At 73.0% G+C, this 92,403-nt stretch carries 86 protein-coding genes; 52 read left to right on the forward strand and 34 right to left on the reverse strand.

What is annotated here, in order from left to right:
* Positions 1–591: 591 nt before the first annotated feature.
* From ACIPXM_RS33990 to ACIPXM_RS34010, 5 genes are all read left to right on the forward strand, one after another.
* Positions 592–2,682 carry an FUSC family protein gene (locus tag ACIPXM_RS33990; protein ID WP_401663589.1) on the forward strand — a complete coding sequence of 697 codons (2,091 nt, stop codon included), beginning with the start codon at positions 592–594 and terminating at the stop codon, positions 2,680–2,682.
* A 122-nt stretch (positions 2,683–2,804) separates the two neighbouring features.
* On the forward strand, positions 2,805–3,368 hold the full coding sequence (locus tag ACIPXM_RS33995) for a hypothetical protein (protein ID WP_401663591.1): 564 nt from the start codon (positions 2,805–2,807) through the stop codon (positions 3,366–3,368).
* A 212-nt stretch (positions 3,369–3,580) separates the two neighbouring features.
* The gene (locus ACIPXM_RS34000; protein ID WP_401663593.1) at positions 3,581–4,255 is read left to right on the forward strand and encodes a SigE family RNA polymerase sigma factor; all 675 of its coding nucleotides are present in this window, start codon (positions 3,581–3,583) and stop codon (positions 4,253–4,255) included.
* Positions 4,252–5,082 (forward strand): hypothetical protein, encoded by an 831-nt coding sequence (locus ACIPXM_RS34005; protein WP_401663595.1) that lies wholly within the window; start codon positions 4,252–4,254, stop codon positions 5,080–5,082. Before ACIPXM_RS34000 ends, ACIPXM_RS34005 begins: the two co-directional genes overlap by 4 nt.
* A gap of 237 nt (positions 5,083–5,319) precedes the next feature.
* Positions 5,320–5,532, forward strand: a complete 213-nt coding sequence (locus ACIPXM_RS34010) for a DUF397 domain-containing protein (RefSeq protein WP_401663780.1) — start codon at positions 5,320–5,322, stop codon at positions 5,530–5,532.
* A gap of 144 nt (positions 5,533–5,676) precedes the next feature.
* Here the strand turns inward: ACIPXM_RS34010 and ACIPXM_RS34015 are convergent, their stop codons facing one another.
* Positions 5,677–6,258: an ATP-binding protein gene (locus tag ACIPXM_RS34015; protein ID WP_401663597.1), complete on the reverse strand. Its 582-nt coding sequence runs from the start codon at positions 6,256–6,258 to the stop codon at positions 5,677–5,679.
* Positions 6,259–6,593: 335 nt separating this feature from the next.
* Here ACIPXM_RS34015 and ACIPXM_RS34020 point away from each other — a divergent pair, with 335 nt between their 5' ends.
* From ACIPXM_RS34020 to ACIPXM_RS34050, 7 genes are all read left to right on the forward strand, one after another.
* On the forward strand, positions 6,594–7,466 hold the full coding sequence (locus ACIPXM_RS34020; RefSeq protein WP_401663599.1) for a helix-turn-helix domain-containing protein: 873 nt from the start codon (positions 6,594–6,596) through the stop codon (positions 7,464–7,466).
* Positions 7,467–7,567: 101 nt separating this feature from the next.
* Complete coding sequence (locus ACIPXM_RS34025) at positions 7,568–9,058, forward strand: aldehyde dehydrogenase family protein (RefSeq protein ID WP_401663601.1); 1,491 nt, start codon at positions 7,568–7,570, stop codon at positions 9,056–9,058.
* A gap of 170 nt (positions 9,059–9,228) precedes the next feature.
* Complete coding sequence (locus ACIPXM_RS34030) at positions 9,229–9,786, forward strand: DinB family protein (protein ID WP_401663604.1); 558 nt, start codon at positions 9,229–9,231, stop codon at positions 9,784–9,786.
* 73 nt (positions 9,787–9,859) lie between these two features.
* Positions 9,860–10,504 carry a PadR family transcriptional regulator gene (locus ACIPXM_RS34035; RefSeq protein ID WP_401663607.1) on the forward strand — a complete coding sequence of 215 codons (645 nt, stop codon included), beginning with the start codon at positions 9,860–9,862 and terminating at the stop codon, positions 10,502–10,504.
* Positions 10,505–10,621: 117 nt separating this feature from the next.
* Positions 10,622–11,593, forward strand: coding sequence for an ATP-binding cassette domain-containing protein (locus ACIPXM_RS34040; protein ID WP_401663610.1), 972 nt, complete (start codon positions 10,622–10,624; stop codon positions 11,591–11,593).
* Positions 11,590–12,357, forward strand: coding sequence for an ABC transporter permease (locus tag ACIPXM_RS34045; protein WP_401663613.1), 768 nt, complete (start codon positions 11,590–11,592; stop codon positions 12,355–12,357). The genes ACIPXM_RS34040 and ACIPXM_RS34045 overlap by 4 nt, the downstream gene beginning before the upstream one ends.
* Before the next feature lie 100 nt (positions 12,358–12,457).
* Positions 12,458–13,774 carry a WD40/YVTN/BNR-like repeat-containing protein gene (locus ACIPXM_RS34050; RefSeq protein WP_401663615.1) on the forward strand — a complete coding sequence of 439 codons (1,317 nt, stop codon included), beginning with the start codon at positions 12,458–12,460 and terminating at the stop codon, positions 13,772–13,774.
* A gap of 26 nt (positions 13,775–13,800) precedes the next feature.
* On the opposite strand, the gene ACIPXM_RS34055 is transcribed toward ACIPXM_RS34050, so the two are convergent.
* From ACIPXM_RS34055 to ACIPXM_RS34065, 3 genes are all read right to left on the reverse strand, one after another.
* Entirely contained in the window at positions 13,801–15,234 is a 1,434-nt protein-coding gene (locus ACIPXM_RS34055) for a glutamate decarboxylase (RefSeq protein WP_401663618.1), read from the reverse strand.
* Positions 15,235–15,307: 73 nt separating this feature from the next.
* Complete coding sequence (locus tag ACIPXM_RS34060) at positions 15,308–16,606, reverse strand: ion channel protein (protein ID WP_401663620.1); 1,299 nt, start codon at positions 16,604–16,606, stop codon at positions 15,308–15,310.
* Between the two features lie 107 nt (positions 16,607–16,713).
* Positions 16,714–17,088, reverse strand: coding sequence for a YbjQ family protein (locus tag ACIPXM_RS34065; RefSeq protein ID WP_401663623.1), 375 nt, complete (start codon positions 17,086–17,088; stop codon positions 16,714–16,716).
* A gap of 200 nt (positions 17,089–17,288) precedes the next feature.
* Here ACIPXM_RS34065 and ACIPXM_RS34070 point away from each other — a divergent pair, with 200 nt between their 5' ends.
* The gene (locus ACIPXM_RS34070; protein ID WP_401663625.1) at positions 17,289–18,008 is read left to right on the forward strand and encodes a DedA family protein; all 720 of its coding nucleotides are present in this window, start codon (positions 17,289–17,291) and stop codon (positions 18,006–18,008) included.
* Positions 18,009–18,082: 74 nt separating this feature from the next.
* On the opposite strand, the gene ACIPXM_RS34075 is transcribed toward ACIPXM_RS34070, so the two are convergent.
* Both ACIPXM_RS34075 and ACIPXM_RS34080 read right to left on the reverse strand, forming a co-directional pair.
* On the reverse strand, positions 18,083–19,756 hold the full coding sequence (locus tag ACIPXM_RS34075; protein ID WP_401663628.1) for a threonine/serine exporter ThrE family protein: 1,674 nt from the start codon (positions 19,754–19,756) through the stop codon (positions 18,083–18,085).
* Between the two features lie 181 nt (positions 19,757–19,937).
* Positions 19,938–20,429: an inorganic diphosphatase gene (locus ACIPXM_RS34080; RefSeq protein WP_401663631.1), complete on the reverse strand. Its 492-nt coding sequence runs from the start codon at positions 20,427–20,429 to the stop codon at positions 19,938–19,940.
* Positions 20,430–20,536: 107 nt separating this feature from the next.
* Between ACIPXM_RS34080 and dacB the strand changes: the two genes are divergently transcribed.
* The 7 genes from dacB to ACIPXM_RS34115 all read left to right on the forward strand — a co-directional run bounded on the left by dacB (position 20,537) and on the right by ACIPXM_RS34115 (position 29,249).
* Complete coding sequence (dacB, locus tag ACIPXM_RS34085) at positions 20,537–22,108, forward strand: D-alanyl-D-alanine carboxypeptidase/D-alanyl-D-alanine-endopeptidase (protein ID WP_401663633.1); 1,572 nt, start codon at positions 20,537–20,539, stop codon at positions 22,106–22,108.
* A 71-nt stretch (positions 22,109–22,179) separates the two neighbouring features.
* A complete protein-coding gene (locus tag ACIPXM_RS34090) occupies positions 22,180–23,352 on the forward strand; it encodes a zinc-dependent metalloprotease (protein WP_401663636.1) in 1,173 nt (390 codons plus the stop codon).
* A 209-nt stretch (positions 23,353–23,561) separates the two neighbouring features.
* Positions 23,562–24,635, forward strand: coding sequence for a tRNA lysidine(34) synthetase TilS (tilS, locus tag ACIPXM_RS34095; RefSeq protein ID WP_401663638.1), 1,074 nt, complete (start codon positions 23,562–23,564; stop codon positions 24,633–24,635).
* A gap of 41 nt (positions 24,636–24,676) precedes the next feature.
* A complete protein-coding gene (gene hpt / locus ACIPXM_RS34100; RefSeq protein WP_401663782.1) occupies positions 24,677–25,216 on the forward strand; it encodes a hypoxanthine phosphoribosyltransferase in 540 nt (179 codons plus the stop codon).
* Between the two features lie 190 nt (positions 25,217–25,406).
* Positions 25,407–27,431, forward strand: coding sequence for an ATP-dependent zinc metalloprotease FtsH (gene ftsH, locus ACIPXM_RS34105; protein ID WP_401663640.1), 2,025 nt, complete (start codon positions 25,407–25,409; stop codon positions 27,429–27,431).
* 143 nt (positions 27,432–27,574) lie between these two features.
* A complete protein-coding gene (gene folE, locus ACIPXM_RS34110) occupies positions 27,575–28,180 on the forward strand; it encodes a GTP cyclohydrolase I FolE (protein ID WP_401663643.1) in 606 nt (201 codons plus the stop codon).
* A 70-nt stretch (positions 28,181–28,250) separates the two neighbouring features.
* Positions 28,251–29,249, forward strand: a complete 999-nt coding sequence (locus ACIPXM_RS34115; RefSeq protein ID WP_401663647.1) for a hypothetical protein — start codon at positions 28,251–28,253, stop codon at positions 29,247–29,249.
* A 43-nt stretch (positions 29,250–29,292) separates the two neighbouring features.
* On the opposite strand, the gene ACIPXM_RS34120 is transcribed toward ACIPXM_RS34115, so the two are convergent.
* The 6 genes from ACIPXM_RS34120 to ACIPXM_RS34145 all read right to left on the reverse strand — a co-directional run bounded on the left by ACIPXM_RS34120 (position 29,293) and on the right by ACIPXM_RS34145 (position 34,256).
* Entirely contained in the window at positions 29,293–29,781 is a 489-nt protein-coding gene (locus tag ACIPXM_RS34120; protein WP_401663649.1) for a DUF3180 domain-containing protein, read from the reverse strand.
* 50 nt (positions 29,782–29,831) lie between these two features.
* Positions 29,832–30,431 carry a 2-amino-4-hydroxy-6-hydroxymethyldihydropteridine diphosphokinase gene (folK, locus tag ACIPXM_RS34125; RefSeq protein ID WP_401663651.1) on the reverse strand — a complete coding sequence of 200 codons (600 nt, stop codon included), beginning with the start codon at positions 30,429–30,431 and terminating at the stop codon, positions 29,832–29,834.
* Positions 30,428–30,787, reverse strand: a complete 360-nt coding sequence (gene folB, locus ACIPXM_RS34130) for a dihydroneopterin aldolase (protein WP_401663654.1) — start codon at positions 30,785–30,787, stop codon at positions 30,428–30,430. Before folB ends, folK begins: the two co-directional genes overlap by 4 nt.
* 132 nt (positions 30,788–30,919) lie before the next feature.
* Positions 30,920–31,408 carry a nuclear transport factor 2 family protein gene (locus tag ACIPXM_RS34135; protein ID WP_401663657.1) on the reverse strand — a complete coding sequence of 163 codons (489 nt, stop codon included), beginning with the start codon at positions 31,406–31,408 and terminating at the stop codon, positions 30,920–30,922.
* Positions 31,405–32,268, reverse strand: a complete 864-nt coding sequence (gene folP, locus ACIPXM_RS34140) for a dihydropteroate synthase (protein WP_401663659.1) — start codon at positions 32,266–32,268, stop codon at positions 31,405–31,407. The genes ACIPXM_RS34135 and folP overlap by 4 nt, the downstream gene beginning before the upstream one ends.
* Positions 32,269–32,393: 125 nt before the next feature.
* On the reverse strand, positions 32,394–34,256 hold the full coding sequence (locus tag ACIPXM_RS34145; RefSeq protein WP_401663661.1) for a phosphatidylglycerol lysyltransferase domain-containing protein: 1,863 nt from the start codon (positions 34,254–34,256) through the stop codon (positions 32,394–32,396).
* A 172-nt stretch (positions 34,257–34,428) separates the two neighbouring features.
* Here ACIPXM_RS34145 and ACIPXM_RS34150 point away from each other — a divergent pair, with 172 nt between their 5' ends.
* Positions 34,429–35,544 carry an alpha/beta hydrolase gene (locus ACIPXM_RS34150; protein ID WP_401663664.1) on the forward strand — a complete coding sequence of 372 codons (1,116 nt, stop codon included), beginning with the start codon at positions 34,429–34,431 and terminating at the stop codon, positions 35,542–35,544.
* On the opposite strand, the gene ACIPXM_RS34155 is transcribed toward ACIPXM_RS34150, so the two are convergent.
* Positions 35,531–36,586: an ABC transporter ATP-binding protein gene (locus tag ACIPXM_RS34155; protein WP_401663666.1), complete on the reverse strand. Its 1,056-nt coding sequence runs from the start codon at positions 36,584–36,586 to the stop codon at positions 35,531–35,533. The genes ACIPXM_RS34150 and ACIPXM_RS34155 overlap by 14 nt on opposite strands.
* Before the next feature lie 180 nt (positions 36,587–36,766).
* On the opposite strand from ACIPXM_RS34155, the gene ACIPXM_RS34160 reads away from it, so the two are divergent.
* From ACIPXM_RS34160 to ACIPXM_RS34175, 4 genes are all read left to right on the forward strand, one after another.
* Positions 36,767–37,498 carry an ABC transporter permease gene (locus tag ACIPXM_RS34160; protein WP_401663668.1) on the forward strand — a complete coding sequence of 244 codons (732 nt, stop codon included), beginning with the start codon at positions 36,767–36,769 and terminating at the stop codon, positions 37,496–37,498.
* A 1-nt stretch (position 37,499) separates the two neighbouring features.
* A complete protein-coding gene (locus ACIPXM_RS34165; protein ID WP_401663670.1) occupies positions 37,500–38,165 on the forward strand; it encodes an ABC transporter permease in 666 nt (221 codons plus the stop codon).
* Positions 38,166–38,290: 125 nt separating this feature from the next.
* Positions 38,291–39,292: an ABC transporter substrate-binding protein gene (locus ACIPXM_RS34170; RefSeq protein WP_401663672.1), complete on the forward strand. Its 1,002-nt coding sequence runs from the start codon at positions 38,291–38,293 to the stop codon at positions 39,290–39,292.
* 131 nt (positions 39,293–39,423) lie between these two features.
* Complete coding sequence (locus ACIPXM_RS34175; RefSeq protein WP_401663674.1) at positions 39,424–40,404, forward strand: hypothetical protein; 981 nt, start codon at positions 39,424–39,426, stop codon at positions 40,402–40,404.
* A gap of 48 nt (positions 40,405–40,452) precedes the next feature.
* Here ACIPXM_RS34175 and ACIPXM_RS34180 read toward each other — a convergent pair whose 3' ends face one another.
* The 4 genes from ACIPXM_RS34180 to ACIPXM_RS34195 form a co-directional block, all read right to left on the reverse strand.
* On the reverse strand, positions 40,453–41,595 hold the full coding sequence (locus ACIPXM_RS34180) for an NADH-quinone oxidoreductase subunit D (protein WP_401663676.1): 1,143 nt from the start codon (positions 41,593–41,595) through the stop codon (positions 40,453–40,455).
* Between the two features lie 53 nt (positions 41,596–41,648).
* The gene (locus tag ACIPXM_RS34185; protein ID WP_401663679.1) at positions 41,649–42,017 is read right to left on the reverse strand and encodes a hypothetical protein; all 369 of its coding nucleotides are present in this window, start codon (positions 42,015–42,017) and stop codon (positions 41,649–41,651) included.
* Positions 42,014–42,781, reverse strand: a complete 768-nt coding sequence (locus ACIPXM_RS34190; protein ID WP_401663682.1) for a DUF6232 family protein — start codon at positions 42,779–42,781, stop codon at positions 42,014–42,016. Before ACIPXM_RS34190 ends, ACIPXM_RS34185 begins: the two co-directional genes overlap by 4 nt.
* 180 nt (positions 42,782–42,961) lie before the next feature.
* Complete coding sequence (locus ACIPXM_RS34195; RefSeq protein ID WP_401663785.1) at positions 42,962–43,888, reverse strand: SAM-dependent methyltransferase; 927 nt, start codon at positions 43,886–43,888, stop codon at positions 42,962–42,964.
* Positions 43,889–44,045: 157 nt separating this feature from the next.
* Between ACIPXM_RS34195 and ACIPXM_RS34200 the strand changes: the two genes are divergently transcribed.
* Both ACIPXM_RS34200 and ACIPXM_RS34205 read left to right on the forward strand, forming a co-directional pair.
* On the forward strand, positions 44,046–45,251 hold the full coding sequence (locus ACIPXM_RS34200) for a sensor histidine kinase (protein WP_401663684.1): 1,206 nt from the start codon (positions 44,046–44,048) through the stop codon (positions 45,249–45,251).
* Between the two features lie 91 nt (positions 45,252–45,342).
* Entirely contained in the window at positions 45,343–46,011 is a 669-nt protein-coding gene (locus tag ACIPXM_RS34205; RefSeq protein WP_401663686.1) for a response regulator, read from the forward strand.
* A gap of 62 nt (positions 46,012–46,073) precedes the next feature.
* Here ACIPXM_RS34205 and ACIPXM_RS34210 read toward each other — a convergent pair whose 3' ends face one another.
* Positions 46,074–47,162, reverse strand: a complete 1,089-nt coding sequence (locus ACIPXM_RS34210; protein WP_401663688.1) for a DUF5937 family protein — start codon at positions 47,160–47,162, stop codon at positions 46,074–46,076.
* 100 nt (positions 47,163–47,262) lie between these two features.
* Between ACIPXM_RS34210 and ACIPXM_RS34215 the strand changes: the two genes are divergently transcribed.
* Positions 47,263–47,478 (forward strand): hypothetical protein, encoded by a 216-nt coding sequence (locus ACIPXM_RS34215; protein ID WP_401663690.1) that lies wholly within the window; start codon positions 47,263–47,265, stop codon positions 47,476–47,478.
* Positions 47,479–47,524: 46 nt separating this feature from the next.
* On the opposite strand, the gene ACIPXM_RS34220 is transcribed toward ACIPXM_RS34215, so the two are convergent.
* Positions 47,525–48,760: a threonine aldolase family protein gene (locus ACIPXM_RS34220; protein WP_401663692.1), complete on the reverse strand. Its 1,236-nt coding sequence runs from the start codon at positions 48,758–48,760 to the stop codon at positions 47,525–47,527.
* A gap of 127 nt (positions 48,761–48,887) precedes the next feature.
* On the opposite strand from ACIPXM_RS34220, the gene ACIPXM_RS34225 reads away from it, so the two are divergent.
* The 10 genes from ACIPXM_RS34225 (at position 48,888) to ACIPXM_RS34270 (ending at position 57,305) form a co-directional block, all read left to right on the forward strand.
* Entirely contained in the window at positions 48,888–49,904 is a 1,017-nt protein-coding gene (locus ACIPXM_RS34225; protein ID WP_401663694.1) for a Rossmann-like and DUF2520 domain-containing protein, read from the forward strand.
* Complete coding sequence (gene panC / locus ACIPXM_RS34230; protein WP_401663697.1) at positions 49,901–50,920, forward strand: pantoate--beta-alanine ligase; 1,020 nt, start codon at positions 49,901–49,903, stop codon at positions 50,918–50,920. Before ACIPXM_RS34225 ends, panC begins: the two co-directional genes overlap by 4 nt.
* Entirely contained in the window at positions 50,917–52,662 is a 1,746-nt protein-coding gene (locus ACIPXM_RS34235; protein WP_401663699.1) for an L-aspartate oxidase, read from the forward strand. The genes panC and ACIPXM_RS34235 overlap by 4 nt, the downstream gene beginning before the upstream one ends.
* Positions 52,659–53,669 carry a carboxylating nicotinate-nucleotide diphosphorylase gene (nadC, locus tag ACIPXM_RS34240; protein WP_401663701.1) on the forward strand — a complete coding sequence of 337 codons (1,011 nt, stop codon included), beginning with the start codon at positions 52,659–52,661 and terminating at the stop codon, positions 53,667–53,669. The genes ACIPXM_RS34235 and nadC overlap by 4 nt, the downstream gene beginning before the upstream one ends.
* Positions 53,669–54,475, forward strand: coding sequence for a type III pantothenate kinase (locus ACIPXM_RS34245; protein WP_401663703.1), 807 nt, complete (start codon positions 53,669–53,671; stop codon positions 54,473–54,475). Before nadC ends, ACIPXM_RS34245 begins: the two co-directional genes overlap by 1 nt.
* 196 nt (positions 54,476–54,671) lie before the next feature.
* Positions 54,672–55,316 (forward strand): hypothetical protein, encoded by a 645-nt coding sequence (locus tag ACIPXM_RS34250; protein ID WP_401663787.1) that lies wholly within the window; start codon positions 54,672–54,674, stop codon positions 55,314–55,316.
* 70 nt (positions 55,317–55,386) lie between these two features.
* Positions 55,387–55,563: a hypothetical protein gene (locus ACIPXM_RS34255; RefSeq protein WP_401663706.1), complete on the forward strand. Its 177-nt coding sequence runs from the start codon at positions 55,387–55,389 to the stop codon at positions 55,561–55,563.
* A gap of 188 nt (positions 55,564–55,751) precedes the next feature.
* Complete coding sequence (locus ACIPXM_RS34260; RefSeq protein WP_401663709.1) at positions 55,752–56,255, forward strand: BlaI/MecI/CopY family transcriptional regulator; 504 nt, start codon at positions 55,752–55,754, stop codon at positions 56,253–56,255.
* Between the two features lie 9 nt (positions 56,256–56,264).
* Complete coding sequence (locus ACIPXM_RS34265) at positions 56,265–56,822, forward strand: amino-acid N-acetyltransferase (protein WP_401663711.1); 558 nt, start codon at positions 56,265–56,267, stop codon at positions 56,820–56,822.
* A 144-nt stretch (positions 56,823–56,966) separates the two neighbouring features.
* The gene (locus ACIPXM_RS34270) at positions 56,967–57,305 is read left to right on the forward strand and encodes an Lsr2 family protein (RefSeq protein WP_401663713.1); all 339 of its coding nucleotides are present in this window, start codon (positions 56,967–56,969) and stop codon (positions 57,303–57,305) included.
* On the opposite strand, the gene ACIPXM_RS34275 is transcribed toward ACIPXM_RS34270, so the two are convergent.
* Positions 57,284–57,946, reverse strand: a complete 663-nt coding sequence (locus ACIPXM_RS34275) for an SCO3374 family protein (RefSeq protein WP_401663715.1) — start codon at positions 57,944–57,946, stop codon at positions 57,284–57,286. The two genes, ACIPXM_RS34270 and ACIPXM_RS34275, sit on opposite strands and share 22 nt — an antisense overlap.
* 472 nt (positions 57,947–58,418) lie before the next feature.
* Here ACIPXM_RS34275 and ACIPXM_RS34280 point away from each other — a divergent pair, with 472 nt between their 5' ends.
* On the forward strand, positions 58,419–60,941 hold the full coding sequence (locus tag ACIPXM_RS34280) for an ATP-dependent Clp protease ATP-binding subunit (protein ID WP_401663718.1): 2,523 nt from the start codon (positions 58,419–58,421) through the stop codon (positions 60,939–60,941).
* A gap of 95 nt (positions 60,942–61,036) precedes the next feature.
* On the opposite strand, the gene ACIPXM_RS34285 is transcribed toward ACIPXM_RS34280, so the two are convergent.
* Both ACIPXM_RS34285 and ACIPXM_RS34290 read right to left on the reverse strand, forming a co-directional pair.
* Positions 61,037–63,829 (reverse strand): NACHT domain-containing protein, encoded by a 2,793-nt coding sequence (locus ACIPXM_RS34285; RefSeq protein ID WP_401663720.1) that lies wholly within the window; start codon positions 63,827–63,829, stop codon positions 61,037–61,039.
* Entirely contained in the window at positions 63,826–64,275 is a 450-nt protein-coding gene (locus ACIPXM_RS34290) for a trypco2 family protein (RefSeq protein ID WP_401663722.1), read from the reverse strand. Before ACIPXM_RS34290 ends, ACIPXM_RS34285 begins: the two co-directional genes overlap by 4 nt.
* Positions 64,276–64,741: 466 nt before the next feature.
* Here ACIPXM_RS34290 and ACIPXM_RS34295 point away from each other — a divergent pair, with 466 nt between their 5' ends.
* Positions 64,742–65,446, forward strand: coding sequence for a M23 family metallopeptidase (locus tag ACIPXM_RS34295; protein WP_401663725.1), 705 nt, complete (start codon positions 64,742–64,744; stop codon positions 65,444–65,446).
* A 35-nt stretch (positions 65,447–65,481) separates the two neighbouring features.
* Here ACIPXM_RS34295 and ACIPXM_RS34300 read toward each other — a convergent pair whose 3' ends face one another.
* On the reverse strand, positions 65,482–66,054 hold the full coding sequence (locus ACIPXM_RS34300; RefSeq protein WP_401663727.1) for a TetR/AcrR family transcriptional regulator: 573 nt from the start codon (positions 66,052–66,054) through the stop codon (positions 65,482–65,484).
* 107 nt (positions 66,055–66,161) lie between these two features.
* Between ACIPXM_RS34300 and ACIPXM_RS34305 the strand changes: the two genes are divergently transcribed.
* The gene (locus ACIPXM_RS34305; RefSeq protein WP_401663730.1) at positions 66,162–67,760 is read left to right on the forward strand and encodes an MDR family MFS transporter; all 1,599 of its coding nucleotides are present in this window, start codon (positions 66,162–66,164) and stop codon (positions 67,758–67,760) included.
* Positions 67,761–67,866: 106 nt separating this feature from the next.
* Here ACIPXM_RS34305 and cseC read toward each other — a convergent pair whose 3' ends face one another.
* The 6 genes from cseC to ACIPXM_RS34335 form a co-directional block, all read right to left on the reverse strand.
* Entirely contained in the window at positions 67,867–69,180 is a 1,314-nt protein-coding gene (gene cseC, locus ACIPXM_RS34310; RefSeq protein ID WP_401663732.1) for a two-component system sensor histidine kinase CseC, read from the reverse strand.
* A 60-nt stretch (positions 69,181–69,240) separates the two neighbouring features.
* On the reverse strand, positions 69,241–69,942 hold the full coding sequence (gene cseB, locus ACIPXM_RS34315; RefSeq protein WP_401663735.1) for a two-component system response regulator CseB: 702 nt from the start codon (positions 69,940–69,942) through the stop codon (positions 69,241–69,243).
* Positions 69,943–70,034: 92 nt separating this feature from the next.
* The gene (locus tag ACIPXM_RS34320) at positions 70,035–70,688 is read right to left on the reverse strand and encodes a hypothetical protein (protein WP_401663737.1); all 654 of its coding nucleotides are present in this window, start codon (positions 70,686–70,688) and stop codon (positions 70,035–70,037) included.
* Positions 70,689–70,732: 44 nt separating this feature from the next.
* Positions 70,733–71,317: a SigE family RNA polymerase sigma factor gene (locus tag ACIPXM_RS34325; protein WP_401663740.1), complete on the reverse strand. Its 585-nt coding sequence runs from the start codon at positions 71,315–71,317 to the stop codon at positions 70,733–70,735.
* A 284-nt stretch (positions 71,318–71,601) separates the two neighbouring features.
* On the reverse strand, positions 71,602–72,603 hold the full coding sequence (locus ACIPXM_RS34330) for an A/G-specific adenine glycosylase (RefSeq protein WP_401663742.1): 1,002 nt from the start codon (positions 72,601–72,603) through the stop codon (positions 71,602–71,604).
* 33 nt (positions 72,604–72,636) lie between these two features.
* The gene (locus ACIPXM_RS34335; RefSeq protein WP_401663744.1) at positions 72,637–73,323 is read right to left on the reverse strand and encodes a phosphatase PAP2 family protein; all 687 of its coding nucleotides are present in this window, start codon (positions 73,321–73,323) and stop codon (positions 72,637–72,639) included.
* A gap of 241 nt (positions 73,324–73,564) precedes the next feature.
* Between ACIPXM_RS34335 and ACIPXM_RS34340 the strand changes: the two genes are divergently transcribed.
* Entirely contained in the window at positions 73,565–74,395 is an 831-nt protein-coding gene (locus ACIPXM_RS34340; RefSeq protein WP_401663746.1) for a hypothetical protein, read from the forward strand.
* Positions 74,396–74,474: 79 nt separating this feature from the next.
* Here ACIPXM_RS34340 and disA read toward each other — a convergent pair whose 3' ends face one another.
* Both disA and radA read right to left on the reverse strand, forming a co-directional pair.
* Positions 74,475–75,533, reverse strand: a complete 1,059-nt coding sequence (gene disA, locus ACIPXM_RS34345) for a DNA integrity scanning diadenylate cyclase DisA (protein WP_401663789.1) — start codon at positions 75,531–75,533, stop codon at positions 74,475–74,477.
* Positions 75,534–75,819: 286 nt separating this feature from the next.
* Positions 75,820–77,256 carry a DNA repair protein RadA gene (gene radA, locus ACIPXM_RS34350; RefSeq protein ID WP_401663748.1) on the reverse strand — a complete coding sequence of 479 codons (1,437 nt, stop codon included), beginning with the start codon at positions 77,254–77,256 and terminating at the stop codon, positions 75,820–75,822.
* Positions 77,257–77,449: 193 nt separating this feature from the next.
* On the opposite strand from radA, the gene ACIPXM_RS34355 reads away from it, so the two are divergent.
* Positions 77,450–79,183, forward strand: coding sequence for a hypothetical protein (locus ACIPXM_RS34355; protein WP_401663751.1), 1,734 nt, complete (start codon positions 77,450–77,452; stop codon positions 79,181–79,183).
* 52 nt (positions 79,184–79,235) lie between these two features.
* Here the strand turns inward: ACIPXM_RS34355 and ACIPXM_RS34360 are convergent, their stop codons facing one another.
* On the reverse strand, positions 79,236–80,132 hold the full coding sequence (locus ACIPXM_RS34360) for a hypothetical protein (protein WP_401663753.1): 897 nt from the start codon (positions 80,130–80,132) through the stop codon (positions 79,236–79,238).
* Between the two features lie 41 nt (positions 80,133–80,173).
* Between ACIPXM_RS34360 and ACIPXM_RS34365 the strand changes: the two genes are divergently transcribed.
* From ACIPXM_RS34365 to ilvD, 4 genes are all read left to right on the forward strand, one after another.
* A complete protein-coding gene (locus tag ACIPXM_RS34365; protein WP_401663755.1) occupies positions 80,174–81,100 on the forward strand; it encodes a Ppx/GppA family phosphatase in 927 nt (308 codons plus the stop codon).
* A 105-nt stretch (positions 81,101–81,205) separates the two neighbouring features.
* A complete protein-coding gene (locus ACIPXM_RS34370; protein WP_401663757.1) occupies positions 81,206–82,087 on the forward strand; it encodes a sugar phosphate isomerase/epimerase family protein in 882 nt (293 codons plus the stop codon).
* The gene (locus ACIPXM_RS34375; protein ID WP_401663760.1) at positions 82,084–82,755 is read left to right on the forward strand and encodes a TetR family transcriptional regulator; all 672 of its coding nucleotides are present in this window, start codon (positions 82,084–82,086) and stop codon (positions 82,753–82,755) included. The genes ACIPXM_RS34370 and ACIPXM_RS34375 overlap by 4 nt, the downstream gene beginning before the upstream one ends.
* A 112-nt stretch (positions 82,756–82,867) precedes the next feature.
* Positions 82,868–84,721, forward strand: coding sequence for a dihydroxy-acid dehydratase (gene ilvD, locus ACIPXM_RS34380; protein WP_401663762.1), 1,854 nt, complete (start codon positions 82,868–82,870; stop codon positions 84,719–84,721).
* A gap of 122 nt (positions 84,722–84,843) precedes the next feature.
* Here ilvD and ACIPXM_RS34385 read toward each other — a convergent pair whose 3' ends face one another.
* A complete protein-coding gene (locus tag ACIPXM_RS34385) occupies positions 84,844–87,036 on the reverse strand; it encodes a protein kinase (RefSeq protein ID WP_401663765.1) in 2,193 nt (730 codons plus the stop codon).
* A gap of 173 nt (positions 87,037–87,209) precedes the next feature.
* On the opposite strand from ACIPXM_RS34385, the gene ACIPXM_RS34390 reads away from it, so the two are divergent.
* From ACIPXM_RS34390 to proC, 5 genes are all read left to right on the forward strand, one after another.
* Positions 87,210–87,566, forward strand: coding sequence for an SH3 domain-containing protein (locus ACIPXM_RS34390; protein ID WP_401663768.1), 357 nt, complete (start codon positions 87,210–87,212; stop codon positions 87,564–87,566).
* A 35-nt stretch (positions 87,567–87,601) separates the two neighbouring features.
* Complete coding sequence (locus ACIPXM_RS34395) at positions 87,602–88,144, forward strand: hypothetical protein (protein WP_401663771.1); 543 nt, start codon at positions 87,602–87,604, stop codon at positions 88,142–88,144.
* Positions 88,145–88,241: 97 nt separating this feature from the next.
* The gene (locus ACIPXM_RS34400) at positions 88,242–89,099 is read left to right on the forward strand and encodes an ABC transporter ATP-binding protein (RefSeq protein WP_401663791.1); all 858 of its coding nucleotides are present in this window, start codon (positions 88,242–88,244) and stop codon (positions 89,097–89,099) included.
* The gene (locus ACIPXM_RS34405) at positions 89,096–89,833 is read left to right on the forward strand and encodes an ABC transporter permease (protein WP_401663773.1); all 738 of its coding nucleotides are present in this window, start codon (positions 89,096–89,098) and stop codon (positions 89,831–89,833) included. Before ACIPXM_RS34400 ends, ACIPXM_RS34405 begins: the two co-directional genes overlap by 4 nt.
* 144 nt (positions 89,834–89,977) lie before the next feature.
* Positions 89,978–90,787 (forward strand): pyrroline-5-carboxylate reductase, encoded by an 810-nt coding sequence (gene proC, locus ACIPXM_RS34410; protein WP_401663776.1) that lies wholly within the window; start codon positions 89,978–89,980, stop codon positions 90,785–90,787.
* Positions 90,788–90,850: 63 nt separating this feature from the next.
* Here the strand turns inward: proC and trpS are convergent, their stop codons facing one another.
* Positions 90,851–91,849 carry a tryptophan--tRNA ligase gene (gene trpS / locus ACIPXM_RS34415; RefSeq protein WP_401663778.1) on the reverse strand — a complete coding sequence of 333 codons (999 nt, stop codon included), beginning with the start codon at positions 91,847–91,849 and terminating at the stop codon, positions 90,851–90,853.
* Positions 91,850–92,403: the final 554 nt, after the last annotated feature.

Consider the following 92,403-nt stretch of genomic DNA (forward strand, 5'->3'; position numbering starts at 1 on the left):
GGGGGGGGGGGGGGGGGGGGGGGGGGGGGGGGGGGGGGGGGGGGGGGGGGGGGGGGGGGGGGGGGGGGGGGGGGGGGGGGGGGGGGGGGGGGGGGGGGGGGGGGGGGGGGGGGGGGGTGTTCCGGGGGTCACGTCCGGGACTGCATGATTTACGGCGCGGTGAGGCCCTGAGAGACCTTGAGGTCCTGTTCCCGCGCCACAAATCACGCTTTACGTCCCGGACGCCACCCCCTGCACACCCCCCGCACCCCCGTCCCGGCCCCGCCCCTTTGTGGAGGGGTGCCCGCACCCTTGTGGGGGGTGGGGAATGGGGGATGAGGGGTGTGCAGGGGGTGGGGCCCCGCGCCTCGGGGTGAGGGGACTGGGGGAGGGTGGGTGGGTGGGTGGGTGGGCGCCCCGGGGTGGGGGGATGCGGTGGGCGGGGCGGCGCCCGTATCGAGCGGGAGGGTGGGTAGGGCCGCCCGTTGGTGAGGGGGAGTGGGGGCTTTGGGCTGAGGCGGTCGTGACCTCGGACTCTGGCTGGGTGCTTGGTATGTGCGCTGAACATGGCTAATGCCGTTTTTGCCCTGCATCGCGGCTACGCTCGTGCGTATGAGCTGGCTCCGCGCGCTGAAGGAGACCGCGCGCTCGGGGCTCTCCGTCGAGCGGCGGCGGTTGGAGCCCGCCGTGGCCGCGCGTGGGGCGTTGGGGCTCGCGCTGATCGTCGGGGTGTCGCTCGCGCTGTTCGGGCCCGGGGTCGCCGTGTCGTCCGCGTTCGGCGCGTTCCAGGCCGCCATCGCCACCTTCCAGCGGTCCTACCGGCCCCGCCCCACCCTCGCCCTCGCCTCCGGCGCCAGCCTCGCCGTCTCCACCTTCCTCGGCTATCTCACCGGCGCCCACCCGGCCCTCTTCCTCGCGCTGCTCGCGCTCTGGACCTTCCTCGCCGGGCTCGCCTGGGCCGCCGGGCCGACCGTCGGCATCATCGCCTCCTCCAACGTCGCGATCATGCTGGTCACCGTCACCCTGCCCACCTCCGTCGGCCAGGCCGCCGGACACGCCGCCATGATCGCCGTCGGCGGGCTCGTGCAGGCCGGGCTGATCGTCCTGATGCCGGTGCGCCGCTGGGGCGCCCAGCGGGACGCCCTCGCCGACGCGCTCGCCGCCGAGGCCGACTACGCCCGCCGGCTGCGCCACGACCCCACCGCCTCCTTCGACCCGGTCCCGCTGATGACCGCCCGCAGCGCCGCCGCCGTCACCCCCCGCCAGGCCCGCCGCAGACCCGCCGAGCTGCACGGCGCCCGCGGCCTCGCCGAGCGGATCAGACCCGTCCTCGCCTCGCTCGCCGACCCGGCCGTCGGCGCCCCCGCCGAAGGCCCGCAGCGCGACCGGGTACGGGAGCTGCTGGCCGCCGCCGGTGAGGTCCTGGACGCCTGTGCGCGGGCCATCCGGCACGGCGAACCGGTCGACCTCGCGCCCGCCGCCGTCGCCGCCCTGCGCACCCCCGACACCGGCGCCCTCCTCACCGGCGCCCCCCGGCGCGCCGCGTCCCGGCTCGCCGCGCTCCTCGGCGACGTCGTCGAGACGGCGGAGCCGCGTACCGAGACCGCGTCCGAGGCCCGCAGCCGCCCCACCCTGTTCCGGCTGCTGCCCGTCGCACTCGCCAAGATGCGCGCCGAGCTCCGCCACGACTCGCCGATCCTGCGGCACGCCATCCGGGTCACCGCCGTCGCCACCGCCGGGTACGTCATCGGCTCCGCCCTCCCCCTCGGCCACGGCTACTGGGCGCCGATGGCCTCCGTGATGGTGATGCGCCCGGACTTCTCGCAGACGTACGCGCGCTCCGTCGCCCGCTTCGGCGGCACCCTCATCGGCGTCACCCTCGCCACCGCCATCGTCCAGACCGCCCACCCCGGCACCTGGCTCTCCGGCGGCCTCGCCGTGCTCTGCGCCTTCGGGATGTACCTCCTGATGCGTACGGGCTACGCCGCCAGCCAGGTCTTCGTCGCCGCCTACGTCGTCTTCCTCATCGGCATGGAGGGCGTCGGCGTCACCCAGACCGTCCGCGACCGGGTGCTGCTCACCCTGCTCGGCGGGCTGCTCGCGATGCTCTCGTACGCCGTCTACCCCGCCTGGGAGACCCCGCGGCTGCGCGGCCGACTGGCCGACTGGCTCACGGCGGACGGGCGGTACGCCACCACCGTCGTCGGCCACTACGCCGAACCCGCCGGACAGCAGTGCCCCGACGTCCGCGAGGCCCTGCTCGGCACCCGTACCGCCCGGATCGCCTGGCAGGACGGGCTCACCCGGGCCACCCACGAACCCGTCCGGCACCGCGGCCTCTCCCGCGCCGCCGCCGACGACGCCGAGCACGCCCTCGCCCAGTTCGGCCGGGTCGCCATGCTCCTGGAGGCGCATCTGCCCGAACGCGGCGCCCCGCCCGTGCCGGAGGCCGCCGCCCTCGCCGCCGTGCTGAGCGAGGTCACCGAGCGGGGCGCCAAGGCCGTACGGGAACGCAAGGCACCGCGCTGGGACGAGCTGCGCGACCTCGTCGAGGCATGGGAGCGCGGCGAGGGCGCGCCCGAGCACTTCCTGCTGCGCAAGGGCGCGGTGCTGCTCCTGGACGCGCTCGACGAGCTGGGCGCGGCCCTGGAGCCGCCCCGGTCGGCCGCCGCCCCCGCGAAGCCGGTCGCGACTCCTCGTTAGGGCCCGACGGTAGGGCCCGACCGGCTCCGCGGCCGAGAAAACTTTCGACGGCATGTCATCCAGTCGGTGGCGTCGCGGAGTTGGGAAGGGTGAGTACGTCTCGTCGAACGAGGAGCACCCGCATGAAGAACCACCTGCGGGCGGTGGCCGTCCTCGCCACCGTCGCGCTGGGCACCGTCCCCGGGGCCGTCGCGGTCGCCACGGCCGCACCCGTCTCCGTGGCCGCCGCGCCCGCGTCGGCGCCCGCGCCTGTGGCCGCCATCGCCGTCGCCAAGCCCGTGCCGCCCGTCCAGGTCGTCCGCTCCGGCGAGCGGATCGATGCCGGGCGCGGCTTCACGGTCTGGCTGACCGAGGAGGGCAAGCACTGGCTCACCCCCGACGGCACGGAGAACTTCCGCAGCGTCGTCGACGGCAACATCGACCCCTCCCGGCCCGGCGTCAGCCACCAGTCGGAGGGCACCGCCGCCGCCACCTTCCACTCCGGGCTCTTCTACGGAACCAAGAAGGCGGGAAAGGTCGTCCTGACCGACGCGGCAGGCCGTAAGACCTCCGCGACCCTCCTCGAACTGCCGGGCCGGCCGGGCTGGGGCGTCTGGTACGCCCACCGGGCGGGTTCGGTCGACGGCGTCGGCGTCAGGCTGTACGACCGCGACGGGCGTCTGCTGGCGGAGCTTCCGCCGTTCTGACGGCCGACCGCGGTGACGGACCGGACACGGCGGCGCGGCCGGTGGCAGGGCCCGGCACGGGGCGGGCCCTGCCCCCTGACCGTCCGACGAGCGCGAGGTCCGTCACCGTGTCGAGAGAACACGAGCCAGGCGAGTCGGCCGCGGCAGGCGCGTCAGTTGCGCCGGCCGAGTCGATCGAGCCGGTCGAGTCGACTGAGCCAAGTCGCCTTGGAGTGCGCGGCCTTGGATCGAGAGACCTTGAGTCGAGAGACCTTGAGCCAGGAGACGTTGAGTCGAGAGATCCTGGGGCGAGGGATCCGGACGAGGGGGCCGACGGGTTCGGGGAGTTCGCCGTCGCCGCCTGGCCGCGGCTCGTGCGCACCGCGCAGCTCCTCACCGGTGACTTCCACGAGGCGGAAGACCTCGTACAGACCACCCTCGCCAAGGTGTACGGCCGTTGGCGCCGGGTCCCGCGCGAGGAGCTCGACCTGTATGTGCGCCGCGCCCTCATCAACAACAATCTGAGCCGGCTGCGCCGCAGACGCGTCGTCCATCTCCTCACCCCGGTGCTGCCGGAGTCCCTGCGGCACGCCACCGCCGGGCACGCCGAGGCGGTGGAGCGGCGCACCGCGCTGTTCGCCGCGCTGGCCGAACTGCCCGCCCGGCAGCGGGCGGTGATGGTGCTGCGGTACTGGGAGGACCTGAGCGAGCCGGACATCGCCGCGGTGCTCGGCTGCTCCCTCGGTACGGTCAAGACCCACGCCAGGCGCGGTCTCGCCGCGCTCCGCGCGCATCCGGGCCTCGCGCTCCCGCACCCCGGTGCCGACTCCGGTGATGTTCACGGTGATGTTCCCGGTGGCGTTCCCGCTGTGCCGTCCGCCTCGTCCACTCCCGGAGCCCGTCGATGACCGTCCCCGACCCCGCGTCCGTACCCGAAGCCGAATCCGCGCCCGAATCCGCGCCCGAATCCGCGCCCGAATCCGCGCCCGAACAGGGCGTCGACGAGGAGCTGCGGGCGGTCTTCGCCCGGGCCGCGCACGACGTCACGCCCGGGCCCGCTCCGCTCGCCGCCGTGCGGCGGGCGGGGCGGGCCCGGCGGCGGCGCCGGACGGTGGGGGTGGCCGCCGGGCTGCTGCTCTCGGTGTCCGGGGCCGCGGTCGCGGCCGAGGCGCTGCTGCCGGGCGGGCCCGCGACCACCCTCGCCGGCCCGACCGGCGCCGCGTCCGGATCCGCCCCGGTGCGGGTCGCGCAGCCCACCGGGCCGCCGACCGCGACCTCGGCGCCCCGGCTGCCCCGGACCACCGAGGTGCGGGTGGTGCGGCCGGGGCAGCGGGTGGACCTGGGGCGGGGGTGGAAGGTGTGGCTCGATGCCGAGGGCAAGCACTGGTCGGGGCCCGACGGGTACGAGAACACCCGCAGTGTGACGGACGGCAACCTGGACCTGGCGCGGCCGGGGGTCTCGTACCAGGGGGAGGGTGATCAGGCCCGCGTCCTGCACTCGGGGGTCTACTACGGCACCCGCGCGGCGGGCCGGGTGGAGGTGCGCCACCGGGACGGGCGGACGGCCGACGCGGTCCTGCTCGAACTGCCGGGCCGGCCCGGGTGGGGCGTCTGGTACGTCTGGACCGCCGGGTCGCGGGAACCGGCGGAGACCCCGGACGTGTCCCTCTACGACCGGGGCGGGCGCAGGCTCGCCGTGCTGTCGGGGACCCCGGGCGACGGGCCCGTCGGGTAGTCGTCCATGATCACTCAGGTGATCGCTCACGCACCGTCAACATGCGGTGGTGAAAGGGGTGTTTCGTCCTGTCCGGCGGTAGCACGCTGAGTCGCGTAGTCACTACGCCACCCCTCGTGCACGTGCATCTGCTCATGCAGTGGCATGTGAACAGAGCTATGATCCCAGGCAGTTGACACCTGCACCAATCACCTCGGGGAGCTACCAGTGCATCACGCGCATCACGCGTACAACGGCATGGCGGCCACGGAGCTTCGTGGTGTCGTGTGGCAGAAGAGTCGGCACAGCAACTCCCAGGGCTCCTGCGTGGAGTTCGCCAAACTGCCCGGGGGGAACGTCGCGATGCGCAACTCGCGGTTCCCCGAAGGCCCCGCGCTCGTCTACACGCCCGCCGAGATAGAGGCGCTGCTGCTCGGCGTCAAGGACGGGGAGTTCGACCACCTGGTGTGACCCGCCCGGGCCCGGAGGGACGGGCGCGGCGGAGGGACCGGGGACAGCGGAGGGTCCCGGTGGCCGTAGCCACCGGGACCCTTGCGCGTACGTCCGTGTCCGTACCGCCCACGGCCGGCGTCCCGGCCGAGCTCTCGGCGCCGCTCATTCCGGTCCGAGCCGGAACAGCGCCCACACCACCTTGCCCTGGAGGGTGCCCGCCAGCGGGTGCCAGCCCCAGCTGTCGCTGAACGCCTCCACCAGGAACAGCCCGCGCCCCGACTCGGCGGCGAAGTCCTCGTCGCACTCCCGCGCCTCCGGGCCCTCCTTGCTGGGGTCGCGCACGGCGCAGACCAGGCGGGACGCCCAGCGCATGAGGTGCAGGCGGACGGGCGGATTCAGGCCGTCCTCGGGCTCCCCCGCACCGTCCTGATCCGCACCCGGCGCACCCGGCGCCGCACCCGCCACCCCACCGGCCGGCGCGCCGGGGCCCGTCGCCAGGGCCGGGGCCAGCGCGGTGTGCCGCAGCGCGTTGGTCACCAGTTCGGAGACGACCAGGGCGACGTCGTCGAAGCGGTCCGCGAGATCCCAGTTGCTGAGCGTCCGGCAGGTGAACCGCCGGGCGCCGCGCACCGCTTCGTAGCGGGGCGGCAGGGCGCAGGACGCGGAGTTGGAGACGGTCGCGGGATCGATCGGCGGAAGTCCCTGCCGTAACGGCTCGAGCATGGTCGATCCATTCGTCCCCATGCGAAGCACTCCCGGGAATCGCGACTGTGGTGCGACAACTGTGCGACAACGGTGCGGCAACACGAGCAGCGAGTACGCGGCTGCGCGAGCACCATGGTTCCGAATGCGCGCAAGGGATGCAAGGGCAGATGCACGTGCACGCGCCGGACCTGTCCGCCCTCATGCCGAATCTGTGCATAAGTCGTCCGCCGGTCGTGCCGCATCCGGCCGAAGCTGCCCGGAACCCGCCCTCTATCCGTAATCGAATGTGTACGCGCTGAAGCGTTTAGTGGCAGAATCCGGGGCTCGACGGGGGCTCGAAGCGAGAGCAGCACCGTGAAGGGGAGGCTGGAGCCGTGACCGCAGGCGAATCGGGCGGGGCGAGCGGGAGCGTGGTGCGGCGCATCCTGCTGGGGTCCCAGTTGAGGCGACTGCGCGAATCGCGCGGCATCACCCGGGAAGCAGCCGGCTACTCGATCCGTGCGTCCGAATCCAAGATCAGTCGTATGGAGTTGGGAAGGGTGAGCTTCAAGGCCAGGGACGTCGAGGACCTGCTCACGCTCTACGGCGTCAGCGACGACTCCGAGCGCGGCTCGCTGCTCGGGCTCGCCCGCGAGGCGAACGTCGCCGGGTGGTGGCACAGCTTCGGCGACGTGCTGCCGGGCTGGTTCCAGACGTACATCGGCCTGGAGGGCGCCGCCTCGCTGATCCGCATCTACGAGGTGCAGTTCGTCCACGGCCTGCTCCAGACCGAGTCCTACGCCCACGCCGTCGTCACCCGCGGCATGCCCGGCGCCCCGCACGCCGAGATCGAGCGCCGGGTCGCGCTCCGCCTGGAGCGCCAGAAGGTCCTCGTCTCCGAGAACGCCCCCCATCTCCACGCCGTCCTCGACGAGGCCGCGCTGCGCCGCCCGTACGGCGACCGGGCCATCATGCAGGGCCAGTTGAGGCATCTCATCGAGATCTCCGAACACCCCAACGTGACCCTCCAGGTGATGCCCTTCAGCTTCGGCGGCCACGCGGGCGAGAGCGGCGCCTTCACCATGCTGAGCTTCCCCGAGTCCGACCTTTCGGACGTCGTCTATCTGGAACAGCTGACCAGCGCCCTGTACCTCGACAAGCGCGAGGAGGTCGGGATGTACGGGCGGGTGATGGAGCGGCTCCAGAAGGACAGCCCGGATCCCGCGGAAAGCCGTGATCTTCTCCGCGGACTCCTTCAACTCGGCTAATACGTCAGTACGATGACGAGACATCAGTGAGGCGGCTGTGGCTCGACACGCGACGGCCGTCCGTGCCGACGTCCGCCACCGCGGGTAAGGGGTCTCGTTCCATGGCGTCTCCAGCTCCGTCCTCGGGCTCGTCCTCGGACTACTTCACCGAACTCGCGCACCAGTACATCGACGGCGAGTGGAAGCCCGGCAGCGGATCATGGGACATCATCGACTTCAACCCGTACACCGGTGAGAAGCTGGCCGCCATCACCATCGCCACCGCCGCCGAGGTCGACCGCGCCTACCGGGCCGCCGAGCGCGCCCAGGCCGCCTGGGCCGAGACCAACCCCTACAGCAGGCGCCTGGTGTTCGAGCGGGCGCTGCGGATCGTCGAGGACCGCGAGGAACTGATCGCCGACGCGATCGTCGCGGAGCTCGGCGGCACCCGCCTGAAGGCCGCGTTCGAACTGCACCTGGCGAAGGAGTTCCTGCGCGAGGCGATCCAGCTGGCGCTGCGCCCCGAGGGCAGCATCCTGCCCTCCCCGGTGGACGGCAAGGAGAACCGGGTCTACCGCCTCCCGGTCGGTGTCGTCGGCGTCATCTCCCCCTTCAACTTCCCTTTCCTGCTGTCCCTGAAGTCCGTCGCCCCCGCGCTCGCCCTCGGCAACGCCGTGGTCCTCAAGCCGCACCAGAACACCCCGGTCTGCGGCGGCACCCTGGTCGCCAAGGTCCTGGAGGACGCCGGACTCCCGGCCGGACTGCTCAACGTCGTCGTCACCGACATCGCCGAGATCGGCGACGCGCTGCTCACCCATCCGGTGCCCAAGGTCATCTCCTTCACCGGCTCCGACCGCACCGGCCGCCACGTCGCCACCGTCTGCGCCCGGCACTTCAAGCACGCCGTGCTCGAACTCGGCGGCAACAGCGCCCTGATCGTCCTCGACGACGCCGACATCGACTACGCGGTGGACGCGGCCGTCTTCAGTCGTTTCGTGCACCAGGGCCAGGTCTGCATGGCCGCCAACCGGATCCTGCTGGACCGCGCGGTCCAGGCCGAGTTCACCGAGAAGTTCGTCGCCAAGGTGCGGACCCTGCGCGTCGGCGACCCGGCCGACCCCGCCACCCACATCGGCCCGCTGATCAACTCCCAGCAGGCGGAGGGCGTCGTGAGCCTGGTCGACCAGGCCGTCGCGGGCGGCGCCACCGCGCTGCTGCGCGGCACGGCCGAGGGCTCGCTCGTCTCCCCTTCCGTGCTCACCGACCTCGCCGCCGACGCGCCGATCCTCGGTCAGGAGATATTCGGCCCGGTCGCGCTGCTCGTGCCGTTCGACGGCGAGGACGAGGCGGTGCGGATCGCCAACGACACCCCGTACGGGCTCAGCGGCGCCGTCCACACCGGTGACACCGAGCGCGGGGTGCGGATCGCCAAGCGGATCCACACCGGCATGATCCACATCAACGACGGCACCGTGCACGACGAGCCGATCGTGCCCTTCGGCGGCGAGAAGCAGTCGGGTGTCGGGCGGCTCAACGGCGAGGCGATGATCGAGGTCTTCACCACCCGGAAGTGGATCTCCATCCAGCACGGCCGCAGCCGTTTTCCGTTCTAGGTCCGCTTCTCCCGTTCCCCGGGTCCCCGTCGGATCCGGCGGTCCGCCGCCTTCTGTGGCGACGGTTCGTCGTCGGCGGGGCATTGCGGACCGTATCTGTCCGCAATGCTTCGTAGCGTGGTCCGTGTCGAGGGGGAGAGCAGATCCCCCCGCAACGGAAGGCGGCAGTCATGGTGGCATTCGTTCCGGCCGAGCAGCCCGGCGACGAGCGCGGTGCGTTCCTCAACTTCCTCCAGGTCCAGCGCGAGGCCGTCGTCCGGGCCGCCTTCGGGCTCACCGACGAGCAGGCGTCCGGCCGGCCCAGCGTCAGCGCGCTGAGCCTCGCCGGGCTGATCAAGCACCTCGCCGAGGCCGAGCTGAACTGGCTGCGGCTCGCTCAGCAGCGGCCGAACGAGCGCCAGAGCACCGAGGCGGACTGGGAGGACGGCTTCCGGCTCGTCGGCGACGAGACGGTGGCCGGGGTGGTCGCCTTCTGGCAGGGCGTGGCGGCCGAGACCGAGGAGTTCGTCCGGTCGGTGCCGAGCCTCGGCGACACCTTCCCGCTGCCGCCCGCGCCCTGGTTCCCGGCCGACACCCGGGTCTCGGTCCGCTGGATGCTGCTGCACCTCCTGGAGGAGTTGGCCCGGCACGCCGGGCACGCGGACATCATCCGCGAGTCCCTGGACGGCAAGGGCTCCTACGAGCTGATCGAGCGGGAGGCGGCGGCCCGGACGGCGACGGCCGGTTGACGCGGACCGGCCGCTCGTGCCCGCGCCCCCGGCTTCGCCGTACCCTGGTCGAAAGTCCAGGGAGGTCCGTGGGATGTCGGCGATCCGCCTACTCGTGCTGGGCGCGGTCAAGCAGCACGGCCGTGCCCACGGCTACCAGGTGCGCAACGACCTGGAGTTCTGGGGCGCGCACGAGTGGTCCAACGCCAAGCCGGGCTCGATCTATCACGCGCTCAAGCAGATGGCGAAGCAAGGACTTCTTGAGGCGGACGAGATCGCGCCGAGCACGGCGGGCGGGCCGCCGCGCGTCGAGTACGAGATCACCGAGGCGGGCCGGGCCGAGTTCCTGAGGCTGCTGCGGGCCGCGCTGTCCACGTACGAGCAGCAGGCCGACATGCTCTCGGCGGCGGTCGGCTTCCTCGTCGATCTGCCGCGCGCGGAGACGGTGGCGCTGCTGCGCGAGCGGGTGCGGGCGCTTGAGGCGTACCGGGAGACGGTCGTCTCGTACTGGACCCCGGAGGGCGGCCCCGAGGACTTCGGGCACATCGGCGAGATCATGAACCTCTGGCTGCACTCGGCCGACAGCGGCCGGGCGTGGACGCTGGGCCTGATCGAGCGGATCGAGGGCGGCGCGTACGTGTTCGCGGGCGAGGGCGAGCCCTTCGTGGGCATCCTGCCGGAGGGTCAGGAGAACCCGTACGCCACCGGGCCGCATCCCGGCGACGCGGCGATGCGCTGAGCCGTCGCGTCGATCGGAACCCCTCTTAATCAAGTTTGACTAGTCGCTCGCGCGGGCATACCCTTCCCCGTCGCGGTAGTGGTCAAATTTGACTACGGACTTTTCTGGAGGAATCGGATGTCAGTGGAGGACGCGATCCTCGTGACGGACGCCCACAAGCGCTACGGCGAGAAGAAGGCGCTCGACGGCCTCGACCTGGCCGTCCGGCGCGGCACCGTGCACGGCCTGCTCGGGCCGAACGGTGCCGGGAAGACCACGACGGTACGGCTGCTCGCCACGCTGCTCCGCCACGACGCGGGCGAGGCCCGGGTGGCCGGGTACGACGTGCGGCGGCAGGCCGCCGAGGTGCGCCGCAGGATCGGACTGCTCGGGCAGCACGCGGCGCTCGACGAGGAGCTGTCCGGGCGGCAGAACCTGGAGCTGTTCGGCCGACTGCACCACCTGGGCGGGCGCGGCGCCCGGCTCCGCGCCGACGAGCTCCTGGACCGGTTCGGCCTCGCCGACACCGGCCCCAAGGCCGTCCGGCGCTACAGCGGCGGCATGCGCAGGCGGCTCGACCTGGCCGCCTCGCTGATCACCGAACCCGAGGTGCTGTTCCTCGACGAGCCGACCACCGGGCTCGACCCGCGCGGGCGCGGCGAGGTCTGGGACTCGGTCCGCTCCCTCGTCGGCGGCGGCACCACCGTGCTGCTGACCACCCAGTACCTGGAGGAGGCCGACCAGCTGGCCGACCGGATCTCGGTGGTCGACGGCGGCCGGGTCGTCGCCGACGGCACCCCCGACCAGCTGAAGAGCCGGGTCGGCCGGGACCGGATCGACGTGGTCGTACGGGACCGGGCCCGGCTCGACGAGGCGCTCGCCGCCCTGCCGTTCCCGCCCGCCCACGCGGACCTGGACCGGGACCGGGGCCGGATCAGCGCCCCGGTGACCGACCGGATGGCCTCGCTCGCCCGGACCGTACGGGCCCTGGAGGACGCCGGGATCGAGGCGGAGGACATCGCGCTGCGCCGCCCGACCCTGGACGAGGTCTTCCTCAGCCTGACCGGGAACACGGCGAAGAAGGACGACATGACGGAGGTGGCGGCATGAGTTCCGTGGCGTACGCGGTCGGCGACTGCGTGACCATGACCCGGCGCGAGCTGGCCCACTGGGCCCGGCAGCCGGTGCAGGTGGTGGTCGGCCTGGCCTTCCCGGTCATGATGCTGCTGATGTTCGGCTACCTGGTCGGCGGCGGCCGGGCGGTCGAGGGCGACTACGTCGACTTCCTGGTCCCCGGCATGTTCACGCTGACCATGGTGTTCGGCCTGGAATCCACCATGACCGCGATCACCAGGGACCTCGACAAGGGCGTGATCGACCGCTTCCGCGCCATGCCGATGGCCGACGGCGCGGTCCTCGTCGGCCGCGCGGCCGCCGACATGCTCCAGTCGACGGTCGGCCTGCTCCTGATGATCGCCGTGGGGTACGCGATCGGCTGGCGCGCCGACGGCGGCCTCGGCGCGTTCCTCGGCGCGGTCGGGCTGCTGCTCCTGCTGCGGTTCGCGATGCTCTGGATCGGTATCTTCCTCGCCCTGGTCGCGGGGCGGCCGGAGCTGGTGACGGCGGTGCAGATCCTGGTCTGGCCGGTCGGATTCCTCTCCAACGCCTTCGCCTCCCCGGACGCGATGCCGGGCTGGCTGGGCACGGCCGTCGAGTGGAACCCGATGTCGGCGACGGCGACGGCGGTCCGCGACCTGTTCGGCAACCCGGGCGGCGCGCCCGGCTGGACGACCGCCGCGGTGCTGTGGCCGCTGCTGCTGCTCGCGGTCTTCTTCCCGCTGGCGGTACGGAAGTTCGGCCGACTGGGTAGGTAGCGACCGAGCGGCGAACGGCGAACGGCGAGCGACAGGCGGTACGGCGAGGGCACGGGGTACGGGGCGGGCACCGGACGGCGGGCGGCGAGGGGCGGCGGCTATGGGCGGCGGGGCGGGGACGGTTTCGCGGGGCGCGCGGCGGGCCCGTACGGCACGGCTCGGGGTACGGGCAGGGGCACGGCTCCGGTTACGGCTCGGAGTACGGGCGGGGGTCGCCGCGCTCGTCCTGGCCGCGCTCGCCACCGGCTGCACCGAGGGCGCCCCGGGACCCGGGCCCGGGCCCGTCCCCGCCCCCTCCACGGCGCCCCTGCCCGTACCGCCGCGACCCACGGACGTCGACGGGCCGGTACGGATACCGTCCGCGCCGGAGCTGCCCGGGTGGGCGCACGACGTGGATCTGGCGGCGGACGGCAGCGGCTTCGCGCTCCTGACGGCCTGCGTGACGGACGAGGCCGCCGGGGCGAGCCCGGGCAGCGGCTTCTGCCGTCAGCCGGTCGTCGCGCTCGACCGGGGCGCCACGGCCTGGGCGCCCCGCCGCAGCCCGCTGCCCGAACGGCCCCCGAACGGCGGGGTGTCGGCGGGCCTCGTCTCGCTCGGCCCGGGGCGGGCGCTGATCGAGGACGGCGGCGGGGACACCCCGGAGCTCACCTGGTTCACCGAGAACGGTGGCCGCACCTGGCGGACGGTGGACCGGCGGGCGATCGGCACCGCGCCGACCGTCCCCACCGACGCGGCGCTCGTCGTGGAGTGCGTGTCGCCCGCCGGGGCCGCGCCCGACAACTGCGCCCGCGAGCGCGTGGTCCTGATCTCGCCCGCCGACGGCCGCCGCCGGGCCCTCGCCCACCAGCCCGCCCTCGGCCCGCACCCGCGCCCCGCGCGCGGCCGCGAGCCGGACGGCTCCTGGTGGGTCACCGGCACCGACCCCGCGTCGGGCCGCCCGGCCGTCGCGTACTCCCGTGACGACGGCCGGAGTTGGACCGTACGGGCGCTGCCGAGCCGGAGCCGTACCGCACGCGGGCTGGCGGTGGTGGTCGGACCCGACGCGGTGTACGCGGCGGAGACCGGCGAACTCGACGGCGGCGAGCCCGAGTTGAACGGGCTCCTGGCGCTCTACCGGTCGACCGACGGCGGCCGGAGCTGGACCCTGGTCCGGGCCACCGGGCCGACCGGCGAGCCGCGCTCGCTGTCCGGCCTCCCGGTGCCCGGCCCCGGTGGCCGGCTCCGCCTCTACGGCTCCAGGGGCGGCTACGAGAGCACCGACGGCGGCCGCACCTTCCGGCCGACCGGCGAGGGCACCCGCTGGGTCCGCCGCACCGCCGCCGGGCTGCTCCGCGAGGGCGGCCAGTGCCAGTGGGCGACCACCAGGGACGGCGTCAACTGGTCGGAGTTCCAACTCGCCTGCGAGGACAGCCCGTAGAGCCTGGAGCGGCCTTCGCGAGGTGCTCAGTGGTGGAAGCCGGTCGCCGCCTCCTTGTCGTGGGTCGACGGGGCGGACTGGGCGCGCAGTTCGGGCAGCAGCCGCTCCAGGTCCTCCACGAGCAGGTCCGCGAGGTCGGCGGAGAAACCGTTGCGGCACACCACCCGCAGCACCGACAGGTCCTCGCGGTCCGGCGGGAAGGTGTACGCCGGGACCAGCCAGCCGCGTTCGCGCAGCCGCCGCGACACGTCGAAGACGTCGTACGCGGTGACCTCGGGCGCGGTGGTGAACGCGAACACCGGCAGCTGGTCGCCGCGGGTGAGCAGCCGGAAGTCGCCCAGCGCCTCGATCCGTTCGGCCAGGCCGCGGGCCACGTCCCGGCTGGTCTGCTGGACGGCCCGGTAGCCCTCCCGGCCGAGCCGCAGGAAGGTGTAGTACTGGGCGACCACCTGGGCGCCGGGCCGGGAGAAGTTGAGCGCGAAGGTCGGCATGTCGCCGCCCAGGTAGTTGACCCGGAACACCAGCTCCTCGGGGAGTTCGGCGGCCGACCGCCACAGCGCCCAGCCGACCCCGGGGTAGACCAGGCCGTACTTGTGGCCCGAGGTGTTGATGGAGGAGACCCGGGGGAGCCGGAAGTCCCAGCGCAGGTCCTCGTCGAGGAAGGGCGCGATCATCGCGCCCGAGGCGCCGTCGACATGGACCGGGATGTCGAGCCCGGTGCGTTCCTGGAGCGCGTCGAGGGCGGCGCAGATGTCGGCGACGGGCTCGTAGGAGCCGTCGAAGGTGGAGCCGAGGACGGCGACCACGCCGATGGTGTTCTCGTCGCAGAGCGCGACGGCGGACTCGGCGTCGAGGTGGAAGCGATCGCCCGACATCGGCACGAGCCGGGCCTCGACCTCCCAGAAGTTGCAGAACTTCTCCCAGCAGACCTGCACGTTGGCGCCCATCACCAGGTTGGGCCGGGCGGCGGGGTAGCGGTCGGCGTTCGCGGTGGTCCAGCGGCGCTTGAGCGCCATCCCGGCGAGCATGCACGCCTCGCTGGAGCCGGTGGTGGAGCAGCCGACGGCGGCCTGCGGGTCGGGCGCGTGCCAGAGGTGGGCGAGCATGGCGACGCAGCGGCGCTCCAGTTCGGCCGTCCGCGGGTACTCGTCCTTGTCGATCATGTTCTTGTCGCGGCACTCGCCCATCAGGATCCCGGCCTGGGGTTCCATCCAGGTGGTGACGAAGGTGGCGAGGTTGAGCCGCGAGTTCCCGTCGAGCATCAGCTCGTCGTGGACCAGCTGATAGGCGCTCATCGGCGGCAGCGGCCCGTCCGGGAGCCGGTGCCGGGGCGGCGCCTCGGTCATCCCGCCGACCGGGTTGGCCTCGCCGAGGAACGGGTTGAAGGCGAGCCTGCGGTACGGCTCCGTCTCGCGCTCCCGCTCCTTGTCCTGCTCGTCGGGTCCCTGGTGCAAGGCCATCACGGTGCTCCTTCTCGGCTCTCGGGTCTCGGGGGCTCGGTGTCGCGTGGGGGTTCCGGTTTCGGGTGTCGGGTCAGCGGCGGGCGCCGCCGGTCTCGTCGAGTTCCAGCTGGGGGCGGCCGGTGACGATCAGCCAGGCGGGCAGCGAGGCGAGGGTGAGGACCACGAGCATCGCGGGCGAGGCGGCGAGCACCGCGCCGGTGAAGAGGCTCACCCAGCCCTGCCGGGTGGTGGCGAGCAGCACCCCGAGCACCCCGGAGGAGACCGCGACCGCCGGGTGGACCTCGGTCACCAGGGCCTGCGCGCACAGCCCGAAGGCGGCGCCGACGAAGACGGCGGGGAAGATCCGGCCGCCGCGGAAGCCGCAGGACGCGGCGACGACAAGGGCGATCAGCTTCACCGCGGCGAACTTGGCGAGTTCGCCGGAGGACCAGGAACCCAGGTGTTCGCCCAGCTCCTTGACCTCCTCCAGGCCCTTGAACAGCGTCAGGTGCCCGCCGAGCGCGCCGAGCAGACCGAGCAGCAGACCACCGAGCGGCAGCATGATCATCGGGTGCTTGAGCCGTCCGAAGGCCCGGTGCACGTACGGGAAGGCGTAGCAGCCGAGCAGGCCGAAGGCGGCGGCCAGGCTGGCGATGACCATCGCGGCGAGCAGGTCGTCGATGCCGGGGTCGCTCAGTGTCGGCAGGCCGAGGTCGAAGCTGGGGTGGGCGAGCAGTTGGGTGGTCATGGCGCCCGCGCCGGCCGCGACGAGCGGGGCGAACAGCCGGTCCCACAGCGAGCCGGGCCCGGCCTTCCGGGTGAGCGCCTCGGACAGCATCAGGGCGGCGGCGACCGGGGTGCCGAACAGGGCGCCGATGGTGCCCGCGGAGGCGAGCGCCACCCACAGCGCGCCGGGCACGGCGGGCGCGGCGCGGCGGCCCAGCCAGTAGGCGAGGGCCACGTTGGCGCCGATGATCGGGCTCTCCGGGCCGAGGCTCACGCCGCCCGCCAGGCCGAGGGCGCTGGCCAGGAGCAGTCCCGGCACGATCCCGGGGGCGAGCGGCGGGCCGCCGAGCCCTTCGGTGGCGGGGTCGGGCCCGGCGTGCCCGTACACCTTCCAGACCACGAGGCCGACGGCGATGCCGGTGGCCGTCAGGACGGTGATCATCCAGAGCGCGGAGTAGCCGCCGATGCCGAGCGCGTCGGGGACGGTCTCCCACAGCACGTCCTGGAAGCGTTCGGAGAGCGCGCTGATGCCGATGAAGAGCAGACCGGACCCGACTCCGACCACGAGCGCGGGCAGGATCTGGGGGAGCAGGATCCGTACGGGCGCCTCGGGCGCGGGGGATTCGATGGCCACCGCCCCACCATAAGTGGGCAAATGCCGCATGACATCCCGAGATTGGGGTGTGGCGGCGGCGGGTTCGGGGCGGCGGCGGTCCGGGGGCGGGGCCGGGGTCGGGGCCGGGGTCGGGTCCGGACCCGAGGCGCCCGGGCTCAGGTGTGGGGTTGCGGTTCGATGATCACGGCGGTGCCGTACGCGCAGACCTCCGTACCGACGTCCGCCGCCTCCGTCACGTCGAAGCGGAACATCAGGACCGCGTTCGCGCCGCGCGCCCTCGCCTGCTCGACCAGCCGTTCCATCGCCTGGTTGCGGGTCTGCACCAGGGTCTTGGTCAGCCCCTTCAGCTCGCCGCCGATCATCGACTTCAGACCGGCGCCGATCTGGCTGCCCAGGTGCCGGGACCGGACCGTGAGCCCGAAGACCTCGCCGATCACCTGTCTGACCTGGTAGCCCGGCACGTCGTTCGTCGTGACGACCAGCACATCCGCCTGCGCGGTCTGGCCGCCGCCGTACTCGTCGATGCCCATCCGCATCCACCTCCTGCGGCTCAGCCTGGCGGCGGCCGGGCCCCCGCGCATCCTGGAGGGGGCCGGGTGGACCCCGGGCCGCGGCCTCAGGTGGAACCCGGGACGTTCACCTTGCGTTGGTAACTTGGGGCAGCAGTCCCGTACGACGACCCCCCGTCGGCCCATCCCCGCCCCCACCGACCGCAGGAGCCCGGAAGCCCGTGAACACGCTTGCCCTCGGACCGAGCTGGCTCGACCCGGACTATCTGATCGGGACCTTCGGCCTGATCGGCGTCCTCGTCATCGTCTTCGCCGAGTCCGGACTTCTGATCGGCTTCTTCCTGCCGGGCGACTCGCTCCTGTTCACCACGGGCCTGCTCGTCACCACCGGCAAGCTCGACACCCCGCTGTGGCTGGTGTGCACCCTGGTGGTCGCGGCGGCGATCATCGGCGACCAGGTCGGCTACCTGTTCGGCCGCAAGGTCGGCCCGGCGCTGTTCAAGCGCCCGGACTCCAAGCTGTTCAAGCAGGAGAACGTCGAGAAGGCCCACGAGTTCTTCGAGAAGCACGGCCCGAAGTCGCTGATCCTGGCCCGCTTCGTGCCGATCGTCCGCACGTTCACGCCGATCATCGCCGGCGTCAGCAAGATGAACTACCGCTCGTTCATCACCTTCAACATCATCGGCGGTGTGCTGTGGGGCGCGGGCGTCACCCTGCTCGGCGCCTCCCTCGGCAAGATCGACTTCGTGCACAAGCACATCGAGATGATCCTCGTCGGCATCGTGCTGATCTCGGTCGTCCCGATCATCATCGAGTTCCTGCGGGCCCGCTCCCACGCCAAGAAGGCCCGCGCCGCCGAGGCGGCCGAGCAGGACGGCCACCACGACGCCCCCGGCACCCCGAACCCGCCGCTGGAGCGCGGCCGCCACGCCAAGCGCTGACATGGGTCTGTGAGGCGTATGCGAAGGGCCCCGGGAAGAATCCCGGGGCCCTTCGCATACGCCTCACAGACAGGTCAGAAACCGCGCGTCCGCTTCGCCGCGCGGCGGGCCGACGCCGGGCCCGGGGCCTGGATGAAGAAGCGGGCCAGCTCGCCACCGAGGTTCACGCCGATCGCGATCGCCAGCGCCAGCGCCGCCGCCTTCGCCAGCGACGCGAAGCCCTGGTCCAGGTTGTTCTGGGCGATGGCGAGCACCCCGAAGTACGTCGCCGAACCGGGCAGCAGCGGGCCGATCGCCGCCGTCACGTACGGCAGCGACGAGGTGTGCTGGTAGCGGGCCATCAGCTGGCCGAAGAGGCCCACGAGACCGGCCGCCACCGCCGTCGCCATCACCGTCGAGCCGCCCGCCGTCACCGCGATCGACGCGTAGATCACCCAGGCCACGCCACCGTTCAGGGTCGCGAACAGCACCGTCGCCCGCGACTGCTGCAGCAGGATCGCGAAGGTCGCGCACAGCACCATCGACGCCGCCGTCTGCACCAGCGGCCGTTCCACCGGCCGCAGCGCGCCCTCCGGGTTCAGCTGCGCCCCGAACTGCACCGCCAGGTACAGCACCGACAGCACGCCCACCACGATCGCCACGAAGAAGTAGCCGACCTCCAGGAGCCGGGCCGAGGCCGTGATGTAGAAGCCGGTCAGACCGTCCTGCACCGCCGCCACCAGGGCCCGTCCCGGGATCAGCGCGAACAGGCCACCGGTGATCACCGCCGACGGGCGCAGCTCCGCGTGCGCCATCGTCAGCGCCACACCCACCGCCGCCGGGGGCATCGCCGCCACCAGGAACTGGTAGAACTCCGGCAGTCCGCGCCCGGCGCACAGCCACGCCAGCCGGTCGCCCAGCATCGCGCCGAGCGCCGCCACGAAGAACACCGTCGGACCGCCGCCGAGCAGCACGGACGCCGCCCCGGCGAGGACTCCCGCCGCCGCCGTCAGGAACCAGCCCGGGTACGGGTGCCGGTTGCGGCGTATCTCGGCGAGGCGCCGGTACGCCTCCTCCGGCGACACGTCGTGCTCGGGGTCGTTGATGTCCGCGAGCAGGTGGTACACGCCCTCCAGGCGGGTGTAGTCGGTACCCCGGCGCCGTACCGTACGGTTCGCCGTCACCGGGTCGTCCACGAGCGACGGCTGGTAGGTGACCGACAACAGGGTGAACGTGACCGTCGGCTCGCAGCGGTCCAGACCGTAGCTGCGGCAGATCGCGAACATCGCCGCCTCGACGTCCTCCGCGCCCTCGCCGCCCGCGAGCAGCAGCTCGCCGATACGCAGGGTCAGGTCGAGCACGCGGGGCACCGGCGGCCCCGACTCGTCGGCCTTGCGGGACGCCTCCGGCACCGGCCGGTCACCGACCGGCAGCCGCAGCATGGTCCGCATCCGGTCCTGCCAGGGCGCGTCCTGCGGCAGCTTCACCAGCGGGGTGCCGTACGCGGGGGTGAACGCGGGCGGCGACGTCTTCGACGAATACGTCGACGGGGTCGCGAAGGCGGAACCTTCCTGCTCCGCGGGCGGCTCCGGCGCCAGCCCGTCCGGAAGGGCGAACTCCGACGTCGGATGCTCTTCCTCGGGCGGCTCCGGCGGCGCCACCCCGACCGGCGGCGCGAACGCGCTGCGCGCCTCGTCCGACTGCGGCTTCCGGTCCTCCGGAGCCTCGTCCGGAACGTCCGGCTTCGCCACCACTCTCTCCGCCCTCATCCTGGCCTGCTACCCACGTCAAGGCCAGTATGTACGTGCGAAGGGCGGCGCACCTCAGCAGGTGCGCCGCCCTCGCAGGTCAGCGGTCCGGAACCGACCGGGATCAGGCCCGGGCCGGGGTCCGGGTCAGGAGGTCAGGGGCGAGGAACGCCCCGGAACCGGTCCCGGCCGGACAGGTGGCTCAGTGGCCGCCCGTCTCCTTGAAGCGCTTGTACGACTTCTCGATCTCGACCTCGGCCTCGGCGCGGCCGACCCAGTCGGCGCCCTCGACGGACTTGCCGGGCTCCAGGTCCTTGTAGACCTCGAAGAAGTGCTGGATCTCCAGGCGGTCGAACTCCGGCACGTGGTGGATGTCGCGCAGGTGCTCCATCCGCGGGTCGGTCGCCGGGACGCACAGCAGCTTGTCGTCGCCGCCGGCCTCGTCCGTCATGCGGAACATGCCGATGGCGCGGCACTTGATGAGGCAGCCCGGGAACGTCGGCTCGTCCAGGATGACCAGCGCGTCCAGCGGGTCGCCGTCCTCGCCCAGGGTGTTCTCGACGAAGCCGTAGTCCGTCGGGTAGGCGGTCGAGGTGAAGAGGCGGCGGTCCAGGCGGATCCGACCGCTCTCGTGGTCGACCTCGTACTTGTTCCGCGACCCCTTGGGGATCTCGATGGTGACGTCGAACTCCACGGGTGGATCTCCTCCTGAATCAACACATGTCAATGCCTCGCGACGACGCGCGGTGGTTAAGTGTCTCTCACGCACGCTCTTGATCGCGAAATGGGGCTGGTCATCACATGCCGGAGCCGAGAACCTGGCAGTACGTGGCGGGCTCCGCCGTGCTCGGTCTGGCCCTGGCCACCGGGGCGGTGGCCGCCGCCGGTCCGTGGGACTCCGGTCAGCGTAAGGCCGAGCGCGCCGCCGCGGTCCTCGCCGACGGGCGAGGTGGCGTACATCACGCCGGACCCCCCGCCGCCGCCCCGCACCGCCCCGCCCCCGCACCCAGCGCCCCCGGCGTGCTCCGCGCCCTCGGCGCCGCCACCGCACCGGCCGGGACGACCACCCGTACGGGCGACGACCTCGCCGCCCGGCTCGTACCGCTGCTCGCCGACCCCGGCCTCGGCCCGCTGCGCACCGCGTCCGTGGTCGACGCCGTGACGGGGAAGCAGCTGTACGGGGAGGGCGCGGGCACCCCGATGACGCCCGCGTCCACCGTCAAGATCGCCACGACCGCCGCCGCGCTCTCCGCGCTCGGCCCCGACCACCGGATCGCCACCACCACCGTCGCCGCCCCGGACGGCCGCACCGTCACCCTCGTCGGCGGCGGCGACCCCACCCTCGACCGGGCCCGCCTCAAGACCCTCGCCGCCGACACCGCCCGCGCCCTGCGCGCCCGGGGCGTCACGGGACCGGTCCGGCTCGGCTACGACACCAGCCGCTACAGCGGCCCCGAGCTCCACCCCATCGGCCCCAACGAGAACATCGCCCCGGTCACCGCCCTGATGACCGACGAGGGCCGCCTCGACCACAGCACCAGCGGCCCCGCGCCGCGCTCCGCCGACCCGGCGGGCGACACCGCGAGGACCTTCGCGGGACTGCTCCGCGAGGCCGGGGTCCGGGTCGAGGGCGAGCCGACGCACGGCCGGGCGCGGGACGCGGCGAAGCAGCCGACGGAGGGCGCGAAGCCGTCGAACGACGCGAAGCCGACGGCGGGCGCGCAGCCCACGAAGCCCGCAGGCCCCACCGGACCCGCAGGCCCCACCGGCTCCACCGCACCCCCGCCCGCGAAAGCCCCCGCCCCCGCGCCCGCGCTCCTCGCCCGTACCGACTCCGCCCCCCTCGCCGACCTCGTCGAACGCACCCTCACCCACAGCGACAACGACCTCGCCGAAGCCCTCGCCCGGCAGACCGCGCTCGCCCGCCACCAGCCCGCCAGCTTCGCGGGCGCGGGCAAGGCCGTGCACGCCGAACTCGCCCGGCTCGGCCTCCCGCTCGCCGGCGCCCGCTTCGCCGACGGCAGCGGCCTCGACCGCGCCGACCGGGTCTCCGCCGCCCTGCTCACCGGCATCCTCACCCGCGCCGCCGACCCCGCCCGCCCCGCCCTGCGCCCGGTCCTCACCGGCCTGCCCGTCAGCGGCTTCAGCGGCACCCTCGCCGGACGCTTCGGCGACGGACCCGCCGCCGCCGGCGCCGGACTCGTCCGCGCCAAGACCGGCACCCTCACCGGCGTCAACACCCTCGCCGGAACCGTCGTCACCCCCGACGGACGGCTCCTCGCCTTCGCGTTCCTGGCCGGCCGCACCACCGCCCCCGACGCCGCCCAGACCGCCCTCGACCGGCTCTCCGCCGCCCTCGCCCCACCCCGCTGACCCGCCCGCCGGGGCACACCGGACAGGCCCTAACCCTCACCGAACCGCCGCCGAGAACGTACGGTTGACGCATGACGAGCATCGGTGGTGCAGGGACATCGGGGATGGTCGACTGGAATCTCGCCGTCGCGACGGCGACCCGACTGGTGCGCCCGGGCCCCGAGGTGAGCCGCGAGGAGGCCCGCGAGGTCGTCGCCGAACTCCGCAGGCACGCCCAGGCCGCCGAAACCCACGTCCGCGCCTACACCCGGATGATCCCCGACGGCCACGACCCCGCCGACATCCCCGACACGCCCGTCCTCGTCGTCGACCGGGCCGGCTGGATCAAGGCCAACGTCGCCGGCTTCCGCGAACTGCTCTCACCGCTCCTCGAGAAGATGAGCGAGCGCCGGGCGAGCACGCCCGGCGGCACCGTCCTGTCCGCCGTCGGCGGCAAGGTCACCGGCGTCGAACTCGGCATGCTGCTGTCCTTCCTGGCCTCCCGGATCCTCGGCCAGTACGAGACCTTCGCCCCCGCCACCCGCGACCTGCCCGCCGGGACCGACGGCGGCGGCCGACTGCTGCTCGTCGCCCCCAACATCGTCCACGTCGAACGCGAACTCGACGTCGACCCGCACGACTTCCGGCTCTGGGTCTGCCTCCACGAGGAGACCCACCGCACCCAGTTCACCGCCGTCCCCTGGCTGCGCGACCACCTCCAGGGCGAGATCCAGTCCTTCCTCGCCGCCACCGACGTCGACCCCTCCACCGTCGTCGAACGCCTCCGCGAAGCCGCCCAGGCCCTGGCCGGCGGCCGCCCCGACGGCGAACGCGGCGAACCCTCGCCCTCCCTCGTCGAACTCGTCCAGACCCCCGAACAACGCGAGATCCTCGGCCGCCTCACCGCCGTCATGAGCCTGCTCGAAGGCCACGCCGACTACGTCATGGACGGCGTGGGACCCGAGGTCGTGCCCTCCGTCGCCGAGATCCGCGAGAAGTTCCAGCAGCGCCGCGCCCGCGGCGCCTCCCGGCTCGACCTCGCCCTGCGCAAGTTCCTCGGCCTCGACGCCAAGCTCCGCCAGTACCGCGACGGCGAACGCTTCGTCCGCGCCGTCGTCGACGAGGTCGGCATGGACGGCTTCAACCGGGTCTGGACCTCCCCCAACACCCTCCCCACCAAGACGGAGATCGCCCGGCCCGCCGACTGGATCGCCCGCGTCCACCGCAAGGGCGACGCCACCACGCCGGGTGAGGGCGCACCGTAGGGCAGACTCCTGGGGCAGGAGCGTCGGATGGCTGAACAACACCCCGCCAATCACCCATCCGAGGGACCGTAGACGGCGGGTGAGGCGTGCAATGCTCGGGTAACGGCCATGTTCTGTCACCATCGTCGCACTCTGAGTGACCGAACCCCCTATTCCGACCGTTAAGACTCCGACCGAGGCACCCACACTCACCACGAAGGGCACCGGACATGGGTCCCCATCCTGCGGTCGCGGCGATACGCCTGGCGGTCCGCCGCGTACTCCACGACGTCCTCACCGAGCACCAGACCACCACCCCCAGCACCACCCCGAGCACCCCCAGCGCCCCCGGCACCCCCAGCGCCCCCGGGCCGGACACGGCAACCCGCCCCCACCCCCTGGTCCTCGTCGCCTGCTCCGGCGGCGCCGACTCCATGGCGCTCGCCTCCGCGCTCGCCTTCGAAGCCCGCAAGCTCGACGTCCGCGCCGGCGGCATCACCGTCGACCACGGCCTCCAGGCAGGCTCCGCCCAGCGCGCCCGCGAGGTCGCCGACCGCATGACCGCCCTCGGCCTCGACCCCGTCGAAGCCGTCGCCGTCACCGTCGGCCGCGACGGCGGCCCCGAAGCCGCCGCCCGCGACGCCCGCTACGCCGCCCTCGACGCCGCCGCCGAACACCACGGCGCCACCGCCGTCCTGCTCGGCCACACCCGCGACGACCAGGCGGAAACCGTCCTGCTCGGCCTCGCCCGCGGCTCCGGCATCCGCTCCCTGTCCGGCATGGCCGCCGTCTCCGGCACCGGCCGCCGCTACCGCCGCCCCTTCCTGGAGCTCGACCGGCAGACCGTCCGCAAGGCATGCGTCGCCCAGGAACTCGCCGTCTGGGACGACCCCCACAACAGCGACCCCGCCTACACCCGCTCCCGGCTCCGCCACGAGGGCCTCCCCGCCCTGGAGAAAGCCCTCGGCAAGGGCGTCGTCGAAGCCCTCGCCCGAACGGCCCAGCTCTCCCGCGACGACGCCGACGCCCTCGACGCCTGGGCCGCCGACGCCGAGGGCTCCGTACGCGACGAGACCGGCCGCCTCGAATGCGCCAAGCTCTTCGGGCTGCCCCCCGCCGTCCGCCGCCGCGTACTGCGCCGCGCCGTCATCGCCGAGGGCGCCCCGGCCGGCTCCCTCTTCGCCCGCCACATCGAGGAGATCGACCGCCTCATCACCGGCTGGCGAGGCCAGGGAGCCATCAATCTGCCCGGCCGGGTCGAGGCACTGCGGCAGGGTGGCAGACTGGTCATCCGGCAAGGCTGACGCACGCTGCAACGAAAGTGACCCGGGTGAACGAGAAGGACATGGGTGCCGACCTCAAGTCGGTGCTCATCACCAAGGAAGAGATCGACGCGAAGCTGGCCGAGCTGGCCGCGAAGATCGACAGTGAGTACGCGGGCAAGGACCTGCTCATCGTCGGCGTCCTCAAGGGCGCCGTGATGGTGATGGCGGACCTGGCACGCGCCCTGTCCACCCCCGTCACCATGGACTGGATGGCCGTCTCCTCCTACGGGGCGGGCACCCAGTCCTCCGGCGTCGTCCGGATCCTCAAGGACCTCGACACCGACATCAAGGGCCGCCACGTCCTGATCGTCGAGGACATCATCGACTCCGGCCTGACCCTGTCCTGGCTGCTGTCGAACCTCGGCTCGCGCGAGCCGGCCTCCCTGGAGGTCTGCACCCTGCTGCGCAAGCCCGACGCCGCCAAGGTCGCCATCGACGTCAAGTGGATCGGCTTCGACATCCCCAACGAATTCGTCGTCGGATACGGCCTGGACTACGCCGAGAAGTACCGCAACCTCCCCTTCGTCGGCACCCTCGCCCCGCACGTGTACGGCGGCTGAGAACCCCCGCCACCCAAGGGAACCCGCACCGTCTTCCCTCCGTTGAACGTGGGAAGACGGTCGCGGGTGCCCATGCTGGGGTACCGTCCGAAGAACAGCTTTTTCATACCGCAGCTCCAAACAACCGCAGCTACTCAGCAGCATTCACCTACGGGCAGGAGGGACGGGGTGCCTAGCGCGCCCCGTATGGATGGACGTGAAGCGATACTTCCGTGGGCCGGTCATGTGGATCGTGCTGGTCGTCCTCGCCGTGGTCGTGCTGATGCAGGTCGTCGGCTCGTCCGAGGGCTACAAGACGGTGGACACCGGCAAGGTCGTCCAGGCGATCGACAAGAACCAGGTCAAATCCGCAAAGCTCACCACCGGTGACGAGCAGGTCGTCAAGATCGAGCTCGTCGACGGCCAGAAGATCGACAAGAGCGGCAAGGTCCAGGCCAGCTACATCGGCAGCCAGGGCGCCGATCTCGCCGACAAGCTGCAGGAGAAGTTCGAGGCCGGGCAGATCGAGGGCGGCTACACCGTCTCCCCGACGAAGCAGTCCCCGTTCGTCTCGGTCCTGCTCTCCCTGCTCCCCTTCGTCCTCATCGTGGTCGTCTTCCTGTTCCTGATGAACCAGATGCAGGGCGGCGGCTCCCGGGTCATGAACTTCGGGAAGTCCAAGGCCAAGCTCATCACCAAGGACACCCCCAAGACGACCTTCGCGGACGTCGCCGGATCCGACGAGGCCGTCGAGGAACTCCACGAGATCAAGGAATTCCTCCAGGAGCCCGCCAAGTTCCAGGCCGTCGGCGCCAAGATCCCCAAGGGCGTGCTGCTGTACGGCCCGCCCGGCACCGGCAAGACCCTGCTGGCCCGCGCCGTCGCCGGCGAGGCAGGCGTGCCGTTCTACTCGATCTCCGGCTCCGACTTCGTCGAGATGTTCGTGGGTGTCGGCGCCAGCCGCGTCCGCGACCTCTTCGAGCAGGCCAAGGCCAACGCCCCCGCCATCGTCTTCGTCGACGAGATCGACGCCGTCGGCCGCCACCGCGGCGCCGGCCTCGGCGGCGGCCACGACGAGCGCGAGCAGACCCTCAACCAGCTGCTCGTCGAGATGGACGGCTTCGACGTGAAGGGCGGCGTCATCCTGATCGCCGCCACCAACCGGCCCGACATCCTCGACCCGGCCCTCCTGCGCCCCGGCCGCTTCGACCGGCAGATCGCCGTCGACCGCCCGGACATGCAGGGCCGTCTGGAGATCCTCAAGGTCCACCAGAAGGGCAAGCCGGTCGCCCCGGACGTCGACCTCGGCGCCGTCGCCCGCCGCACCCCCGGCTTCACCGGTGCCGACCTGTCGAACGTCCTCAACGAGGCGGCGCTGCTCACCGCCCGCTCGGACAAGAAGCTGATCGACAACCACGCCCTGGACGAGGCCATCGACCGCGTCGTGGCGGGCCCGCAGAAGCGGACCCGGATCATGTCCGACAAGGAGAAGAAGATCACCGCGTACCACGAGGGCGGACACGCCCTGGTCGCGGCGGCCTCCCCGAACTCCGACCCGGTCCACAAGATCACCATCCTGTCCCGCGGCCGCGCCCTGGGCTACACGATGGTCCTGCCGGACGAGGACAAGTACTCGACCACCCGCAACGAGATGCTCGACCAGCTCGCGTACATGCTGGGCGGGCGCGCCGCCGAGGAACTGGTCTTCCACGACCCGACCACCGGCGCCGCGAACGACATCGAGAAGGCCACGGCCACGGCCCGCGCGATGGTCACCCAGTACGGCATGACCGAGCGGCTCGGCGCCATCAAGTTCGGCGGCGACAACACCGAGCCCTTCCTCGGCCGCGAGATGGCGCACCAGCGCGACTACTCGGAAGAGGTCGCCGCGCTGGTCGACGAAGAGGTCAAGAAGCTCATCGAGACCGCGCACAACGAGGCGTGGGAGATCCTGGTCGAGAACCGCGACGTCCTCGACAACCTGGTCCTGGCGCTCCTGGAGAAGGAGACCCTGGGCAAGGAGGAGATCGCCGAGATCTTCAAGATGATCGTCAAGCGCCCGGCCCGCCCGGCCTGGACCGGCTCGTCCCACCGCACGCCGTCCACCCGCCCGCCGGTCCTCTCCCCGAAGGAGCTGGCCCTGACCAACAGCGCCAACGGCTCCTCGGCGGCGAGCACGCCGGTCGACACCACCAAGTCGATCGACATCGCGCCGGAGGACACTCCGGAGCCGTAAGGCACCGCCGGACGAGGCTGGACGATGTCCGGCGGTGTCCGGTGCCGGATCCCGGAATGGAAGCCGTGCCCTCACAGGTTCTAGCCTGTGGGGGCGCGGCTTTTTCGCGCCGTGTTCTTCACACAGACGAAAACGAGGCACAGATGACCGACCCGGTGACGCTGGACGGCGAGGGCCCGATCGGCGAGTTCGACGAGAAGCGCGCCGAGAACGCCGTACGGGAGCTCCTCATCGCGGTCGGCGAGGACCCGGACCGCGAGGGGCTGCGGGAGACGCCCGCGCGCGTGGCGCGGGCGTACAAGGAGTTGTTCGCGGGGCTGTGGCAGAAGCCCGAGGACGTGCTGACGACGACGTTCGACCTCGGACACGATGAGATGGTCCTCGTGAAAGATATCGAACTGACGTCGCAATGTGAACATCATTTGCTGCCATTTCATGGCGTAGCTCACATTGGCTACATTCCGGCCGAATCGGGCAAAATCACCGGACTCTCGAAGCTCGCCCGACTCGTGGACGTCTTCGCCCGCCGTCCGCAGGTCCAGGAGCGCCTGACGACGCAGATCGCCGATTCGCTGATGCGGATCCTCGACGCGCGCGGTGTGATCGTCGTGATCGAGGCGGAGCACATGTGCATGGCGCTGCGAGGCGTGCGCAAGCCGGGCGCGAAGACGACGACCTCGGCGGTGCGCGGGCAACTTCGCGACGCTACCACCCGGGCCGAGGCCATGTCCCTGATATTGGCACGTTAGGGGCGAACCAGCCGTCTCTCCCCATACCGTCCTCGATCAGCTGAGGGAACGCTGATCGAGGGGGAACGGTATGGGGTACGGGCTCTCCAGCAAGATGCTGGTGAACGTGGTGGACGGCTGTGTCCAGGCGAAGGACGTGGCTCCCGGGGCGTCCATGTGGACCTTGGACGGCGACCGGACGGTGCGCACCACGGTCGTGGACGTGACGGCGGTCAAGGCGCGCGACGCCGTCGAGGTGGTCACGGAGCACATGACCTTCGTCGCCAGCCCGGACCTGCTGCTGAGCACTCCGGACGGCTGGACGCCTGCTCGCGATGTGGCGGGCGGGGAGATCGCGTGGACCCCGGCGCGCAAGCTCCGCCGCGAAAGGCTGACCGTACGCCCCGGGCACGCGTTCGGCTACTTCGTCGGTGCTACCTGTGCGGACGGCACGGTCCACAAGAACTATGTGTCGCTGATCGTGAACGACGAGGCGTTCGCGGCACGCTACGCGGCCGCGCTCACGGCCGCCACGGGCCTGGACGCGCGGCTGGAGCCGGTGACGCGACCGTCCGGGTATCTGGGGCGGGACGTCGCCGGATTCCGGGTCCGCGTGGTGTCGTCGTACCTCTCCGACCTGATGCGGCAGTACGTGGGCGGCGATCCGCACCACATGCGGCAGGGGTTCCCCCGCGTGGTGCTGCGCGATCGCGAGACGTTCGACGGCTTCATCGACGGCTACGCGGACGGTGACGGCTTCCGGGTGAAGAAGCAGTTCACGGGCAGGATCGTGGTCAGCGCCAACGTTCCGTTCCTGAAGGAATGGGCGGGGATCATCGGAGCCCGCTTCACGCCGTCCAAGGTGGCCGGGCGGGCCTCCCGGCTCTACCTGGCCGACAGCTGGCCCGCGCGCGGCACCTTCCGGCCCGAGAAGCACCCGCTGCACCTGCGGGAGGCGTCCTGGGTCCAGGTCCACGAGGTCCGCCCGCGTCCCGCCCTCGGCACCAAGCCCTTCACCTTCTACCGCTACCGGCTCTCCCCGCACCCCACCTTCCTGGTGAACGGGCACCTGGTGCGGGAGCCCTGGTAGGCGCGGGGGAGCGGGGGGTGCGGGGCGCCGGGGAGTCGTGCGGTCAGTTCGCGGGGGCGCGGCCGGGGGTGTTGTGGTCGTCGTCCTCCGGCAGCCGGCACACCCGCTCCAGGAACAGCGCCGCCGCGATCACCGCGAAGCCCGCCAGGACCGCGAAGGCGGCGTAGACGGCCTGGTCGCGGCGGGCGGGGATGTCGAGGGAGTCGAGGAGGAAGACGCCCGTGCCGCCGTACATGCCCGCGACCAGGGCGGCGACGAGGGCGCTGGCCTGGCCGAAGACGACGGCGCGGGCGGCCATCAGGGGTTCGACGCCCTTGGCGTCGGGGCGGCGGTCGCGCTGGGCCTTGAGGCGGGCGCGCAGGGAGAGGGCGGTCGCGGTGAGGACGACGGCGATGGCGGCGAGGACGATGGGGGCCGCGAGCGGCACGCTGGGGAGCGTGCCGACGGAGTCCCACAGCCGGGCGGCGCCCCAGGAGAGGACGCCGGCGGCGACGAACAGTCCGGCGAGCACCTTGAGCCGCAGTTGTTTCACCGGTTGTCCTTCGTGTGGGGGCTGGCCGTGGTTCTCGTCGAGCGTAACGACTACTCCGGCAGCCGGAGTTCCAGGTCGGTGCGCGCCGCGATTCCGGTGCTGCCGAGGGCGCCGAGGAGGTCGGCGACCGGGCCGTGGCCGGGGAGCTGGGCCTCGGGGTCGACGTCGTGCCAGGGGGCGAGGACGAAGGCGCGCTGGTGGGCGCGGGGGTGCGGGAGGGTGAGTTCGGGGTCGTCGGAGAGGACGTCGGCGTACGTGATGATGTCGACGTCGATGGTGCGGGCGCCCCAGCGCTCCTCGCGGACCCGGTGGAAGGCTTCCTCGACGGCGTGTGCGCGTTCGAGCAGGGAGCTCGGCGGGAGGGTGGTCTTCACCAGGAGGACCGCGTTGAAGTACGAGGGCTGGCTGCCGGGGTCGACGCCCCAGGGCTCGGTCTCGTACACGGCGGAGACGGCCTTGACCCGCAGGCCGGGGGTGTCTTCGAGGGCGTCGACGGCGCCCTGGAGGGTCTCCAGGCGGTTGCCGAGGTTGGCGCCGAGGGCGAGGACGGCCCATTTCGGGTTGGAGAGGGTGATGTCCGCGGCGTCGACGGCGGCGGTGACGGCCGCCGGGACGGGCTGCACGGTCGGGTCGCTGTGCTGGGGCTTCATGCGCGGCTCCGGGTGATGGTGACGGTCACGTCGTCGAAGGGGACGGTGATCGGCGCGTCCGGCTTGTGGACGACGACCTCGACCTCCTGGACCCCGGGGTGCTTGAGGCACTGCTGGGCGATGCGCTCGGCGAGTGTCTCGATGAGGTCGACCGGCTCGCCCTGGACGACATCGACGACCTCTTCGGCGACGACGCCGTAGTGGACGGTCTTCGTCAGGTCGTCGTCGGCGGCCGCGGCGCGGGTGTCGATGGCGAGGGTGAGGTCGACGATGAAGGTCTGGCCCTCCTCGCGCTCCTTGGGGAACACTCCGTGGTGTCCTCGGGCCTTGAGGCCGCGCAGCGCGACACGATCCACGCGAATCACTCCTGCTGTCGTAGTTCCGGTGGCCACGCAGCCGGGTGCGGACGGCCGGGTGTCCACCTCGAATCTACCCGCGGCCGCGGACAGCCGGACCAGGGGCTCGGCCGGTGCGGTGTGCCGGGCGGGTCAGTCGGTGGGGTCGGGGCCGTCTTCGGGTTCGGTCTCGGGCAGGACGGGCGAGCCGTGGTGGGACCACACCTTCCACCCTTGTGACGTGCGGCGGAAGACGTTGGTGGCGACGACGAGCTGTCCGACGAGGGGGCCGAGCTCGGCGCCGTCCTCGGCGGGGCCGCCGCTGAGGATGTTCTCGGTGCACGTGACGACCGCCACGTCGGCGGCGAGCGAGATCTCGACGTCGGTGAGGAAGAACTGGATGTAGTCGGTGTTCGCCATGATCAGGGCGTACGAGCGGAGCACTTCGGTGCGGCCGGTGAGGACGGGCCAGCCGGGGTGGACGCAGGAGATGCCGGTGGCGCCGTCGTCGAGCCAGAGGTCGGTGACGGTGTCGAAGTCGCCCTGTTCCATCGCCTCGTAGAAGGCGGTGTTGGCGGCTTCGACGGCGGCCCGGTCGGGCTCGCGGTCGTGGCGTCGGCCGGGGGCGGGGGCGGGGGTCACCTGGCTCCTTCGACGGCTCTGGCGACGCGGACGGCGTCGGCGGTGGCGCGGACCTCGTGGACGCGGACGGCCCAGGCGCCGTCGTGGGCGGCGAGGGCGGAGACGGCGGCGGTGGCGGCGTCGCGTTCGCGGGCGGGTGGCGGGGTGGCGGCGCCGTCGCGGGTGAGGACGTGGCCGAGGAAGCGTTTGCGGGAGGCGGCGACGAGGAGGGGGTGGCCGAGGGCGCGGAGTTCGGGGAGGTGGGCGACGAGGGTGAGGTCGTGGGGGGCGAGTTTGGCGAAGCCGAGGCCGGGGTCGACGACGAGGCGTTCGGGGGCGATGCCGCCGCTGACGACGGCGTCGACGCGGGTGCGGAGTTCGCGGACGACTTCGCCGACGACGTCGTCGTACACGGCGAGGCTGTTCATGGTGTCGCTGAAGCCGCGCCAGTGCATGACGACGAAGGGGACTTCGGCGGCGGCGACGGCGGGGACCATCTGGGGGTCGGCGAGGCCGCCGGAGACGTCGTTGACGAGGGTGGCGCCGGCTTGGACGGCGTGGGCGGCGACGGTGGCGCGCATGGTGTCGACGGAGACGACGACGCCTTCGGCGGCGAGGCCGCGGACGACGGGGACGACGCGGCGGAGTTCTTCCTCCTCGTCGACGCGGCTGGCGCCGGGGCGGGTGGACTCGCCGCCGACGTCGACGAGGTCGGCGCCCTGGGCGACGAGGTCGAGGCCGTGTTTGACGGCGGCCGTGGTGTCGAACCAGCGGCCGCCGTCGGAGAAGGAGTCGGGGGTCACGTTGACCACGCCCATGACCGCGCAGCGGTCCCACTCCGGCAGTCCTCGGACGGTGCCCCGGCTGATCGTCGTACTCATGTGTCCAGCGTAGGGGGCGGTGGCGTGGGGGGCGGTTTCCGGCCGGTCCGGCCGGACTCTGGCGGGGGTCCTGCCGGAGTCCGGCGGGGGCCCGGCCGGTCCCCGGCCGGGTCCGGCGCCGCCGGTCAGGCGGCGCGGACCTCGTGCTCGGCGGTGGTGCTCGCCACGATGTGGGCGCAGGGCCGGGGGGCGGGGCTCAGGGTGCGGCGGGTGAGCCGGGCGAGCGGGCCGGGGAGGGTGAAGGTGACGAAGCCTTCGGCCTGCATGGCGGCGAGGCCGATGCGGGGCAGGTCGCGGCTCTTGCGGTAGACGACGAAGCGGGGTTCCCAGCGGGGCTGGAACTTGGCGTTGAACTTGTAGAGGGATTCGATCTGGAACCAGCGGGAGAGGAAGACGAGGAGTCCGCGCCACAGGCGCAGGACGGGTCCGGCGCCGATCTTCTCGCCGCGGGCGAGGGCGGAGCGGAACATCGCGAAGTTGAGGGAGACCCGGGCGATGCCGATGCGGGGGGCGGCCTGGAGGGCGGCGACGATGAGGAGCTCGTTCATGCCGGGGTCGGCGGAGCGGTCGCGGCGCATGAGTTCCAGGGACATGCCGTCCGCGCCCCAGGGGACGAAGTGGATGATCGCCTTCAGGTCGCCGTAGGGGGACCGGGTGCCGCTGGGGTCCTCGGGTTCCTCTTTGTGGGCGGTGGCTATGACCGCCTCGCCGTCGCCGTGGCCGCCGATCCGGCCGAGGGCCATGGAGAAGCCTCGTTCGGTGTCGGTGCCGCGCCAGTCCTCGGCGGCGCGGCGGACGCGGGCGAGTTCGCCGTCGCTGAGGTCGGAGACGCGGCGGACCTTGGTGGTGTAGCCGTTGCGCTCGATGCGCTTGACCATCTGGCGGACGTTGCGCATGGCGCGTCCGGAGAGGGAGAAGTCGGGGACGTCGACGACGGCCTCGTCGCCGAGTTCGAGGGCGTCGAGTCCGGTCTCGCGGGTCCAGACCTGGCCGCCGGTCTCGGAGCAGCCCATGACGGCGGGGGTCCAGGAGTGGGCCTTGGCCTCGTCCATGAAGCGTTCGATGGCGCCGGGCCAGGCTTCGACGTCGCCGATGGGGTCGCCGCTGGCGAGCATGACGCCGGAGACGACGCGGTAGCAGACGGCGGCCTTGCCGCTGGGGGAGAAGACGACGCCCTTGTCGTGGCGGAGGGCGAAGTGGCCGAGGGAGTCGCGGGCGCCGTGCTTGTCGAGGAGGGCGCGGAGCTTGGTCTCGTCGTCCTCGGTGAGCCGGGCGGCGGGGTGCTCGGGGCGGAAGGCGAGGTAGATGGTGGTGAGGGCGGTGAGCATGCCGAGGGCGCCGAGGGAGTAGCCGACGGTCCAGTCGGTGTTGCCGGCGTAGGCGACGGGGCCTTCGTAGCCGAACAGGCCGTACAGCACGTGTTCGAGCCGGTCGGTGAGGCTGGGGCTGCCGATGACGCGGCGCGGGTGGGCGCTGACGATGACGAGGCCGAGGGCGATGGATCCGGCGCCCATGACGACGAAGTTGGCGAGCGCGCGCCAGCGGCTGCGTGGGTCGGGCAGGGCGGCGAACTCGTCGCGGTTGCGGACCAGCAGGTACAGCAGCGCGAGCGAGAGCAGGGCGCCGGTGACCGAGTGGCGCCAGATGAACTGGGCGGAGGCGCCGAGCGGCAGCAGCACGACGGCGGCGCGCCAGGCGCGGCGCTTGTGGCGCTTGAGGCCGTGGGCGAGCAGCAGGAGCAGGACGCCCGCGCTGATCGAGAGGGCCGCGGAGAGTGGGCCCAGGGTGCCGGGGAGGACCTCGGCGACCGCGTGCATCCGGCTGGCCCGGAACCGGGGAAAGACTCCGGCGGCGATGTCGAGCAGGCCGATCAGTGTGCAGGCCGTACCGACGATCGCCGGGACCTTCTCGGGCCGGGGGCCGCGTACGAACTGACGTACGCGATCCGGAACCGATCGTGATTTGTCCCCATCTACCGTGACAGACATCGCTTCCCGTGCTTCCCGTCGCTCCGCGAGAGATCGTTGATTCGGCAGGGCAGGCGCGTGGGCGGCCGAGCCGGAGGTTTTGCGCCTTCTAGGACGGAGCAGCGATGGGGCGGGTTCACTCGCCGGTAGGGAAATCTCAGGGAAATTTCAGGCAAGGAAGCTCGGACGTCTCATGGGTCTCACCAGCAACAAAGTCCTCGCGATCGCCGTCGCGCTGGCCGTGGTGCTCTTCGTCGCCACGATCTGGCTGTGGCCGCGGCTGGCCCGCGGCGGCTGGAAGGCCGTCTCGGGACGGATCGGGCTGCTGCTCGCCACCCAGGTGGCCCTGTTCGCCTCGGTCGGTCTGGCGGCGAACAATTCGTTCCTCTTCTACGGGTCGTGGGCGGACCTGTTCGGGCAGGAGCAGGACATGGGCGTGGTGGTGGACCACTCGGCCGGCTCAAAGGACGTCAAGGTCGTCGGCACCCAGGCGCCGGACGTGCCGGGCGGCGGCCGTCCCTCGGTCGGCGGGCAGATACAGAAGGTCGTCATAGCGGGGGAGACGTCGAAGATCGACTCGCCCGCGTACGTGTACCTGCCGCCGGAGTACTTCCAGCCGAAGTACGAGAAGTCGACGTTCCCGGCGTCCGTGGTGCTGACCGGCTACCCGGGCACCGCGGAGAACCTGCTGAAGGGCCTGAAGTACCCGAAGACCGCGTTCCAGCAGGTCAAGGACAAGAAGATGCAGCCGATGATCCTGGTGATGCTGCGGCCGACGGTCGCGCCGCCCCGGGACACCGAGTGCGTCGACGTCCCCGGCGGGCCGCAGACCGAGACGTTCTTCGCCAAGGACCTGCCCAAGGCGATCTCGGAGACCTACCGGGTCGGCACCAAGGCCCGGAACTGGGGCTTCATGGGGAACTCGACCGGCGGCTACTGCGCCCTGAAGATCGCCCTGCACCACCCGGAGACCTTCTCGGCGGGCGCCGGGTTCTCGGCGTACTACAAGGCGGCGGACGACGTCACGACCGGCGACCTGTTCCACGGCGACAAGGCCGCGCAGCGCCGCGCCGACCTGCTGTGGACGCTGGACCACGCGCAGCAGCCGAAGTCCTCGTCGTTCCTGGTCACGTCGTCGAAGGAGGGTGAGGGCAATCTCAAGGCGACCCAGGCGTTCATCCGCAAGGTGAAGGCCCCGAACCGGGTCTCCTCGATCATCCTCGACAGCGGCGGCCACAACTTCAACACCTGGAACCGGGAGATCCCGCCGGGCCTGGTGTGGATCGCCGGACGGCTCAGCGCGAGCTGACCGCCCGCTCGTCCGTGCCGGTGGCCGTCTCCGTGCCCGTGCCGGTGTCCTGGCGGGTGGGGTCGGTACGGCGCAGGGCGCGGTGCACCCCGGCCGTGGTGAGCGAGCCGAGCACCCGGCCCGGGTCGCCCGGCGCGTGCACGGCGATCCGGCCCGCGTCGTGCTGGAGCAGCACGGCGAGGGCGTCCTTGAGCGAGGCGCCGAGCGCCACGGCGGGCGTCGCGACGGGCGCACCGGACCCGGGCCCGGTCCCGGACCCGCCCTCGGCCGGCTCCAGATCGGCCTCGGTCAGCGGCGTCACGGTGAGCCGCTTGAGACCGCGGTCGGCGCCGACGAAGTCCGCGACGTACGGGGTGGCGGGCGCGGCGAGCACCGTGGCGGGGGTGTCGAACTGCTCGATCCGGCCCTGCCCGTAGACCGCGATCCGGTCACCGAGCCGGACCGCCTCCTCCAGGTCGTGGGTGACGAGCAGCACCGTCTTGCGGACGGTGGCCTGCAGGTTCAGGAACTCGCTCTGCAGGCGCTCGCGCACCACCGGGTCGACCGCGCCGAACGGCTCGTCCATCAGCAGCACCGGCGGATCCGCGGCGAGCGCCCTGGCCACCCCGACCCGCTGCCGCTGTCCGCCGGACAGCTGCTCGGGGTAGCGGTGCCCGTACGTGCCGGGGTCGAGGCCCACCAGATCGAGCAGCTCGGCCGCCCGCTCCCGGGCCTTCGCCTTCTTCCAGCCGAGCAGCGCGGGGACGGTCGCCGTGTTGTCGAGCACCGTCCGGTGCGGGAACAGGCCCACCTGCTGGATCACATAGCCGATGGTGCGGCGCAGCCGGACCGGGTCGATCGCGGCGACGTCCTCGCCGCCGAGCAGCACCCGGCCGCCGGTCGGCTCGACCAGCCGGTTGACCATCTTCATCGTGGTGGTCTTGCCGCAGCCCGAAGGGCCGACGAGGGTGACCAGTTCGCCCTCGGCGACCTCGAACGACAGGTCGTCGACGGCCGTCGTGCCGTCCTCGTACCGCTTGGTCACATGCTCGAACCGGATCATGGTTCCCCATTCTGACCCTTCGCGGCCCCCAATGTGTGAAGGAAGTATTTCCACACTGTGGCGGTCGCGGGCGATTGTCGGTGGCGGGGGTTAGGGTCGCCAACGGATGTTCGAGATGTTCTCCGACCGGTCCGCCCCGAGGTACGGGACGAGCAGGTGGGGACGGGGGGTGTACGACGCATGGCCACGGCGAACTGCCTGGTGACGAACGACTGGATCTGCGGGGAGTATCTGCGCACCCGCTCCCAGGAGTTGACCGACGCCACCGTCCAGCATGTGGGAATCACCGTGGTGTCGGTGCTGATCGGCCTCGTCGTCGCCTTCCCGCTCGCGCTGTTGGTGCGGGCCAGGCCGCGGTTCGCCGGACCCGTGCTCGGACTGACCACGCTGCTCTACACGATCCCGTCGCTCGCGATGTTCTCGCTGCTGCTGCCGTTCCTCGGCCTTTCCTCGGCGCTGGTCGTGACCGGCCTGGTGCTGTACTCGCTGACCATCCTGGTGCGCGGCGTCCTCGCCGGTCTCGCGGCGGTGCCCGCCGAGACCCGGGAGGCCGCGAAGGGCATGGGGTACGGGCCGGGACGGCTGCTCTGGGAGGTCGAACTGCCGCTCGCGCTGCCCGCGCTGATGGCGGGCATACGGATGGCGACGGTCTCCACCATCGCGCTCACCACGGTCGGCTCCATCGTCGGCCGCGGCGGCCTCGGCAACCTCATCGAGGACGCCCTGCCCACCTTCTTCAAGGCCCAGGTGCTCGCCGCCTCCGTGCTCTGCGTGCTGCTCGCGATCACCGCCGACCTGCTGCTCCTCGGCGTGCAGCGGCTGCTGACCCCGTGGACCAGGGCCGGTGCGCGGACCGGCCGGGCGGCCCGCCGGGTCCGCACGGCGACGGCCGCACCGGCGGGAGGTGCCTGAGATGGGACTCGTCACGGACGCCTGGAGCTGGCTGACCACCGGCGCCAACTGGTCGGGCGACAGCGGGGTCTGGCACCGGCTCGCCGAGCACCTGTACGTGAGCGGCGCGGCGCTGCTGCTCGCCTGCGCCGTGGCGCTGCCGGTCGGCCTCTGGCTCGGCCACCTCGGCAGGGGCGGGGCGCTCGCCGTCAACATCTCCAACGCGGGCCGGGCCGTGCCGGTCTTCGCGGTGCTCGCCCTCTTCATGGTCTCGCCGCTGCGCAACGCCGGATATGTGCCGACCGTGGTGGCCCTCGTGCTGTTCGCGATACCCCCGCTGCTCACCCACGCCTATGTGGGGATGCGGGAGGTGGACCGGGCGGTGGTGGAGGCGGCCCGCGGTATGGGGATGTCGGGCGGGCAGCTGTTCCGCGGTGTCGAACTGCCGCTGGCCCGACCGATGCTGATGACCGGACTGCGCTCGGCGGCCGTGCAGGTCGTCGCCACCGCGACCATCGCGGCGATGGTCGGCCAGGGCGGCCTCGGCCGGATCATCACCGCCGGGTTCAACACGTACAACACACCGCAGGTGATCGCGGGCGCCGTGCTCGTGGCGCTGCTCGCGCTCCTGGTGGAGGGGCTGCTGGTGGCGGCGGACCGGCTGCTCGGCCGCCGGACCCCGCGGTGACCCCGGCCCGGACCAGGGCCCTGGGCCCCGGGCCCCAAGACATCGGCACATCGGCACATCGCACACATCGGTACAGCGGCACATCGCACATCGGCATGGCACGCATGGACGCACGACCTACGAGAATGGGTGATCTTGTGAGCAGGACCTCGCGCATCGCGGGCGCGGTACTCGGCGTGGCGGCGCTGACCGTCTCGCTCGCCGCCTGCGGCGGCGACAGCCTGGAGAAGTCGAAGGACGGCGGCGCCTCGCAGAGCGGCGGCGACGGCGGCGGTGGCGGCAAGGGCGAGGTCGTGGTGGGCGCGGCGGCGTTCACCGAGGCCAAGGTGCTCGCCGAGCTCTACAAGCAGGTGCTCGACGACGCCGGATACTCGGCGAGCGTCACCACCGTGAAGAATCGCGAGCTCTACGAACCGTCCCTGGAGAAGGGCGAGATCGACGTCGTACCGGAATACGCGGCGACGCTCGCCGAATTCCTGAACGCGAAGGTGAACGGGCCGAAGGCACCCGAGGAGAAGCCGGTCGCGAACGGCGACCCGGCCGCCACCACCGAGGCTCTGAAGAAGCTCGCCGAACCGCGCGGTCTGAAGGTGCTGTCGTTCGGCGCGGCCGTCGACCAGAACGCCTTCGCGGTCAGCAAGGAATTCGCGGACAAGAACAAGCTCCGCACGCTTTCCGATCTCGGCGCCGCCAAGCTCAAGGTGAAGATCGCGGCCGGTGACGAATGCGAGATCCGCCCGTTCTGCGCCCCCGGTCTGAAGAAGGCCTACGGCATCGACGTCACCGGCGTCGACCCCAAGGGCGTCGGCACCCCGCAGGCCAAGCAGGCCGTCAAGGACGGCGTCGACCAACTGGTCCTCACCACCACGACGGACGCCACCGTGGAGTCCTTCGGACTCGTCTTCCTGGAGGACGACAAGAAGCTCCAGAACGCGGACAACGTGCTGCCCGTCGTCAATGCCAAGGACGCCGGATCGCCCGAGATAGCCGCCGCCCTGGACAAGATCACCAAGGTGCTCACCACGGCGGATCTCGCCGAACTCAACCGCAAGGTCGACGCCGAGCGGGCGAAGCCCGAGGACGTCGCCAAGGCGTATCTGCAGTCGAAGGGGCTGCTCAAGAAGTAGGCGCGGGCCAGGGAGTGTCGGCGGGCCCGGTCCGGGAATCGGACCGGGCCCGCCCGGTTACGGCGAGAACTCGCCAAGAGATTGCCGGGGCGGCCCCCCATACCGCGCCTACGCACGGTAAATTTCAGGCCATGCCACGTGGACGCCACCGCCATTCCCCGCCCCTGCACAAGCTCCTGCCGCCCTCCGCGGTCGCCGGCGCTTCGGTTCTGTGCGCCGGCGGCGCGTGGCTGGTCGGCGATGCCCTGGCCCTGCGGCTGCTCGTCGCGGCCGCCGCGGCGGCGGCCGTCACCGGCGCCGTCCTCATGCGCAGTTGGGACCACGCGGCGGGCCGTCAGGTCGCCGAGCTGAACCGGGCGCGCACCGCCGACCAGTGGAAGCACGACGAGAAGGCCGCCGAGCTGGAGTCCGACCTGGAGGAGGCCCGCGAGCTGCGGGTCCGGCTGGACGCCAAGCTGCGCGCCAAGCGGGTCGAACTCGCCGCCCTGCGCACCGAGCACGCCGATCTGCTGCGCCGCTACGCGACCGCCGAGACCGAGCGCGCCAGCGCCCTCGAAGGCCGCCGGGTGCTCGCCCTGGAGTCCGCGGCGCCGACCGGCGCCAAGGCGCTGCCCCCGGCCGGGTCCACCCCGACCCCGGAGGCGTACCGCCGGGCGGCGGAGGCGCTGCGCAACCTGGCGACGCGCGCGACGGACACCGGCGCGGAGACGGCTGAGGACGAGGAGGTCGAGGCGGCGGAGGCCGCGGAGACCGAGGCGCCCGAGGCCGCCGACGAGACGCCCGACGAGACGCACGACGACGCGGCCCACACCCGCGCGCCCGCGATGCGGCACGTGCCCGCCGCGGCCGCGATCGTGCCGTACGCCGCGCGCCGCCCGGTCCCGCGCCCCTCGGGCGGCTTCGACTACTTCGGTACGAAGGCGGCGGCGATCGAGGCCATCGAGGCCGTCGCGGACACCGACCTGGCCGACGTGGTCGGCGAGGAGGTGCTCGCGTCCGCCGCGCAGGCCCCGGTGGAGCGGCGCGCGGTCGGCCAGGTCATCGACCTGACCGCGCACGACGAGACCGAGCAGCTGGACGTGGCCGAACTGCGCGGCGCCGTCAGCTCCTGACGGCCGTAAGGCCCCGGCGGCCCGGCGGGACGCCCACCGGCGTCCCGCCTACTTGTCGATGTCGCCGACGACGAAGAACAGCGACCCCAGGATCGCCACCATGTCGGCGACCAGCGTCCCCGGCAGCAGCACCGCGAGCGCCTGGATGTTGTTGTACGACGCCGAGCGCAGCTTCAGCCGGTACGGGGTCTTCTCGCCCTTCGACACCAGGTAGTAGCCGTTGATGCCGAGCGGGTTCTCGGTCCAGGCGTAGGTGTGGCCCTCCGGGGCCTTCAGGACCTTCGGCAGCCGCTGGTTGATCGGGCCCTGCGGCAGCTCGTCGATCCGGTCGAGGCAGGCGTCGGCGAGTTCGAGCGCGTTGTGGGTCTGGTCGAGCAGGCACTCGAAGCGGGCCAGGCAGTCGCCCTCGGTCCTGGTGACCACCCGCAGGGTGTCCTGGAGCTCCCCGTACGCGAGATAGGGCTCGTCCCTGCGCAGGTCGAAGTCGACGCCCGAGGCGCGGGCGATCGGCCCGGAGACGCCGTACGCGTGCACCGCCTCGGGCGACAGCACGCCGACGCCGCGGGTACGGCCCCGGAAGATCTCGTTGCCGAGCACCAGCCGGTCGTACACGTCCATCCGCGACCGCACGTCGGCGACCGCCTGCCGGGCCCGCCCGAGCCAGCCGGCCGGCAGGTCCTCCTTGAGGCCGCCGACCCGGTTGAACATGTAGTGCATCCGGCCGCCGGAGATCTCCTCCATGACGGCCTGGAGCTCCTCGCGCTCGCGGAAGGCGTGGAAGACCGGGGTGATCCCGCCGAGTTCGAGCGGGTAGGAGCCGAGGAACATCAGGTGGTTGAGCACCCGGTTCAGCTCGGCGAGCAGCGTCCGCGTCCACACCGCGCGCTCGGGCACCTCCATGCCGAGCATCCGCTCGACGGCCATCACCACGCCGAGCTCGTTGGAGAACGCGGACAGCCAGTCGTGCCGGTTGGCCAGCATGACGATCTGCCGGTAGTCGCGCGCCTCGAAGAGCTTCTCGGCGCCCCGGTGCATGTACCCGACCACCGGCTCGGCGGACCGCACGACCTCGCCGTCGAGCACCAGCCGCAGCCGGAGCACGCCGTGCGTGGAGGGGTGCTGCGGCCCGATGTTCAGCACCATGTCGGTGCTCTCCGCCGCGCCGCCGATGCCGACCGTCGTCTCCGTCATGCCGGACAGTATCCCCCGGCCCCGCGATTCCGGGGCCAGGGCTCCCGCCGCTGTCAGCCCTGCCCGAGGAGCGCGAGCAGGCGGCCGAGGGCATCGGCCACCGGCTGCCCGACCGCCCCGGCCGCCGCCGCGATCTGGGCGAGCGACGCGAGCATCAGGCCGCGCTCGCGCAGCGCGGCCCGGTCGGGGGTGCGGTCGGGGGCGAGGGCGGGCAGCGCGTCGTCGACGACCCGGGTCTGGTCGGGGGCGAGGTCCCCGCGCAGTTCCTGGAGCAGGGCGGTGAGCTCGGCGACGGCGGTGCGGAGCGCGGTGTCGTCGGCGGGCACGGAGCCGACGACGTTGGTGCCGTAGTTGATGCCGATGTTGCCCTGGCCGCCGTTCATGTTGACGACAGGGCCGGGGTGCCGCGGTGCGTCGCTCACAGTTTGATCCCCGTGTTCCCCTGGCCGCCGTTCATGTTGACGACGGGACCCTGGACGTTGGTGCTGCTGTTGTGGGTGTTGCTGACCACCTGCACGAGGGCGGTGAACTCGGTCTCCGGGTGGTCGATCGCGTACACGATCCGTCCGGCGATCTCGCGCAGCTGCTCCATGTTCGGCAGCGTCGTGAGGACCGTGGCGCCGCTCGCCATCTGGACGGAGAGCACCGGGCGGGCCGGTTCGAAGAGTTCCTTCAGGAGGAAGACGGCGAGCGCGATCAGGGGGATGAACAGCACCGGGCTGTCGTCGAGGTCGGACCACAGGTCGCCGTCGTAGGCGGCCCGGTCGAGGACCACCAGGAGCACGGCGATGACCAGCAGCCACTTCAGGAAGCGGAGCAGGGCGGAGCCCCGGTCGGGCTTGGCCCGGAAGGTCTCGACCGCGGTGATGTTGTGCAGCGGGATGGCGGCCGTGCCCACCCACAGGATCCGGCGGTCGACCCGCAGGACCCGGGTGCGGGACTTCTTCGGCAGCGGGGCGACCGGCGGGGCGGGCTCCGGGGCGGGCGGCGGTCCGCCCGGCGGGCGGGGCGCCGGGGGCCCGGGCGGCGGCACGGCGGGCGACCCGGCCGGGGGTCCGCCCGCCCGGGCCCGGGCGGCCGGTTCCGCCGGTGGCCCGGTCGGCAGGTCCGGCATCGGTACGGCCGGTACCGGTACGGCCGACGGCTCCGGCGACGGCTCCGGCGGTGGTGCTCCGAGCTGGCTCATGGCGTCCCCCGTGGCGTGCTGCGTCGTGGCCCGTGCGGTGGCCCGTGCGGTGGCCCGTGCGGTGCGCAGGCCATGTCATGTCCCCGCCCGCACCGGGCCGGGGCACCATTTACCGCCGGTACGCCCGCCAGGGGCAGTCCCTAACCGGTCAACTCCCCGACACTGGCCGGGAGACGCCCCTCACGGCGCGATCCGCTGCTCCAGCCACAGGAAGTCGCCGAGCCCGCCCCGCGCCGTCAGCTCCGCCGCCTCGCCCGCCCCCGCGAGCGCCCGTACATAGGCCGCCGGGTCGGTGGAGGCGAGTGCGAGCGGCGGGCGGCCGCCGGTCACGCCCAGGTCGTGCAGGGCCTCCCGCTGGGTGCGCAGCTCGTACGGACCCGGGCCCGTCGCGGCGCACGCGTCGAGCGCCACATGGGCGGTCAGGTCCCGGCCGCCGTCCGGCACCGGCGCCGTCTCGCGGCCCTCGCGGAAGGCGCTCAGGGTGCCGAAGGGCGGCCGGGCCGCCCGCAGGTGCCCGTAGTCGACGGCGACCGCCGTCCCCGCCGCGAGCGCGCCCACCGCCGCCGCCCACGCCTCGTCCCGGGGCCGCCCGATCTCCGCCCGGGTGCCCGGCTCGGTCAGCGGCCACCAGCGCGCCAGCCACTCCGCGTCCGGCCCCTCGACGGGGCCGCCGAGCCGCTCCGTACCGGTCCGGTCGACCTCCACGTACCGGACGGTGCCGTCCTCGTCGGCCTCGGCGACGTCCACCGGCACGTTGTCCAGCCACTCGTTCGCGAACAGCAGCCCGCGCTCGCCCTCCGGGACCCGGTCGGTCCACCCGATCCGCGGGTCGAGGCCCGGCGGCCGGGCCGCGCGCTCGACCCCGTACAGCCGGACCCGCAGCCCGGCCGGGAGCGCGCCCAGCACCCCGGTGAGCAGTTCGCCGCGGCCCGCGCCCATGTCGACGAGGGCGGGCTCGTCGGTGCCGAGCTCCGCCGCGACCCGCACCAGGAGCCGGGCCACCGCGCCCGCGAACAGCGGCGAGGCGTGCACCGAGGTGCGGAAATGGCCGGCCGGGCCCTCCGGGCGCAGGAAGAAGCCCCCGGGGCCGTACAGCGCCCGCTCCATGCTCTCCCGCCACCCCAGCCACTCCGGCCGCCCCGGCTGCTGACACGTCTCATCCGTCACGTGGTCCAGTCTCCACCTTGGGGAGTACGGGCCCCGAGGGAAGGATCGACCCCACGGCTGACCCCTGCACCTATGCCCTTTACCTACGCTGGATCACGTGCAGCGCCTCTACGACTTCCTCCGCAGCCACCCGACCGGGGTCGACACCTTCTGGGCCGTCGTCCTGTTCGGGTTCTCCGCGCTGTGGGCGGCCAGCGCCGTCCCGGCGGGAAGCGCTCACCCGGCGGCGTACCTGGTCGTCGGCGTGCTGCTCTCGCTCGTCGTCGCGCTGCGGCGGCGGATGCCCGAGAAGATGCTGCTGCTCACGGTCGGCGTGGGGCTCGCCCAGCTCGGCCTCGACATCGTCCCGTTCCTGGCCGACTTCGCCATGCTCGTGATCATCTACACCGTCGCCGCGCACGACGGCCCGCGCTGGGCCTCCCGGCTCGCGCTGATCGGCGGACTGAGCGCGGCCACCCTGTCCCAGTTGCGCTGGCCGCTGGAGGAGACCCAGTCGGGGGCCGCCCAGGTCTTCTTCACGGTGATCATGACGGTGCCGTTCGCGCTCGCCTGGGTGCTCGGCGACTCGCTGCGCACCCGCCGCGCCTACTTCGCGCAGCTGGAGGAACGGGCGACGCGCCTGGAGAAGGAGCGCGAGGCGCAGTCGAAGGTCGCGGTGGCCGCCGAGCGCGCCCGGATCGCCCGCGAGCTGCACGACGTCGTCGCCCACAACGTCTCCGTGATGGTGGTGCAGGCCGACGGCGCCGCCTACGTCATGGACGCCTCCCCGGAGACCGCCAAGCAGGCCCTGGAGACCATCTCCTCGACCGGCCGCCAGGCCCTCGCCGAGATGCGCCGGCTGCTCGGCATCCTGCGCACCGGCGAGCACCAGGAGGCGGGGGAGTACGTGCCCCAGCCGGACGTCCAGCAGATCGAGGACCTGGTCGAGCAGGTGCGCACCGCCGGACTCACCGTCGACTTCAAGGTCGAGGGCACCCCGCGCCCGCTGCCCAGCGGCGTCGAGCTCACCGCGTACCGGATCGTGCAGGAAGCCCTCACCAACACCCGCAAGCACGGCGGCCCCGACGCCGGGGCCAGCGTCCGGCTGGTCTACTTCGACGACGGGCTCGGTCTGCTCGTCGAGGACGACGGGCGGGGCGCGCCGCAGGAGATGTACGCGGACGGCGGCGCCGACGGGCGCGGGCACGGCCTGATCGGCATGCGGGAGCGCGTCGGTATGGTCGGCGGCACGCTGGACGCGGGACCACGGCCGGGCGGCGGCTTCCGCATCAGCGCCCTGCTCCCGCTCAAGCCCGCCCACTGACCGGCCCGGCCCCGGCCCGCTGACCGCCCCGCCCACCGACCGACCGCCGATCGTTCGCCGATCGTTCGCCGTCCGACCGAAGGAAGCCCTCATGTCCATCCGCGTGATGCTCGTCGACGACCAGGTGCTGCTGCGCACCGGCTTCCGCATGGTGCTCGCCGCCCAGCCGGACATGGAGGTCGTCGCGGAGGCGGGCGACGGGGTGGAGGCCCTGGAGGTGCTGCGGAACACCACGGTCGACGTGGTCCTGATGGACGTCCGGATGCCGAAGCTGGACGGGGTGGAGACCACCCGCCGGATCTGCTCGGAGCCGGGCGCGCCGAAGGTCCTCATCCTGACCACGTTCGACCTCGACGAGTACGCCTTCTCCGGCCTCAAGGCCGGGGCCAGCGGCTTCATGCTGAAGGACGTGCCGCCGAACGAGCTGCTCGGCGCGATCCGCTCGGTGCACAGCGGCGACGCGGTCGTCGCCCCGTCCACCACCCGCAGGCTGCTCGACCGCTTCTCGCCGATGCTGCCGTCGACGGGCCGCGAGTCCGACCACAAGGAGCTGGACCGGCTCACCGACCGCGAGCGCGAGGTCATGCTCCTGGTGGCCCAGGGCCTGTCGAACGGCGAGATCGCCGCCCGGCTCGTGCTCTCCGAGGCCACCGTGAAGACCCACGTCGGCCGCATCCTCACCAAGCTGGGCCTGCGCGACCGGGTCCAGGTCGTGGTCCTGGCGTACGAGACGGGCCTGGTCCGCGCGGGCGGCCGCTGACCGGCGCCGCCGCCTCCGTACCGGGCCGCCGGGAGGCCCGTCCGGCGGCCGGCCCGTCCGGCTCAGCGGAGGATCGACTCCAGGAAGTCGCTGCCGAGCCGGGCCACCACCGCGTGGTCCAGCTGGTGCAGCACGTACCGGCCGCGCCGCTGGGTGGTGACGAGACCGGCCTTGCGCAGCACGGTCAGATGCCGGGAGACCTCCGGGGCGCTGATGCCGTACGCGTCGGCCAGCTCGCTCGTCGAGTACGCGCCGCGCGCCAGGTTCCGGCACAGCCGGGCCCGCATCGGGTGGGCCAGCGCCTCCACCCGCATCATCACCGTCTCGACCGGCTCGTTGCCGCCGACCTCGTGGGAGGCCGCCGGGTACTGGATCACCGGGTGCCAGCCGGGCGCGGACAGCGCGAGCAGGTGCGGATAGCCGAACGCGGTCGGCAGCAGCGTCACCCCGTGGCCCTGCGCCTCGGTGCGGCCGTGCGCCAGCTTGTCGACGACGATCCGGCTGCCCCGCTCGTCCTCCTCGAGCCACAGCGCCGACGACGCCGCGTCCAGGGCCTCGGCGAGACCCTTGTGGCGCAGCAGCTCCGTCTTGTGCCGGGCGTCGGCGGCGAGCTGGATACGGACCCGGCGCCAGGTGTCGGCGAAGAACGCGTCGTCGCAGTCCTCCAGGAGCCGCCGGATCCACGCGCGCGTGGCGGTCGGTTCGGCGAGCATCCGCTCCACGAACGCGGCCTGGCGCGGGCCGCGCGCGGCCGCCAGGTCGAGCGCGCGGCGCCGGGACGCCTCGTCGACCAGCGGGGACGGGATGCCCTCGTAGTAGCGGCTGCTGCAGGAGATCTCCAGGGCCGCGCCGACGAAGGTCTCGTCGTCGAGCCGGTCCAGGTCGTCCAGCTCCTCCGCGAGGGTCTCGCGGGGCTGCGCGGGCAGCAGGAAGTCGGAACGGGTCGACCGCCACATGAAGTCGGCCTCGTGCAGCCGGTCCGCCAGCTCCGGCTTCAGCGCGGCGGACGTGGTGGTGGTCCACGCGTGCAGCCGGGCATGGTGGGCCGGTTCGGCGAGGGCGTGCAGGGCATTGCCCAGCTCGGCCAGCGGCGAGGGGCAGAAGACGATCCGCTCGGGCGGCAGTCCGGTGATGTCGATGGTCACGCTCACCCGACCATGGTGCGGGGTCGGGTGGGGGCGGTGTCGCGCGAATTGACGAGTCCCGTCAATCGGCGCGCGGGGCGCGGGGGTGCGGGCGCACGGTGAGCGCATGAACGCGCTCCAGCAGCACCTCTTCGACAGCTACCGCGCCGCGCAGCACGGCGAGCCCGCGCCGCCGGCCCCCGGCACCCATGACGTGGCGACCCTGCGCGCGGTCCGTGACCAGCATCGTTTCGAGTCCGTCATCGCCGGCCGCCCGGCCCGCGGCCGCTGGCGCCTGCTGCTGGTCCGGGCGTTCCGCCGGGCGGGCGCGCCGGTGCACTGAGGTCCGCGGGGCCGGTGGTGGGTGCGCGGGTGCCGCTCCCGGCACGTCAGGCGGCGAGCCGTCCCAAGAAGTCCCGCACCGCCGCCCGCACGTCCTCCCGCGTCCAGTCCAGGCCCGGCCCGTTCACCGTCACCTCGGTCGCCGCGATGCCGGGCGGCGCGCCCAGCGGGCCCGGGAACCAGCGGCGGAACAGCAGTGTGCCGGTCTCCTCGGCCTGGGCCAGGGCGGCCGTGCTGAGCAGGTCGGGGTCGTACGGGAGCCAGACCTGGAACTGGTGGGTGTGCGGGGTCTCCGGGTGGATCCGGAACCAGCCGACGCCCGCCTCGGTGAGGGCCGCCCGCAGCTCCTCGGCCACCACGCGCGCGTGGGCCACGTACGCGGGCAGCCGGGGCAGCTCGGTGGCGAGGCCGCGCAGCGCGGACAGGGCCGCCGGGTACTGCTGGAAGAGCTGGCCGCCGTACCGGTGCCGCCAGACCCTGGCCTCCTCGACGAGCTCCGCGGGTCCGGCGAGCGCGGCGCCGGACAGGCCGCCGAGGGACTTGTAGAAGGACACGTAGACGCTGTCGGCGAGGCCCGCGATCTCGGGCAGCGGGCGGCCGAACCAGGCCGGGCAGTCCCACAGCCGGGCCCCGTCGAAGTGGACGACGGCGTCCCGCTCCCGGGCCGCGTCGACGGCGCCGACCAGCTCCTCCCACGACGGCAGTACGAAACCGGCGTCGCGCAGCGGCAGCTCCAGCATCAGCGTCCCGAAGGGCTCCGGGTGGTCCCGCACCTCCTCGGCGGTCGGCAGCCGGGGCGCGTCGGTCGGGTGGGTGGTGCGCAGCGCGCTGACCGCCGTGAAGGCGTCGTTCTCGTGCTGCTCCGGGTGGGCCAGCGGGTGCAGGGCGACCACCGGGTTGCCGGTCCGTCCGGCCCAGCAGCGCAGGGCGACCTGCTGGGCCATGGTGCCGGTCGGGAAGAAGGCGGCGGCGGGGAAGCCGAGCTCCTCGGCGACCCGGCGCTCCAGTTCCTCGACGACGGTGTCGCCGTAGACGTCGACCGGCAGCCGCCCGTACGGGGAGGCGTCGGCCCAGTCGGCGAGCTCGCGCAGGCGCTCGGCCGCGGTGCCGTCGATCGAGCCGTCGGCCAGCTTGCGCCTGGCGCCGCGGAACACCCGGGCGCGCCGCTCCCGGTCCGACTCGGCCTGCGTCGCACCGTCGGTTCCGCCGTCCGCCACGCCGTCCGCCGCGCCGTTCGCCGCGCGGTCCGGCACGTCCTCGTCCACATCCACTCGTCGCTCCATGAGCAGATCATCACACCACCGCCCACACCCTGTGGACAGCCACGGGCGGGCGCGAAACGCTGGCGTAGCATGACCAGAAATCGTCCGGTACCCACCGAGGACTGGAACGGAAGGCCGACCCGTCACCGTGAACGCACCACCAGAACCCCGGCATCCCCAGGCGGACCGCGCCGAGGACCGCCCCGCCCGGCTCACCGTCGGAGTCGTCGGCGCCGGGCGGGTGGGACCCGCCCTCGCCGCCGCGCTCCAGCTCGCCGGACACCGCCCCGTCGCCGTCTCGGCGGTCTCCGACGCCTCCCGCCGCCGCGCCGCCGACCTGCTGCCGGACGTGCCGGTGGTCGAGCCCGCCGAGGTGCTCGCCCGCGCCGACCTGGTCCTGCTCACCGTCCCCGACGACGCCCTGCCGGGCCTCGTGGAGGGCCTGGCCGAGACGGGCGCCGTCCGGCCGGGGCAGCTCCTCGTGCACACCTCGGGGCGGTACGGGGTCCGGGTCCTCGACCCGGCCCGGCGCGCCGGGGCGCTGCCGCTCGCGCTGCACCCCGCGATGACGTTCACCGGCACCTCGGTGGACGTGCAGCGGCTGGCGGGCTGCTCGTTCGGCGTCACCGCGCCGCAGGAGCTGCGGCTGGCGGCCGAGGCCCTGGTCATCGAGATGGGCGGCGAGCCCGAGTGGATCGCCGAGCAGAACCGCCCGCTGTACCACGCGGCTCTCGCCCTGGGGGCGAACCACCTGGTCACGCTGGTCGCCCAGGCGATGGAGCTGCTGCGCTCGGCCGGGGTCGCCGCCCCGGACCGGATGCTCGGCCCGCTCCTCGGGGCCGCCCTGGACAACGCGCTGCGGTCCGGCGACGCGGCCCTGACCGGCCCGGTCGCCCGTGGTGACGCGGGCACGGTGGCGGCGCACGTCGCCGAGCTGCACAAGCACGCGCCCGGCACGGTGGCGGGCTATCTCGCGATGGCCAGGGCCACCGCCGACCGGGCGCTCGCCCACGGCCTGCTGAAGCCGGAGCTCGCCGAGGACCTGCTCGGCGTCCTCGCCACCGGCACCCGGGGCACCTCAGGACCCGGCACTCCGGGCACCGGCGCCCGGGACGACTCCTCCGAAGGTGACCCCGACGGCCCCGAGGGCGAGGACCTCCGATGACGCTGACCCCGGTCCGTACGGCCGCCGCACTCCACGCCCTCACCGCCCCCGGCGCGGGCACCCGCCGCCGTGCCGTCGTGATGACCATGGGCGCCCTGCACGAGGGCCACGCCACCCTGGTCCGGGCCGCCCGCGAGCGGGTCGGCCCGGACGGCACCGTCGTGGTCACCGTCTTCGTCAACCCGCTCCAGTTCGGCGCGGGCGAGGACCTCGACCGCTACCCGCGCACCCTCGACGCCGACCTGGCGCTCGCCGAGCGCTCCGGCGCCGACGCCGTCTTCGCGCCAGCCGTCGACGAGGTCTACCCCGGCGGCGAGCCGCAGGTGCGGATCACGGCGGGCCCGATGGGCGACCGCCTCGAAGGCGCCTCCCGGCCCGGCCACTTCGACGGGGTGCTCACCGTCGTCGCCAAGCTCCTCCACCTCACCGCGCCCGACCTGGCCTTGTTCGGCCAGAAGGACGCCCAGCAGCTGGCCGTCATCCGGCGGATGGCCCGCGATCTGAACTTCCCGGTGGAGATCGTCGGGGTGCCCACGGTCCGCGAGGCCGACGGCCTCGCCCTGTCCAGCCGCAACCGCTACCTCTCGGACGCCGAGCGGCGTACCGCGCTGGCGCTGTCCCGGGCCCTGTTCGCCGGGCGCGACCGGCTCGCCGCCCAGGCCGCGCTGCGCGCCAGGGCCGACGCGCTGCCCACCGCCCAGGGCCGGGCGGGGGACCGCGCCGAGGCGCTGTCCCGGCTCGGCGAGGCCCGGGCCGCCGCCGACGCCCACGCGGTCGCGCAGGCCGGTGAGGGCGGCGGCGCCGAGGCCGTCCGGGCCGCCGCCCTGGCGGTCCTGGACGACGCCGGGCGCGCCGAGCCGCCGCTGGCCCTGGACTATCTGGCGCTGATCGACCCGGCCGACTTCACCGAGGTGGCGGACGATCACACCGGGGACGCGATCCTCGCGATCGCCGCGCGGGTGGGTGCCACCCGGCTCATCGACAACATCCCGCTGACCTTCGGAGCCGCCAAGTGACCGGAATACGGCTGCACGCACCCGCCCCCGGCTGGTCGATCGACGCCGATGTCGTCGTGGTCGGCTCCGGCGTCGCCGGTCTCACCGCCGCCCTGCGCTGCACCTCCGCCGGGCTGCGCACGGTGGTCGTCACCAAGGCCCGGCTCGACGACGGCTCCACCCGCTGGGCGCAGGGCGGCATCGCCGCCGCGCTCGGCGACGGCGACACCCCCGAGCAGCACCTCGACGACACCCTCGTCGCGGGCGTCGGACTGTGCGACGAGCCGGCCGTGCGGGCCCTGGTCACCGAGGGCCCCGGCGCGGTCCGGCGGCTGATGGCCACCGGCGCCACCTTCGACCGCACCGCCGCGGGAGAGATCGCGCTGACCCGCGAGGGCGGCCACCACCGCAGCCGCATCGCGCACGCGGGCGGCGACGCCACCGGCGCGGAGATCTCCCGCGCCCTGGTCGAGGCGATACGCGACGGGGGCGTGCGCTTCGTCGAGCACGCCCTGGTCCTGGACCTCCTGAAGGACGCCGAGGGCCGTACGGCGGGCGTCACCCTGCATGTGATGGGCGAGGGCCAGCACGACGGCGTCGGCGCCGTGCACGCGCCCGCCGTGGTGCTCGCCACCGGCGGCATGGGCCAGGTCTTCTCGGCCACCACCAACCCGGCGGTGTCCACGGGCGACGGCGTCGCCCTGGCGCTGCGGGCCGGGGCCGAGGTCTCCGACCTGGAGTTCGTCCAGTTCCACCCGACCGTGCTGTTCCTCGGCGCGGGCTCGGAGGGCCAGCAGCCGCTGGTGTCCGAGGCGGTCCGCGGCGAGGGCGCGCACCTGGTGGACGCCGACGGGGTCCGCTTCATGCTCGGGCAGCACGAGCTGGCCGAGCTGGCGCCCCGGGACATCGTCGCCAAGGCGATCACCCGCCGGATGCAGGAGCACGACGCGGACCACATGTTCCTCGACGCCCGCCACTTCGGCGCCGAGATGTGGGAGACCCGCTTCCCGACCATCCTGGCCGCCTGCCGGGCGCACGGCATCGACCCGGTCACCGAGCCGATCCCGGTCGCCCCGGCCGCGCACTACGCCTCCGGCGGCGTCCGCACCGATCTGCACGGGCGCACCACGGTGCCGGGCCTGTACGCGTGCGGCGAGGTCGCCTGCACCGGGGTGCACGGCGCCAACCGGCTGGCGTCGAACTCGCTCCTGGAGGGCCTGGTCTTCGCGGAGCGGATCGCCGCCGACATCACGGCCCACGGCCCGCACCGCTCAGGCACCTCCGCCCCCGCGGCCCCGACGCCCGGTCTGGTGCTGCCGCTGCTCGCCCCCGAGGCCCGCCGCGAGATCCAGCGGATCATGACCGGCGGCGCGGGCGTGCTGCGCTCCGCGGACTCGCTCGCCGGGGCCGCCGAGGCCCTGGACCGGCTGCGCCACGCCGCCGAGACCGAGCACGCCGAGACCGAGCACGCCGAGACCGAGCATGCCGGACCCGCCGGGCCCAAGGCCGCCGAGCCGGGCGTCGACGCCTGGGAGGCCACCAACCTGCTGTGCGTCGCCCGGGTCCTCGTCGCCGCCGCCCGCGAGCGCGCCGAGACCCGCGGCTGCCACTGGCGCGAGGACTTCCCGGACCGGGACGACCAGGACTGGCGGCGCCATCTCGTCGTACGGCTCAGGCCCGACCGGAGCCTGGCGGTCCACCGCACCACCGGAGCAGACTTTCCGCCCGTAACCCCCGACGCACCCCTGGAGCAGCAGCCGTGAGCACGCCCGAGGAAGCACGTCCGCAGCCCGTGGACGTCCCCCTGATCCACATCAACGCCGCCCCCGCCGGCGGCTGCGGCGACGGCTGCGGCTGCGGTGACGCGGAGGAGTACGAGTGCGGGCTCGACCCGGCGCTCGCCGAGCTGCTCGCCGACGCCGGGCTGGATCCGGTGCAGGTCGAGGACATCGCGCACCTGGCCATCGCCGAGGACCTCGACGGCGGCGTGGACGTGACGACCGTGGCGACCGTCCCCGAGGACGCCGTCGCGACCGCCGACTTCACCGCCCGCGAGGCCGGTGTGGTGGCGGGCCTGCGGGTCGCCGAGGCGGTCCTGTCGATCGTCTGCACCGCCGAGTTCGAGGTCGAGCGGCACGTCGAGGACGGCGCCCGGGTCGCGCCGGGCGAGAAGCTGCTCAGCGTCACCGCCCGCACCCGTGACCTGCTGACCGGCGAGCGCAGCGCGCTGAACATCCTGTGCCGCCTGTCGGGCATCGCGACCGCCACGCGCGCGTGGGCGGACGTCCTGGCGGGCACCGGCGCCAAGGTCCGCGACACCCGCAAGACCACCCCGGGCCTGCGCGCCCTGGAGAAGTACGCGGTGCGCTGCGGCGGCGGCGTCAACCACCGCATGTCGCTGTCGGACGCGGCCCTGGTGAAGGACAACCACGTGGTCGCGGCGGGCGGTGTCGCTGAGGCGTTCAAGGCGGTCCGCGAGGCGTTCCCCGAGGTTCCGATCGAGGTCGAGGTCGACACCATGCACCAGGTCCGCGAGGTCCTGGCCGCGGGCGCCGATCTGATCCTGCTCGACAACTTCACCCCCGGCGAGACCGAGGAGGCCGTCGCCCTGGTCGCCGGACGGGCGATCCTGGAGTCCTCCGGGCGGCTCACCCTGGAGAACGCGGCGGCGTACGCGGCGACCGGCGTCGACTACCTCGCGGTCGGCGGGCTCACCCACTCGTCGCCGATCCTCGACATCGGGCTCGACCTGCGCGAGACGGCCGTCTGATGCTGCTCACGATCGACGTCGGCAACACCCAGACGGTGCTCGGCCTCTTCGACGGCGAGGAGATCGTCGAGCACTGGCGGATCTCCACGGACCCGCGCCGCACCGCCGACGAGTGGGCGGTGCTGCTCCAGGGCCTGATGGGGATGCACCCGCTGCTCGGCGTCGAGCTGAGCGACGGCGTCGCCGGGATCGCGATCTGCGCGACGGTCCCCTCGGTGCTGCACGAGCTGCGCGAGGTGACCCGCCGCTACTACGGCGACGTCCCCGCGGTCCTGGTGGAGCCGGGCGTCAAGACGGGCGTGCCGGTCCTCACGGACAACCCCAAGGAGGTCGGCGCCGACCGGGTCATCAACGCGGTCGCGGCGGTCGAGCTGTACGGCGGTCCGGCGATCGTCGTCGACTTCGGTACGGCGACGACGTACGACGCGGTCACCGCGCGCGGCGAGTACGCGGGCGGCGCGATCGCCCCGGGCATCGAGATCTCGGTGGAGGCCCTTGGCGTCAAGGGCGCCATGCTCCGCAAGATCGAGCTGGCCAGGCCGCGCAGCGTGATCGGCAAGAACACGGTCGAGGCGATGCAGTCGGGCATCGTGTTCGGGTACGCGGGCCAGGTCGACGGTGTCGTCGGGCGGATGAAGCGCGAGCTGGTCGGCCCGAGCGGCGACCCGTCGACGGTGACCGTGATCGCCACCGGCGGCCTCGCCCCGATGGTGCTCGCCGACTCCAAGGAGATCGACGCCCACGAGCCCTGGCTGACCCTGATCGGCCTGCGGATGGTGTACGAGCGGAACGTGTCCCGCATGTAGCGCCGGGCGGTCGCCGGGCGGCGGGCGGTGCCCGCCGCCCGCCCCGCCCGCCCCGCACCGCCCGCCCGCTCCCGCGCCTCCCGGGCGTTCGGCCGTTCGGTCGGAATGACCCGCCGGGAAGATCGAAACGCGAGAGATTTGTCCGATTAGCGCGTATCGTCGGCCCATGCCCACGCCCTACGGACCCCGCGGCGGCATGGCGTTCAGCGCGGACGAGCTGCGGATCCTCCGCCGTGCCCTCGCCACCGCGCTCAACCCGGCCCCCCTTCAGGACGACGACGTCCAGGACTGCCTGCGCCTGGCCGACTCCGTGGACGAGGCCGTCCGCGAGGCGGGGCGGCTGCGCGCCTTCCTCCTCGACGACCTGGCCCGCTACCGGCAGGCCCTGCCCGGCTCGCTCACCGGCTATCTGGAGCTGCTCCAGGACGCCCTCGCGGGCGGGTACGACCCCGGGGCCGACGACCTGGCGGCGCTCCGCGCGCTGCGCGGCAACCCCGCGGCGGCCGCGCTGCTCGCCCGCTGCCAGGTGCTGGCGGAACGATCCGTCCGGGCCCGGCTCGCCCGGGTCGCCCAGGCGGGCGCCCGGCCGGTCGCGGCGGCCTCGGCGCCCGGTCCGCGCAGGGCCCCGACGGGCCGCGCCCGGCTGCTGGCCCTGCCCGGCGGGCGCGCCGCCGACGAGGGCAACGGGCAGCCCGGGCCGCCCGCGCCGAACGGGCCCGGCCGGCCGGGCCCGAAGCCGCCCGCCCCGGCCGAGCGCCCGGTGCCGAAGCCGTCCGAGGTGTTCCCGCCCCGCCGCCGCCCGGTGCCGCCGCCCCCGCCCGAGGAGCGCGCGGCCGGATAGTCCGGCGCGGGCGCCGGACACGGCGAGCCCGGCGTGATCCGGGGGACGGGGCCTGGCTACGCTGGACGCCATGGACTACGTATCCGCGCTCCTGCCCCCCGTCGTGATGGCCATCTTCTTCACCGCCCTCGTGGTCGTGATCGTGAAGAGCCAGGGCGGCCCGAACAAGGCCAAGGAGGACGCGGCCGTGGACGCCGCCCTCGCCCGCGCCGAGTCCACCCAGCAGCAGGGCACCCCCGCGCCGTAGCCGGGACCGGCCGCGTCGCGGCCGCGACCCGGTGACGGCCCTGGCGCCGAGGACGTACGACCACGCGTGGCCGTACGTCCTTTTTGTTGCCGCTGGAGGCGTTTCATCCATAAATAGACGTGTATTCGGTGATCTCGCACTAAGGTGGCGCCGTGCCCCGTCAATTGGGAGACCTTGAAGACGCCGTCATGACGCGCGTCTGGCAATGGAACCGCCCGGTGACCGTCCGGGAAGTCCTGGAGGATCTCCAGCAGGAACGGTCCATCGCCTACACCACCGTCATGACCGTATTGGACAATCTCCATCAGAAGGGCTGGGTGCGCCGGGAAGTCGAAGGCCGCGCCTATCGATATACGGCGGTCTCCACCAGGGCCGCCTACTCGGCCGCACTGATGAACGAGGCATGGGCGCGGAGCGACAACCCCGCCGCCGCCCTCGTCGCCTTCTTCGGCATGATGTCGCCCGAACAGCGCGAGGCCCTCAACGACGCCATCCGTATCGTCCAGCGCGACAACCCCGAGGGCGCCGCACCCCCCGCCCCGCCCGCCGAATCCGCAGGTCCCGCCCCGGTAACCCCCGGGACACCGGTATCACCCGAGGTTTCACCCGACGTATCACCGCCCGTATCCCCGGCCGTATCGGCGGCGGATTCCCCGGAGGGCGGCGCAGAGTCCGGGACACCCGGGCGATAACGTCCCCCCATGTCATCCGTGCCCCCAGCGTCTTCCGCGCCGTCAGCGCCTTTCGCCCCCGCCAATGCCGTCACGGTGCGGCGGGCCCGGACGTCCGATGTCGCCGCGGTCCGCCGTCTCGTCGATCCCTACGTACGCCGCGGCATCCTGCTCGACAAGGCGCCCGTGACCCTTTACGAGGACATCCAGGAGTTCTGGGTCGCGGAACGCGACGCCGATGCCGTGGTGGTCGGAGTCGGCGCCCTGCACGTGATGTGGGAAGACCTCGCCGAAGTTCGCACGCTCGCCGTCGATCCCGACTTCAAGGGTGCCGGAGTAGGGCATCAGGTGCTCGACAAGTTGCTGCACACCGCACGTTGGCTGGGTGTCCGGCGGGTTTTCTGCCTCACCTTCGAAGTCGACTTCTTCGCGAAGCACGGCTTCGTCGAGATCGGCGAGACTCCGGTCGACGGAGATGTGTACAGCGAGCTCCTGCGTTCCTATGACGAGGGCGTCGCGGAGTTCCTCGGTCTCGAACGAGTGAAGCCGAACACCTTGGGCAACAGCCGCATGCTTCTGCACCTGTGAGGCCGGCCCGGATCGGAGTGCCTATGTCCGAATCGCGCACGTTTCCCGCGTTGCCGGGCTTCTGAACCTCTGCCGGGGGTTTGTGTTTTTCCGGGAAAAGCGGTTTCCTTTCCGCGTACTGCATTTTCGATGAAAGGAAATCCGGTGGCACAGAAGGTTCAGGTCCTTCTTGTCGACGACCTCGACGGTGGCGAGGCGGACGAGACCGTGACGTTCGCGCTGGACGGCAAGTCCTACGAGATCGACCTCACCACCGCCAACGCGGAGAAGCTTCGCGGCCTGCTCGAGCCGTACGCCAAGAGTGGCCGTCGCACCGGTGGCCGTACCGCGGGTGCTCGGGGCAAGGGCCGTGTGGTGACCGCCGTCGGCAGCCCGGACACCGCGAAGATCCGCGCGTGGGCCAAGGAGAACGGCTACAACGTGAACGACCGCGGCCGCGTGCCCGCCGACATCAAGGCGGCCTACGAGGACGCGAACCGCTGATCCGTCGGCCGCTGCTGAGCGGCCGTCCCCGCCACCGGCTCCGGCCGGTGCGCCCGGGCAGCACTCAGCAGCCGCGCCCGATGGCATTCGGCGGCGGCCACGGCGACCAGCCGGGTCAGACAAGGGGGCACCGCACGGCCCCGCGACGAGGGCCGCAGGGCCGGCAGCGAGGACTCCACCTCGCGCCCCGGCTCCGGGGCCCTCAGCCACACCGCGGCGCCCGCCCCACCGGGCCCGCTCCGGCCGGTCGGCCGCCAGCCAGGAGGCACCGGGGCGGTCATCCGGCCCTCGGCGCCCAGCGTCGCCAGATCCAGTGAGATCCCGCCCCACTCCAGCCACTCCAGGAGTCCGGGCAGCTCCTCCGCGCTCCCGGCGGCGACCAGGAGCCGCATCCGCCGCCCCATCAGGGCGACAGGACCGGTCTCCCGGCCGATCCGGCGCAGCACGCCACGACCGGCCGTCGCGGGCAGCTCCAGGACGTCGAAGCGCCGCCCGGTCACCAGCTGGACCGGCGGCCCGGCGGCGGTCGCCCAGCCCAGCTCGTCCTCGTACCACCGCGCGAGCGCCGGGCCACCGGAATCGGCCCGCGGCGCGGCGGGATCACCGAGCGGCGCACGGGGCGAGGGGACGGTGAAGGCCATGCCCGGGGAACGCCGCCGGGGGCCTACGGGTTACGCCTCCGACCGGCCTCGGTCACCCAGGGTCCTTGATCCAGTGCGCCGGGTGTCCATGATGGGAGCGTACGGGTGCATTCGACCGCGGGAGGTTGTTCGCCCTTAGCGGAGGGAACCGGGGTGTGCCGCATGGAGTGTCAGTCCTTACGGGTAAGACATTCCATGTGAGGAGGGGCGTCTCGCGGGCGGAAGCGTCTCACGTTCGCCATCGGCGTAGTGGAGGTGTGGCTAACTGCTTGGCCTGCGGGAACATCGTCTCGCACCATCGAGTTGGAGCATTTGTCGGCTGTTCGGCAGCAGGTCTCCCCAGAAGTAAGGGGGTGATCCGGACGGATGTCGGCAGTTGGAATGAGCGGTCCCCGCTTGCGGGACTAAGCTGCGGAAGGACAGGGAGGGGATCGACCCCTAACTGACTGACCGCTCTGAGGAGCGATTAACGATGTTCGAGAGGTTCACCGACCGCGCGCGGCGGGTTGTCGTCCTGGCTCAGGAAGAAGCCCGGATGCTCAACCACAACTACATCGGCACCGAGCACATCCTCCTGGGCCTTATCCACGAGGGTGAGGGTGTCGCCGCTAAGGCCCTGGAGAGCCTCGGGATTTCGCTCGAGGCGGTCCGCCAGCAGGTGGAGGAGATCATCGGCCAGGGCCAGCAGGCCCCGTCCGGGCACATCCCCTTCACCCCTCGTGCCAAGAAGGTCCTGGAGCTGTCGCTCCGGGAGGCCCTCCAGCTCGGCCACAACTACATCGGCACCGAGCACATCCTGCTCGGCCTGATCCGCGAGGGCGAGGGCGTCGCCGCCCAGGTCCTCGTGAAGCTGGGCGCCGACCTCAACCGGGTCCGGCAGCAGGTCATCCAGCTGCTCTCCGGCTACCAGGGCAAGGAAGCCGCCACCGCCGGCGGTCCTGCCGAGGGCACCCCCTCGACGTCCCTGGTCCTCGACCAGTTCGGCCGCAACCTCACCCAGGCGGCCCGCGAATCCAAGCTCGACCCGGTCATCGGGCGCGAGAAGGAGATCGAGCGGGTCATGCAGGTGCTGTCCCGCCGCACCAAGAACAACCCGGTGCTGATCGGCGAGCCCGGCGTCGGCAAGACCGCCGTCGTCGAGGGCCTGGCCCAGGCCATCGTCAAGGGCGAGGTGCCCGAGACCCTCAAGGACAAGCACCTCTACACCCTGGACCTCGGCGCGCTGGTGGCCGGCTCCCGCTACCGCGGTGACTTCGAGGAGCGCCTGAAGAAGGTCCTCAAGGAGATCCGCACCCGCGGCGACATCATCCTGTTCATCGACGAGCTCCACACCCTGGTGGGTGCGGGCGCCGCCGAGGGCGCGATCGACGCCGCCAGCATCCTCAAGCCGATGCTGGCCCGCGGTGAGCTCCAGACCATCGGTGCCACCACGCTCGACGAGTACCGCAAGTACCTGGAGAAGGACGCCGCGCTCGAGCGCCGCTTCCAGCCCATCCAGGTCGCCGAGCCGTCGCTGCCGCACACGATCGAGATCCTCAAGGGCCTGCGCGACCGTTACGAGGCCCACCACCGGGTCTCCATCACGGACGAGGCGCTGGTCCAGGCCGCCACCCTGGCCGACCGCTACATCTCGGACCGCTTCCTGCCGGACAAGGCGATCGACCTGATCGACGAGGCCGGTTCCCGGATGCGCATCCGCCGGATGACCGCGCCGCCGGACCTCCGCGAGTTCGACGAGAAGATCGCCTCCGTCCGCCGGGACAAGGAGTCCGCGATCGACTCGCAGGACTTCGAGAAGGCCGCGTCCCTGCGGGACACGGAGAAGCAGCTCCTCGCCGCGAAGACCAAGCGCGAGAAGGAGTGGAAGGCCGGCGACATGGACGTCGTCGCCGAGGTCGACGGCGAGCTGATCGCCGAGGTCCTCGCGACCGCCACCGGCATCCCGGTCTTCAAGCTGACCGAGGAGGAGTCCTCGCGTCTGCTGCGCATGGAGGACGAGCTCCACAAGCGCGTCATCGGCCAGAAGGACGCGGTCAAGGGCCTCTCGCGCGCCATCCGGCGTACGCGGGCGGGTCTGAAGGACCCGAAGCGTCCCGGCGGCTCGTTCATCTTCGCCGGTCCGTCCGGTGTCGGTAAGACCGAGCTGTCCAAGGCGCTCGCCGAATTCCTCTTCGGCGACGAGGACGCGATGATCTCCCTCGACATGTCGGAGTTCAGCGAGAAGCACACCGTCTCGCGGCTCTTCGGCTCCCCGCCCGGATACGTGGGCTACGAAGAGGGCGGCCAGCTCACCGAGAAGGTGCGCCGCAAGCCGTTCTCCGTGGTCCTCTTCGACGAGGTCGAGAAGGCCCACCCCGATATCTTCAATTCCCTGCTCCAGATCCTGGAGGACGGTCGCCTGACCGACTCCCAGGGCCGGGTCGTGGACTTCAAGAACACGGTCATCATCATGACGACCAACCTCGGGACCCGGGACATCTCGAAGGGCTTCAACCTCGGCTTCGCGGCCCAGGGCGACACGAAGTCCAACTACGAGCGGATGAAGGCGAAGGTCAGCGACGAGCTGAAGCAGCACTTCCGCCCGGAGTTCCTCAACCGTGTGGACGACATCATCGTCTTCCCGCAGCTCACCCAGGACGACATCCTCCAGATCGTCGACCTGATGATCGGCCGGGTCGACGAGCGCCTGAAGGACCGGGACATGGGCATCGAGCTCTCCCAGTCCGCGAAGGAGCTGCTCGCCAAGAAGGGTTACGACCCGGTGCTCGGCGCGCGTCCGCTCCGTCGCACGATCCAGCGCGAGATCGAGGACACGCTGTCCGAGAAGATCCTCTTCGGCGACCTCCGCCCCGGCCACATCGTGGTCGTGGACACGGAGGGCGACGGCGAGGAGCGCACCTTCACCTTCCGCGGTGAGGAGAAGTCGGCGCTGCCGGACGTCCCTCCGGTGGAGGCGGCGGGCGGCGCGGGCCCGAACCTGTCGAAGGAAGCGTGACGCCCAGGGTGTGAAGCCCGGACGGCGTGAAGCCTAAAGGGGCGGTCCCGGAACCGAAGGGTTCCGGGACCGCCCCTTTTTCGCTGTCCGCCTCGCTATTCGACGGTGAGGCGGTCGCCGAAGGCGGCGGCGCCGACAAGCAGTTTGCGAGGGATCCCGATGACGTGGATCCGCAGCTCGGTCGCCGGGAGCAGCGGGGTGAGGTCGAGCGGCCGGTCCGCGGGCCCGACGGACCCCAGGGTCAGACGACGCAGTGCCGGCAGGTCCGCGACCGCGTCAAGACCGGTCAGCTGCGGACAGGCGTCGACGAGGAGCGAGTGGAGGGTGGAGCTGTCGAGCGAGCGGAACACATCGAGGGTGGTCAGCCGAGCGTTGTAGGACAGACCCAGACGCGTCAGAGCGTGGCCGCCCAGGTTGGCGGAGATCTCCTCGGGTGGGAAGTCGCCGATCAGCATGAGCGCCGTGAGCCGGGGGAGCTCCCGGAGCTGCCGAAGCTGCCGCACGGTGCTGATGGCGATGGGCTGGTCCGGCGGGACGAGCGGGAGCACCTGACGGGCGAAGTCCTCCTCGGGGAAGGAATGCCAGCAGACGGCGAACCGGCCCGCCTGGCCCGCCTCGGCGTAGGACCGGGCGTACGGCAGGGCGGCAGCGCCGCCGATGTCGGAGATCAGATCGGTGATGCTGTTCATCGCGTCTGCGGCGACGTCGGAAGGCCCCGGCAGCAGGGGCAGCAGCCAGGCGCCCAGCCTTGCCAGCTGGGCGGTCTGCCCGGGGTTCCGGGGCGGGAGAACGGACCGCACCGCCGCGCGTACCCGCCGGTGCAGCCCCTCGTCCAGCCACGCCGAGTGCTGCGCGCACAGCGCGGCAAGCACGTACAGCGCGGTCTTCAGGTCCCGCTTGCGGGTCTCGGAGCCCGCCTTCAGGAGCCCCTGCACCAGGACCGGCATGTCACGGCGCCCGCAGTGCCCGGCGGCGAGCAGCAGCACGTCGTGCCACTGCTGGTCGGGGCAGTGGCGGAGCAGTTCGGGCAGGCCGTCGTCCTCGACGAACTCCTTCGCGGCGAGGAAGTCCTGGAAGGTGCGGTGGGCGAACTGGAAGACGTCGTCCGCGCGTTCCTGGAGCAGCCCGCTGCGGTTGATGAGATGGGTGAGGATCTCGGCGGGCGTGCCCTGGGTCTGGACCCGGGGCATTCCCGGCAGGTCCCGTTCGAGCCGCTGGAGCGCCTGCTCGCGGGTGAACTCGGTCTGGCCGCTCCTGACCAGCCGGGCGGCCAGCCGCTGGAGGAGCTGGCGGTGCTCCTCGACCGACATCCGGATGCCCTCGGGGGCGTCGACCTTGCGGCGGTCGTCGCGGGCGCCGAGCAGCATCGTGAGGGCGGAGTCGTACAGCTCCCAGCGGGTCTCCGGGAGCAGGCCCTCGCGCAGCCGGTGCAGCGCGCAGATGACGGCGCAGAGCAGCGGGGTGCGGGCCAGTTCGGCGAGGTTGCGGTTCTGGCGGAACTGCTGGACCAGGTCGTGTTCGAGGGCGTCGAGGTCGGCCCGCTCGGCCGGTCCGGCGTCGAGCCGGGCCGCGTCGTGCCAGGCGGCGACGAAAGCCTCGATGTCGGGGCCGCTCAACGGCAGTAACGACAGCTCCTCGAACCCGGCGCCGCCCAGCCAGTCCGGGGCGACGGCGTGCGGGCGTACGGTCACCACGCACCGGGTCCCGGGGAAGCGGTCGGGCAGTCCGCTCAGCCAGTGGTGGGCGTCGTCCCGGTCGGCCGCGCCGACCTCGTCGAGCCCGTCGACGAGCAGCAGCGCCCGCCCGGCGGCCAGCACCCGGCCCGCCCAGCCCTCCGGCGCGCTGTCGATCATGAGCCCGGCCACCTCGGGCAGCCCGGCGGGTGACGGGAAGCCGCCGCCCCTGGCCCGCAGGGTGCGCAGCGGTACGACGAAGGGCACGAGCCCGTTGAGCGGCGCGAGCCCGGGCCCGAGGGTCCCGGCGGCGGCGTGCGCGGCCAGCCACCACACCAGGGTGGTCTTCCCGGCGCCCGCGTCCCCCCGTAACAGGGCGCGCGGCCGGTCGGCGAGCAGTTCGTCGATCCGGCGCGGCAGCGTGCCGGGGGTGGGGGCCCGGGGTGCCGTCCGGCCCCGCTCGCGGGGCGCGGCCTCCAGGGCGATGTAGGCGGTGTCGAGGTCCCATTCGGAGGCGCGTTTGCCGAGCTCGTCGAGGCCGAAGACGCGGGTGCGGCGGTAGGTGGCGGCGACGGCGTCGGCGTACTCCTTCTCGTACCGCTGGTCGGCGGGGTGGTCGCCGATCGGCAGGGGACGGGCGTGCGGCAGCCACATCCGGGCCACGTCGTCGGCCAGGACGGCGCTGACCGGCACGCACTCCAGCCGGTGGTGCCCGCGGCCGCGCGGTACGGAGCGGACGGTCCCGACGAGGTGGCCCTCGGAGAAGACCGGCGCACCGGAGAGCCCGGCCAGCGGGGACTCCCCGGCGGCGTCCTCGGTGGGCGGGTGGTCGAGCTCGACGGTGAGCACCCCGCGCAGGTGTCCGGCCAGCGGGAGCACGGTGCAGGTGAACTGGTCGAGGTCGGGCTTCTGGCTGTCGTACCGCTGGATCCTGGGGTAGCCCAGGACCTGGCAGCCGGGGACGGGGCGGTCGGTGGCGAGGACGCTCGGGCGGGCGGCGGGGCCGATGACCGGGACGGATTGGAGCAGGGCCGCGTCGAGCTCCGCGTCGGTCCAGACGACGGACAGCTCGAACATCTTCCGGCGCGGGGTCACGACGGTCGCGTGGTGGGCGCCGCCCATGACGTGCGCGCTGGTGAGGACCACGCCGGGGGCGACGAGGACGCCGCTGCCCTGCTGCTCGCCGAGCACCAGGACGGTGGACGCGACGCTCACCGGCCCTCGGTCCCCGCGCCGCCCGCGCCTGTACCCGTACCCCTAGCCGTGCCCTCGGCCCCGCCCGTACCGGCGTCCTCGGCCCCGTCCGGTCCGGTCCCGAATCCGGAGAGGTCCGCCTCTTCCCCGCTTCCCACCAGCCACGGCCCGCCCGTCGCCGCGTTGCGCGGCTTCAGGGTGAAGGAGACGCGGTGGGTGTCGGCGCGGGTGCGGGCGGCGTCGGCGCCCGCCTCGACCACCCATGCCTTGACCTTGGCGCCCGCCTTCGCCTCCTTGCGGAGTTCCACGGTGAACTCCATCTCGATGTCGCCCACCTCGAAGGCGACGGGGCGGCCGGTGGCGCGGCCCGCCGCGATGAGCAGCTGATCGCGTACGGAGGCGATGGCGTCGGCCAGTTCGATCCTGGTCTCGATCCTGGACCCGGTCTCGGTCTCGATCTCGGTCATGCCTCGGAAGTTAGTGCGCCCAGCGGGGGAGTGGAGGGGGTTCCGGCGGGTCGGTGGCGGTGACCCAGGTCGCATTCGGGGCCCGCCCCTGGTGACAAGGCGCACAGGGGTTTCGGAGGGTACTAGGCGGAATAGTGGTGACTTGTCCGGGCAAGTGAGGACATTCGGGACTGAACCGCCGGGACCTTGGTCCCGGACCGTCCCGAACCGGGCGGGACGCGGCGGATCGGGTGGTTCGGGGTGCCGGGAACACCCGTATCAGAGGTTTGAAGTGGGTCGCTTTGTCCGATTTCGTCGAGGGGTGCCGGTGCCGTCAAGGGCTGAACTTCCCCGGAGATCGCTACGACACGATGTCGTAGATGGGGTGTTTTGGCCTGGATGGGGGTCCGGGTTACCAAGGATGAGCAAGCCCGGCGCCGCACCACTTCCGCGTCGGGTCCCGTTCTGTCCGGAGGTTCTCCCCCGTATGTCGAAGCGCGTCATGAAGCCCAGCATCCGTACCACCGCCGTCGCCCTCGCCGCCGCGGGTCTGGGAGCGTCGCTGGTGGCCGGAGCCGGCTCCGCGTTCGCCGCCGAGGGCAAGGCCGCCATCGCGAACGCCCCGGCCGCCGGTGCCGCGTCCCTCGCCCTCGCCCAGCAGGCCGAGGTCCAGGCCCAGGCCGCCCAGACCCAGGCCGCGCAGGTCAAGACCGCCCAGGCGAAGGCCACCGCGGTCAAGGCCGAGGCCAAGGTCGTCGCCGCGAAGAAGGCGTCCTCCTGGGTCAAGCCGGTCAGCTCCTACACCCTGACCGCCAGCTTCAACCAGGGCGGCGCCATGTGGTCCCACAAGCACTCCGGCCAGGACTTCGCCGTCCCGGTCGGCACCCCGGTCAAGGTCGCGGGCTCCGGCACCGTCGTGAAGGCGGGCCCGAACGGCGGCGGCGACGGTCCGGCGTACGGCAACGCGATCGTCGTCAAGCACGCCAACGGCACGTACTCCCAGTACGCCCACCTGTCGAAGATCCAGGTCAACGTCGGCCAGAAGGTCTCCGCCGGTCAGCGGATCGCCCTCTCCGGCAACACCGGAAACTCCTCCGGCCCGCACCTGCACTTCGAGATCCGCACCACCCCGAACTACGGCTCCGCCGTGAACCCGGCCGCCTTCCTGCGGTCCCACGGCGTGACCATCTGATCGACACCCCGGCGGGCCCGAGGGGCCCGGACGGATCAGCGCGGGCCCGGCTGGGGCTGGGCCTGTGCGAGCAGGTCGAGGGCGACCTCGAGGACGGCTTCCTGCTTGTCCTTGAGGTCGCCCTCGATGTTCTGCATGAAGAACGTGCCCGCGTGCAGCGTGAAGATCGCGCTCACGCAGCGGACCTTGTCGGTCATCGCCGAGTCCGGCTCCTGGAGCAGGTCGTTCAGCGTCAGCATCCGCTCCTTGAAGGTGAGCCCGACGCTCAGCTCGCGCACCGCCGCCTGGTTCTCCTGCATGAAGCGGAACAGCGGCGCGGCGGCGAGCAGCGCCACGTGGTAGCGGCGCAGCACCTCCTGCTTGGTCTCCAGGGTGCGCGGCTGCTCCCCGGCCCACTCGATCAGCTCGTCCATGGGGCGGGTGAGGTCCTGGAAGATCCCGATGAGGATGTCTTCCTTGGTCTTGAAGTGGTAGTAGAGCGCGGCCTTGGTGACGTCGAGGCGCTCGGCGATCTCGCGCAGCGAGGTCCCCTCGTACCCCTGCTCGGCGAACAGGTCGAGAGCGACGTCCTGGATCCGCTGGCGGGTGTTGCCTCGTGCCTGGGCCATGTCTCTCGTTCCTTCGCCTGAAATAACTTACTTGACGCCCGGCTAGTGACGGGTCTACCTTCCCCAGTGTAGTAACTAGCCGGGCGGCAAGTAAGGGAACAAGGGCGATGGCGACGACAGAGACAACGAAGACAGCCGAGGGGGAGGCAGCACCGCCGCGCAGCGTCCGTGTCGTCCTCCTGGCCCTCATGATCGCGATGCTGCTCGCGATGCTGGACAACATGATCATCGGCACCGCGATGCCGACGATCGTCGGCGAGCTCGGCGGCCTGGAGCACCTCTCCTGGGTCGTCACCGCCTACACCCTGGCCACCGCCGCCTCCACCCCCATCTGGGGCAAGCTCGGCGACATGTTCGGCCGCAAGCAGGTCTTCCTGACCTCGATCGTGATCTTCCTGATCGGCTCGGCGCTCAGCGGCATGGCCCAGGACATGGGCCAGCTCATCGGCTTCCGGGCGATCCAGGGTCTGGGCGCGGGCGGTCTGATGGTCGGCGTCATGGCGATCATCGGTGACCTCATACCGCCCCGTGAGCGCGGCAAGTACCAGGGCATGATGGCCGGCATCATGGCGCTCGCCATGATCGGCGGACCGCTGGTCGGCGGCACCATCACCGACCACTGGGGCTGGCGCTGGTCGTTCTACATCAACCTGCCGCTCGGCGCCGTCGCCCTCGCGATGCTCGCCACCGTGCTGCACCTGCCGCGCAAGGAGCGCGCCGCCGGGACCCGGATCGACTTCCTCGGCGCCGCCCTCCTGACCGTCGGCATCACCGCCATCGTCCTTGTCACCACCTGGGGCGGCAGCGAGTACGCCTGGGGCTCGGCCACCATCATCGGTCTGGCCGTCGGCGGTGTGCTCTCGCTCGCCGCGTTCCTGTACGTCGAGACCCGCGCGAGCGACCCGATCATGCCGCTGCACATCTTCCGCAGCCGCAACTTCACCCTGATGTCCGTGATCGGCTTCCTCACCGGCTTCGTGATGTTCGGCGCGGTGCTGTTCCTGCCGCTGTTCCAGCAGTCGGTGCAGGGCGCGTCGGCGACCAACTCCGGTCTGCTGCTGCTCCCGATGCTGATGTCGATGATGGTCGTCTCGATGATCGCGGGCCGGGTCACCACCAACAGCGGCCGCTACAAGGTCTTCCCGATCATCGGCGGCGCGCTGATGACCGTCGGTCTGTACCTGCTGTCCACCATGGACACCGACACCACCCGGTTCACCTCCGGCCTCTACATGGCCGTGCTGGGCGCCGGCATGGGCTTCCTGATGCAGATCACGATGCTCGTCGCGCAGAACAGCGTGGAGCTGAAGGACATGGGCGTCGCCTCGTCCTCGACCACCCTGTTCCGGACCCTCGGTTCGTCGTTCGGCGTCGCCATCATGGGCGCCCTCTTCAACCACCAGGTCCAGAACGAGATGGCCGCGCGCGGCGGCGGCGCCGCCACCCAGGCATCGGCCCAGCTCGACGCGGCCAGCCTGGCCAAGCTCCCGGCCGCGCTCCGCGAGGCGTACCAGCACGCGGTCTCCGCGGGCACCCACTCCGCCTTCGTGGTCGCCGCGTCCGTGTCCGTGCTCGGCTTCGTGCTCGCCTTCTTCGTCAAGGAGGTGGCGCTGCGCGGCGCCGGTGCGCCGAAGGCCGAGTCCGGCTCCGAGTCGGAGCAGCCCGCCGGTGAGGACGCGCCGAAGGTCGCCGCCGAGGCGGTCTGACCCAGCGCCGTACACGGAGAAGGCCCCCGGTGTCCGTCGGACACCGGGGGCCTTCTCCATGATCCGGTACGGGTACGGGGCCGGGCGCCGACCAGGGCCGCGAGGCTCAGTCGGGGGGCAGCCGCAGCACCGGGAAGCTGCCGGTGTCCGTCGGGGCGTGCTCCGGGAGCCAGAGCACCGCGATCGCGCCGCCCGCGCCGTCCGGCGTGCCCTCGGGGGCCGCGTTGCGGAAGGTCAGCCGGGCGCCGAGGACCCGGGCCTGGCCGGTCGCGATGGTCAGACCGAGGCCGTGGCCCTGGCCCGCGCGGTCGCTGCTGCCGGTGCGGAAGCGGCTCGGGCCCTCCTTCAGGAGCGCCTCCGGGAAGCCGGGGCCGTGGTCCCTGACCCGGACCACCCGGCCCTCGACGGTCACCTCGACCGGGCCCTTGCCGTGCTTGGCGGCGTTCGCGAGCAGGTTGCCGAGGATCCGCTCCAGGCGGCGCGGGTCGGTGTTCACCCAGGACTCGTGCACCACCTGGACCCGTGCCTCCGGGTCCAGGGCCCGCACCCGGCGGGACACGAACTCGCCGAGCGCCAGCTCCTGCAGCTCGGCCCGCTCGGACGCGCTGTCGAGCCGGGCCACCTCGAGCACGTCCTCGACCAGGGTCCGCATGGCCTGCGCCCGGTCCCGTACGAGCTCCGTGGGACGGCCGGGCGGCAGCAGTTCGGCCGCCGTGAGCAGACCGGTGACCGGGGTGCGCAGCTCGTGCGCGATGTCGGCGGTGACCCGCCGCTCGGCCTCGATCCGCTCGTTCAGGGCGTCGGTGAGCGCGTCGACGGCCCGGGCCAGCTCGTCGGTCTCGTCGCGCACGACGCCGCCGATGGCTTCCCTGACCCGTACGTCCGTGTTGCCCTGGGCGACCCGGCCGGCCGCCGCGGCGGCCTTGCGCAGCCGCCGGGACAGCTGCCCGCCGATGAGCACGCCGAGCGCGCAGCCGCCGAACACCACCGACACCGAGCCGATGATCAGCGCCCGGTCCAGGTCCTTCATGATCGTGGCGCTGCGGTCGGCGAAGGGCACGTGCAGCGAGAGCACGTCGCCGTTGGCGAGCGGGATGGCCGCCCACACGTCCGGCGGTCCTTCGCGGTGCTCCTGCACGTACGTGCCGCGCCGGCCGTCCCGCATCAGCTGGTCGAGCTGGGGCGGCAGCGCCGGGTCGTTGATCTTGGTGCCGAAGCGCGGTTCCTTGGGCTTGGAGGACGCGTACACCCGCTCGGCGAACACCAGCCGCCACATCTGGGCGTCCCGCGCGCTGTCGAGCATGGAGACGCGGGCCGCGTTGTGCACGACCAGGCTGAGGGTGACGGCGATGAGCGCGCCGACGGCCGCGATGGCGACCGAGATCTTCCAGCGCACCCCGGTCCTGAGCGCGAGCCTCATCGGGCGGCCCGCCCGGTCCGCGTGGATCTGGCCCCCGTGGTGTCCCCCGTCATCGGCCGGTCATCCCTTGAGCTTGTAGCCGAAGCCGCGGACCGTCTCGATCCGGTCCTGGCCGATCTTGGTGCGCAGTCGCTGCACATGGACGTCCACCACCCGGGTGTCGCCGCCCCAGCCGTAGTCCCAGACCCGCTCCAGGAGCTTGTCGCGGGACAGTACGGTGCCGGGCGCCGACGAGAATTCGAGCAGCAGCCGCATCTCGGTCGGGGTGAGCGCCACCGTGGTCCCGGCCCGGCGCACCTCCATGCCCTCGGTGTCGACCTCCAGGTCGCCGAAGACCAGCATTCCGCCCTCCGCGGCGGCCGGCTCCTCGTCGCCCGCGCCGGGTCCGCCCGCGTGCCCGAAGCGGCGAAGCACGGCCCGGATCCGGGCCATCAGGACGGAGCCGTCGAAGGGCTTGGTGACGTAGTCGTCGGCGCCCGCCTCCAGGCCGAGGACCACGTCGATGGAGTCGGCACGCGCCGACAGCATGATCACCGGCACGGTCGACTCGTCGCGGATCCGGCGGCACAGACTGACCCCGTCCATGCCCGGCAGCATCACGTCGAGCAGCGCGATGTCGGGCCGCTGGGCGCGGAACGCCTCAAGGCCCGAGAGCCCGTCCGGCATGGCCGTCACCGTGAAGCCGTCGCGCTCCAGGGCGAGCTGGGTGGCCTCACGGATGACGTCGTCGTCCTCGACGAACAGGACATGGGTCTCGGCCATGGGGCGTGCCTTCCGCGTGCGTGTACGTCCGGATCCGGCGGACGGGTGTGGGGGGTGTGGGGGCTGGGGGCTCGTGGTGGGTCGGGAGGGGGTCAGTTCGGCGACGGCGGTTCGCTCGGCTCCGGAACGGTCCCCTCCATGCTGCCTTCGCCGACCGACTTGCTGTAGTCGTTGTGCACCCAGTCGTGCTGGCTGAACTTGTTCCCCGCCCAGCGGTACGTGATGACGTCCTCGCCCGAGGGGTACGCGACCGGGTCCCCCTTCGCGTACACCTGCCGGGTGACGATCAGATCCCCCCGGTCGATCGTCCCGTAGACGGCGCCGTCCTCGGCCATGAAGACGTTCGTGTACTTGTTGTTCTCCTCGCGGTACACGTACGTGCCGATGCCGACGGCGTCCCCGCAGGTCATCACGTTGACGACGACGTCGGGGGAGGCCGCGCCGGTGAGGTTCCCGTACGAGGTGTCCACCGGGTAGGCGTTCGCCGTGCACGGCTTGAGGTCGGCCTTGACCCGCTCGCCGATCTTCGGGTCGCCCTTGATCAGCGCGATCGGGTCGATCTTCTTCGCCATCCGGGCCTCGTCCGAGTTGGACGGGGCGGAGGCGGCGGGCGGACTCGCCGGGGCCGCGGACGCGACCTCGGACGACCGGGCCGCGCCCTCGTCGCGTGAGCCGGTGCCCCCGGTCGAGCACCCGGCCACCAGCACGCCGACGGCGGCGAGCCCGGCCACCGCCGTGATGCTCACCGCCCGCCCCGTTCCCCTGGATCCGGTGGATCCCAGGGGGTCTCTTAGGCCGCCCAACGTTCCCGCTCCCGCTCGTCGGCTCGTACGGTCGTCGTGCGCTCCAGGACACCGGTGTCCATCGCCCGGGTGTCGCCTTCGGCGGCCCGGCTCTCCAGTTCCTGGCGCAGTCGGGCCAGGGCGCGGTGGAGCGTGCTCTTCACCGTACCGGTCGACATGCCCAGCGCGGCGGCGGTCTCCTCGGTGCTCATCTGCTCCCAGTGGCGCAGCACGACCACGCTGCGCTGCTTCGGGGCGAGGACCTTGAGGATGTCCATGAGGAGGGCCCGGTCGGCGTGCTGCTCGGTGGCGTCCTCGACGCGGGCGTCGGGCAGCTGCTCGGTGGGGACCTCTTCGAGCTTGCGGGCGCGCCACCACTCGGTCCGGGTGTTGATCATGACCCGGCGGAGGTACGCGTCGGCCAGCGACTTGTCCGCGATGCCGTCCCAGCGGCCGTAGGTGCGGACCAGCGCCGTCTGCAGGAGGTCCTGCGCGTCGACCGGGTCCGGCACGAGGCGGCGGGCACTGCGCAGCAGCGCGTCCTGCCGCGTGCGTACGTACTCCTCGAAATCGAGCACCTCGCCGTGCGTCATCCCGAACCGCCTCCGATCCCCGTGCCAAGCCCTGTCGTCGTCTTACGTCGAAGACGCTACGGAGCGCTTGTCACGGGGCTGTGCGGGACAGCCGTCGGCGGACGCACGGCTGTCCATCGGTTGTGTAACAGCGGATTCAAAGGTTCCGGATCCTTCGGACCGGCCGGATCGAAGGCCCCGGCCCGGCCGGGGCCCCCGCCCGTTCGCCCAGGCCCCCGGCCGGTGTGCCCGGCCCGTGTGCCCGGCCCGTGTGCCCGGCCCCCGAGCCCGCCGTCCGGCGGGGCTCAGCCCAGCGGAAGCCGGTACCGGCCGCCCTCCAGGGGCTCCACCAGACCGTCCGCGACCAGCCCGTCGAGCGCCCTGGCGCGCTGCACCGGTTCGTCCCAGACCGCGTCGAGCGCCGCCTGCTCCACCGGGTCCACCGCGTCCCGCAGCACGGCGAGCAGCTTGCCCCGCACCTGCCGGTCGGTGCCCGCGTAGGTCTGGCCCCGGCGCGGCGGACCGTCATGGGCGGGCTTGCCCGCCAGCCGCCAGCCGCACACCTCGGCGACCGGGCAGCGCCCGCAGTCCTCGTTCTTCGCCGTGCACACCAGCGCGCCCAGCTCCATCGAGGCCGCCGCCCAACGGGCCGCCGTCGCCTCGTCCTGCGGCAGCAGCGCCCTGGCCAGCCGCCGCTCCGCCGCCGTGGTCGCGTTCGGCGGGTACTGCACACCGGCCGCCGCCCGCGCGAACACCCGGCGCACATTGGTGTCGAGCACCGCGTGCCGCTGCCCGTACGCGAACGAGGCCACCGCCGCCGCCGTGTACTCCCCGATGCCCGGCAGCGCGAGCAGCTGCCCGTGGTCCTTCGGCACGTCACCGCCGTGCCGCTCCTTTATCGCCGTCGCCGCCGCGTGCAGCCGCAGCGCCCGGCGCGGATAGCCGAGCCGGCCCCAGGCCCGTACCGCCTCGCCCGGCGCCTCGGCGGCCAGGTCGGCGGGGCGCGGCCAGCGCGCGAGCCACTGCTCGTACACCGGGAGCACCCGGACCACCGGCGTCTGCTGGAGCATGAACTCGCTGACCATCACGCCCCACGCACCCGCCTCGGGGCGGCGCCACGGCAGATCGCGGGCGTGCCGGTCGAACCAGGCGAGGACGGGCCCGTGCAGCGCGGCGGGCGACACACCGGGGGAGACGTCCTCGGGGACGGGGCCCTCGGGGACGGGGCCCTCGGGGACGGGGCCCGCGGAGGCGGGGGCGGCCGCGGCGGGGGCGGCTTCACGTGAGGAGGCGTGGAGGGAAGTCATGGCACCTCCGATCCTGGCACGTCCGCCGGGCGATCAGCGCGCGCCGTGGCGCACGCCCTCGGGGCGCGCGGAGGCGCGCGAGCGCACCCCGCGCCCCACGCACCACACCACCGCGCCCTGCCCGCTCGTCCGGGCGGCCCCGACCAGCGCCCCCGTCGGGCGGGCGCCCGCCTTCATCACCACGAACGCCACCCCGCCGCCGACCAGCAGGCCGACCACCACGTCGTGCGGGTAGTGGACACCGACGAACACCCGCGAGAACGCCATGGAGACGGCCATCAGCAGCGCGAGGGACGCGGTCAGCCACCGCGACCCGCTCCGCCAGGACAGCACGAGCGCGACCGCCGCCGCCCCGGCGATCGCCGAGTGGTTGCTCGGGAACGACCAGTCGCCGTGCGGCGGACAGGCCACGAGCGCCTCGGGCGCCCCGGCCACCGCCCGGCACGGCCGTTCCTCGTCCACCAGCGATTTCAGGCCCTCGCTGACGACGTACCCGAAGGCCGTGGCGAGCGGCGCGAGCAGCGCGAGCGCCATCCCGGCCGCGTCCGCGCGCCGCATCCGCCACCACCCGGCGACGAACAGCACCCCGAAGAGCACAAGCCCGAGTTCGGTCCACACCTCCACCGAAGTCCGCAGCCAGTGCGGGGTGGTGTGCGCGAACGTCGTGATGTCGAGGTACAGGCCGTCGGAGAGTCCGGGGAGTCCAGGGAGATCGTCCATGGTCACCGACGCTAACCGGCGCGCGGGCCCGGGCGCCCGGGCCGAACGGCGAGCGTCGCCCCCGACGAAAGTAGGGGGTCGCGGGGGCACCCGGTGGCCGGGACGGGCCGGGACGGGTGGCCGGGACCGGCCCGTCCCGGAAAGTTCCCGCTCCGGTACGGATGTGATCATCGGCAAAACTTGATGCCTGGAGCGGCATGGGGGGCGGGAGTTGGCGCCGATCTCTCGTAAGGTTCATGACGTGGGATCACTGCGCAATCCGGTCGGGCCGCTTCCCTCCACCATCTACTGGCGTCGGAGGGCCGTGGCGCTCTGCCTGGTTGCCCTGCTCGCGCTGCTCGCGGTGTGGGCCGTCACCTCCGGCGGCGGCGCCGGGAACGGCGGCGGCAAGAAGCCCAACGACGCCGCCAACGGCTCGTCGGCCGCCCCCTCGATCACGCCCGGGCCCTCCGGCACCGGTCCCGCCATCAGCCAACAGCCCGGCGGCCGTGACGAGTCGGACGACAGCGACAGCGCCGGCGGCGACGGCACCGGCACCGCCGACGGCGGTACGGACGCGGGTACGGGCACCGACAGCGGCGCCTCCGGCGGCAAGAACGGCGACACGGACGGCGCGGGCGGCGACGGCGGCGCGAGCACCGGCGCGGGACAGCGCCTCCCGGCGAACTCCCCGCTGCCGAACTGTGTCCCCGGCGCACTGCAGTTGACCTTCAAGACGAGCAAGAACGCCTACGAGCCCGGCGAGAAGCCGCACTTCCAGCTGGTCGTCACGAACACCTCGGCCGCCGACTGCAAGGCCGATCTCGGGCCCAGGAACGCGGTGTTGACGGTCCGTGACACCAAGGGCGTGCTGTGGTCCTCCAAGGACTGCCCGGCCGCCGCGGGCCCGCTGCTGCTCAAGGTCCCGGCCCGCACCGCCGTCACCCACACCGTGGAGTGGGACCGCAAGCGCAGCGCCGCGCAGTGCGCGACCGTCCCGCCGGGCGAGGTCGGCCCGGGCAACTACCTGGTCGAGGCCGCGGTGCCGGGCCTGACGGTGTCGCCGGTGCCGTTCCGCCTGGAGAAGGACTGACCGACCGGCCGGACGGAAAAGCGTGAGCGGTGTGGGGCCTGCCCCACACCGCTCACGCTTTTCCGTCCGAGACGTACGGCTAGACGTACCGCTCCAGGATCGACGACTCCGCGAGCCGCGACAGGCCCTCGCGCACACTGCGCGCCCGCGCCTCGCCGACGCCGTCGACGGCCTGCAGATCGTCCACGCTCGCCGCGAGCAGCTTCTGCAGCCCGCCGAAATGCTCCACGAGCCGCTCGATGATCGCGCCGGGCAGCCGCGGCACCTTCGCGAGCAGCCGGTAGCCGCGCGGCGAGACCGCCGAGTCCAGCGTCTCGGGGGAGCCGCTGTAGCCGAGGGCACGGGCCACTATCGGCAGTTCGAGCAGCTCGGCGTGGGTCAGCGCGTTCAGCTCGGTGAGCGCCTCGGCGACCGTGCGGGAGCGCTTGGCCGTCGGCTCCGGCACATAGTCACGGACGACCAGCTCGCGCTCCGGCTCCACGCCCGCGATCAGCTCGTCGAGCTGGAGCGACAGCAGCCGTCCGTCGGTGCCGAGCTCCACCACGTACTCGGCGATCTCGGTGGCGATCCGGCGCACCATCTCCAGACGCTGCGCGACCGCCGTCACGTCCCGGACCGTCACCAGGTCCTCGATCTCCAGGGCGGAGAGCGTGCCGGCCACCTCGTCGAGCCGCAGCTTGTACCGCTCCAGGGTCGCCAGGGCCTGGTTGGCGCGGGACAGGATCGCGCCCGACTCCTCCAGGACCCGGCGCTCGCCGTTGACGTACAGGGCGATCAGCCGCATCGACTGGGACACCGAGACGACCGGGAAGCCGCACTGCTTGGAGACCCGGTCCGCCGTACGGTGCCGGGTGCCGGTCTCCTCGGTCGGGATCGACGCGTCGGGCACCAGCTGCACCCCGGCCCGCAGGATCTTGTTGATGTCCTTGTCGACGACGAGCGCGCCGTCGAGCTTGCACAGCTCACGCAGCCGGGTCGCGGTGAACTCGACGTCGATGACGAATCCGCCGGTGCACATCGACTCCACGGTCTTGTCCATGCCGAGGACGATCAGACCGCCGGTGTTGCCCCGCAGAATGCGTTCGAGCCCGTCGCGGAGGGCGGTGCCGGGGGCGACGGCGCTGAGCGACGCACGCATCAGCGCCTCGTTGTCCTTGGCTGGCACTAGACTCCTCCGGCTCGTACGGATGGGCGAGACCAGGGCAAAGTCTAGCGACACCGCCCCGCGACCTCGGGCCGCGCGCCACGCGCCCCCGTCCGGGGCCCCCGTGCGGACCCGTCCAGGGCCCGTCCGGCGGCCTCCGCAAGCAGGTGCCCACTGGGCCGCGCCTCAACCCGGCCCGCGCCCCCGCACCACCCGGCCCCGCCCCGTACGGGCACCGCGCGCGGCCCTCCCGTACGGGCCGCCGCGCCGGGCCCCGGGGTCAGCCCCGCCCCTCCCGGCCCGGCTCCCGACCGGCCTCGGCTTCCGGCTCCGCCCGGCGTCCGCGCCCGCGCGGCAGCACCCGCAGCGCGTCGCCCATGTCGGCGACCTCGGTGACCTTCATGCCCGGCGGGACCTTGCCCGGGTCGCCCGGGACCAGGGCGTGGGTGAAGCCCAGCCGGTGCGCCTCGGCGAGGCGGCGCTGGACGCCGGTGACCCGGCGGACCTCGCCCGCCAGACCGACCTCGCCGATCGCCACCAGGTTCTTCGGCAGCGGCGTGTCGCTCGCCGCCGAGGCCAGCGCGAGCGCGATCGCCAGGTCGGCGGCGGGCTCGGACAGCTTCACGCCGCCCACCGTCGCGCTGTAGATGTCCCGCTTGCCCAGCGCGGTGATCCGGCCGCGCTGCTCGAGGACCGCCAGCATCATCGAGACCCGGGAGGTCTCAAGACCCGAGGTGGTCCGGCGCGGCGACGGGATCTGCGAGTCCACCGTCAGCGCCTGCACCTCCGCGACCAGCGGCCGGCGCCCCTCCAGGGTCACCGTCAGACAGGTGCCGGGCACCGCCACGTCACGCCGGGTCAGGAACAGGCCCGAGGGGTCGGCGAGCCCGGTGATGCCCTCGTCGTGCAGCTCGAAGCAGCCGACCTCGTCCGTCGCCCCGTACCGGTTCTTCACGCCGCGGACCAGCCGCAGCCGGGCGTGCCGGTCGCCCTCGAAGTGCAGCACCACGTCCACCAGGTGCTCCAGGAGCCGCGGGCCCGCGATGGCGCCGTCCTTGGTGACATGGCCGACGAGCAGCGTCGACATGCCCCGCTCCTTCGACGCCCGGATCAGCGCGCCCGCCACCTCGCGGACCTGCGCCATGCCGCCGGGCGCGCCGTCGATCTCCGGCGAGGCCACGGTCTGCACCGAGTCCAGGACGAGCAGCGAGGGCTTCACCTCGTCGAGGTGGGCGAGCACGGTCGACAGATCGGTCTCGGCGGCCAGGTACAGATGGTCGCTCAGCGCGTTGATCCGGTCCGCGCGCAGCCGGACCTGGCTCGCCGACTCCTCGCCGGTCACATAGAGCGTGCGGTGCGCGTCGCTCGCGGCCTTCGCCGCCACGTCGAGCAGCAGCGTGGACTTGCCGACGCCCGGCTCGCCCGCGAGCAGCACCACCGCGCCCGGCACCAGACCGCCGCCGAGCACCCGGTCCAGCTCGTCGACCCCGGTCGAGCGGGCGGTCGCCGACCGGCCGTCGACCTGGGCGATCGGCAGCGCGGCCGAGGTCACCCGGCCCGCGGCGGTGGTCCGCACGGCGGGCGCGCCGCCGTACTCCTCGACGGTGCCCCACGCCTGGCACTCGGGGCAGCGGCCGAGCCACTTCGCGGTCTGCCAGCCGCACTCGGTGCAGCGGTAGGACGGCCGGTCCTTGGCGGTTTTGGTACGAGCAGCCATGAGCGACACCGTAGCGGCAGCCACTGACAGCGACCCCGTGGCCTCGGCCGTCGCACCCACAGTGATCCCCAGGCCCGGGACACACCGGGCACGGGCACCCCCGTGTCCCCCTTCGTGTGACGGCTTCACCCGTACGGATTAAAAGTGTGCAAGGGGTGAGAAGTGCCCCCGTGGTCCTGCCTACCGTCGCCCCGTGACGAGCAGCAGGCTGGAAGACCCCATGCGCACGCCCGGTGGCCCCCGCACCCTCGGCCAGCGGCCCCCCGCCCGGTACGAGGAGTACCTGGACGGCCTGTTCACCTACTGCCTCTCGGTGCTCTGCGACCACGACACCGCGACCGCCGCGCTCGGTGACGTCCTCGCCATCGCCGAGCGGCACCACGGCCGCTGCCCGGCCGACCAGGGCGGCCGCCTCGCCTGGCTCTACGCGCTGGCCCGCTGGGCCTGTCTGCGCAGCCTCGGCGAGCAGCGGCGCGGCCGCCCCGGCGCCCACACCGGCCGCCCGGCGCCCGCCGCGCCCACCCCGGCGAAGGTGTCGCCGGAGGTCGCCGACCGCCGCCGCGCCGAACTCGCCGCACTGGCCTGGCCGGAGGCCGCGGGCACCACCCCGGAGCAGCGCGAGGCGCTTGAACTGGCGGTGCGGCACGGCCTCGGCCACCGCGAGGTGGCCGCCGTGCTCGCGCTCGACCCGTCCGCCGCCCGCGAGCTGCTGGCCACCGCGGGCTGCGAGGTCGAACGCACCCGGGCCGCGCTCGCCGTCGTCGAGACCGGTGACTGCCCGACCGTCGCCCGGCTCACCGGCGACGACCAGGTGCTGCTGTCCGCGACCCTGCGGGCCGAGCTGGTGCGGCACGTCGACGACTGCCCGCGCTGCCGCCGGGCCGCCGAGCGGGCGGGCGCGGGCGGGCCCTGGCCGGGCACGGTCGCCGCGCTGACCGGACGCCTCCCGGTGGTCGAGGCGCCGCGCGCCGCCGCGTACGTGGCGATGCTGCACGTGCCGAGGGCGCGGGCGGGCGCGCCCCGGTTCGGCCCGACCGGCTTCCCGATGGACCCCAAGGACCACGCGGCCCGCCGCGACCGGATGCGGGCCAGGGCCGTCACCACCACCGTCGTCGCGGCCGTCGTCGCCGCCCCGGTGCTCGCGCTGTGGACGTCCTACCGGGGTGGTCCCGCCGACGCCGAGGCCACCGCGGGGGCCCGGATCAGCGCCCGCGAGGCCGACGAGCCGGGCGGCGCGCCCGGCGGCACCGGCGGGCGCGGCGGCGACCGCTACGAGAACACCGGCAACGCCCGCACCACCCCCGACCCCCGGTTCACCCGCGGCAGCCGCTCCCCGGACGTGTCGGTCGAGGTGATCACGCCGGGCGCTCCGGCCGGACCCACCGTGCCCGGGCAGCCGGTGCCCGCCCGGATCACCGTCGCGGCCCGCGGCAGCGGCGCGACGACCCTGCTCACCCTCACCAACGAGGGCGGCTCGCCCGCCCCCTGGTCGCTCTGGTCGGACGCGCCCTGGCTGTACGTGAGCCAGGCGTCCGGCACCCTCGCCCCGGGCGCCTCGGTCACCGTGCGGATCTTCGTGGACCGCAACCACGAGCCGTCGGGGGCGTGGAGCGCCCGGGTCGGCGTGCAGCCCTCGGGCGCGGTGGTGCGGATCGACGGGTACGGGGCGACCCCGCCGCCCACCACGACGAAGCCGACGACCCCGCCGCCGACGAAGACCGACGAGCCGACCACCCCGCCGCCCACCAGCGAGCCGCCGACCACGCCCCCGCCGACGACCGAGCCCACCAGCGAGCCGCCGACCACCGAACCGACGACGGAGCCGACCACCGAGCCGACCACGGAGCCCACCGGCGGTCCGAGCACCGAGCCGACCCCGGCGCCGACGGACTCGGCACCGGCGGGCGACCCGCCGAGCCCCTCGTAAACGGCCGGGCCGGGCAAGCATCCGGCGGCCGGGCCGTCGCGGGTCGCCCGGGCTACTTCGGGTCGGCCGGGTGCGGCGCGACCAGCGGCAGCTGCGAGGCGAGCCGCGCCTCGCACAGGCCGACGAGCACGTCGTACGCCCCCTGCCCCATCATCTCGACCAGCTCGGGCCGGTAGGAGACGTACACCGGGTCCTTGCCGACGTGCGCGGAGCTCGCCGTGGTGCAGTACCAGTGCAGGTCGTGGCCGCCCGGGCCCCAGCCGCGCCGGTCGTACTCACCGATCGACACCTGGAGCACCTTGGTCTCGTCGGGCCGGTCGATCCAGTCGTAGGCCCGCCGCACCGGCAGCTGCCAGCACACGTCCGGCTTGGTCTCCAGCGGCTCGCGGCCCTCGCGCATCGCCAGGATGTGCAGCGAGCAGCCCGCGCCGCCTTCGAAGCCCGGCCGGTTCTGGAAGATGCAGGAGCCCTGCCAGCGCCGGGTCTGCCGGTCGCCGTCGTCGTCGGTCTGCACCCAGCCGGTCTCGGTGCCCACGTCGTGGAACTGCCACAGCTCCGGCGTGAGCCGTGCCACGTGCCCGGCCACCCGCTTCTCGTCGTCGTCGTCCGAGAAGTGCGCGCCGAGGGTGCAGCAGCCGTCGTCCGCGCGGCCCTCCCTGATGCCCTGGCAGCCGTTGCCGAAGATGCAGGTCCAGCGCGAGGTGAGCCAGGTCAGGTCGCAGCGGAAGACCTGCTCCTCGTCGGCCGGATCGGCGAACTCGACCCAGGCGCGCGGGAAGTCGAGCCCCTTCTCGTCGGGCTCGGCGGACCCGCCCGCCCCGGCGGCCTTCGCCGCCTTGCCGGCCTTCACGGCCTTCACCGCCTTGGCCGCGTGCGCGACCCTGGCCTTCTTCGCGGCGGTCTCGTCGGAGCTGCCTTTGCCCGGCTTCGCCTTTTTCGTCTTTGGCACGACACCAAGCGTATGCGGCGCGCGCAGTAGCGTTTCCGTCCATGAGACTCGGAGTCCTCGACGTCGGTTCGAACACAGTGCACCTGCTGGTGGTGGACGCCCACCCCGGCGCCCGACCGCTGCCCGCCCATTCCCACAAGGCGGAGCTCCGCCTCGCCGAGCTGCTCGACGACCGCGGCGCCATCGCCGGGGCGGGCGTCGAACGGCTGGTCGCCACGGTCCGGGAGGCGCTGGTCGCCGCCGAGGACAAGGGCTGCGAGGAGGTGCTGCCGTTCGCGACCTCCGCGGTCCGCGAGGCCAGCAACGCCGACGAGGTGCTGGCCAGGGTCGAGGCCGAGACCGGCATCGCGCTCCAGGTCCTCAGCGGCGAGGAGGAGGCCCGGCTCACCTTCCTGGCGGCCCGCCGCTGGTTCGGCTGGTCGGCCGGGAAGCTGTTCCTGCTCGACATCGGCGGCGGCTCGCTCGAAGTCGCGTTCGGCAACGACGAGGAGCCCGACGCGGCGGTCTCGCTGCCGCTCGGCGCGGGCCGCCTCACCAAGGGCTGGCTGCCCGGCGACCCGCCGGACGGCCAGGACGTGAAGGCGCTGCGCCGCCACGTACGGGCGCAGATCGCCCGCGAGGTCGGCGAGTTCGCCCGCTTCGGACGCCCCGACCACGTGGTCGCCACCTCCAAGACCTTCAAGCAGCTGGCCCGGCTGTCCGGCGCCCCCGGCTCCGGCGAGGGCCTGTACGTGGCCCGCACCCTGACCCGGGCCGCCCTGGAGGAATGGCTGCCCCGGCTCACCGCGATGACCTCCGCCGAGCGGGCCCTGCTGCCCGGCGTGTCGGAGGGCCGCGCCCACCAGCTCCTCGCGGGCGCCCTGGTCGCCGAGGGCGCGATGGACCTGTTCGGCCTCGACCGCCTGGAGATCTGCCCCTGGGCGCTGCGCGAGGGCGTGATCCTGCGCCGCCTCGACCACCTGCCGTAGCCGTACGGGCGGGGCCGCAGGCCCGTACGGCCCCGGGGCGGGGCGGCGGCGGAGCGTGACCGGAACCACCCCCCGGCCCCGCGGCCCGCCCCGTACCCTGTCTCCGTGGCAGAACCAGCGGTGCGCATCCCGGATGCGAAGGTCGCGCTGTCGACGGCCTCGGTGTATCCGGAGTCGACGGCGACGGCCTTCGAGGTCGCCGCGCGCCTCGGTTACGACGGTGTCGAGGTCATGGTGTGGACCGACCCGGTCAGCCAGGACATCGAGGCGCTGCGCCGCCTCTCGGACTACCACCAGGTCCCGATCCTCGCCGTGCACGCCCCCTGTCTGCTGATCACCCAGCGGGTCTGGTCCACCGACCCGTGGATCAAGCTGGAGCGCGCCAGGTCCGCCGCCGAGCGGCTCGGCGCCTCCACCGTCGTCGTGCACCCGCCGTTCCGCTGGCAGCGCCAGTACGCCAAGGACTTCGTCACCGGCATCTGGCGGATGGCGGAGGAGACCGACGTCCGCTTCGCCGTCGAGAACATGTACCCGTGGCGGTACAAGGACCGCGAGATGCTCGCGTACGCCCCCGAGTGGGACGTCACCAAGGACGACTACCGGCACTTCACGCTCGACCTGTCGCACACCGCGACCGCCCGCACCGACACCCTGGCCATGGTCGACCGGATGGGCGACCGGCTCGGGCACCTGCACCTCGCCGACGGCCGCGGCTCCGCCAAGGACGAGCACCTGGTGCCGGGGCGCGGCACCCAGCCGTGCGCCGAGGTCCTGGAGCGGCTCGCGCACATCGGCTTCGACGGCCATGTGGTGATCGAGGTCAACACCCGCCGGGCGATGTCGTCCGCCGAACGCGAGGCCGACCTCGCCGAGGCCCTCGCCTTCACCCGGCTCCACCTGGCCGCCGCCGCGGCCCCGCCGACCGCGCCCGCCGGGCCCGGCGCCCCCACCGCCCCCGGCGAGCCGACCCGGGCGCCGCGCGCATGACCCCCGCTCCGGCGGCGGGCCCGACCGGTGCCACCGGAGCCACCGGCCCGGCCGAGCCGCCCGCACCACCCCGCAGGCGCGGCCGCCCGTCCCGTACCGAGACCGACGACGCGGGCCCCGGCGCCCGCGAGCGGATCCTCGACGCGGCCAGGACCCAGTTCGCCGAGCGCGGCTACGACAAGACCTCGGTGCGCGGGATCGCCAAGGCCGCCGGGGTCGACCCGGCGCTCGTGCACCACTACTTCGGCACCAAGGACGAGGTGTTCGCGGCGGCCATCGAGGTCTCCTTCGAGCCCGCCGCCATCGTCCCGGCCATCATCGGCGGCCCCCGCGAGACCATCGGCGAGCGCCTCGCCCGCTTCTTCATCGGCATCTGGGAGAACCCGGCGACCCGGGCCCCGCTGCTCGCGATCATCCGGTCCGCGCTCACCCACGAGGCCGCCGCCAAGGTGCTGCGCGGCTTCGTGCTGCGCCGCCTCCTGGAGCGGATCGCCGCCGATCTCGACGTACCGGACCCGAAGTTCCGGGCCGAGCTGGCCGCGTCCCACATGATCGGGATCGCGATCCTGCGGTACGTGATCCAGGTCGAGCCGCTGGCGTCGGCGGACCCGGAGACGATCGTCGCCCAGGTGGCGCCGACCCTCCAGCGCTACCTCACCCAGCCCTGACCCGAGGGGTCGAGGACTGGACAGCGCGTCCGCCATCCGGACGAGCTGTCCAGATCTTGGAGCCGAAGCGTAGGCTCGACACAGTCGAACCCATCACGAGGAGCGAGCGACGATGCCCCAGCTGAGGTCCCGCACTGTCACCCACGGCCGCAACATGGCGGGCGCCCGCGCCCTTATGCGCGCCTCCGGGGTACCGGGCGCGGACATCGGCCGGAAGCCCATCATCGCGGTGGCGAACTCCTTCACCGAGTTCGTCCCCGGCCACACCCACCTCCAGCCGGTCGGCCGGATCGTCTCCGAGGCCATCACCGCCGCCGGCGGCATCGCCCGCGAGTTCAACACGATCGCCGTCGACGACGGCATCGCCATGGGCCACGGCGGCATGCTCTACAGCCTGCCGTCCCGCGACCTGATCGCCGACAGCGTGGAGTACATGGTCGAGGCGCACTGCGCCGACGCCCTGATCTGCATCTCCAACTGCGACAAGATCACCCCCGGCATGCTGATGGCCGCCCTGCGCCTCAACATCCCGACGGTCTTCGTCTCCGGCGGCCCGATGGAGTCCGGCCGGGCCACCCTCGTCGACGGCACCGTGCGCACCCTCGACCTGGTCGACGCGATCTCCGAGGCCGTCAACGACAAGGTCTCCGACGAGGACATCCTCCGCATCGAGGAGAACGCCTGCCCGACCTGCGGCTCCTGTTCCGGCATGTTCACCGCCAACTCGATGAACTGCCTGACCGAGGCCATCGGCCTCTCGCTGCCCGGCAACGGCTCCGTCCTCGCCACCCACACCGCCCGGCGCGCCCTCTACGAGAACGCCGCCCGCACGGTCGTCGACATCACCCGGCGCTACTACGACGAGGACGACGCCTCCGTCCTGCCGCGCAACATCGCCACCCGCGCCGCCTTCGAGAACGCCATGGCGCTCGACATCGCCATGGGCGGCTCCACCAACACGATCCTGCACCTGCTGGCCGCCGCCCAGGAGGCCGAGCTGGAGTACGGCCTGAGCGACATGAACGAGGTCTCGCGCCGCGTCCCGTGCCTCGCCAAGGTCGCCCCGAACGTCGCCCCCGGCGGCACGTACTACATGGAGGACGTGCACCGGGCCGGCGGCATCCCCGCGATCCTCGGCGAACTGCACCGCGCCGGGCTGCTGAACGAGGACGTGCACGCCGTGCACAGCCCGTCCCTCGCGGACTGGCTGAAGAGCTGGGACGTGCGCGGCGGCTCGCCGTCCGAGGACGCCGTCGAGCTGTGGCACGCGGCGCCCGGCTGCGTCCGCTCCGCCGAGGCGTTCTCCCAGTCCGAGCGCTGGGACACCCTCGACACCGACGCCGCGGGCGGCTGCATCCGCGACGCGGCCCACGCCTACTCCCAGGACGGCGGCCTCGCCGTGCTGCGCGGCAACCTCGCCGTCGACGGCTGCGTGGTCAAGACCGCCGGTGTCGACGAGTCGATCTGGACCTTCGAGGGTCCCGCGGTCGTCTGCGAGTCGCAGGAGGAGGCCGTCGAGAAGATCCTGAACAAGCAGGTCAAGGACGGCGACGTGGTCGTCATCCGGTACGAGGGCCCCAAGGGCGGCCCCGGCATGCAGGAGATGCTCTACCCGACGTCCTTCCTCAAGGGCCGCGGCCTCGGCAAGACCTGCGCCCTGGTCACCGACGGCCGGTTCTCCGGCGGCACCTCGGGCCTGTCCATCGGCCACGCCTCCCCGGAGGCCGCGTCCGGCGGCACCATCGCGCTCGTCGAGGACGGCGACCGGATCCGGATCGACATCCCCAACCGCGGCATCGATCTCCTCGTCGACGAGGCCACCCTGGCGGCCCGCCGCGAGGCGCTCGGCGGCGTCTACGCGCCGAAGAACCGGCAGCGCAAGGTGACGGCGGCGCTCAAGGCGTACGCGGCGATGGCGACCAGCGCCGACAAGGGCGCGGTCCGGGACGTCAGCAAGCTCGGCTGAGCTCCGGGGCTCCCCCTTCGAACCTCCGGTACTCCGGTACTCCGGTACGAGAACGGCGGCGCGGGTTCCTCCCCGCGCCGCCGTTCCGTGTCGTCCCCGGCCGTCCCCGCTCGCGCGGCGGCTCACCAGCCCGCCGGGTCCCGCCCGTCCACCGCGAACACCGAACCGTCCGGCGCGGTGCCGTACACCCGGTCCCCGGCCGCGACCGGCGCGGGCACGCCCGCCACATAGCCGAGCCGCCGCTCACCGACCCGCGGCTTGGTCTGCCCGAGCACCACCCCGCGCGCGGTGTCGACGGCGAACAGCCGCCCGTCCGCCGCGGACAGATACAGCCGGTCGCCGTCGGCGGGCACCGGCGCCGACACATTGCCGCTGCCGGTCTCCAGGTCCCACAGCAGCCGCCCGGCCGTCAGGTCGACGGCGGTCAGATGCCCGAGCCCGGTCAGCAGGTACACCGTCGTGCCGCGCACGGCGACCGACGGGTTGTCCATCCGGTACGGCAGCGCGACCCGGCGCACCCCGCCGCCCTTCGGCGCCACCCGCACCAGCGCCTCGGCCCGCGTCCCGTGCTGCGCGGCGATGAGCACAAGCGCGCCCGTCCCGTCGTGCCCCACCGGGGTGAGATTGCCCTTGAGCCGCTGCCCGCCGACCACCTCGCCGGTCTCCGGCCGGACCGAGGTGACCCGGGTGTACGTGCCGTCCGGCGTCGGCTCGTACACCGCGAGCAGCCCGGTGACCGGGTCGTACGGGCCGGTCTGCGGCACCTGGTGGCCGGGCAGCGCCCTGCGCCACAGCTCCTTGCCGGTGCCGCCGTCGACGGCCCGCAGCTGCCGGGCGTGGCCGGACAGGACGACGACCCGGCCCGCCGCGGTCCGGCGCTCGGCGACCGCCGGGTCGGTGTGCCAGCGCGGTGCGCCGTCCCCGGCCGCGTGGCCGGTCAGCCCGCCGCCGGAGTCGGCGGCGACCGTGCCGCCGGACAGCGGCGCGGGCGGCTGCGTCACCGTCCCGGTCGCCCCGGCCGCGCCCGGTCCCGCGGGGCGGGACCAGAGCACCCGGCCGCTCGCCGCGTCGAGCCGGGCGACGGCGACGCCGGGCGCCGAGCAGTAGAGCGCGGTGGTGTCGGCGAGCGCGCAGGCGGCCGTGGTGGGCGCGGCGGCGGAGGCCGCTCCGGCGGTGGTGCCGAGCAGGGTCTGCCAGCCGGTGAACGACTCGGCGGCCTCGGCGGGCCGGTCCCGGGTGTGCTTCGGCCCCGCCTCCCGGGCGCCGAGGACGGCGACCGTGCCGCCCGCCGCGACGGCGAGCAGCACCCCGACGGTCAGCGAAAGACGCAGCCGGCGCCGCCGTCCCGGCCCGCCGCGCCGCACGGCCGGTGCGTCGAGCCGTACCGGCGTGTCCGCGTCCCAGGCCCCGGCGGGCGGCACCGGACCGGCGGGGGCGACGGGCAGCCCGGGCGAGCGCCGCTGGGCGGGTATGAAGGCGGCCGCCTCGTAGGAAGGGGGAAGGAGCGCGGCCATGATCTCGGCGGGCGTGGGGCGTTCGTCCGGCTCCTTGGCCAGACAGCGGGCCACCAGCGGCGCCAGTTCCTCGGGGACGCCGGTCAGATCGGGATCGTCGTGCACGACCTGGTACGCCACGATGTACGGGCTGTCGGAGTCGAACGGGCCGTGCCCGGTGGCCGCGTGGACCAGCACGGACCCGAGCGCGAACACGTCGGCGGCGGGCCCGACCTCGCGCGGCCGCTGGAACTGCTCGGGCGCCATGAACGGCGGCGAGCCGATCAACTTGCCGGTCTCCGTGCGCAGATCGCTGTCCACCGGCCGGGAGATGCCGAAGTCGATGACCTTCGGACCGGAGTCGGTGAGCAGCACGTTGCTGGGCTTGAGGTCGCGGTGCACCACGCCCGCGCGGTGGATGTCGCGCAGCGCCTCGGCCAGCCCGGCGGTGAGCCGCCGCAGTTCGGCGGGGGACAGCGGGCCGCTGCGCCGCACCTGGTCGGCGAGGGTGGGCCCGGGGACGTAGAGGGTGGCCATCCAGGGGCGTTCGGCGTCCGGGTCGGCGTCCACGACCGGCGCGGTGAAGGCGCCGCTGACCCGTCGTGCGGCCGCCACCTCCTGCCGGAAGCGGGCCCTGAACTCCGGGTCCTCGGCGTACTGTTCGTGCACCACCTTGACCGCGAGCCGGAGCCCGGACGCGGAGGTGGCGAGGTGGACGACACCCATGCCGCCCGCTCCGAGGCATGCCTGGAGCCGGTACTCGCCCGCGTAGTCGGGCCCTTCCGCGTCCCGGTCGGCACCGGTACTGCGCAACGGCGGCATCGCCAACCCCCGTGTGGTTCGCCGTTCGTGTCCGCGCGCCCGCGCGACGCACGGAGCCTAGTCGATGGTGCCCGTGATGTCGGCGGGGCTTGCTAGCCTGCGCGTCGCGGAGGGTGAACATCTCCGCAGTGGTTGTGGAGCCGCCGTGGAGCGGCTCGGGACGGGGGACGGAAATGGACACCACCGAGAGCACCACCGAGAGCACCACCGAGAGCGCCGCCAAGAACACCACCGGGAGCGCCACCGAGAGCGCCGTCGTGAGCCAGGGCGCGGGCGCCGAGCTCCCCTCGTACCCGATCGCCCCGGGCTACCGGGTGAACGTCCGCTCGGGCCCGAGCACCAAGTACGCGGTGATCCGCACCCTCACCCTGGGTTCCTGGGTGCAGATCTACTGCCAGGCGCCGGGCGAGTGGGTCACCGGCCCGTACGGCACCAGCTGCATCTGGGACAACATCGGCCCCGGCCAGTTCGTCGCCGACGCGTATGTGAAGACGGGCCGCGACGGCTATGTGACGCACCGCTGCGCCTGACGCGGGCACCCGCGCGCCCGGGGATAATCGATCCCGTGAGCGACGAAAACCAGGGCAAGAAGGACAACGGGGGCGACCGGGCCGGGCAGCGCGGGGCCGATGCCACCCCGGCCGGGCCGCGCCCCGAGGAACTCCGTTTCTTCGGTACGAGCTGGGTGGAGCACGACGACCGCTACGCGCTGCGTCGCGTCGGCGTCGCCGTCGGCTCGCTCGCCGCGGCCGTCGCGGGCGCGTTCGTGCTGCGCTTCGCCTACCAGGGCCTGGAGATCGCCAAGGTCGGCGGCTTCGTCAACCTCCTGGTGGTCGTGATGTTCGCGATCTGCAGCGCCATCGCCTTCCGCAAGACCTGGGAGGGCTTCGTCAGCCGCCCCGCCGACCCGGGCCGCGAGGACGCCCTGCGCAGCCTGAAGGCCATCGGCTTCATCGGCTCGCTGTTCGCCTACTTCTTCCGCAGCCTGACCGAGGCGCCCGGCGAGAAGCTGGCCCGCGCGGAGTACGAGCAGGCCGTCAAGCAGTACGAGAAGCGGCGCGGCACCCGTACCGGCAACCCGGCCGCCCGCCGCAAGCCCAAGCGCTGACCCTTCCCCTCTTTCGCGAGAACCCTCAAGGACCCCGGACGTCACCCGTCCGGGGTCCTTGACGTGCGGCACCCCCCGGTTCACTATTCATCACATGATGAATAAAACCGGTGAGGCCGGCCGGACGGCCGAGACCCCCGCCGACCCGGCGGCCGACGCGGCGATCACCGCGTCGGCCCTCACCGTGGTCCGGGGCGACCGCCAGGTCCTGCGCGGCCTCGACTTCACCGTCCCCCGCGGCCGCATCACCGGCCTCCTCGGCCCCTCCGGCTGCGGCAAGACCACCCTCATGCGCGCGATCGTCGGCACCCAGGCCAAGGTCGGCGGCGGCCTCACCGTCCTCGGCCGCCCGGCCGGCGACGCCGCCCTGCGCGCCCGCATCGGCTACGTCACCCAGGCGCCCTCCGTCTACGACGACCTCACCGTCCGGCAGAACCTCGACTACTTCGCCGCCGTCCTGCGCCCCGGCCGCGCCCACCGCGACGAGCGCCGCACCCTGGTCGCCCGTGCCATCGCCGACGTCGACCTCGACTCGCACGCCGACGCCCTCGCCGGCCGCCTCTCCGGCGGCCAGCGCAGCCGCGTCTCGCTCGCCGTCGCCCTGCTCGGCACCCCCGACCTGCTCGTCCTCGACGAACCCACCGTCGGACTCGACCCGGTGCTCCGCCGCGACCTGTGGGACCTCTTCCACCGCATCGCCGCCGACCGCGGCACCACCCTCCTCGTCTCCTCGCACGTCATGGACGAGGCCGAGCGCTGCCACCGGCTGCTCCTGCTCCGCGACGGCGAGCTCCTCGCCGAGGACACCCCCGAGGCGCTGCGCCGCCGCAACGACACCGCCACCGTCGAGGAGGCGTTCCTCCGCCTGGTCGACGCCGCGGCGGCCCGCGCCCGCGCCACCCGGCCCACCCCGCCCACCCCGCCCACCGACGCGACCGAGGAGTCCTCGTCATGAGCAGCGCCCGCACCCTCGCCACCGCCGCCCGCGTGCTGCGCCAGCTGCGCCACGACCCCCGGTCCATCGCCCTGATGCTGCTCGTGCCGTGCGTGATGCTCTTCCTGCTCCGCTACGTCTTCGACGGCAGCCCGCAGACCTTCGACAGCGTCGGCGCCTCGCTCCTCGGCATCTTCCCGCTGATCACCATGTTCCTGGTGACCTCCATCGCCACCCTGCGCGAACGCACCTCCGGCACCCTGGAACGACTGCTCGCCATGCCCCTCGGCAAGGGCGACCTCATCGCGGGCTACGCCCTCGCCTTCGGTCTGATCGCCGTCGTCCAGTCCGTCCTCGCCACCGGCCTCGCCGTGTGGTTCCTCGGCCTCGACGTGGTCGGCTCGCCCTGGCTGCTGCTCCTGGTCGCGCTGCTCGACGCGCTCCTCGGCACCGCCCTCGGCCTGTTCGTCTCGGCCTTCGCCGCCTCCGAGTTCCAGGCCGTCCAGTTCATGCCCGCGGTGATCTTCCCGCAGCTGCTGCTGTGCGGCCTGTTCACCCCGCGCGACCGGATGGCCCCGGCGCTCGAAGCGATCTCGGACGTGCTGCCCATGTCGTACGCCGTCGACGGCATGAACCAGGTCCTGCGCCACACCGACGTCACCACCGACTTCGTGCGCGACGCCCTCGTCGTCGCGGGCTGCGCGGTCCTCGTCCTCGCCCTCGGCGCCGCCACCCTGCGCCGCCGCACCGCCTGACCACGCCGCCCGACCGCCGCGCGCCCCGCCCCACGCACCTGACCGCCCCTCGCGTCTGACCGCTCCGCGGACACTCGCCCCACCAGCGGCGGTCCGGTGCGAGGATGGCCGCACACGACCCCCTCCGGCGAGGTGAACAGAGCCATGAGCAAGACCGTCGCAGTCCTCGGCACCGGCAAGATCGGCGAGGCCCTCCTCAGCGGCATGATCCGCGCGGGCTGGCGCCCGGCCCACCTGCTCGTCACCGCCCGCCGCGCCGAGCGCGCCGAGGAGCTCCACGCCCGCTACGGCGTCGAGGCCGTCAGCAACGCCGACGCCGCCAAGCGCGCCGACACCCTCATCCTCGCCGTGAAGCCCCAGGACATGGGCCGCCTCCTCGACGAACTCGCCCCGCACGTCACCGCCGACCGGCTCGTCGTCAGCGCCGCGGCAGGCATCCCCACCGCCTTCATCGAGGACCGCCTCACCGCGGGCACCCCGGTGGTCCGGGTCATGCCGAACACCCCCGTCCTCGTCGACGAGGGCATGTCGGTGATCTCCGGCGGCAGCCACGCCACCCCCGCGCACCTCGCCCACACCGAGGAGATCTTCGGCGGCGTCGGCAAGACCCTGCGCGTCCCCGAGTCCCAGCAGGACGCCGCCACCGCCCTCTCCGGCTCCGGCCCGGCCTACTTCTACTTCCTCGTCGAGGCCATGACCGACGCGGGCATCCTGCTCGGCCTGCCCCGCGCCCAGGCCCACGACCTCATCGTGCAGGCCGCCATCGGCGCCGCCGTCATGCTCCGCGACAGCGGCGAACACCCGGTCAAGCTCCGCGAGGCCGTCACCTCCCCGGCCGGCACCACCATCTCCGCCATCCGCGAGCTGGAGAACCACGGTGTACGGGCCGCCCTCATCGCCGCCCTCGAAGCCGCCCGCGACCGCAGCCGCGAGCTGGCCTCCGGCAACGGCTGACCCCGCGCGGACCCGGACACCCACCCCGCCGGGGGCGTCCGGGTCCCCCGGGGACCCACCCGCTCACACCGCGGGCAGCAGCCCCATCGCCCGGTAGGCCCGGTCCACCACCGGCCGCGCCATCCCGCGCGCCCGCTCGGCACCCAGCCGCAGCACCCGGTCGAGCTGCCCCGGATCCGCCGCGAACTCCGCGTGCCGCTCCCGCACCGGCCGCAGCAGCTCGACCACCGCCTCCGCCGTGTCCTTCTTCAGCGCGCCGTAGGAGTCGTACGACGCGGCGAGCCCGGCCTGGTCCTCCCCGGTGGCCGCCGCGAGCAGATCCAGCAGGTTCGCGAGCCCCGGCGCGGCCGCCCGGTCGTACACGACCTCACGCCCGCTGTCCGTGACCGCCCGCATGATCTTCCGCCGTACGACGTCCGCGTCGTCGAGGAGATAGACGATGCCGCCGGTGTTCTCGTGCGACTTGCCCATCTTCGACGTCGGGTCCTGCAGATCCATCACCCGCGCGGCCACCTTCGGATGCGTCGCCCTCGGCACGGCGAACACCTGCCCGTACCGCTGGTTGAACCGCACCGCCAGATCCCGCGCCAGCTCCACGTGCTGCGTCTGGTCCTCACCCACCGGCACCTCGTCGGTCCCATAGGCCAGGATGTCCGCCGCCATCAGCACCGGATAGGTGAGCAGCGAAAGCCGCACGCTCTGCCCGGCCTCCCGGGCGCGCACGCTCTTCTCCTTGTACTGGATCATCCGCCGCATCTCGCCGTCGGTGGCGACGCACTCCAGGAGATAGGAGAGCCGGGCGTGCTCGTCCACCTGACTCTGTACGAAGACGGTGCACCGCTCCGGGTCGAGCCCGGCCGCAAGGAGCAGCGTCGCCGCCTGCCTGCTGAGCCGCGTCACCCGCGCGGGATCGTGCTCCACGGTCAGGGCGTGCAGGTCGACGATGCTGAACAGGGCGTCGGCCTGGTGCTGATCCACCTCGACCCACCGGCGGACGGCCCCGAGGTAGTTGCCCAGGGTCAGATGTCCGGTCGGCTTGATCCCGCTGAAGATGCGCTTCATCGCGTTCGTTCTCCCTCTCTCGGTCTCTCGGTCCGCCGCCGGCTCGTCGGCCGGGCTCCCGGGAGGGGATACGCGAACGGCCGCCGAGGCGGCGGCCGTGTCTGCGTGCGTCAGTCAGTACGGGCCGCCGGTCAGGCGGCCCACCACTGGGTGGTGTGCGCACGCGTAGTCATGGATCCAGCGTACGCCGCGGACCCCGGCAGGCCCAGGGTTGACACGGGGTTGCCCGGTACGTAGTGTTCTCCGAGTTGTCCGACGTGAGCACCGACCCCGGTCGGCCCCGGACAGCGATTCCGCAAGAACCACAACGACTGATCAGACGGTGTCGATTCGTCGTGCCGTCTCGTCGTTCCGCGTGTTTTTGCGAAATGAGGAATCCGCGTTCGAAGGATTGGGCGCGGGCCCCCGATTAGCGTCGGAGGCCAGGAATCCGCTAAAGTCTCACTCGTCGGAAGGGCTCAACAGCCCGGAAGACAAACCCCGCTGACTGGGAATCAGACGCCGAAAGGATCTGATAGAGTCGGAACCGCCGGAAGGGCCCGGAGCGAAAGCCG

Source organism: Streptomyces sp. NPDC090025 (genome assembly GCF_044748125.1).
Lineage (GTDB): Bacteria > Actinomycetota > Actinomycetes > Streptomycetales > Streptomycetaceae > Streptomyces.

What these genes read in the sequence shown, in the direction of transcription:
- ACIPXM_RS33990 (WP_401663589.1), top strand. Translation starts at nt 592, where the DNA reads ATGAGCTGGCTCCGCGCGCTGAAGGAGACCGCGCGCTCGGGGCTCTCC.
- ACIPXM_RS33995 (WP_401663591.1), top strand. Translation starts at nt 2,805, where the DNA reads ATGAAGAACCACCTGCGGGCGGTGGCCGTCCTCGCCACCGTCGCGCTG.
- ACIPXM_RS34005 (WP_401663595.1), top strand. Translation starts at nt 4,252, where the DNA reads ATGACCGTCCCCGACCCCGCGTCCGTACCCGAAGCCGAATCCGCGCCC.
- ACIPXM_RS34010 (WP_401663780.1), top strand. Translation starts at nt 5,320, where the DNA reads ATGGCGGCCACGGAGCTTCGTGGTGTCGTGTGGCAGAAGAGTCGGCAC.
- ACIPXM_RS34015 (WP_401663597.1), bottom strand. Translation starts at nt 6,258, where the DNA reads ATGGGGACGAATGGATCGACCATGCTCGAGCCGTTACGGCAGGGACTT.
- ACIPXM_RS34025 (WP_401663601.1), top strand. Translation starts at nt 7,568, where the DNA reads ATGGCGTCTCCAGCTCCGTCCTCGGGCTCGTCCTCGGACTACTTCACC.
- ACIPXM_RS34030 (WP_401663604.1), top strand. Translation starts at nt 9,229, where the DNA reads ATGGTGGCATTCGTTCCGGCCGAGCAGCCCGGCGACGAGCGCGGTGCG.
- ACIPXM_RS34035 (WP_401663607.1), top strand. Translation starts at nt 9,860, where the DNA reads ATGTCGGCGATCCGCCTACTCGTGCTGGGCGCGGTCAAGCAGCACGGC.
- ACIPXM_RS34040 (WP_401663610.1), top strand. Translation starts at nt 10,622, where the DNA reads ATGTCAGTGGAGGACGCGATCCTCGTGACGGACGCCCACAAGCGCTAC.
- ACIPXM_RS34045 (WP_401663613.1), top strand. Translation starts at nt 11,590, where the DNA reads ATGAGTTCCGTGGCGTACGCGGTCGGCGACTGCGTGACCATGACCCGG.
- ACIPXM_RS34050 (WP_401663615.1), top strand. Translation starts at nt 12,458, where the DNA reads ATGGGCGGCGGGGCGGGGACGGTTTCGCGGGGCGCGCGGCGGGCCCGT.
- ACIPXM_RS34055 (WP_401663618.1), bottom strand. Translation starts at nt 15,234, where the DNA reads ATGGCCTTGCACCAGGGACCCGACGAGCAGGACAAGGAGCGGGAGCGC.
- ACIPXM_RS34060 (WP_401663620.1), bottom strand. Translation starts at nt 16,606, where the DNA reads ATGCGGCATTTGCCCACTTATGGTGGGGCGGTGGCCATCGAATCCCCC.
- ACIPXM_RS34065 (WP_401663623.1), bottom strand. Translation starts at nt 17,088, where the DNA reads ATGGGCATCGACGAGTACGGCGGCGGCCAGACCGCGCAGGCGGATGTG.
- ACIPXM_RS34075 (WP_401663628.1), bottom strand. Translation starts at nt 19,756, where the DNA reads ATGAGGGCGGAGAGAGTGGTGGCGAAGCCGGACGTTCCGGACGAGGCT.
- dacB (WP_401663633.1), top strand. Translation starts at nt 20,537, where the DNA reads ATGCCGGAGCCGAGAACCTGGCAGTACGTGGCGGGCTCCGCCGTGCTC.
- ACIPXM_RS34090 (WP_401663636.1), top strand. Translation starts at nt 22,180, where the DNA reads ATGACGAGCATCGGTGGTGCAGGGACATCGGGGATGGTCGACTGGAAT.
- tilS (WP_401663638.1), top strand. Translation starts at nt 23,562, where the DNA reads ATGGGTCCCCATCCTGCGGTCGCGGCGATACGCCTGGCGGTCCGCCGC.
- hpt (WP_401663782.1), top strand. Translation starts at nt 24,677, where the DNA reads ATGGGTGCCGACCTCAAGTCGGTGCTCATCACCAAGGAAGAGATCGAC.
- ftsH (WP_401663640.1), top strand. Translation starts at nt 25,407, where the DNA reads ATGGACGTGAAGCGATACTTCCGTGGGCCGGTCATGTGGATCGTGCTG.
- folE (WP_401663643.1), top strand. Translation starts at nt 27,575, where the DNA reads ATGACCGACCCGGTGACGCTGGACGGCGAGGGCCCGATCGGCGAGTTC.
- ACIPXM_RS34115 (WP_401663647.1), top strand. Translation starts at nt 28,251, where the DNA reads ATGGGGTACGGGCTCTCCAGCAAGATGCTGGTGAACGTGGTGGACGGC.
- folK (WP_401663651.1), bottom strand. Translation starts at nt 30,431, where the DNA reads ATGAAGCCCCAGCACAGCGACCCGACCGTGCAGCCCGTCCCGGCGGCC.
- folP (WP_401663659.1), bottom strand. Translation starts at nt 32,268, where the DNA reads ATGAGTACGACGATCAGCCGGGGCACCGTCCGAGGACTGCCGGAGTGG.
- ACIPXM_RS34145 (WP_401663661.1), bottom strand. Translation starts at nt 34,256, where the DNA reads ATGTCTGTCACGGTAGATGGGGACAAATCACGATCGGTTCCGGATCGC.
- ACIPXM_RS34150 (WP_401663664.1), top strand. Translation starts at nt 34,429, where the DNA reads ATGGGTCTCACCAGCAACAAAGTCCTCGCGATCGCCGTCGCGCTGGCC.
- ACIPXM_RS34155 (WP_401663666.1), bottom strand. Translation starts at nt 36,586, where the DNA reads ATGATCCGGTTCGAGCATGTGACCAAGCGGTACGAGGACGGCACGACG.
- ACIPXM_RS34160 (WP_401663668.1), top strand. Translation starts at nt 36,767, where the DNA reads ATGGCCACGGCGAACTGCCTGGTGACGAACGACTGGATCTGCGGGGAG.
- ACIPXM_RS34165 (WP_401663670.1), top strand. Translation starts at nt 37,500, where the DNA reads ATGGGACTCGTCACGGACGCCTGGAGCTGGCTGACCACCGGCGCCAAC.
- ACIPXM_RS34170 (WP_401663672.1), top strand. Translation starts at nt 38,291, where the DNA reads ATGGGTGATCTTGTGAGCAGGACCTCGCGCATCGCGGGCGCGGTACTC.
- ACIPXM_RS34175 (WP_401663674.1), top strand. Translation starts at nt 39,424, where the DNA reads ATGCCACGTGGACGCCACCGCCATTCCCCGCCCCTGCACAAGCTCCTG.
- ACIPXM_RS34180 (WP_401663676.1), bottom strand. Translation starts at nt 41,595, where the DNA reads ATGACGGAGACGACGGTCGGCATCGGCGGCGCGGCGGAGAGCACCGAC.
- ACIPXM_RS34190 (WP_401663682.1), bottom strand. Translation starts at nt 42,781, where the DNA reads ATGAGCCAGCTCGGAGCACCACCGCCGGAGCCGTCGCCGGAGCCGTCG.
- ACIPXM_RS34195 (WP_401663785.1), bottom strand. Translation starts at nt 43,888, where the DNA reads ATGGAGCGGGCGCTGTACGGCCCCGGGGGCTTCTTCCTGCGCCCGGAG.
- ACIPXM_RS34205 (WP_401663686.1), top strand. Translation starts at nt 45,343, where the DNA reads ATGTCCATCCGCGTGATGCTCGTCGACGACCAGGTGCTGCTGCGCACC.
- ACIPXM_RS34215 (WP_401663690.1), top strand. Translation starts at nt 47,263, where the DNA reads ATGAACGCGCTCCAGCAGCACCTCTTCGACAGCTACCGCGCCGCGCAG.
- ACIPXM_RS34220 (WP_401663692.1), bottom strand. Translation starts at nt 48,760, where the DNA reads ATGGAGCGACGAGTGGATGTGGACGAGGACGTGCCGGACCGCGCGGCG.
- panC (WP_401663697.1), top strand. Translation starts at nt 49,901, where the DNA reads ATGACGCTGACCCCGGTCCGTACGGCCGCCGCACTCCACGCCCTCACC.
- ACIPXM_RS34245 (WP_401663703.1), top strand. Translation starts at nt 53,669, where the DNA reads ATGCTGCTCACGATCGACGTCGGCAACACCCAGACGGTGCTCGGCCTC.
- ACIPXM_RS34250 (WP_401663787.1), top strand. Translation starts at nt 54,672, where the DNA reads ATGGCGTTCAGCGCGGACGAGCTGCGGATCCTCCGCCGTGCCCTCGCC.
- ACIPXM_RS34255 (WP_401663706.1), top strand. Translation starts at nt 55,387, where the DNA reads ATGGACTACGTATCCGCGCTCCTGCCCCCCGTCGTGATGGCCATCTTC.
- ACIPXM_RS34260 (WP_401663709.1), top strand. Translation starts at nt 55,752, where the DNA reads ATGACGCGCGTCTGGCAATGGAACCGCCCGGTGACCGTCCGGGAAGTC.
- ACIPXM_RS34265 (WP_401663711.1), top strand. Translation starts at nt 56,265, where the DNA reads ATGTCATCCGTGCCCCCAGCGTCTTCCGCGCCGTCAGCGCCTTTCGCC.
- ACIPXM_RS34275 (WP_401663715.1), bottom strand. Translation starts at nt 57,946, where the DNA reads ATGGCCTTCACCGTCCCCTCGCCCCGTGCGCCGCTCGGTGATCCCGCC.
- ACIPXM_RS34280 (WP_401663718.1), top strand. Translation starts at nt 58,419, where the DNA reads ATGTTCGAGAGGTTCACCGACCGCGCGCGGCGGGTTGTCGTCCTGGCT.
- ACIPXM_RS34290 (WP_401663722.1), bottom strand. Translation starts at nt 64,275, where the DNA reads ATGACCGAGATCGAGACCGAGACCGGGTCCAGGATCGAGACCAGGATC.
- ACIPXM_RS34295 (WP_401663725.1), top strand. Translation starts at nt 64,742, where the DNA reads ATGTCGAAGCGCGTCATGAAGCCCAGCATCCGTACCACCGCCGTCGCC.
- ACIPXM_RS34300 (WP_401663727.1), bottom strand. Translation starts at nt 66,054, where the DNA reads ATGGCCCAGGCACGAGGCAACACCCGCCAGCGGATCCAGGACGTCGCT.
- ACIPXM_RS34305 (WP_401663730.1), top strand. Translation starts at nt 66,162, where the DNA reads ATGGCGACGACAGAGACAACGAAGACAGCCGAGGGGGAGGCAGCACCG.
- cseC (WP_401663732.1), bottom strand. Translation starts at nt 69,180, where the DNA reads ATGAGGCTCGCGCTCAGGACCGGGGTGCGCTGGAAGATCTCGGTCGCC.
- cseB (WP_401663735.1), bottom strand. Translation starts at nt 69,942, where the DNA reads ATGGCCGAGACCCATGTCCTGTTCGTCGAGGACGACGACGTCATCCGT.
- ACIPXM_RS34325 (WP_401663740.1), bottom strand. Translation starts at nt 71,317, where the DNA reads ATGACGCACGGCGAGGTGCTCGATTTCGAGGAGTACGTACGCACGCGG.
- ACIPXM_RS34330 (WP_401663742.1), bottom strand. Translation starts at nt 72,603, where the DNA reads ATGACTTCCCTCCACGCCTCCTCACGTGAAGCCGCCCCCGCCGCGGCC.
- ACIPXM_RS34335 (WP_401663744.1), bottom strand. Translation starts at nt 73,323, where the DNA reads ATGGACGATCTCCCTGGACTCCCCGGACTCTCCGACGGCCTGTACCTC.
- disA (WP_401663789.1), bottom strand. Translation starts at nt 75,533, where the DNA reads ATGCGTGCGTCGCTCAGCGCCGTCGCCCCCGGCACCGCCCTCCGCGAC.
- radA (WP_401663748.1), bottom strand. Translation starts at nt 77,256, where the DNA reads ATGGCTGCTCGTACCAAAACCGCCAAGGACCGGCCGTCCTACCGCTGC.
- ACIPXM_RS34365 (WP_401663755.1), top strand. Translation starts at nt 80,174, where the DNA reads ATGAGACTCGGAGTCCTCGACGTCGGTTCGAACACAGTGCACCTGCTG.
- ACIPXM_RS34375 (WP_401663760.1), top strand. Translation starts at nt 82,084, where the DNA reads ATGACCCCCGCTCCGGCGGCGGGCCCGACCGGTGCCACCGGAGCCACC.
- ilvD (WP_401663762.1), top strand. Translation starts at nt 82,868, where the DNA reads ATGCCCCAGCTGAGGTCCCGCACTGTCACCCACGGCCGCAACATGGCG.
- ACIPXM_RS34385 (WP_401663765.1), bottom strand. Translation starts at nt 87,036, where the DNA reads ATGCCGCCGTTGCGCAGTACCGGTGCCGACCGGGACGCGGAAGGGCCC.
- ACIPXM_RS34390 (WP_401663768.1), top strand. Translation starts at nt 87,210, where the DNA reads ATGGACACCACCGAGAGCACCACCGAGAGCACCACCGAGAGCGCCGCC.
- ACIPXM_RS34400 (WP_401663791.1), top strand. Translation starts at nt 88,242, where the DNA reads ATGAATAAAACCGGTGAGGCCGGCCGGACGGCCGAGACCCCCGCCGAC.
- ACIPXM_RS34405 (WP_401663773.1), top strand. Translation starts at nt 89,096, where the DNA reads ATGAGCAGCGCCCGCACCCTCGCCACCGCCGCCCGCGTGCTGCGCCAG.
- proC (WP_401663776.1), top strand. Translation starts at nt 89,978, where the DNA reads ATGAGCAAGACCGTCGCAGTCCTCGGCACCGGCAAGATCGGCGAGGCC.
- trpS (WP_401663778.1), bottom strand. Translation starts at nt 91,849, where the DNA reads ATGAAGCGCATCTTCAGCGGGATCAAGCCGACCGGACATCTGACCCTG.